Source organism: Acidovorax sp. GW823-FHT05D11, assembly GCF_058795695.1.
The window spans coordinates 3,421,855-3,534,658 of sequence record NZ_CM179502.1 but is presented as its reverse complement, the minus strand read 5'-3'; the positions used below and the strand labels follow the sequence as shown (position 1 = coordinate 3,534,658).

At 67.1% G+C, this 112,804-nt stretch carries 100 protein-coding genes, 2 tRNA genes, 1 other RNA gene and 1 pseudogene (2 of these 104 running past the window's edge); 52 read left to right on the top strand and 52 right to left on the bottom strand.

From position 1 onward, the window contains the following. The 3 genes from AC3RCE_RS16400 to AC3RCE_RS16390 form a co-directional block, all read left to right on the top strand. Window positions 1-221, top strand: partial view of a glycosyltransferase family 4 protein gene (locus tag AC3RCE_RS16400; protein ID WP_492253490.1) — the end only. It extends 868 nt beyond the left edge of the window; only the last 221 of its 1,089 coding nucleotides appear in the window; its start codon lies beyond the left edge, outside the window; the stop codon is at window positions 219-221. Window positions 222-386: 165 nt separating this feature from the next. Beyond that, the gene (gene ppk1 / locus AC3RCE_RS16395; RefSeq protein WP_492255395.1) at window positions 387-2,447 is read left to right on the top strand and encodes a polyphosphate kinase 1; all 2,061 of its coding nucleotides are present in this window, start codon (window positions 387-389) and stop codon (window positions 2,445-2,447) included. Further along, on the top strand, window positions 2,444-2,908 hold the full coding sequence (locus AC3RCE_RS16390) for a SixA phosphatase family protein (RefSeq protein WP_218297665.1): 465 nt from the start codon (window positions 2,444-2,446) through the stop codon (window positions 2,906-2,908). The genes ppk1 and AC3RCE_RS16390 overlap by 4 nt, the downstream gene beginning before the upstream one ends. 39 nt (window positions 2,909-2,947) lie before the next feature. Here AC3RCE_RS16390 and AC3RCE_RS16385 read toward each other — a convergent pair whose 3' ends face one another. Together AC3RCE_RS16385 and AC3RCE_RS16380 are read right to left on the bottom strand one after the other, a co-directional pair. Next, the gene (locus AC3RCE_RS16385) at window positions 2,948-3,505 is read right to left on the bottom strand and encodes a hypothetical protein (protein WP_218297664.1); all 558 of its coding nucleotides are present in this window, start codon (window positions 3,503-3,505) and stop codon (window positions 2,948-2,950) included. Between the two features lie 62 nt (window positions 3,506-3,567). Then, complete coding sequence (locus AC3RCE_RS16380; protein ID WP_492253489.1) at window positions 3,568-5,046, bottom strand: Ppx/GppA phosphatase family protein; 1,479 nt, start codon at window positions 5,044-5,046, stop codon at window positions 3,568-3,570. A gap of 266 nt (window positions 5,047-5,312) precedes the next feature. Between AC3RCE_RS16380 and pstS the strand changes: the two genes are divergently transcribed. The 7 genes from pstS (at window position 5,313) to phoR (ending at window position 12,032) form a co-directional block, all read left to right on the top strand. Then, the gene (gene pstS, locus AC3RCE_RS16375; protein WP_218297662.1) at window positions 5,313-6,335 is read left to right on the top strand and encodes a phosphate ABC transporter substrate-binding protein PstS; all 1,023 of its coding nucleotides are present in this window, start codon (window positions 5,313-5,315) and stop codon (window positions 6,333-6,335) included. 79 nt (window positions 6,336-6,414) lie between these two features. Further along, window positions 6,415-7,434: a phosphate ABC transporter permease subunit PstC gene (gene pstC, locus AC3RCE_RS16370; protein WP_218297661.1), complete on the top strand. Its 1,020-nt coding sequence runs from the start codon at window positions 6,415-6,417 to the stop codon at window positions 7,432-7,434. A 43-nt stretch (window positions 7,435-7,477) separates the two neighbouring features. Continuing rightward, a complete protein-coding gene (gene pstA, locus AC3RCE_RS16365; RefSeq protein WP_492253488.1) occupies window positions 7,478-8,332 on the top strand; it encodes a phosphate ABC transporter permease PstA in 855 nt (284 codons plus the stop codon). 58 nt (window positions 8,333-8,390) lie between these two features. Then, the gene (pstB, locus tag AC3RCE_RS16360; protein WP_218297659.1) at window positions 8,391-9,173 is read left to right on the top strand and encodes a phosphate ABC transporter ATP-binding protein PstB; all 783 of its coding nucleotides are present in this window, start codon (window positions 8,391-8,393) and stop codon (window positions 9,171-9,173) included. An 11-nt stretch (window positions 9,174-9,184) separates the two neighbouring features. Continuing rightward, window positions 9,185-9,886 (top strand): phosphate signaling complex protein PhoU, encoded by a 702-nt coding sequence (phoU, locus tag AC3RCE_RS16355; protein ID WP_010457902.1) that lies wholly within the window; start codon window positions 9,185-9,187, stop codon window positions 9,884-9,886. 20 nt (window positions 9,887-9,906) lie between these two features. Then, window positions 9,907-10,614, top strand: coding sequence for a phosphate regulon transcriptional regulator PhoB (phoB, locus tag AC3RCE_RS16350; protein ID WP_142146933.1), 708 nt, complete (start codon window positions 9,907-9,909; stop codon window positions 10,612-10,614). A 74-nt stretch (window positions 10,615-10,688) separates the two neighbouring features. After that, the gene (phoR, locus tag AC3RCE_RS16345; RefSeq protein WP_492253487.1) at window positions 10,689-12,032 is read left to right on the top strand and encodes a phosphate regulon sensor histidine kinase PhoR; all 1,344 of its coding nucleotides are present in this window, start codon (window positions 10,689-10,691) and stop codon (window positions 12,030-12,032) included. Here the strand turns inward: phoR and AC3RCE_RS16340 are convergent. From AC3RCE_RS16340 to trxA, 5 genes are all read right to left on the bottom strand, one after another. Further along, window positions 11,986-13,353, bottom strand: a complete 1,368-nt coding sequence (locus tag AC3RCE_RS16340; RefSeq protein ID WP_369642785.1) for an MATE family efflux transporter — start codon at window positions 13,351-13,353, stop codon at window positions 11,986-11,988. The two genes, phoR and AC3RCE_RS16340, sit on opposite strands and share 47 nt — an antisense overlap. Beyond that, a complete protein-coding gene (locus AC3RCE_RS16335; RefSeq protein WP_218297656.1) occupies window positions 13,353-15,053 on the bottom strand; it encodes a hypothetical protein in 1,701 nt (566 codons plus the stop codon). The genes AC3RCE_RS16340 and AC3RCE_RS16335 overlap by 1 nt, the downstream gene beginning before the upstream one ends. Before the next feature lie 106 nt (window positions 15,054-15,159). Then, window positions 15,160-15,414, bottom strand: coding sequence for a type B 50S ribosomal protein L31 (locus AC3RCE_RS16330; protein ID WP_008906759.1), 255 nt, complete (start codon window positions 15,412-15,414; stop codon window positions 15,160-15,162). Between the two features lie 259 nt (window positions 15,415-15,673). Then, on the bottom strand, window positions 15,674-16,936 hold the full coding sequence (gene rho / locus AC3RCE_RS16325) for a transcription termination factor Rho (protein ID WP_056067265.1): 1,263 nt from the start codon (window positions 16,934-16,936) through the stop codon (window positions 15,674-15,676). 274 nt (window positions 16,937-17,210) lie between these two features. After that, window positions 17,211-17,543 (bottom strand): thioredoxin TrxA, encoded by a 333-nt coding sequence (gene trxA, locus AC3RCE_RS16320; RefSeq protein ID WP_218297655.1) that lies wholly within the window; start codon window positions 17,541-17,543, stop codon window positions 17,211-17,213. Window positions 17,544-17,652: 109 nt separating this feature from the next. Here trxA and AC3RCE_RS16315 point away from each other — a divergent pair, with 109 nt between their 5' ends. Genes AC3RCE_RS16315 through AC3RCE_RS16305 form a run of 3 tightly spaced genes read left to right on the top strand, consistent with a single transcriptional unit; the run spans window position 17,653 to window position 25,094 of the window. Next, window positions 17,653-20,208: a PD-(D/E)XK nuclease family protein gene (locus AC3RCE_RS16315; protein ID WP_492253486.1), complete on the top strand. Its 2,556-nt coding sequence runs from the start codon at window positions 17,653-17,655 to the stop codon at window positions 20,206-20,208. Continuing rightward, window positions 20,205-23,693 carry a UvrD-helicase domain-containing protein gene (locus AC3RCE_RS16310; protein ID WP_492253485.1) on the top strand — a complete coding sequence of 1,163 codons (3,489 nt, stop codon included), beginning with the start codon at window positions 20,205-20,207 and terminating at the stop codon, window positions 23,691-23,693. The genes AC3RCE_RS16315 and AC3RCE_RS16310 overlap by 4 nt, the downstream gene beginning before the upstream one ends. A gap of 45 nt (window positions 23,694-23,738) precedes the next feature. Beyond that, window positions 23,739-25,094, top strand: a complete 1,356-nt coding sequence (locus AC3RCE_RS16305) for a TIGR03862 family flavoprotein (protein ID WP_218297652.1) — start codon at window positions 23,739-23,741, stop codon at window positions 25,092-25,094. A 152-nt stretch (window positions 25,095-25,246) separates the two neighbouring features. Here AC3RCE_RS16305 and AC3RCE_RS16300 read toward each other — a convergent pair whose 3' ends face one another. Further along, window positions 25,247-26,002, bottom strand: a complete 756-nt coding sequence (locus AC3RCE_RS16300) for a hypothetical protein (protein ID WP_492245451.1) — start codon at window positions 26,000-26,002, stop codon at window positions 25,247-25,249. A 249-nt stretch (window positions 26,003-26,251) separates the two neighbouring features. After that, window positions 26,252-26,348: signal recognition particle sRNA small type (gene ffs / locus AC3RCE_RS16295), an RNA gene on the bottom strand. A 228-nt stretch (window positions 26,349-26,576) separates the two neighbouring features. Here ffs and dnaX point away from each other — a divergent pair. The 6 genes from dnaX to AC3RCE_RS16265 all read left to right on the top strand — a co-directional run bounded on the left by dnaX (window position 26,577) and on the right by AC3RCE_RS16265 (window position 31,951). Next, a complete protein-coding gene (gene dnaX / locus AC3RCE_RS16290) occupies window positions 26,577-28,544 on the top strand; it encodes a DNA polymerase III subunit gamma/tau (RefSeq protein ID WP_218341608.1) in 1,968 nt (655 codons plus the stop codon). Between the two features lie 228 nt (window positions 28,545-28,772). Then, window positions 28,773-29,105, top strand: coding sequence for a YbaB/EbfC family nucleoid-associated protein (locus AC3RCE_RS16285; RefSeq protein WP_492245453.1), 333 nt, complete (start codon window positions 28,773-28,775; stop codon window positions 29,103-29,105). Window positions 29,106-29,258: 153 nt separating this feature from the next. After that, on the top strand, window positions 29,259-29,849 hold the full coding sequence (gene recR, locus AC3RCE_RS16280; protein ID WP_218297650.1) for a recombination mediator RecR: 591 nt from the start codon (window positions 29,259-29,261) through the stop codon (window positions 29,847-29,849). A 100-nt stretch (window positions 29,850-29,949) separates the two neighbouring features. Further along, window positions 29,950-30,375 (top strand): MAPEG family protein, encoded by a 426-nt coding sequence (locus AC3RCE_RS16275; RefSeq protein ID WP_218341609.1) that lies wholly within the window; start codon window positions 29,950-29,952, stop codon window positions 30,373-30,375. A 171-nt stretch (window positions 30,376-30,546) separates the two neighbouring features. Beyond that, window positions 30,547-31,599: an ABC transporter substrate-binding protein gene (locus AC3RCE_RS16270; protein ID WP_218297648.1), complete on the top strand. Its 1,053-nt coding sequence runs from the start codon at window positions 30,547-30,549 to the stop codon at window positions 31,597-31,599. Between the two features lie 199 nt (window positions 31,600-31,798). Continuing rightward, window positions 31,799-31,951 carry a DUF3096 domain-containing protein gene (locus AC3RCE_RS16265; RefSeq protein ID WP_218297647.1) on the top strand — a complete coding sequence of 51 codons (153 nt, stop codon included), beginning with the start codon at window positions 31,799-31,801 and terminating at the stop codon, window positions 31,949-31,951. 43 nt (window positions 31,952-31,994) lie between these two features. Here the strand turns inward: AC3RCE_RS16265 and AC3RCE_RS16260 are convergent, their stop codons facing one another. Next, window positions 31,995-33,521, bottom strand: a complete 1,527-nt coding sequence (locus AC3RCE_RS16260) for a transglycosylase SLT domain-containing protein (RefSeq protein WP_218297646.1) — start codon at window positions 33,519-33,521, stop codon at window positions 31,995-31,997. Next, window positions 33,518-34,294 (bottom strand): hydroxyacylglutathione hydrolase, encoded by a 777-nt coding sequence (gene gloB, locus AC3RCE_RS16255; protein ID WP_492253484.1) that lies wholly within the window; start codon window positions 34,292-34,294, stop codon window positions 33,518-33,520. The genes AC3RCE_RS16260 and gloB overlap by 4 nt, the downstream gene beginning before the upstream one ends. Here gloB and AC3RCE_RS16250 point away from each other — a divergent pair. The 4 genes from AC3RCE_RS16250 (at window position 34,293) to AC3RCE_RS16235 (ending at window position 40,352) form a co-directional block, all read left to right on the top strand. Then, window positions 34,293-35,162: a class I SAM-dependent methyltransferase gene (locus AC3RCE_RS16250; protein WP_218297644.1), complete on the top strand. Its 870-nt coding sequence runs from the start codon at window positions 34,293-34,295 to the stop codon at window positions 35,160-35,162. The genes gloB and AC3RCE_RS16250 overlap by 2 nt on opposite strands. Next, entirely contained in the window at window positions 35,159-35,608 is a 450-nt protein-coding gene (gene rnhA, locus AC3RCE_RS16245; protein ID WP_218297643.1) for a ribonuclease HI, read from the top strand. The genes AC3RCE_RS16250 and rnhA overlap by 4 nt, the downstream gene beginning before the upstream one ends. A 178-nt stretch (window positions 35,609-35,786) precedes the next feature. Beyond that, entirely contained in the window at window positions 35,787-37,181 is a 1,395-nt protein-coding gene (locus tag AC3RCE_RS16240) for an efflux RND transporter periplasmic adaptor subunit (protein ID WP_492253483.1), read from the top strand. Window positions 37,182-37,196: 15 nt separating this feature from the next. Next, window positions 37,197-40,352 (top strand): efflux RND transporter permease subunit, encoded by a 3,156-nt coding sequence (locus AC3RCE_RS16235; protein ID WP_218297641.1) that lies wholly within the window; start codon window positions 37,197-37,199, stop codon window positions 40,350-40,352. 97 nt (window positions 40,353-40,449) lie between these two features. Here the strand turns inward: AC3RCE_RS16235 and AC3RCE_RS16230 are convergent, their stop codons facing one another. From AC3RCE_RS16230 to moaA, 6 genes are all read right to left on the bottom strand, one after another. Then, entirely contained in the window at window positions 40,450-40,782 is a 333-nt protein-coding gene (locus AC3RCE_RS16230; protein ID WP_218297640.1) for a thioredoxin family protein, read from the bottom strand. Between the two features lie 101 nt (window positions 40,783-40,883). Beyond that, the gene (gene moeA / locus AC3RCE_RS16225; RefSeq protein ID WP_218297639.1) at window positions 40,884-42,242 is read right to left on the bottom strand and encodes a molybdopterin molybdotransferase MoeA; all 1,359 of its coding nucleotides are present in this window, start codon (window positions 42,240-42,242) and stop codon (window positions 40,884-40,886) included. 19 nt (window positions 42,243-42,261) lie between these two features. Continuing rightward, the gene (locus tag AC3RCE_RS16220; RefSeq protein ID WP_218297638.1) at window positions 42,262-42,807 is read right to left on the bottom strand and encodes a GNAT family N-acetyltransferase; all 546 of its coding nucleotides are present in this window, start codon (window positions 42,805-42,807) and stop codon (window positions 42,262-42,264) included. A 17-nt stretch (window positions 42,808-42,824) separates the two neighbouring features. Continuing rightward, window positions 42,825-43,481, bottom strand: coding sequence for a molybdenum cofactor guanylyltransferase MobA (gene mobA / locus AC3RCE_RS16215; protein WP_492253482.1), 657 nt, complete (start codon window positions 43,479-43,481; stop codon window positions 42,825-42,827). Between the two features lie 31 nt (window positions 43,482-43,512). Then, the gene (locus AC3RCE_RS16210) at window positions 43,513-43,896 is read right to left on the bottom strand and encodes a DUF6713 family protein (protein WP_492253481.1); all 384 of its coding nucleotides are present in this window, start codon (window positions 43,894-43,896) and stop codon (window positions 43,513-43,515) included. A gap of 124 nt (window positions 43,897-44,020) precedes the next feature. Then, a complete protein-coding gene (moaA, locus tag AC3RCE_RS16205) occupies window positions 44,021-45,160 on the bottom strand; it encodes a GTP 3',8-cyclase MoaA (RefSeq protein ID WP_218297635.1) in 1,140 nt (379 codons plus the stop codon). A gap of 166 nt (window positions 45,161-45,326) precedes the next feature. Between moaA and AC3RCE_RS16200 the strand changes: the two genes are divergently transcribed. Next, entirely contained in the window at window positions 45,327-46,169 is an 843-nt protein-coding gene (locus AC3RCE_RS16200; RefSeq protein ID WP_218341618.1) for a type IV pili methyl-accepting chemotaxis transducer N-terminal domain-containing protein, read from the top strand. A gap of 25 nt (window positions 46,170-46,194) precedes the next feature. Here AC3RCE_RS16200 and AC3RCE_RS16195 read toward each other — a convergent pair whose 3' ends face one another. From AC3RCE_RS16195 to AC3RCE_RS16175, 5 genes are all read right to left on the bottom strand, one after another. Continuing rightward, window positions 46,195-46,848, bottom strand: coding sequence for a hypothetical protein (locus AC3RCE_RS16195; protein ID WP_492253480.1), 654 nt, complete (start codon window positions 46,846-46,848; stop codon window positions 46,195-46,197). A 17-nt stretch (window positions 46,849-46,865) separates the two neighbouring features. Beyond that, window positions 46,866-47,840 carry a bactofilin family protein gene (locus AC3RCE_RS16190; protein WP_369642771.1) on the bottom strand — a complete coding sequence of 325 codons (975 nt, stop codon included), beginning with the start codon at window positions 47,838-47,840 and terminating at the stop codon, window positions 46,866-46,868. Between the two features lie 389 nt (window positions 47,841-48,229). Next, window positions 48,230-48,991, bottom strand: coding sequence for an SDR family oxidoreductase (locus AC3RCE_RS16185; protein ID WP_369642770.1), 762 nt, complete (start codon window positions 48,989-48,991; stop codon window positions 48,230-48,232). Window positions 48,992-49,049: 58 nt separating this feature from the next. Beyond that, window positions 49,050-49,667 (bottom strand): DUF2889 domain-containing protein, encoded by a 618-nt coding sequence (locus AC3RCE_RS16180; RefSeq protein WP_218341621.1) that lies wholly within the window; start codon window positions 49,665-49,667, stop codon window positions 49,050-49,052. 356 nt (window positions 49,668-50,023) lie between these two features. Next, complete coding sequence (locus tag AC3RCE_RS16175) at window positions 50,024-51,457, bottom strand: aldehyde dehydrogenase family protein (RefSeq protein ID WP_218341622.1); 1,434 nt, start codon at window positions 51,455-51,457, stop codon at window positions 50,024-50,026. A 911-nt stretch (window positions 51,458-52,368) separates the two neighbouring features. Between AC3RCE_RS16175 and AC3RCE_RS16170 the strand changes: the two genes are divergently transcribed. Together AC3RCE_RS16170 and AC3RCE_RS16165 are read left to right on the top strand one after the other, a co-directional pair. After that, window positions 52,369-56,652 carry an RHS repeat-associated core domain-containing protein gene (locus tag AC3RCE_RS16170; protein ID WP_492253479.1) on the top strand — a complete coding sequence of 1,428 codons (4,284 nt, stop codon included), beginning with the start codon at window positions 52,369-52,371 and terminating at the stop codon, window positions 56,650-56,652. Next, entirely contained in the window at window positions 56,649-57,032 is a 384-nt protein-coding gene (locus AC3RCE_RS16165; RefSeq protein ID WP_492253478.1) for a DUF2750 domain-containing protein, read from the top strand. The genes AC3RCE_RS16170 and AC3RCE_RS16165 overlap by 4 nt, the downstream gene beginning before the upstream one ends. Before the next feature lie 234 nt (window positions 57,033-57,266). Here the strand turns inward: AC3RCE_RS16165 and AC3RCE_RS16160 are convergent, their stop codons facing one another. After that, window positions 57,267-58,211: an IS481 family transposase gene (locus tag AC3RCE_RS16160; protein WP_492253477.1), complete on the bottom strand. Its 945-nt coding sequence runs from the start codon at window positions 58,209-58,211 to the stop codon at window positions 57,267-57,269. Window positions 58,212-58,347: 136 nt separating this feature from the next. Between AC3RCE_RS16160 and AC3RCE_RS16155 the strand changes: the two genes are divergently transcribed. The 3 genes from AC3RCE_RS16155 (at window position 58,348) to AC3RCE_RS16145 (ending at window position 60,600) form a co-directional block, all read left to right on the top strand. After that, window positions 58,348-59,751, top strand: a complete 1,404-nt coding sequence (locus AC3RCE_RS16155; RefSeq protein WP_492253476.1) for an RHS repeat domain-containing protein — start codon at window positions 58,348-58,350, stop codon at window positions 59,749-59,751. After that, the gene (locus AC3RCE_RS16150; protein WP_492253475.1) at window positions 59,720-60,088 is read left to right on the top strand and encodes a DUF6984 family protein; all 369 of its coding nucleotides are present in this window, start codon (window positions 59,720-59,722) and stop codon (window positions 60,086-60,088) included. The genes AC3RCE_RS16155 and AC3RCE_RS16150 overlap by 32 nt, the downstream gene beginning before the upstream one ends. A 251-nt stretch (window positions 60,089-60,339) precedes the next feature. Continuing rightward, the gene (locus AC3RCE_RS16145) at window positions 60,340-60,600 is read left to right on the top strand and encodes a hypothetical protein (protein WP_492253474.1); all 261 of its coding nucleotides are present in this window, start codon (window positions 60,340-60,342) and stop codon (window positions 60,598-60,600) included. A gap of 260 nt (window positions 60,601-60,860) precedes the next feature. Here AC3RCE_RS16145 and AC3RCE_RS16140 read toward each other — a convergent pair whose 3' ends face one another. Further along, window positions 60,861-61,040 carry a hypothetical protein gene (locus AC3RCE_RS16140; protein ID WP_492253473.1) on the bottom strand — a complete coding sequence of 60 codons (180 nt, stop codon included), beginning with the start codon at window positions 61,038-61,040 and terminating at the stop codon, window positions 60,861-60,863. 46 nt (window positions 61,041-61,086) lie between these two features. On the opposite strand from AC3RCE_RS16140, the gene AC3RCE_RS16135 reads away from it, so the two are divergent. The 3 genes from AC3RCE_RS16135 to AC3RCE_RS16125 all read left to right on the top strand — a co-directional run bounded on the left by AC3RCE_RS16135 (window position 61,087) and on the right by AC3RCE_RS16125 (window position 63,551). Beyond that, complete coding sequence (locus AC3RCE_RS16135; protein WP_492255394.1) at window positions 61,087-61,668, top strand: RHS repeat-associated core domain-containing protein; 582 nt, start codon at window positions 61,087-61,089, stop codon at window positions 61,666-61,668. Between the two features lie 8 nt (window positions 61,669-61,676). Next, the gene (locus AC3RCE_RS16130; RefSeq protein WP_492253472.1) at window positions 61,677-62,081 is read left to right on the top strand and encodes a type II secretion system protein GspG; all 405 of its coding nucleotides are present in this window, start codon (window positions 61,677-61,679) and stop codon (window positions 62,079-62,081) included. 141 nt (window positions 62,082-62,222) lie between these two features. Further along, window positions 62,223-63,551, top strand: coding sequence for a hypothetical protein (locus AC3RCE_RS16125; RefSeq protein ID WP_492253471.1), 1,329 nt, complete (start codon window positions 62,223-62,225; stop codon window positions 63,549-63,551). On the opposite strand, the gene AC3RCE_RS16120 is transcribed toward AC3RCE_RS16125, so the two are convergent. Beyond that, window positions 63,460-64,164: a Crp/Fnr family transcriptional regulator gene (locus tag AC3RCE_RS16120; RefSeq protein ID WP_492253470.1), complete on the bottom strand. Its 705-nt coding sequence runs from the start codon at window positions 64,162-64,164 to the stop codon at window positions 63,460-63,462. The genes AC3RCE_RS16125 and AC3RCE_RS16120 overlap by 92 nt on opposite strands. 150 nt (window positions 64,165-64,314) lie before the next feature. Between AC3RCE_RS16120 and AC3RCE_RS16115 the strand changes: the two genes are divergently transcribed. The 3 genes from AC3RCE_RS16115 (at window position 64,315) to AC3RCE_RS16105 (ending at window position 66,915) form a co-directional block, all read left to right on the top strand. After that, complete coding sequence (locus tag AC3RCE_RS16115) at window positions 64,315-64,839, top strand: Mpo1 family 2-hydroxy fatty acid dioxygenase (RefSeq protein WP_218297627.1); 525 nt, start codon at window positions 64,315-64,317, stop codon at window positions 64,837-64,839. A 169-nt stretch (window positions 64,840-65,008) separates the two neighbouring features. Next, complete coding sequence (locus AC3RCE_RS16110; protein ID WP_492253469.1) at window positions 65,009-65,890, top strand: bile acid:sodium symporter family protein; 882 nt, start codon at window positions 65,009-65,011, stop codon at window positions 65,888-65,890. 5 nt (window positions 65,891-65,895) lie between these two features. Further along, window positions 65,896-66,915, top strand: a complete 1,020-nt coding sequence (locus tag AC3RCE_RS16105; RefSeq protein ID WP_492255393.1) for an MBL fold metallo-hydrolase — start codon at window positions 65,896-65,898, stop codon at window positions 66,913-66,915. A 42-nt stretch (window positions 66,916-66,957) separates the two neighbouring features. On the opposite strand, the gene AC3RCE_RS16100 is transcribed toward AC3RCE_RS16105, so the two are convergent. The 5 genes from AC3RCE_RS16100 to AC3RCE_RS16080 form a co-directional block, all read right to left on the bottom strand. Then, window positions 66,958-68,112 carry an ABC transporter permease gene (locus AC3RCE_RS16100; RefSeq protein ID WP_492253468.1) on the bottom strand — a complete coding sequence of 385 codons (1,155 nt, stop codon included), beginning with the start codon at window positions 68,110-68,112 and terminating at the stop codon, window positions 66,958-66,960. Between the two features lies 1 nt (window position 68,113). Next, window positions 68,114-69,286, bottom strand: coding sequence for an ABC transporter permease (locus tag AC3RCE_RS16095; protein ID WP_492253467.1), 1,173 nt, complete (start codon window positions 69,284-69,286; stop codon window positions 68,114-68,116). Between the two features lie 218 nt (window positions 69,287-69,504). Then, a complete protein-coding gene (locus AC3RCE_RS16090; protein WP_492253466.1) occupies window positions 69,505-70,497 on the bottom strand; it encodes an HlyD family secretion protein in 993 nt (330 codons plus the stop codon). Window positions 70,498-70,527: 30 nt separating this feature from the next. Further along, entirely contained in the window at window positions 70,528-71,961 is a 1,434-nt protein-coding gene (locus tag AC3RCE_RS16085) for a TolC family protein (RefSeq protein ID WP_218297621.1), read from the bottom strand. 133 nt (window positions 71,962-72,094) lie between these two features. Further along, window positions 72,095-72,916, bottom strand: a complete 822-nt coding sequence (locus tag AC3RCE_RS16080) for a metal-dependent hydrolase (RefSeq protein WP_492253465.1) — start codon at window positions 72,914-72,916, stop codon at window positions 72,095-72,097. Window positions 72,917-73,037: 121 nt separating this feature from the next. Between AC3RCE_RS16080 and AC3RCE_RS16075 the strand changes: the two genes are divergently transcribed. Further along, the gene (locus AC3RCE_RS16075) at window positions 73,038-73,646 is read left to right on the top strand and encodes a TetR/AcrR family transcriptional regulator (RefSeq protein ID WP_218297619.1); all 609 of its coding nucleotides are present in this window, start codon (window positions 73,038-73,040) and stop codon (window positions 73,644-73,646) included. A gap of 43 nt (window positions 73,647-73,689) precedes the next feature. Here AC3RCE_RS16075 and AC3RCE_RS16070 read toward each other — a convergent pair whose 3' ends face one another. The 6 genes from AC3RCE_RS16070 to AC3RCE_RS16045 form a co-directional block, all read right to left on the bottom strand. Continuing rightward, entirely contained in the window at window positions 73,690-74,076 is a 387-nt protein-coding gene (locus AC3RCE_RS16070; RefSeq protein WP_218297618.1) for a VOC family protein, read from the bottom strand. 16 nt (window positions 74,077-74,092) lie between these two features. After that, a complete protein-coding gene (locus AC3RCE_RS16065; protein WP_492253464.1) occupies window positions 74,093-76,636 on the bottom strand; it encodes a cation-translocating P-type ATPase in 2,544 nt (847 codons plus the stop codon). 108 nt (window positions 76,637-76,744) lie between these two features. Next, a complete protein-coding gene (locus AC3RCE_RS16060) occupies window positions 76,745-76,912 on the bottom strand; it encodes a rubredoxin (protein WP_492253463.1) in 168 nt (55 codons plus the stop codon). Between the two features lie 33 nt (window positions 76,913-76,945). After that, complete coding sequence (locus tag AC3RCE_RS16055) at window positions 76,946-77,701, bottom strand: cytochrome b/b6 domain-containing protein (protein WP_492253462.1); 756 nt, start codon at window positions 77,699-77,701, stop codon at window positions 76,946-76,948. A 44-nt stretch (window positions 77,702-77,745) separates the two neighbouring features. Beyond that, window positions 77,746-78,270, bottom strand: a complete 525-nt coding sequence (locus AC3RCE_RS16050) for a diheme cytochrome c (RefSeq protein WP_492253461.1) — start codon at window positions 78,268-78,270, stop codon at window positions 77,746-77,748. Window positions 78,271-78,282: 12 nt separating this feature from the next. Further along, the gene (locus AC3RCE_RS16045) at window positions 78,283-78,687 is read right to left on the bottom strand and encodes a DUF1924 domain-containing protein (protein ID WP_492253460.1); all 405 of its coding nucleotides are present in this window, start codon (window positions 78,685-78,687) and stop codon (window positions 78,283-78,285) included. A gap of 113 nt (window positions 78,688-78,800) precedes the next feature. Here AC3RCE_RS16045 and AC3RCE_RS16040 point away from each other — a divergent pair, with 113 nt between their 5' ends. From AC3RCE_RS16040 to AC3RCE_RS16030, 3 genes are read left to right on the top strand one after another with little or no spacing between them, the layout of a single operon-like run. Further along, complete coding sequence (locus tag AC3RCE_RS16040; protein ID WP_492253459.1) at window positions 78,801-79,196, top strand: PepSY domain-containing protein; 396 nt, start codon at window positions 78,801-78,803, stop codon at window positions 79,194-79,196. 6 nt (window positions 79,197-79,202) lie between these two features. After that, window positions 79,203-79,877 carry a response regulator gene (locus tag AC3RCE_RS16035; protein ID WP_218297611.1) on the top strand — a complete coding sequence of 225 codons (675 nt, stop codon included), beginning with the start codon at window positions 79,203-79,205 and terminating at the stop codon, window positions 79,875-79,877. Then, window positions 79,874-81,289 carry a sensor histidine kinase gene (locus AC3RCE_RS16030; RefSeq protein WP_492253458.1) on the top strand — a complete coding sequence of 472 codons (1,416 nt, stop codon included), beginning with the start codon at window positions 79,874-79,876 and terminating at the stop codon, window positions 81,287-81,289. The genes AC3RCE_RS16035 and AC3RCE_RS16030 overlap by 4 nt, the downstream gene beginning before the upstream one ends. Window positions 81,290-81,564: 275 nt before the next feature. On the opposite strand, the gene AC3RCE_RS16025 is transcribed toward AC3RCE_RS16030, so the two are convergent. Both AC3RCE_RS16025 and AC3RCE_RS16020 read right to left on the bottom strand, forming a co-directional pair. Further along, window positions 81,565-83,913 (bottom strand): DUF1631 family protein, encoded by a 2,349-nt coding sequence (locus tag AC3RCE_RS16025; RefSeq protein ID WP_492253457.1) that lies wholly within the window; start codon window positions 83,911-83,913, stop codon window positions 81,565-81,567. 114 nt (window positions 83,914-84,027) lie between these two features. Next, window positions 84,028-86,109, bottom strand: coding sequence for a sodium-translocating pyrophosphatase (locus AC3RCE_RS16020; RefSeq protein WP_218341639.1), 2,082 nt, complete (start codon window positions 86,107-86,109; stop codon window positions 84,028-84,030). A gap of 268 nt (window positions 86,110-86,377) precedes the next feature. On the opposite strand from AC3RCE_RS16020, the gene ppa reads away from it, so the two are divergent. From ppa to AC3RCE_RS16005, 3 genes are all read left to right on the top strand, one after another. Next, a complete protein-coding gene (gene ppa / locus AC3RCE_RS16015) occupies window positions 86,378-86,917 on the top strand; it encodes an inorganic diphosphatase (protein WP_218297607.1) in 540 nt (179 codons plus the stop codon). Between the two features lie 301 nt (window positions 86,918-87,218). After that, complete coding sequence (locus AC3RCE_RS16010) at window positions 87,219-88,376, top strand: esterase-like activity of phytase family protein (protein WP_492253456.1); 1,158 nt, start codon at window positions 87,219-87,221, stop codon at window positions 88,374-88,376. 244 nt (window positions 88,377-88,620) lie between these two features. Continuing rightward, window positions 88,621-90,498 (top strand): methyl-accepting chemotaxis protein, encoded by a 1,878-nt coding sequence (locus AC3RCE_RS16005; protein WP_492253455.1) that lies wholly within the window; start codon window positions 88,621-88,623, stop codon window positions 90,496-90,498. An 83-nt stretch (window positions 90,499-90,581) separates the two neighbouring features. Here the strand turns inward: AC3RCE_RS16005 and AC3RCE_RS16000 are convergent, their stop codons facing one another. Next, the gene (locus tag AC3RCE_RS16000) at window positions 90,582-91,388 is read right to left on the bottom strand and encodes an alpha/beta hydrolase (protein ID WP_492253454.1); all 807 of its coding nucleotides are present in this window, start codon (window positions 91,386-91,388) and stop codon (window positions 90,582-90,584) included. Window positions 91,389-91,745: 357 nt separating this feature from the next. Between AC3RCE_RS16000 and AC3RCE_RS15995 the strand changes: the two genes are divergently transcribed. Both AC3RCE_RS15995 and AC3RCE_RS15990 read left to right on the top strand, forming a co-directional pair. Further along, window positions 91,746-92,261 carry a chemotaxis protein CheW gene (locus AC3RCE_RS15995; RefSeq protein WP_218298109.1) on the top strand — a complete coding sequence of 172 codons (516 nt, stop codon included), beginning with the start codon at window positions 91,746-91,748 and terminating at the stop codon, window positions 92,259-92,261. Window positions 92,262-92,550: 289 nt separating this feature from the next. Continuing rightward, window positions 92,551-94,005, top strand: a pseudogene (locus AC3RCE_RS15990) (methyl-accepting chemotaxis protein); the annotation flags it as partial. A 426-nt stretch (window positions 94,006-94,431) separates the two neighbouring features. Here the strand turns inward: AC3RCE_RS15990 and AC3RCE_RS15985 are convergent. Further along, window positions 94,432-95,691 (bottom strand): GNAT family N-acetyltransferase, encoded by a 1,260-nt coding sequence (locus AC3RCE_RS15985; RefSeq protein WP_492253453.1) that lies wholly within the window; start codon window positions 95,689-95,691, stop codon window positions 94,432-94,434. An 80-nt stretch (window positions 95,692-95,771) separates the two neighbouring features. Here AC3RCE_RS15985 and AC3RCE_RS15980 point away from each other — a divergent pair, with 80 nt between their 5' ends. Continuing rightward, window positions 95,772-97,430 carry an NAD+ synthase gene (locus tag AC3RCE_RS15980; RefSeq protein WP_492253452.1) on the top strand — a complete coding sequence of 553 codons (1,659 nt, stop codon included), beginning with the start codon at window positions 95,772-95,774 and terminating at the stop codon, window positions 97,428-97,430. 55 nt (window positions 97,431-97,485) lie between these two features. After that, window positions 97,486-97,824 (top strand): P-II family nitrogen regulator, encoded by a 339-nt coding sequence (locus tag AC3RCE_RS15975; RefSeq protein ID WP_218294490.1) that lies wholly within the window; start codon window positions 97,486-97,488, stop codon window positions 97,822-97,824. 178 nt (window positions 97,825-98,002) lie between these two features. Here the strand turns inward: AC3RCE_RS15975 and AC3RCE_RS15970 are convergent, their stop codons facing one another. Genes AC3RCE_RS15970 through AC3RCE_RS15945 form a run of 6 tightly spaced genes read right to left on the bottom strand, consistent with a single transcriptional unit; the run spans window position 98,003 to window position 101,601 of the window. Next, window positions 98,003-98,596: an LOG family protein gene (locus tag AC3RCE_RS15970; RefSeq protein ID WP_218294491.1), complete on the bottom strand. Its 594-nt coding sequence runs from the start codon at window positions 98,594-98,596 to the stop codon at window positions 98,003-98,005. After that, complete coding sequence (locus AC3RCE_RS15965; RefSeq protein ID WP_218294492.1) at window positions 98,589-98,999, bottom strand: diacylglycerol kinase; 411 nt, start codon at window positions 98,997-98,999, stop codon at window positions 98,589-98,591. Before AC3RCE_RS15965 ends, AC3RCE_RS15970 begins: the two co-directional genes overlap by 8 nt. A gap of 59 nt (window positions 99,000-99,058) precedes the next feature. Then, entirely contained in the window at window positions 99,059-99,613 is a 555-nt protein-coding gene (locus AC3RCE_RS15960) for an RDD family protein (protein ID WP_492253451.1), read from the bottom strand. 52 nt (window positions 99,614-99,665) lie between these two features. Next, window positions 99,666-100,556, bottom strand: a complete 891-nt coding sequence (locus AC3RCE_RS15955; protein ID WP_218340963.1) for a DUF3106 domain-containing protein — start codon at window positions 100,554-100,556, stop codon at window positions 99,666-99,668. A 20-nt stretch (window positions 100,557-100,576) separates the two neighbouring features. Then, window positions 100,577-101,035: a DUF3619 family protein gene (locus tag AC3RCE_RS15950; RefSeq protein ID WP_218294495.1), complete on the bottom strand. Its 459-nt coding sequence runs from the start codon at window positions 101,033-101,035 to the stop codon at window positions 100,577-100,579. Then, on the bottom strand, window positions 101,032-101,601 hold the full coding sequence (locus AC3RCE_RS15945) for an RNA polymerase sigma factor (protein WP_218340964.1): 570 nt from the start codon (window positions 101,599-101,601) through the stop codon (window positions 101,032-101,034). Before AC3RCE_RS15945 ends, AC3RCE_RS15950 begins: the two co-directional genes overlap by 4 nt. A 294-nt stretch (window positions 101,602-101,895) precedes the next feature. Here AC3RCE_RS15945 and AC3RCE_RS15940 point away from each other — a divergent pair, with 294 nt between their 5' ends. From AC3RCE_RS15940 to pbpG, 6 genes are all read left to right on the top strand, one after another. Next, window positions 101,896-103,689 carry an acetolactate synthase 3 catalytic subunit gene (locus tag AC3RCE_RS15940; RefSeq protein ID WP_369642750.1) on the top strand — a complete coding sequence of 598 codons (1,794 nt, stop codon included), beginning with the start codon at window positions 101,896-101,898 and terminating at the stop codon, window positions 103,687-103,689. A gap of 143 nt (window positions 103,690-103,832) precedes the next feature. After that, on the top strand, window positions 103,833-104,324 hold the full coding sequence (gene ilvN, locus AC3RCE_RS15935; protein ID WP_218294498.1) for an acetolactate synthase small subunit: 492 nt from the start codon (window positions 103,833-103,835) through the stop codon (window positions 104,322-104,324). A gap of 79 nt (window positions 104,325-104,403) precedes the next feature. Further along, window positions 104,404-105,420: a ketol-acid reductoisomerase gene (gene ilvC / locus AC3RCE_RS15930; RefSeq protein ID WP_218294499.1), complete on the top strand. Its 1,017-nt coding sequence runs from the start codon at window positions 104,404-104,406 to the stop codon at window positions 105,418-105,420. Window positions 105,421-105,693: 273 nt separating this feature from the next. Beyond that, window positions 105,694-106,527, top strand: a complete 834-nt coding sequence (gene pssA / locus AC3RCE_RS15925; RefSeq protein WP_218294500.1) for a CDP-diacylglycerol--serine O-phosphatidyltransferase — start codon at window positions 105,694-105,696, stop codon at window positions 106,525-106,527. 209 nt (window positions 106,528-106,736) lie between these two features. Next, entirely contained in the window at window positions 106,737-108,275 is a 1,539-nt protein-coding gene (locus AC3RCE_RS15920; protein WP_218340965.1) for a 2-isopropylmalate synthase, read from the top strand. A gap of 116 nt (window positions 108,276-108,391) precedes the next feature. Continuing rightward, entirely contained in the window at window positions 108,392-109,471 is a 1,080-nt protein-coding gene (gene pbpG, locus AC3RCE_RS15915; protein ID WP_218294502.1) for a D-alanyl-D-alanine endopeptidase, read from the top strand. A 154-nt stretch (window positions 109,472-109,625) separates the two neighbouring features. On the opposite strand, the gene AC3RCE_RS15910 is transcribed toward pbpG, so the two are convergent. The 6 genes from AC3RCE_RS15910 to AC3RCE_RS15885 all read right to left on the bottom strand — a co-directional run. After that, a complete protein-coding gene (locus tag AC3RCE_RS15910) occupies window positions 109,626-110,456 on the bottom strand; it encodes an IclR family transcriptional regulator (protein WP_218294503.1) in 831 nt (276 codons plus the stop codon). A 56-nt stretch (window positions 110,457-110,512) separates the two neighbouring features. Beyond that, the gene (locus AC3RCE_RS15905; protein WP_492253450.1) at window positions 110,513-111,271 is read right to left on the bottom strand and encodes an arginyltransferase; all 759 of its coding nucleotides are present in this window, start codon (window positions 111,269-111,271) and stop codon (window positions 110,513-110,515) included. Beyond that, a complete protein-coding gene (aat, locus tag AC3RCE_RS15900; RefSeq protein ID WP_492253449.1) occupies window positions 111,268-112,023 on the bottom strand; it encodes a leucyl/phenylalanyl-tRNA--protein transferase in 756 nt (251 codons plus the stop codon). Before aat ends, AC3RCE_RS15905 begins: the two co-directional genes overlap by 4 nt. 138 nt (window positions 112,024-112,161) lie before the next feature. Continuing rightward, a tRNA-Asn gene (locus AC3RCE_RS15895) sits at window positions 112,162-112,237 on the bottom strand. A 51-nt stretch (window positions 112,238-112,288) separates the two neighbouring features. Then, a tRNA-Asn gene (locus AC3RCE_RS15890) sits at window positions 112,289-112,364 on the bottom strand. A 125-nt stretch (window positions 112,365-112,489) separates the two neighbouring features. Continuing rightward, window positions 112,490-112,804, bottom strand: partial view of a YbaN family protein gene (locus AC3RCE_RS15885; protein ID WP_492253448.1) — the 3' portion only. It continues 108 nt past the right edge of the window; only the last 315 of its 423 coding nucleotides appear in the window; its start codon lies off the right edge, out of view; its stop codon occupies window positions 112,490-112,492.

The window sequence follows — 112,804 nt, the reverse complement described above, 5'->3', positions numbered from 1 at the left end:
CTGGCCAGCCGGCACGGGGGGGCGTGCTGCATGACGATTTGCTGACTGCAAGCCAGGAAGCGCTGGCGATTGCCCGCTCCGACGCCCGGGCGCGTGCGCTCGATTTCACATGGGCCCACGCCGCGCGGCTGTTCGAGCAGTACCTGGTTCCTGCCCGGACCCAGGGCATGGCGCGTGTGACTGTCACGGAGCCTGTCACATCTTTGTCATCTGGGCGTTAAATACTGCAGCCATCCTGCACTCGCCGCGCTTGCGTATCCATGTTGCCCTTGCCCCCTGATGACGCTGTTGCCCTGTCGTGTGACAGTCCCGATGCCACGCCGGCGCCACGCGACGGCGGCGTGGGCCACGCACCGGCAGCCGCGCCCACTGCGGCGCCACCGCACATGTTCCTGGACAGGGACCACAGCATCCTCGCGTTCAACGAACGGGTGTTCGACTGGGCCGTGAGAGCGGATGTGCCGCTGCTGGAGCGGCTGCGCTACCTGTGCATCGTGTCGTCCAACCTGGACGAGTTTTTTGAAGTGCGTGCCGCGCCGCACATCACCGCGGCCCAGAAAGGCGAGACCCAGGGCCTTTATTCGACGGCATCCTTCGAAGCCGTGGCCGCCAAGGTGCACGGGCTGGTGGACCGGCAGTACACGCTGTACAACGAGTCCCTGGTGCCTGCGTTTGCCGCCCATGGCATCCGGATCGTCGGGCATGGGGAGCGTTCGCCCGCCCAGAAGCGCTGGGTCCACGAGTATTTCGTGGGCGAGGTGCGGCCGCTGCTGATCCCGGTGGGGCTGGACCCCGCGCACCCCTTTCCCCAGGTGGCCAACAAGTCCCTGAACTTCATCGTGCGCCTGAAGGGGCACGATGCATTCGGGCGAGAGAACGAGATCGCCATCGTCAAGGTTCCCAGGGCCCTGCCCAGGCTGATCCGCATGCCTGCCCGCGTGGCACCCTCGGAAGCGCTTTTCGTGAGCCTTTCCAGCATCGTGCGGGCACACTTGGACGAGCTCTTTCCGGGGCGCGAGGTGACGGAGTTCTCGCAATTCCGGGTGACGCGCCATTCCGACCTCGCGCTGGACGAGGAGGATGTGCGCAATCTGCGGACAGCCCTGCGCCAGGGCTTGCAGCACAGGCACTATGGGCAGGCCGTCCGGCTGGAAGTGTCCGCGGGATGTTCGCAATTCCTGTCCGACTTTTTGCTGGCGCAGTTTGCCTTGCCCCCCGCCGCCTTGTACCGGGTACCCGGGCCCGTGAATCTGGTGCGCCTGACCCAGCTGGTGGACCTGGTGGATGCGCCCGCCCTGCTGTTTCCGACCTGGAATTCCGCCTGGCCACGGCAATTGCAGGCCGGAGTGTCCATCATGGAGCAGCTGCGCCAGCGCGACGTGCTGATCCACCAGCCGTTCGAGAGCTTCGACGGACTGCTCGCCTTCCTGCGCGAGGCCGTCAACGATCCCGACGTCCTCGTCATCAAGCAGACGATCTACCGCACCGGTGGCGATTCCGAACTCATGGACCTGCTGACCGAGGCCGTGCGCCGGGGCAAGGAGGTCATGGCGGTCGTGGAACTCAAGGCCCGCTTTGATGAGGAAGCCAACATCAACTGGGCCGAGGCGCTGGAGTCGATTGGCGCGCAGGTGGTGTATGGCGTGGTGGGGCTCAAGACACATGCCAAGATGCTGCTGGTCACGCGCAGGGAAGGGCGCCAGCTGCGGCGGTACGGGCACCTGTCCACCGGCAACTACAACGTGCGCACGGCACGGCTCTATACCGACCTGAGCTATCTCACTGCCGACGAGGAAACCACGGCGGACATGGACGGGGTGTTCAACCACCTCGCGAGCCAGAACCGCCCGCCCAAGCTGCGCAAGCTGATGCTGGCGCCGTTCCATCTGCACCGGCGCATGCTGGAGAAGATCGAGCAGGTGGGGCAGGCCGCGAGCCGGGGAGAGGATGCGCGCATCGTGGCCAAGATGAATGCCCTGACCGATGAAGCCTTGATGCGCGCGCTGATTCTGGCCGCCCAGCGCGGAGCGCGCATCGACCTCATCGTGCGCGGGGCCTGCATGCTCGCGGCCCAGGTGCCCGGGGTGACCGACAACATCCGGGTGCGCTCGGTGATCGGCCGCTTCCTCGAGCACACGCGGGTCTTCTACTTCCGCTGCGGCAGCGACGAGGACCTGTACCTTTCCAGTGCCGACTGGATGAACCGCAACATGATGCGGCGCGTGGAACTGGCCTGGCCCGTGACGGACCCGCGCCTGCGGCAGCAGATCGTTGACGAGTGCCTGGTGGCCTACCTGCACGATGACCGGGACGCATGGACGCTGAATGCGCAGGGAGGCTATGACCGGGCACCCCGCCCCGAGGACGGAGTGGGCGCCCAGGACGCCCTGATGGTCCGCTACGGACCGGCCCCTTCCCCGGCGCAACTCGATCAAGGGACAGCATGATGGATCTCATCCTGTGGCGACATGCGGAGGCGGAAGAAGCCGCTGAGGGGGGTGATGACCTGGCGCGGGCCTTGACGCCGCGGGGCGAAAAGCAGGCAGCGCGCATGGCTGCATGGCTGGACCGGCAGCTGCCCGAGGGCCTGCGCGTGCTGGCCAGCCCCTCGCGGCGCACCGAGCAGACGGCCAGCGCCCTGGGGCGCAAGTTCAAGATGCGGGCCGAGCTGCTGCCGGGCGGGACGCCGCAGGAACTGCTGGACCTCGCACAGTGGCCGCGCGCCAAGGGCACGGTGCTGATCGTGGGCCACCAGCCCATGCTGGGGCAGACCATCGCCCAACTGATGGGACTGCAGGCTTCGGAATGCGCCGTGCGCAAGGGCTCGGTCTGGTGGCTGAGGCAGCGGCAACGGCTGGACCAAAGCCAGACATTGCTGATCGCCGTTCAGTCGCCCGAGTTTGTTTGATGCCGGTTGCGCCAGGGGCCGTCCCCGGCGCAGACCGGCTCACTTGCGCGTGGCCTTGGCGGCGGTCCTGGCGGCCGGTGCGGCCGCGGCGACGGGGGCTGCGGCCGCTTGGGCCCTGGGGCGTCCCGTCTTGATGGACGGCACGGCCTGCACTGCGGTGCGCAGTGCGCTGTCGGACATCGCCGCCAGCACCTTCAGGCCGGCGCGCAACAGCTCGCTCTTCTTCACGGGCTGCGCGAGCGCCGCAGAGCGCTGCTTCAGTGTCTCGATGACGGCGTATTCATCCTTCGGGATGGTAAAGCTGTCACGCACCAGCTTGGGCTTCTTGGCCTTGGTGTCCGGGGCAGCCTGCGGCGTGGGTGCTTTTGCTTTGGCGGGCTGGGGCGCGGCCGCAGCCTTCTTAGAGCTGGCCCCTTTCGCCTTGGGGGCGGCAGCAGCGGGCTTCGCGCCCGCTTTCCTGGCCTGCTTGGCGGGAGCCGCTGCCTTGGCGGGTGATTTGGCGGCTACCGCGGCAGAGGGCTTGGCAGGTTTTGCGGGCGCTGTGGCTGTGACTGCGGGGGCGGACGGGGCGGGTGGTGTGGCGCTGGTGGTGGTCATGATGAAGGCAGTGGGTCAATAAATAAACGGTATAAACAGTTTATATAGTTTATTGCCAATGCTCAGGGAAGGTCAACCACCAGTTCCCAGGGCGTCTTCTGCCAGGCCTGGACTTCCTCGCGAAGAAGGTGCGCAGACTGCGGAAAGGCCGCAGCCCAGCCGGGGCGGGCGCGCAGGAGAAAACGCGGCCCTTCGGCTTGCAATGAGAGGCCTGCCGTGTCCGGATCGCGGCGCGCATGGCACAGCGCCACGGACAGGCGCAGGCTCAGCAACTGCAGCACGAAGACAGGATCTTGCAGGTCCGCGCCGAGCTTGCGCACCTTGCCGCGCTGTCCCTGCACCAGCACGCCCAGGCGATGCAGTTCGGGAACGGCAAACCCGGCGGCATCGGTGTTGTCCAGGATGTAGGCGCCGTGGCGGTGGTAGTCGCTGTGGGATATGCGGCAGCCGATCTCGTGCAGCCGCGCCGCCCAGTCAAGCTTGCGCGACGCTCGCTCGCTGTCGCCGGGCGTGGCCTGCTCGAACAGGGCACACGCGGTGCGCGCCACCCGTTCCGCGTGCTCCATGTCCACGCCAAACCGCTGCATGAGTCCATTGACGGTGGTGGTACGCAGGTCGGTGCCGGGTTGCTCTCTGTCCAGCAGGTCGTAGAGGGCGCCCTGGCGCAAGGCGCCCTGTGCCACCTGCATGTGCTCGATGCCCAGCAGGTCGAAGACGGCGCGCAGCACGCTGATTCCCCCGCCGATGACGGCGCGCCGCTCTTCCTTCAGCCCTTCCAGGCGCACGCGGTCGGCAGACTGGGCGCGCAGCAGGCGCTCGTGCAGCCAGCCCAGCCCGTCCCGCGTGATGAGGCCCTGCGGGCCGCCGGCGGCGGCCAGGATGTCACCCACGGCGCCCGCGGTGCCGGAGGAGCCGTAAGACACGTCCCAGGTCTCGGGGCGGAAGGTTTCCAGCGCTTCGTCCAGCACGGCCTTGGCCGCGATCTCGGCGGCCAGGAACGCCTGGGCCGTGAATTCGCCGTTGGCGAAGTAGCGCTGCGACCAGGCCACGCTGCCCACGCGGTACGAGGCCACGGAGTAGGGTGTGAACTGCTGGCCCAGGATGAGCTCCGTGGAACGCCCTCCGATGTCCACGACCAGGCGGCGCTCGTCGGATTGCGGCAGCAGGCGGGCCACCCCCTGGTAGATCAGCCGTGCTTCTTCCGGGCCCGACACCACATCGATCGGATAGCCCAGCACCTCGCTGCCGCGTGACAGGAACTCGTCCCGATTGCGTGCCTCGCGCAGCGTCTGGGTCGCCACGGCTCGGACCTGGGCACGGGGAAACCCCGCCAGCCGCTCCCCGAATCGTGCCAGGCAGGCCCAGCCACGCTCCATGGCGTCGCGCGTCAGATTGCGGTCTTCATCGAGGCCGTTGCCCTGGCGCACGGTTTCCTTGAGGTATTCCACCCGCTGGATATGTCCGAACTCATAGCGCCCGATTTCAAGGCGAAAACTATTGGAGCCGAGGTCGACCGCGGCGAGGCGTGTGCCGTTCTGCATGTATTTCTGGTGGGAGCTTCGTTCGGCATCGTACCGCGAGCGTCAGGTGCATCGGTGCGGCACCCGTCGTCTCCCTCATGGAGGCGGGTGCTGATCGCGAGCCGCCCAGTGTCCGTGGACCGTGTGACAGATTCATGACGGTGCGCGCGGCGCTGGATGACCGTGTGGCGGCTCTGTGCGACGGGTGCCTTGTGTCACCGAATTGTCATCTTGGGGGCCTAGAGTTCGTGCTGTTCCTGTTAACCCTAGCCAAAAGGTACTGAATAATGAAACGCACATTTCTCAAAACCGTCGCTGTCGCACTGGCCACCATGGCTGTGGGCAGTGCCTTTGCGGCGGACATCACTGGTGCAGGCGCGACCTTTCCGTTCCCCATGTACGCCAAGTGGGCCGAGGCCTACAAGAAGGAAACGGGCACGGGCCTGAACTACCAGTCCATCGGATCTTCCGGCGGCATCCGCCAGATCCGCGCCAAGACCGTGGCTTTCGGCGCCACCGATGCGCCCGTGTCCGGCGCCGACCTGGACAAGGACGGCATGGTGCAGTTTCCCGCCATCATCGGCGGCACGGTGCCCGTGATCAACCTGGACGGCTTCAAGCCCGGCGAACTGCGCGTGACGGGCCCCGTGCTGGCGGACATCTTCCTGGGCAAGATCGCCAAGTGGAACGATGCCAAGCTCGCCGCGCTGAATCCTGGCAAGACCCTGCCCGACCAGAACATCACCGTGGTACACCGCGCGGATGGTTCGGGCACCACCTTCAACTGGACCGACTACCTGTCGGCGGTCAGCAAGGAGTGGGCTGATTCCGTGGGCAAGGGGGCGGCCGTGAAGTGGCCTGCCGCTTCGTCCGTGGGCGGCAAGGGCAACGAAGGCGTGGCCGCCAACGTGACCCGGGTGAAGGGCGCTGTCGGCTACGTGGAATACGCCTACGTCAAGAAGAACAACATGAACTTCCTGCAACTGCAGAATGCAGACGGCAAGTACGTGAGCCCTGACGACAAGACTTTTGCGGCCGCCGCCGCCAGCGCCGACTGGTTCAGCGTGCCGGGCATGGGCATCTCGATGGTCAACGCCAAGGGCGCGGACAGCTGGCCCGTCAGCACCGCTTCTTTCATCCTGATGTACAAGGATCCCGCCGACAAGGCGCAGTCGGCCGAAGTGCTGAAGTTCTTCGAGTGGGCGTTCAAGAACGGCAAGGGCATGGCCACGGAACTGGACTATGTTCCGCTGCCCGACAGCCTGACCGCCGAGATCCGCTCCAAGGTCTGGTCGCAGATCAAGAAGTAAGCCAGTTGCCCCAGAATACCCCCCATCGGCCGGCTGGTCTGGCTGATGGGTGCTGGTTTGTGGGGCCTCCAGAAGCCAGATGGGAGTCAACATGAGCGTGGGAACCACCATGAGTTCGCAACCTGTGTCCGTCAAGACGACGGACGCCCCCACAGAGTCCATGGTATCGATTGCCAGGCGGCAGCGCCTGCAGGACATCTTTTTCCATCGCCTGACCCAAAGTCTGTCGCTGCTGGTGCTCGCGGCGCTGCTGGGCATCATCGTTTCCCTTTTTGTCTACGCGTGGCCGACATTCCACAAGTTCGGAGTCCAGTTCATCTGGCGCGTGGAATGGGACATCATCAATGAAGAATTCGGTGCCGCGATTGCCATCGTCGGCACCCTGGCGAGCGCCGGCATCGCGCTGCTGATCGCGGTGCCCCTGGCTTTCGGCATCGCCCTTTTCCTCACGGAAACCTGCCCGGTCTGGCTGCGGCGCCCGCTGGGCACGGCGGTGGAGTTGCTGGCGGCCGTGCCTTCGATCATCTACGGCATGTTCGGCCTGTTCGTGTTCGCCCCGCTGTTTGCCGACTACTTCCAGATGCCGGTGCAGAAGCTGCTGGGCTCGATGCCGCTGGTGGGCTTCCTGTTTGGCGGCAGCACCAACGGTTTCGGCATCCTGGCCGCCGGCATCGTGCTGGCGTTCATGGTGCTGCCCTTCGTGGCGGCCGTGATGCGCGATGTGTTCGAGATCGTCCCGCCCATCCTGCGCGAGTCGGCCTACGGCCTGGGCTGCACGACCTGGGAGGTGGTGCGCCGCGTCGTGCTGCCCTATACGCAAAAGGGCGTGATCGGCGGCGTCATGCTGGGCCTGGGCCGCGCCCTGGGCGAGACCATGGCGGTGACCTTCGTGATCGGCAATGCCAACCGCATGCCCACTTCGCTGTTTTCGCCTGGGACGTCCATTGCCTCCACGCTGGCCAATGAATTTGGCGAGGCGGCGGATTTCCACCTCTCCACGCTGTTTGCCCTCGGTTTCCTGCTGTTCGTGATCACGTTCGTGGTCCTGTCGGCCGCCAAGATCATGATGCTGCGCGCCGAAAAGGCCAAGGGCCTCTGAGCCCGCGCCGCACTGCCCATGAACCTCCTTTGAGACAAGCTCCATGGAATTCAACCAACAACTCTACAAAAAGCGCCAGCGCTCCAACGCCGTCGGCCTGACCCTGTCCCTGGGCGCGATGGTGCTGGGCCTGTTCGTGCTGCTGTGGATACTGAGCGTGCTGCTGGCCAACGGCCTGGCCGCGCTGGACCTGAACATGTTCACCCAGTCCACGCCGGCACCGGGCTCCGAGGGCGGCGGCCTGGCCAACGCCATCGTCGGCAGCCTCATGATGGTGGGCTTCACCGTGCTGGTATCGACGCCGATCGGTGTTCTGGCGGGCGTGTACCTGGCGGAATACGGCGACCAGAGCAAGACGGCCGAACTCACCCGTTTCGTGACCGACATCATGCTGTCGGCCCCGTCCATCGTGCTCGGGCTCTTCGTCTACGCGATTGCCGTGGCCACGGTGGGCAACTTCTCGGGCTGGGCTGGCAGCCTGGCGCTGTCGCTGATCGCCGTGCCCGTGGTGGTGCGCACCACCGAGAACATGCTGCGCCTGGTGCCCGGCAGCCTGCGCGAAGCGGCCTTCGCGCTCGGCGCGCCGCGCTGGAAGGTGTCCACCATGGTCACCCTGCGCGCCGCGCGCAGCGGCGTGATGACCGGCCTGCTGCTGGCGGTGGCCCGCATCAGCGGCGAGACGGCGCCCCTGCTGTTCACCGCGCTCAACAACCAGTTCTTCAGCACCAACATGAACGCCCCCATGGCCAACCTGCCGGTGGTGATCTTCCAGTTTGCCCTGAGCCCCTATGAGAACTGGGTGCGCCTGGCCTGGGGCGGTGCCTTGCTCATCACGCTGTCGGTGCTGATCCTCAACGTCGTGGCACGGGTCTTCCTGCGCGAAAAGAACCGCGTCTGACCCCACGCCAGCCCTCCCCATTGCAGATACAGACCGCCTCCATTTTCAGGAATTGACAATGAACGCCACCGCTACCGCCACCGCCAGCAAGAATGCGCTGGAACTGCGCAACCTGAGCTTCTTCTACGGCAAGTTCCAAGGGCTGCGCAATGTCAGCCTCAACATCGCGGAACACAAGGTCACCGCCTTCATCGGCCCTTCGGGCTGCGGCAAGTCCACCCTGCTGCGCACGCTCAACCGCATGTACAGCCTGTACCCGGGCCAGCGTGCGGAAGGCTCGATCAACTTCTACGGCCAGGACATCCTGGACCCCAAGCAGGACATCAACCTGCTGCGCGCGCGCATCGGCATGGTGTTCCAGAAGCCCACGCCGTTTCCCATGTCCATCTACGACAACATCGCCTTCGGCGTGAAGCTCTACGAGACGCTGAGCAAGAGCGAGATGGACGACCGCGTGGAATGGGCGCTGTCCAAGGCCGCGCTGTGGACCGAGGTGAAGGACAAGCTGCACCAGAGCGGCCTGTCCCTGTCCGGCGGCCAGCAGCAGCGCCTGTGCATCGCGCGCAGCGTGGCCGTCAAGCCCTCGGTGCTCCTGCTCGACGAGCCCACCTCGGCGCTGGACCCGCTGTCCACCGCCAAGATCGAAGAGCTGATCGACGAGCTCAAGCACGACTACACCATCGCCATCGTGACGCACAACATGCAGCAGGCCGCCCGCTGCAGCGACTACACCGCCTACATGTACCTCGGCGAGATGATCGAGTTCGGTGCCACCGAACAGATCTTCTTCAAGCCCGAGCGCAAGGAAACCGAAGACTACATTACCGGCCGTTTCGGCTAAGGAGACAGCAGATGCCCGATAAACATCTTTCGTCCCAGTTCGACAGCGAACTCAACAGCGTGTCCGCCCGTGTCATGGAGATGGGGGGGCTGGTGGAATCGCAGATCCGGCAGGCGGTCTACGCGCTGTCCCAGTTCAGCCTGGAGGCCGTGGAGACCGTGGCCTCGATGGAGACCCGCATCAATGCGATGGAGGTCGAGATCGACCAGGAGCTCTCCTCCATCATCGCCCGCCGCCAGCCCACCGCGCGCGATTTGCGCCTGCTGCTGGCCTTCTCCAAGGCCACGGCCAACCTCGAGCGCATGGGCGACGAGGCCAACAAGATGGCGCGCATGGTGCGCTCCATCATCGAAGGCGGCGCCCCGCGTTCGCTGCCGTCGAGCGACCTGCGCGTGGCAGCCGAGCTGGCCTCGGGCCAGCTGCGCAAGACGCTGGACGCGTTCGCGCGGCTGGACGTCAAGGCGGCCGTGGCCATCCTCAAGGAGGATGACCTCATCGACAAGGAATTCGACGGCTTCGTGCGCAAGCTCATCACCTACATGATGGAAGACCCGCGCACCATCTCGCCCAGCCTGGACCTGTTGTTCCTGGCCAAGGCCATCGAGCGCATCGGTGACCATTCCAAGAACGTGGCCGAGCTGATCATCTATCTGGTCAAGGGCAAGGATGTGCGCCACACTGCCCTCGACGAGATCGAGTCGGCCGTGCTGTAAGAAAGGGCTTTGGCACACCTATGAGAAAGCTCCCACGCGTCCTCATCGTGGAGGACGAACCCGCGATTGCCGAGCTGATTGCCGTCAATCTGCGCCACAACGGATTCCAGCCCTTCTGGGCGGAAGACGGCGACTCCGCCCAGCGCGAGCTCGACGCCGTGCTGCCGGATGTCATCCTGCTGGACTGGATGCTGCCGGGCCAAAGCGGCCTGTCGCTGGCCCGCAAATGGCGTGCCGACAGCCGTACCAAGCCCATCCCCATCCTCATGCTCACCGCCCGTGGCGACGAGCCCGACAAGGTGGCGGGGCTGGATGCCGGTGCCGACGACTACATCACCAAGCCATTTTCCACGCAGGAGCTGCTGGCCCGCATCCGCGCGGTGCTGCGCCGCCGTGCGCCCGAGCAGGTCAGCGACAGCGTGACCATCGGCGAGCTGGTGCTGGATGCCGGCACCTACCGCGTGACCTTCCAGGGCCAGCCGCTCAAGGTGGGCCCCACCGAGTTCAAGCTGCTGCACTTCCTGATGAAACACGCCGAGCGCGTGCACAGCCGCTCGCAGCTGCTCGACAAGGTGTGGGGCGACCATGTGTTCATCGAGGAGCGCACGGTGGATGTGCATGTCAAGCGGCTGCGTGAAGCGCTGGGTGCCGCATCCGTCATGGTGGAAACCGTGCGCGGGGCAGGCTACCGGCTCACGGCCCAGCCGCAGGTGCAGTTGCAGGCGTGATGGCGCAGGCCTGATGTTTGGATGGGGTGCACGGGTTGCGCCCCTGGCGTTGATAAGAAGGCTGAGCTGACCGCATGCTGTGGCGTATTTCGTATTTCCTGCTCTGGCAGATGGCGGGTGGTAGCCTGGGATGGTGGCAGGGCGGCCCCTGGGGCGCGGCCCTGGGCGCAGCCTTGGCGGGCTGGGCCTGGTTTGTATGGGACCTGCTGCGCGGTGCCCGCGTGCTGCGCTGGCTGCGCACGGGCGACCTGGCGGAAGTGCCTGCCATGCGCGGCATCTGGGGCGAGGCGGCGGACCGCGCTCGGCGCCTTCTGCGCAGGCAGCAGGCGCAGATCCGCGACAGCCAGGACCGGCTGCAGGAAATCCTGGCGGCGCTGCAGGCCACGCCCAACGGCGTGGTCTTGCTGGATGCGCAGGGCCGGATCGAGTGGTGCAACCAGATGGCGGCCAACCAGTTTGGTTTTGATGCCCAGCGCGATGTGATGCAATCGATCGGCAACCTGGTGCGCGACCCCGAGTTCACGGCCTACTTCGCCGTCCAGGACTTCACCCACGATGTGGTGCTGGAAGGGCGCTTCAGCACGCCCTCGCGGCCCGTGCGCATCTCGGTGCACCTGCACCCCTACGGGGACGGGCGCACCTTGCTGCTGTCGCGCGATGTCACGGCGCTGGAGCAGGCCGAGGCCATGCGGCGTGACTTCGTGGCCAATGTGTCCCATGAGATCCGCACGCCCCTGACGGTGCTGGCCGGTTTCGTCGAGACCCTGCAGACCCTGCCGCTGAATGCCGATGAGCGAGCGCGCTACCTGGGCATGATGGCGCAGCAGGCGCTGCGCATGCAAAGCGTGGTGCAGGACCTGCTGACTCTGTCGCGCCTGGAGGGCAGCCCGCCGCCCGGCATGGCGGAGTGGACGCCCGTGCAGGCGCTGATGCAGCGGTGCGAGGAAGAGGGCCGCGCATTGTCCGCCCTGCTCACGCAGAACCAGCCGCGCCAGCATGTGATGATTTTTCCGGCCGTGGACAGCCTGCATGCCGAAGGCGATATCGCGGGCGTGCCCGCCGAGCTGCAGAGCGCGCTGTCCAACCTCATCAGCAACGCCGTGCGCTACACGCCCGCGGGTGGATCGATCACGGTGGCCTGGCAGCGCAAGGAGGACGGCCGTGCCGTCTTCTCGGTGCAGGACACGGGGCCGGGCATCGCGCCGGAACACCTGCCGCGCCTGACGGAGCGCTTTTACCGCGTGGACCGCAGCCGTTCCCGCGAGACCGGCGGCACGGGCCTGGGACTGGCCATCGTCAAGCATGTGCTGCAGCGGCACGGCGCCACGCTGGACATCTCCAGCACCCTGGGCAAGGGCTCGGTGTTCGCGGTCACCTTCCCGGCGAACCGGTTGCGTGTTTTCTCGCTGCCGGATTGACCGCACGCCAGAGCATCGCCAGGAACAGCGCGGCCGTCGCGACCAGCGCCGCTGCGCTCGCGGCCCAGAAAGGCGTAGGCGATGGCTCGGCGGCCCACGGCCCCAGGCCACGATAGGCCAGCAGGTAGCCGCCCCCCAGGCCGGCGCCCCACAGCAGCACGCAATACACCACCAGCGGCGCCACCGTAATGCGGTAGCAGCGCAGCACGAAGACGCACAGCGTCTGCAGCGCATCGGCCGCGTGGTAGGCGGCCACCCACACCATGACCCCTCCCGTCAGGGCCACCACGCCGGTGTTGCCGGAGTACACGCCCCCAATCTGGTCTTTTGCTATTAATAATATAGCTGCCAGCGCAATACCGATCAGCGCTGAGAGCTTGAAACCTATGAAAACCACCTGGCGTGCCCGCGCAGGTTCGCCCGCCCCCAGCCAGTAGCTGACGCGGGCGCTGGTGGCGATCGCCAGCGACAGCGGCACCATGTAGAGCACGGCCGCCACATTGGCCGCAATCTGGTGGGCCGCCGACGCCGTGGTGCCCTGGCGCGCGATGAACAAGGCCATCAGCGTGAACGAGGTCACCTCGACCATGACCGCGAGCCCGGCCGGGATGCCCAGCCGGGCAAAGCCCGCGATGGTGGGCCAGTGAGGGGGTTCCATGCGGCGCCAGATGCGCAGGGGCCCATAGAGATCCTGGGTGCGCAGCAGCCAGACCGCCACCGCGAGCATGCTGCAGTTGACCACCAGCGTGGCCCAGGCGCATCCGACCACGCCCAGCGCGGGCAGCCCGCCGCCGCCGAAGGTGAACCAGACCGACAGGGGCAGCTTCACGAGCAGCGATCCCACCTGCAGCCAGGTCACCAGCTGGGGGCGGCCCAGGGCCTGGTTCAGGGTGCTGTAGATCCGAAAGAGCAGGGCGGGTGGCAGCGCCAGGGCCAGCACGGCCAGGTAGCTCTCCACCTCGGTGCGCAGGGCGGGGGGCACCTCGGTCCAGCGCAGCAGGGGCCCCGGCGACAGCAGGATGGCCATTCCCAGCAGCGATGCCGCGCCGCACAGGTACAGCGCCTGCCGCAGGGAGCGGCCCAGGGCGTCGGTCTGCCGGGCGCCGCGCTGCTCGGCCCATACCGGCAACAGGGCCTGCAGAATCCCGATCAGCGCCACATACACGCTGATGAAGATGGCCGAACCCACCGACAGCGCGGCCAGCGAGGATTCCGCATGGCGCCCGGCAACGATGGTGTCCGTGACGCCAAAGGCCATCACGGCCAGCTGCCCCGCCAGCACCGTCACCGCGTGGCGCGAGATGCCCGACAGTTCGGACATCAGCGCGCAGGCCCTGCGCGGCGAAACACCAGGAGGTGGTCGTTCTTGTCGGTGGGGCGGGGAATGGTGGCCCGGGCTTCCCAGCGCGCCGTGTTGACCATGCGCTCGGAAGGCGGCCAGGACGCGATGTCTGCCACCAGCCAGTCGCACTCGTCCTGCAGTCCCGCCCGCTGCAGCGAAAGGCCGCCGTGGTACTGCAGCGCCGCCACCTGGGCGCGGTTCAATCCCACGGTCTGCACGCAGCCCGGTGCCGGCCCGAGTGCCGCCATCACGCTGCGAACCTGGGGCCGGTAGCTGCGGGCGTAGTCCAGAAGCGGCAGCCACAGCGTCATGAGCAGCAGCCAGCCCAGCGCCGCGCCGCCGGCGGGCAGCACCAGGCTTTTCCAGATCGGGGCCCGGTCGCGCGAAGCGCGCCACCAGACCAGGCTGCACCAGCCCACGGTGGCCGCCAGGGCCACGACCAGGGCCAGCGCGGAGAACTCCGGCACGAAGCCGGGGGCCAGCTTGGCCACATTGGCGGCGGGCTTGGCGGGAAACCCGGTCTGCATGGCGATCCAGATGACCCAGATCGCCAACGCCGACACCGTGAAGAACAGCAGCGTGAACCAGTCGATCAGGGCGCCCACGCTGCGCCGCAGCGTGGGCAGCGCGAAGGCCGCCAGCGCGGCCATGGCGGGCAGGCCCAGCAGCAAGGCCCGGTCGGCGGGCTGGGTGGTGGCGGTGGCGGCGACGGATACCGCCACAAACCACAGCGGAAGCAGCAGGTGCCGGTGCCCCTGGCGGCTGACGATCTGCTTGCGCCAGCGCCACAGGGTCCACAGGGCCAGGGGCCAGGCGGGCCATCCAAACCACAGCAGCAGCCGTGCCAGGCTCTGCCACTCCTTGCCCCCGGAGCCGGAGCCCACGATCCGCCAGCGCCAGAGGTCCAGGCCCCAGGCCAGCAGCGCCGCCGCCAGCGTGACCGCCGCGAAGGCCAGCGCCCACCGCAGGCGGCGGTCGGAACCGCTGCCGGGCGCATACACCACCACCGCCATGCTGCCCAGCCCGAGCAGGGCCGCGAGCGCGGGAGCCCCGGCCAGCGTCAGGCCGGCCATGCCGGCGACAAGCGCCACGGCGGGCGCGACCGTGCGGTGCGGCATGGCAGCCACGGCGAAGAAGAGCAGCGCCGTGCAACTGAGCTGCGCCAGGTAGCTCGTCACCTCATGCGACAGCTGCGCCAGGCCCAGGCAGGCAATCAGGGCCAGCAGGCCGCCATCGGCGATGGCGCGGGCATAGTCGGGCGGGTTGGCTTCGCCGCCGAAGGCGAAGGCCACGGGCTGGGCCCCCGGGCTGCGCGCGAGGTAGTACACGGCATACCAGGTGGCGGTCAAGGTGATCGCCAGCAGGGCCGCGAACGGAAGGCGCACGGCCATCTCGGCGGACACCCACTGCGGCGCCAGCTGGATGGCCCACGCACCCAGCCAATACGGAAGCAGCCCCTCGGTTTCCGGAGGCATGCCCCCGAGCAAGGGGCTGAGCCACGGAGTGCGCCCCTGTGCCAGCTCCAGCATGTACCCAAATGCCGTGACATCCGCGCTCTTCCAAGGATCGCGCCCGATGAAGCCCGGCACGACGTAGGCGATGCACAGCAGCATCAGCGCCCAGCGTGGAAGGGGGCTGACGGCGTTCTGGGTGACGATGGCGGGGGTCGGTGGATTCACGCGTCAGGGGGCGGCAAAAGCGGAGCCACCGAGAATAAAGGCAAAAGCATAGAAAAAGGCAGCGCGGTTGCCCGGGCTGCCTTTGTGGCGGAGCGCAGAAGGCGAATTACTTCGCTGCGGTCTTGCCGAAACGGTTGCGGAAGCGCTCGACGCGGCCACCCATGTTGTCCACGGACTTTTGCGTGCCGGTGTAGAAGGGGTGCGATTCAGAGGAGGTGTCCAGCTTGAACAGCGGGTATTCCTTGCCTTCGAAGGTTTCCATTTCCTTCGTGTTCACGCACGAACGGGTCACGAACTTGAAACCGTTGGACAGGTCCGAGAACAGGACTTCGCGGTAGTTGGGGTGAATGCCTTCTTTCATGATCAATCCTTGTCAAGTGCGGGAGCCGTGCTGAACCCGGTGCAACCTTTGCGCCGTGGAACATCCAGCGTACTTTCCGCAGAAAAAGCCCTCTATTATGGCACAGGGCGAATACGTGTCTTCTTCAACGTCGCTGCGCATCCGTCACAGCGATGGAAACCGGCGCGGCCCAAGCCCAGTGCCACCGTGGAACTGGCTCTGCCAGGCCACGGGTGGCGTCCCCCTCCGGGGGAAGGCGCCGAAGGCGACTCAGGGGGGCTTACCCGCCTCGTCGCATCATGTCGAAGAAGTCCACATTGGTCTTGGTGGCCTTCATGTTCTTGATCATGAGCTCCATGGACTCGATCTCGTCCATGTTGTACATGAACTGGCGCAGGATGCGGGTCTTTTGCAGGATCTCGGGCGCCAGCAGCAGCTCTTCGCGGCGGGTGCCGCTCTTGTTGAGCTCGATGGCCGGGAACACGCGCTTTTCGTACAGGCGGCGGTTCAGGTGGATCTCGCAGTTGCCGGTGCCCTTGAATTCTTCAAAGATCACTTCGTCCATGCGGCTGCCGGTGTCGACCAGCGCGGTGGCGATGATGGTGAGCGAGCCACCTTCCTCGACCTTGCGCGCGGCGCCGAAGAAGCGCTTGGGGCGCTGCAGCGCGGCGGCGTCCACACCACCGGACAGCACCTTGCCGCTCGACGGCACCACGTTGTTGTAGGCGCGGGCCAGGCGGGTGATGGAGTCGAGCAGGATCACCACGTCCTTCTTGAGCTCGACCAGGCGCTTGGCGCGCTCGATCACCATCTCGGCCACGTGCACGTGGCGCGCGGCGGGCTCGTCGAAGGTGGAGGCGATGATCTCGCCCTTCACCGTGCGCTGCATTTCGGTCACTTCCTCAGGGCGCTCGTCCACCAGCAGCACCATCAGGTGCACGTCGGGGTTGTTGGCCGTGATGGCGTGGGCGATGTGCTGCATCATCACCGTCTTGCCGCTCTTGGGCGGGGCGACGATCAGCGCGCGCTGGCCGCGGCCGATGGGCGCGATGATGTCGATGATGCGGCCGGTGATGTTCTCTTCGCTCTTGACGTCGCGCTCCAGGCGCATCTGCTCCTTGGGGAACAGGGGCGTCAGGTTTTCGAACATCACCTTGTGCTTGTTCTGCTCGGGCGGGCCATCGTTGACCTTGTCCAGCTTGGTCAGGGCAAAGTAGCGCTCGCCGTCCTTCGGGGTGCGCACTTCGCCTTCGATCATGTCGCCGGTGTGCAGGTTGAAGCGGCGCACCTGGCTGGGGGAGATGTAGATGTCGTCCGTGCTCGCCGTGAAGCTCGTGTCCGGGCTGCGCAGGAAGCCGAAGCCGTCCGGCAGGATTTCCAGCACCCCGTCCGCGAACACCTGCTCTCCCGCCTTGGCGCGCTTCTTGATGATGGCAAACATCAGCTCCTGCTTGCGCATCCGGCCCGTGTTTTCGATTTCGAGTTCTTCGGCCTGCTTCAGGACTTCAGACACGTGCAGTGCCTTGAGTTCGTTTAAGTGCATGGAATGACTCCTTGGCGGAGCTGGTATGAATCTTGGGGGAGGAGGGCTGGTGCCGGATGGGCTGCTGTTTGCAGGTCCGGCTTGCCGGGGATCTCGGTCCGGCTGCCAATGCGTGCAGGCCGGTGATCTGGGGGAATTATGACAGGAAAAAAAGCAGGGGATTCACGCGGGCCGGATTCGGTGGGCGCCGGGCTGACGGCCCGGGCCATGCGCCTTCATCAAGAAAGCCCCGCATGCCGGGTGATCGCGTGCGGGGCCGGGGCTGGGCCGTCGGTCAGGCCAGTTGCTGGTCGATGAAGGCGGTCAGCTGTGCCTTGCTCATGGCGCCCACTTTCGTGGCGGCCAGCTGGCCATCCTTGAACAGCATCAGCGTGGGGATGCCGCGGATGCCGAACTTGGCGGGAATCTCGCGGTTCTCGTCCACGTTCATCTTGGCGATCTGCAGCTTGCCCTGGTAGGTGCCCGCGACTTCGTCCAGGATGGGGGCAATCATTTTGCAGGGGCCGCACCATTCGGCCCAGTAGTCCACCAGCACGGCGGTGCCGGGTTTCAGCACGTCGGCTTCAAAGCTGGCGTCAGAGACATGTTTGATGAGTTCGCTGGCCATGGCGGATTCCTTGTTTTTGAGCGGGTTGTGACCGGTGTACGTTTAAAGTCTGGGCATTGTGACAGAAACCAATCCCACGTTCACCGGTGTGGCCGGGCCCTGCGACGCTATGACTGTCATAGCGAAAAGCGATCAGTGCGCAGCCCTGGTGCCCCTGTGGCGGCGCGTGCTGGGACAGGTGGCCGGGCACCTGCGCCAGCAGGGCGCGCATCCGGCGCGCACGGTGGTGCTGGTCCCCTATGCCCAGCTCATGCCGTGGGCGCAGCGCTATTGGGCCCTGTTCCATGCGGACGGTTTTGCTCCCCGGTTTGAAACAACGCGCAACTGGGCACGGCAGCTGGCGGCGTTCGTGCCCATGGGCGACGACCTGGCCGGGGATGTGGCGCGCGACACCTTGACGGCGCGGGCGCTGCTGGACCGCGCGGGCCTTTCGGCCCAGCGCGACGTGCTGGCCGCGCCGCTGCAGGAGGCCGCGGCGCAGCTGGCGACCGTGGTGGCCGCGGTGCCGCCCGCGCAGCGGCCAGCATGGGCCGCGCATGCGCGCGGCCTGCTGCCCGAGGCCGACGGCGCCTCGGCGCTGCGCTTCGAGGCCGTCGTGGCGCGCATTGCGCTCGAATGGGTGCTTGCCTCGCGCCATGCCACCGATGTGCTATTCGAGGCCGGCGTGCGGGAGTCCGTGGACGCGCTGGTGGTGCTGCACGGGTTCCAGGCAGAACCCCTGGCGCAGGCCTTGCAGAACCACTGGGGCGACAAGGCCACGGCCCTGGCGCTGCCTCCCGGGCCTGGCGATCCAGGTCCCATGGGGCGGGTCGCGCTGCATGCCGCGCAGGATGCCGAGGACGAAGCCCAGCGGGCCGCCGCCTGCGTGCTGGCGCATGTGGCGGCGGGCCGCACACCGGTGGCGCTGGCGGCCAACGACCGGGCTCTCACGCGCCGCATTGGCGCGCACCTGGCAAGCTCGGGCGTGGCGGTGCGCGACGAAAACGGCTGGACACTGTCCACCACCCGCGCCGCCGCGCAGCTGATGGCCGCACTCAAGGCCTGCGCATGGGATGCCCGTGCGGATGAAGTGCTCGACTGGCTCAAGCACGCCCCCGCCGTGGCGGCGCCAGCGCTCGATGCGCTCGAGCGCGCGCTGCGCAAGGCCCCGGTGGCGAACTGGGCCGGTGCGGCGCAGCGCGACTGGTCCGGCAAGCCGGCCCTGGCGCAGTGCGTGGCGCTCGCGCAGGGCTGGCGTGAGGGCCTGCGCGCGCCCCGCCCGCTGGCGCAGTGGCTGCAGGCCCTGCGCCTGCTGCTGCAAGCCAGCGGCCAGTGGGCGCAACTGGAGGCGGATGACGCGGGCGCCCGCGTGCTGGCCGCGCTGCGCCTGCAGGCGGGGCAAGAGGCCGAGCTCGACGGCTGGGACAGCGCGGGGCGGCCCATGGCGCTCGCCGAATTCACGCGCTGGGCCAGCGAGGTGTGCGAGGCCGCGCGCTACGTGCCGGCTCTCGCGGGCGATGCGCCCGTGGTCGTCCTGCCCCTGCCGCAGCTGCTGGCACGGCCGTTTGCGGCGCTCGTGCTGCCCGGGTGCGACGAAAAACGCCTCCAGTCGTCACCGGAGCCCACGGGTGACTGGACCACGGCCCAGCGCGAGGCCTGGGGCCTGCCCACGCGCGGATCGCTCGAGGCCGCCCAGCGCGCGGCCTGGCACTACGCCCTGCAGACACCCGAGGTGGATGTGCTGTGGCGCACGGGCGACGAAGGTGGCGAACCCCTGCTGGCCAGCGCGCTGGTGCTGGCGCTGCACCTGGATGGCGCCGCCCGCCCAGGCACCGATGGGCGCCGCGCGCGCACCGTGCCGGCCGCGCCCACCCCGCGCCCCGGGCCCGACGGGAGTGCCCTGCCTGTCCAGCGCCTGTCGTCCACGGCCTATTCCGACCTGCGGCATTGCCCCTACCGCTTCTTTGCGCTGCGCCAGCTGGGCCTGCAGGAGGCCGACGAGCTGGCCGCCGAGGTGGACAAGCGCGACTTCGGCAACTGGCTGCACGCGGTGCTGCAGCACTTCCATGAGGCGCTGCTGGCCGAGCCGACAGACGACGCGGGCGCGCGCGCGGCGCGCATGGACAGTGCCGCGCAGGCCGTCACGCTGCAGCAAGGCCTGGGGGAGGGCGACTTTCTACCGTTTGCCGCAGGCTGGCCGCAGGTGCGCGATGGCTATCTGCGCTGGCTTGCGCAGCATGAGCAGGCTGGCGGGTACTTCCGGCAGGCCGAGGTGCAGACCACCCAACCGCTGGGCGCCCTGCTGCTGGTGGGCACCATCGACCGCATCGATGCCATCTCGTCCACCGGCGAGCCCACGCCGCTGGTCATCGACTACAAGACCGAAAACGACACCGTCACGCGCAAGCGCATTGGCGCGGGTGCCGAAGACACCCAGCTTGCTTTCTACGCAGCCTTGCTGAGCCACGACACGCTGCGCGCCGCGTACGTGAACGTGGGCGAGCGGGGCGAGACGCAGATGCACGAACAGGAAGAGGTGGTGCACCTGCGCGACCTGCTCGTGGAGGGCATTCAGCACGACTTCGAACGCATCGCTGCGGGCGACCCCATGCCCGCGCTGGGTGAGGGCATGGTCTGCGACTACTGCGTTGCGCGCGGCCTGTGTCGCAAGGATTTCTGGGAATGAACGCTGCCTACGAACACAACGGCCACCCCGTCTCGCGCGAGGCGTTCTACGCCATCGCCTGCGACCCCGCGCGCAGCGTGGCGGTGGAGGCCTGCGCGGGCGCGGGCAAGACCTGGATGCTGGTGTCGCGCATGCTGCGGGCCTTGCTCGACGGCGCCGCGCCGCACGAGATACTGGCCATCACCTTCACCAAGAAGGCGGCCGGTGAAATGCGCCAGCGCCTGCAGGAATGGCTCGAAGCCTTTGCCCAGGCCCCCCTGGAAGACATCACCCGCGAGCTGGTTGCCAGAGGAATCAGCCCCGAGCGCGCTCAGGACAAGCGCGAGGCGCTACAAAATTTATACCGTCAGATGCTGGCCAGCGGCCGCCCGGTGCAGATCCGCACCTTCCACAGCTGGTTTGCCGCGCTGCTGGGCACGGCCCCGCTGGCGCTGCTGCAGGCGCAGGGCCTGCCGGCCAACTTCGAACTGCTCGAAGACGATGCCGAAGCCGTGCGCGAGGTGTGGGCCCCGTTCCTGCACACCGTGGCCACCAGCGCCGGCCTGCGGGCCGACTACGAGGCCGTGGTAGCCCGCCACGGTCGCTCGCAGACCCACAAGGCGCTGGCGGCGGCGCTGGCCAAGCGCGTGGAATTCGACCTGGCCGACGCGGCGGGCGTGCTCGATGCCTCGGTGCCTTCCTTTCAGGCGCACTGCCCGGAACTGGCGGGACTGGATGAGCCCGCCGACGCGCTGCAGGACGACGCTTGCCACCAGCGCTGGCTGGCCCGCGCCAAGGCCCTGGGGGCCGAGGCCAACAAGACGCCACAAAAGGCGGCCGACGCCATCATCGATGCGCTGGCCTGCGGCGACCTGAACCTGCGCCTGGACGTGTTGCGCAAGGCCATGTTTGTGGCCAAGGAAGACCGGCTGTCGAAGAATCTCGAAAAGTTCGCCGCCGCGCAGGAGGCCGAGCCCGAGTTGCAGCGCCTGCTCACCGCCCGCCGCCAGCATGACGCCTGGCAACACCAGCAGCGCATGGCCCGGCTGGTCCGCTGCCTGATCGCGGAATTTGCCGCCGTCAAGCAGCAGCATGGCTGGGTGGACATGAACGATGTGGAGCGCACGGCCCTGGTCATGCTGGCCGACCCGATCCTGTCGGGCTGGGTGCAGGAGCGGCTGGATGCACGCATCCGCCACCTGCTGGTCGACGAGTTCCAGGACACCAACCCGCTGCAGTGGCAGGCGCTGCACGCCTGGCTGTCGGGCTATGCGGGTTCGGGCGGCGGCGCCAGCGGCCAGACGCCGCCCAGCGTGTTCATCGTGGGCGACCCCAAGCAGAGCATCTACCGTTTTCGCCGCGCCGAGCCACAGGTGTTCATCGCCGCGCAGGCCTTCGTGCGCCACGGGCTCGCGGGCGACCTGCTCAGCTGCGACCACACGCGCCGCAACGCCACGGGCGTGATCGCCGCCGTGAACCACGTCATGGGCACCGCCCAGGCGCAGCACGAGACCAGCGGCTTTCGCGACCACACCACCGAGTCCAGGGACCCCGGCGTGCTGCTGCGCCTGCCCGCCATCCTGCCGCCGGATGCCGGCAGCGGCGGCGCGGGCGCGGACCCTTTCGCCTGGCGCGACAGCCTGACCGAGCCCCGCCACGAGGCCGAGGAAACCCAGCGCATGCGCGAATGCACACAGGCCGCCGCGTGGGTGGCGGCGCAGATCGCGCAGGGCACGCCGCCCCACGAAGTGCTGGTGCTGGCCCGCAAGCGCGACCGGCTCGCCGCCCTGCAAGAGGCCCTGCGCGCCCTGCACCTGCCCTGCGTGCAGCCCGAGAAGGCCGACCTGTTCGACGCGCCCGAGGTGCAGGACATCGTGGCGCTGCTCGATGCGCTGGTGTCCACCGGGCACGACCTTTCCCTGGCACGGGCACTCCGCTCGCCCCTGTTTGGCTGCGGCGACGAGGCCCTGGTGACCCTGGCGCTGCTGCGCCGCCAGCCGGAACACGCTGCCTGCAGTTGGTTTGATTTGCTACAAAAAAGTGAGCTGCTACCGCTTGAAATGAAAGCGCTGGGGCCCGTTTTGGCTCAATACAGGGCCTGGGTGGATGGCCTGCCCCCGCACGACGCGCTGCACGCCATCTACCAGCACGCCGATGTGCTGGCGCGCTTCGCGGCGGCCGCCCCCGCCGCGCAGCGCACCGCGGTGCAGGCCAATCTGCGCGCCTTGCTGTCGGCCGCGCTGCAGCACGACGGCGGCCGCTACCTCACGCCCTACGCCTTTGTGCGTGCCATGAAAAAGGGCGGCGTGCGCGCGCCGGGCCGGGTGGATGCGCAGGCGGTGCGCCTGCTCACCGTGCACGGCGCCAAGGGGCTGGAGGCGCGCTGCGTGCTGCTGCTGGACACCGACACCCGCCCCCAGAAGGCCGAGACCATGGGCGTGCTGGTGGACTGGCCCGGCGAGCAGGCCGTGCCCAGGGCCTTCGTCTTCTTCGCCAGCGAATCGAACCCGCCGCCCAGCGCCGTGGAAGTGCTGGCCGCCGAGCAGCAGGCCCGCCAGCGCGAAGAGCTGAACATGCTCTACGTGGCGATGACGCGGGCCAAGCACTGCCTGGCGCTGTCCAGCGTGCAGCCGGCCGCATCCGCGCCGGGCAGCTGGTGGAACCGCCTGGCGCCGCTGGCGGCCGAGATCGCCGTGCAGGAGGGCCCTGGCGCGCCCGGGGGCGAAGCCCTGGCCGGGCCGGGCCGCCATGATCACTTCATGCTGGCGGAGCTGCCGCCGCTGCCGGAGCACCTGCGCGCGGCGCCCGCCGTGGGGCCGGTGGATGCCGACCGGGCCGCCGACCCCGGCGATGCCACGGCTGCCTCCACGCCGCAGTCCCGGCTGGGCGAGGCCATGCACCAGCTGCTGGAGCAGGCGGGCGTGGCTGGGGCCCCGCTGGTGGAGCTGCGCGCCCAGGGCTGGCCGCCCGCGCGGGTGGCGCGGCTGGCGCGGGATTTCGACATCACCATCGCGGCCGCGCGGCACGCCGCGCTGACCGCGCAGCGCATCCTGGCGGGCGAAGGCGCCTGGGCCTGGGAGGCGTCGGCTGTGGACACCACCATCAACGAGGCGCCCTTGCGCTACCAGGGCCTGAGCCTGCGGCTGGACCGCCTGGTGCATTGCCACCAGCCGCCCGAACGCGCCGGGTGGTGGGTGCTGGACTACAAGAGCGCGGCCGAGCCCGAGCGCCAGCCCGCGCTGCTGGCCCAGCTGCAGCGCTACCGCAGCGCCGTGCAGGGGCAGACGCCCGGCGAACGCGTGCGCGCGGCCTTTCTCACGGGCGACGGGCGCCTCGTGCCCGTGCCCGACGCCGTGCCTGCCGGGCCCGATGCAGTGCAGGGCGCAGAGGCCGCGCTGCGGCATACTCTCGCCCCCGCCGCGCAGGAACCCGGGGCCGTGCCGCCGCCGCTGCCCCTGCCGCGGGGACCCGGCCCCGACGATTCGCCCCAGGGTTCCCTGTTCTGACGCTTTTTTTCCCGATTGCCGGCCTCCCATCCAAAGGTTTTCCCCATGAATGTTTCCCTTCCTCCCGCCCCCGACGACGTGGCCGGCCTGCACTGCGACGTCGCCATCGTGGGCGGAGGCCCCGCCGGGCTCATGGCCGCCGAAGTGCTGGCGCAGGCGGGCGTGGCGGTACATCTGTTCGACGCCATGCCCTCGGTGGGGCGCAAGTTCCTGCTGGCGGGCAAGGGGGGGCTGAACCTCACGCATTCCGAACCCCATGCGCCGTTCGCCGCCCGGTTTGCGGAGCGCCAGCCGCAGGTCGAGCCCTGGCTCACCGCGTGGGGCGGGCCCGAGATCCGCGCCTGGGCGCAGGGGCTGGGGGTGGAGACCTTCGTGGGCACCTCGGGCAGGGTCTTTCCGGCCGACATGAAGGCCGCCCCGCTGCTGCGCGCCTGGCTGCAGCGCCTGCGGGGGCAGGGCGTGGTGTTCCACATGCGCCGCCGCTGGCTGGGCTGGGCGGACGATGGCGCGCTGCGCTTCGCCGCGCCGTCGGGCGAGGAGCGGGTGCAGGCGCGCGCCGTGGTGCTGGCGCTCGGGGGCGGCAGCTGGGCGCGCCTCGGCTCGGACGGCGCCTGGGTGCCCCTGCTGGCCGGGCGTGGGCTTGCCGTGGCGCCGCTGCGCCCCGCCAACTGCGGTTTCGACGTGCTTCGTGGCGATGTGCCTGCGGGCGAGACGCGCCGCGCGTTCCTGCAGGAGCTCATCGGCCGCACACCTGCTCCCGCCACGGGCTGGACGCCCCACTTCGCCGGACGGTTCGCGGGCCAGCCGTTCAAGACGGTGGCATTGGCGTTCACCGACAGCCAGGGCCGCGCCTTCAGCCGCCGGGGCGAGTTCGTGGCCACGGCCACGGGCGTGGAGGGCAGCCTGGTCTATGCCGCATCGCACCTGCTGCGCGACGAGATCGAGGCCCACGGCCATGCCACTTTTCACCTGGATCTGCTGCCCGACCACACGCCCGAACGCGTGCTGGTGGAGGTGCGCCATCCACGCGGGTCGCGCTCGCTGTCCAGCCATCTCAAGAGCCGCCTGGGGCTGGACGGCATCAAGGCCGGCATCCTGTACGAGCACCTGGGCAAGGACGGGATGAACGACCCCGTGGCGCTGGCCCACGCGATCAAGGCGCTGCCCGTCACGGTGGTCGCCGCGCGGCCGCTGGACGAGGCCATCAGCACCGCGGGCGGCGTGGCTTTTGACGCGCTCGATGCCCGCCTCATGGCCACCGCCGCGCCCGGCGTGTTCTGCGCGGGGGAGATGCTCGACTGGGAAGCCCCCACCGGCGGCTACCTGCTCACGGCTTGTCTGGCGAGTGGTCGCGTGGCCGGGCACGGCGCGCTGGACTGGATTCGCCAACGCGGGGTGTAGCTTTCGGCGGCTCCTTCATCCAGATGGAAGTTCCCTTCGGCGTTCAAAACTGACACGCCGCCACCGCCACCGTGGATCCGGCTGCGCCGGTCCACCGGAGGCCTCCCCCCGGGGGGCAGACGCCGCAGGCGGCTCAGGGGGCTCAGGGGGGCTCAAAACTTGGCGCGGTAATACAGCATCGGGCCGCCCTTGCGCGCCCGCAGCACCAGGCGCGATCCGCCCTGCAGCTGCACGCCGATGGCGCCAAACTCGGGCACCAGCCCCCGGGTGCGGGAGGAGGCCCATTGCACCTCCACCCGGGTTCCATACATCGGCGGCTGCGACTGCCAGATCATGCCCATCGCGTCCTGGGGCTGGCCTGCCGGGAGAGGACGTGTCCAGGCGGAAATGTCCAGATGGCGCCCACTGTCCAGGCGGGACCGCCAGCGAACCCCGAGGTCCAGGCTGGCGGGGGGCAGGGCGCCGCCCGCCAGGGGGGCGCCAGCGGCCGAGGGTGCCGGCGCGCTCATGCCCAGCGACAGCCCGAATCGGCCCCCGCTATCGGACGTTTCGGGCGTGAGCCAGCGCGTCACGCCGATGTGCTGCGTGCTGTTGAAGCTGCTGCCCGGCTGGGCCGCTCCCGAGGTGGCCCATGGCGGGGCCGTCTCGCCCATGCTGGGCAGCTCGACGCTGTGGACCTCGTACGCGGCGGAAAGGCGGGCCGTTTCCTGCTCCAGGCTGGCCCGCGCCTCGTCGGCGAACTGGGAGTCGGCTCCCCAGGCCGCGCCCGCGACGGCCAGGCACAGCCAGCCCACCACCGGGCGCCCGGGCAGCATGCGGGCCAGGGCTTGCGGCCGGCGCGCACGCGCCGGCAAGGCGCGCCGGTAACGGAAGGAAAAAATCACTTGCGCAGTCAGGGGGGTTGACATGGCGGCACCCGATGAAAAGAAAGGATGAAGCGATGCAACAAAGTGTGCGCCTGCCGCCCGGGGTGGCGCAATCCCGAAAGCCGCAAAACAGCGTGGGAAAGGACTGACATGCGCTCGCGCCGCGTGCCTGTGCGCGCAGGAGGCGGCCAGCGCATGCCACGAAGGGGAACGGGGTGGGGGAGGGGATGCGCGACAACACCGCGCCAGGAATGCCGCTCGCGGGCACGCCGCGCAGGCAAGAAAAGAGAAGTTGACGAGCCTTACCCCCGGCACTGGCTCCACAGTTAGGGCTGCTTGGTTCCCCACCTGACCCGGTTGGCCGCTTCACCATGCGGGGAGGCCCGTCAGGATGGGATTCTACCTCCTGAACAGGACGCCATTTTTTACTCCTCTCGAATGGCCTGCAATTGCAAAGGGCGACGACGCCAGCGCGGCGTTGCCCACGCCAGGGGCGGCCCCTGGGCGGCGTGTCTGGCGTGGGCGCGCGAGCCGGTGCCGGGCGGCGCAGGGCTTTCGCGGATGGCGGGCCGCGGCACCCAGACCCGGTACGCCATGGGCCCTAGAATCACCCCCCATGTCCTATCTCGTGCTCGCCCGCAAGTACCGCCCCCGCAATTTCACCGAAATGGTGGGGCAGGAGCACGTGGTGCAGGCCCTGACCAACGCGCTCACCCAGCAGCGGCTGCACCATGCCTACCTGTTCACCGGGACGCGGGGCGTGGGCAAGACGACGGTGTCGCGCATCCTGGCCAAGTCGCTCAACTGCCAGGGGCCCGATGGGCAGGGCGGCATCACCGCCACGCCGTGTGGCGTGTGCGCGGCCTGCAGCGACATCGACAGTGGCCGGTTTCCGGACTACACCGAGCTCGACGCGGCCTCCAACCGGGGCGTGGACGAGGTGCAGAGCCTGCTGGAACAGGCTGTCTACAAGCCGGTGCAGGGCCGCTTCAAGGTCTTCATGATCGACGAAGTGCACATGCTCACGAACACGGCGTTCAACGCCATGCTCAAGACGCTGGAAGAGCCGCCCGAGTACCTCAAGTTCGTGCTCGCCACGACCGACCCGCAGAAGGTGCCGGTCACCGTGCTTTCGCGCTGCCTGCAGTTCAACCTGCGTCCCATGGCGCCGGAGACCGTGCTGTCGCACCTCACGCAGGTGCTGGCGTCGGAGAACGTGCCGGCCGAGCCCCCGGCGCTGCGCCTGCTCTCGCGCGCGGCGCGTGGCTCCATGCGCGATGCGCTGTCGCTCACCGACCAGGCCATCGCCTTTGGCAGCGGCCAGCTGCAGGAGGCCGCCGTGCGCCAGATGCTGGGCGCGGTGGACCGCTCCTACGTGTTCCGCCTCATCGACGCGCTGGCCCGTGGCGATGGCAAGACGGTGGTGGAAACCTCGGACACGCTGCGCCTCAATGGCCTGTCTGCCGCTTCCACGCTGGAAGAGATGAGCGCCGTGCTGCAGCGCATGGCCGTGTTCCAGGCCGTGCCGCAGATGGCGGCTGCCGTGGATGCCGACGACCCCGAGGCGGCGGAAACGGCGCGGCTTGCCGGCCTGATGCCCGCCGACGAAACCCAGCTGCTCTACAGCCTGTGCCTGCACGGGCGCGGCGAACTGGGCCTGGCGCCCGATGAGTATGCGGCGCTGACCATGGTGCTGCTGCGCTTGCTGGCGTTCAAGCCTTCGGGCGAAACGGCTGAAAAAAAAACTCTGACGCGGCCTGAAGCGGCGTCTTCTGGCCCGCCACCGGCGGTTTCCGCGGTGCCCGCGGCGGCGGATGCCGCCATGCCGGCACCCGTGGTTGCCCCGGCCCTGGCCGCCGCGCCACCTCCCCAGGTGCCGGCGGCTTCGCCGGAGCCCGCCGTGGCCCCGGCGTTGGCGCAAGACGCCCCTTCACCAGAATCCGCCGATGCCTCCGAGCCACCTCCCTGGCCGGGCTCGGACGAGCCGGGCGCCGCGGCGCCTGCCCCCTCGGCCGCCACCGCGCTGCCGGTGCGCACGTCCGATCGGTTTGAGCGAAATCGGCCCCCAGCGCAGTCCCCGCATGCGCAAGGTGCTCCTGAATTCGTAGCGATTCCGGTGCGCGAGACGCCCGAACCCGGGGAGCGGCTGCAACCGCTGCCGCTTTCGGCCCCCGCGCCTGTTTCCGCGCGCTACACGCCCACCGAGGAGGGCGATGTCTGGCATGCCACCGTGCAGCAGATGGTGGCGGCGGAATCGATCACCGCCCTGGTGCGTGAGCTGGCCCTGCAGTCGCAGCTGGTGGCGCGCGACGGTGGCCACTGGCTGCTGCGCGTGGAGCGCGAGTCGCTCAATCAGCCCACCGCCCGCGAGCGCCTGCGCGCCGCGCTGGAGGCCGCGGGGCACGCCACCCAGATCAGTGTGGAGGTGGGCAATGTCATCGACAGCCCGGCCCGCCGCAATGCGGCCGCCGCTGCCGAGCGCCAGCGCCGCGCCGAAGAGATCGTGAACAACGACCCCTATGTGCAATCGCTGATGCGCGACTACGGCGCGAGAATCGTGCCGGGCAGCATCAAGCCTGCGTGAGATGAAGCTCCCCCTGAGTCGCCTTCGGCGCCTTCCCCCTCTCTCGCTTCGCGGGAGGCGGACGCACTCGGTGGCCTGGCACGGCCAGCTCCACGAGTGCACTGGATTGGGGTGTGCCAGTTTCGACGGCCGCTGACATTGCACAGCACAATACCGTGCATCTCGGATACCGAATCTCTGTCCCTTCGTGGGAATCGATCAACCAGAAAGAAGCAAAGGAAACACACCATGTTCAACAAAGGACAACTCGCCGGTCTCATGAAGCAAGCCCAGGCGATGCAGGACAACCTCAAGAAGGCGCAGGACGAGCTGGCCTTCATCGAGGTGGAAGGTGAATCGGGTGCCGGCCTGGTGAAGGTGCTGATGACCTGCAAGCACGACGTCAAGCGCATCACCATCGACTCGAGCCTGCTGGCCGAAGACAAGGACATGCTCGAAGACCTGGTGGCTGCGGCGTTCAATGCGGCGGTGCGCAAGGCGGAGGAGACTTCGGCGGAGAAGATGGGCAAGCTGACGCAAGGCATGCCAGGCCTCCCCGGCGGCATGAAATTCCCCTTCTGAGGCTGGCTGCCGAGCGGGCGATCTGCGTCGTTGGGCGGTGCTCGCAAGCCTCACGTACAGGAAGTACGCTGCGGTTCCTGCGCTCCGGCCGCCTGGCAGCTGATCCCGCTCGCTACGCCCTTGAGGGCGGAGTTTTTGAAAACCAATACCTGCATGTCTGCTTCCGATTCCCTTGATGTCTTGATCCAGGCGCTGCGCCGGTTGCCGGGGGTGGGGGTGAAGTCTGCGCAGCGCATGGCGTTCCATCTGCTGCAGCATGACCGGGAGGGGGCGCTGGCGCTGGCGCGGGCGCTGGGCGAGGCGGTGGGCACCGTGCACCATTGCGCGCGCTGCCATACGTTCACCGAGGCCGAGGTGTGCGGCACCTGCCTGGACCCTGCGCGCGACGCCACGCGGCTGTGCGTGGTGGAGACGCCGGCCGACCAGGCGGCGCTGGAGCGCACGGGGGCATTCAAGGGGCTGTACTTCGTGCTCATGGGGCGCCTGAGCCCGCTCGACGGCATCGGCCCCAAGGAGATCGGCCTGCAGAAACTCATGGGCCGCGCCACCGATGGCACGGTGCAGGAGGTCATCCTGGCGACCAATTTCAATGCCGAAGGCGAGGCCACGGCCCATGTGATCAGCGAGGCGCTCAAGAGCCGGGGGCTGCACGTGACGCGGCTGGCGCGCGGCGTGCCCGTGGGCAGCGAACTGGAATATGTGGACCTGGGCACGATTGCGCATGCGCTGGTGGACCGCCGCTAGGCCCTGCGTGGAAAAAGGGCGCCACGGCGGCTAGAATACTCACAATTTAATAGCTGCCAGCGCTTATCTATAAAGCGCTGGGGCCCGAAAAGGCTTGAAAATGAATACCACCATGCATGTCGCACGGTTCACAGTGGCCTACTGGTGCGTGCTGATCGCGGCACTGCTTCCCATCGCCTGTGCCTGGCTGGCCAAGAGCGGCAGCTTCGGCAAGCCGCGCAAGAACGGGGGCTTCGACAACCGGGACCCCCGCGCCTGGATGGCCCGTCAGACCGACTGGCGGGCCCGCGCCAATGCGGCGCAGGCCAACAGCTTCGAGGCACTGCCGTTCTTCATCGGCGCCGTGATCATTGCGCACCTGCTGGGGGCGGGGCAGACATTGCTGGACATCCTGGCATTTTTGTATGTCATGTTGCGCATCTTCTACATCATGATGTACGTTTCCGACATGCCCACCGTGCGCAGCGCGATCTGGGCCGGGGCGTTTCTGGTCAACATCGCCATCCTGTTCGTCGGCTACCGCTGACCCGCGCCGCGCCTGGCTTGCAAAGGGCCAGGACGGCCGGTTCGCCCAGGGCCGTAGCCCCTGTTTTTCGACCCTGGTACGTAGAAACCCGCTGGGAATCCCCCTGATGCGGGCTGGCCCGCTCTGCGGCACGATTGTTGCAATGCAGCATCGATATTTTTCCGGATTGCCATGACCCGCCCCTTGCTCACCCGCCGCGCCTTTGGTGCCGTGTCCGCCCTGTCGGCGGCCGCGGTGTTCGCGCCGGCCGCCGTGCGGGCACAGGCTGAAGGCGCGGCACTGGGCAATGTCACGATCGCCGTGGGCGGGCAGGGTGTGCTCTACCACCTGCCGCTGGCGCTCGCTGTCCAACTGGGCTATTTCCGCGCCGAGGGGCTGGACGTGACGGTGCGCGATTTCTCGGCCGGCGCGCTGGCGCTGCAGGCGGTGCAGGAGGGCGCGGCCGATGTCTGTGCCGGCGCCTTCGAGCACACCATCCGCCAGCAGGTGCGGGGCCAGGCGTTCCGGTCGCTGGTGGTGCAGGGGCGCGCGCCCCAGCTGGCACTGGGGGTCTCGCTGCGGTCGCTGCCGGCCTACAAGGATCTCGGCGACCTGCAGGGGCGGCGCATCGGGGTGTCGTCCGCGGGGTCGTCCACGCACCTGGCGGCCAGCCTGGTGCTGGCGCGCGCGGGCCTGGGCCCGCGCGATGTGGCCTTTGTCGGCGTGGGCTCCGGCACGGCCGCGATGAATGCGCTGCGCTCCGGCCAGGTGCATGCGCTGTGCCATGCCGACCCGATCATGACGCTGCTGGAGCAGAAGGCGGACACCCGCATCACGGCCGACATGCGCTCGCTCAAGGCCGCGCAGGAGATGTTCGGCGGCGCGATGCCCGCCAGCTGCCTCTACGCGCCGCAGGCCTTCCTGCAAAAGAACGCCGCCCAGGCCCAGGCGCTGGCCAACGGCATCGTGCACGCCCTCAAGTGGCTGCAGACCGCGGCCCCTGCCGACCTTGTCAAGGCCGTGCCCGCGGGCTACCTGATGGGCGACCGGGGGCTGTACCTGGCCGCCTTCAGCCGCGTGCGGGAAACCTACTCGCCCAACGGGGTGATGCCCGACGACGGCGCGGCCACGGCGCTGCGCGTGCTGGCGCGCGTGCACCCCGAGCTGGGGGATTTCAAGGTGGAGCTGGCGCGCACCTACACCAACGACTTCGTGCGCAAGGCGCGCCAGAAATTCAGCGTCTGAACGTGCGGCGGCGCCTCTCGGAGGCGCTTTGCGGCGGCCGTTGCCGTGGGGCGGGGGCCGGGCGCTGGAGACATGAAGTGAGGCCGCCCATTCCGTGTGGCGCCTGCGGCATCCGGGTCGGGAAGATGGCTTACATTCGTCGGCGTTCGGTTGGCCGTAGCCTCGGCATACCACTCACCCCTCCACCAAGGATCGCTCCATGACGTTCACCCTCAGCATCGGCCCGCTTGTCTCCCTGATCGCGGGCATCCTCATCCTGGTCATGCCCCGCCTGCTCAGCACCATCGTGGCGCTGTACCTCATCATCATGGGCATCCTGGGGCTGCTGGGCATGCACACGCTGAAGTTCTGAGGCGGGCGGGCGCCTCTGTCCGCGCTGCCCTTTCAGGGGCTTTTCAGCGGCGCTTGACCTTGGAGGGCGTGCCGCCCCGGCGCGACGGCGCGGCCGCCGGCCGCTTGGCGGCGGTGCCCGCCCGCGCCACCGTGCCCCGTGCCTGGCTGGCCTGCCGCACCGGCAGATACACCACGACCTGCTGGCCTGCCTTGAAGGCGGCCGTCGCGCGCACATCGTTCCAGTCCGCGACACTGGCCGCCGCGAGCTTGTAGCGGCGGGCGATGCTCGCCACGGTTTCGCCCTTGCCCGCCCGCACGGTGGTGCGGCGGGTGACGATCTCCGGCGAGAAAGCGACCTGCCCGTTGTCCGCCAGGTGGGACGACACGTCCTGGCGGATGGCCGAGGAGCGCGGAACCATGAGGGCCGAGCCCGCCTTGATCAGCATGCGGGGCGGTATGTTGTTGACGCTGCGCAGGTCGTTCTCGCTCATGCCCGCGCGCTGCGCCGCTTCGGCCACCGTCATGGTGGAGGGCACGGACCACACGGTCCAGCTGGCGTACTGCCCTTCGCGGCGGGCTTCGAGGTTGCGCTGGAACACCTTGGCGTTGTCCCAGGGCAGCAGGATCTGCGGCGTGCCGGCCGCCAGGATCACCGGCTTGTTGAAGGAGGGGTTCAGCGCCCGGAAGTCCTCCTCGCGCACGCCCGCCAGCGTGGCCACCAGGGCCACGTCGATGTCGTGGGTGATGTCCACCGTCTGGAAGTAGGGGTGGTTCTCGATGAGCGGCAACTCGGTGCGGAAGGCCTCGGGGTGGGCAACGATGTTCTTGACGGCCTGCAGCTTGGGCACGTACATGCGGGTTTCGGCCGGCATGTTGAGGTCGGTGTACGTGGTGCCCAGCCCCTGCTTCTGGTTGCGGGCGATGGCCCGGCCCACGCTGCCCTCGCCCCAGTTGTAGGCGGCCAGGGCCAGGTGCCAGTCGCCGAACATGCCATGGAGCTTTTGCAGGTAGTCGAGCGCGGCGCGCGTGGAGGCGAGCACGTCGCGGCGGTCGTCGCGGAATGCGTTCTGCTTGAGGTCGAAATAGTTGCCCGTGGCGGGCATGAACTGCCACATGCCGGCCGCCTTGGCGCTGGAGACGGCCTGGGGGTTGAACGCGCTCTCGATGTAGGGCAGCAGGGCCAGTTCGGTGGGCATGCCGCGCCGCTCCAGCTCCTCGACGATGTGGAACAGGTACTTGCTCGAACGCTCGGTCATGCGCTGCATGTAGTCGGGCCGCGTGGCGTACCACTGCTCGCGGTCCTGCACCAGTTCGTGCTGCAGGTCGGGCATCGCGAAGCCCCGGCGGATGCGGTCCCATAGGTCGGCGGGGGTGGAGAGCGATGCGACCTCGCCGCTGGCCGCCTGCGCCGCCGTGATGGGGCGCAGCGGTCCGTTGGGAATGACGGGGGTGTGGGAGGCGGTGCGGGGCGCAGCGCCGGTGGAGGATGAAGGGGCGGTGCCGGCTGCGCTGTCCTGCGATGGCGCGGTGGTGGCGCAGCCCGTGAGCCAGAGCGCGCAGGCCAGGCAGGCGATGTGCAAAATTTTCATCGAAACTCGTTTTTCCATTGGCGCAGCGCGGCCAGTACCGCCACTGCATCGTCTTGATTCACCTGCGCGTCGTAGCCTCGGGCGGCCTGGGCCACCGCGGGCTGGCGCACACGCAGGAAGGGGTTGATGTCTCGCTCCAGGGCCATGCGCGAAGGCAGCGTGGGCTGGTGGCGTGCCCGCAGCGCCTCGCACTGGCTGCTGTAGTGGAGCAGCGCATCGTTGCCGGGTTCCACGGCCCGTGCGAATTTCAGGTTGGACAGGGTGTACTCGTGCGTGCAGCACACGCGGGTGTTGCCGGGCAAGGCCGCCAGCTGGTCCAGGGAGCCCAGCATCTGGGCCGGCGTGCCCTCGAACAGCCGGCCGCAGCCGCCGGAAAAAAGCGTGTCGCCGCAGAACAGCAGGGGCTCACCGTCGATGTCGGGGCAGTAGTAGGCGATGTGGCCGGCGGTGTGGCCCGGAACGTCGATGACCTCGAAGCGCAGCCCCAGCGCGTCCACCGTATCGCCCTGCGCGAGGCGGTGCAGGGGCCCGGGGATCTGCTCCCGCGCGGGGCCATACACCGTGGCGCCGGTGGCGTCGCGCACGGCATCGACGCCACCGACATGATCGGCGTGGTGGTGCGTGACTAGAATGGCCTGCAACTGCAGGTCCAGTTGCTGCAGTGCCTGCAGCACGGGCGCGGAATCCCCCGGGTCGACGACGAGCGCCTGGCGGCCGTTGTGCAGCATCCAGATGTAGTTGTCGGTAAAGGCGGGCAGCGGCAGCAAGTTCATGAGCGATCAAATTATAGGTTTGCACCACTGGTTCGATTCCCCGCCGGGCCGGTACCTGCTGGCGTGGGAGCAGGCGCGCTTCGACGAGGCGGTGGCGGATATTTTTGGATACCACAGCCTGCAGCTTGGCATGCCCCTGCTTGACGGCCTGCGCGCCAACCGCATGCCGCACCAGTGGCTGGCCCTGGGCCAGGAGGGCGTCCAGGGCTCCCTGGGCTTTCTGGAGGCGGGCAGTGGCGTGGACGCACCCCTGCAGTGCCGCATGGTCAACCTGCTCGCCGAACCCGTGGCCCTGCCGTTCGCGCAGGCCAGCCTGGACCTGCTGGTCCTGCCCCATACGCTGGAGCTGAGCGTCGACCCCCACGCCGCCCTGCGCGAGGTGGAGCGGGTGCTGGTGCCCGAGGGCCGCGTGGTCATCAGCGGGCTGAACCCCACGAGCCTGTGGGGGCTGCGCCAGTGGCGCGCACGCATGTACCAGCGCATGGGTAATGGCACGCTGTACCTGCCCGACGTGGGCGAGTTCATTGGCTACCGGCGGTTGCGCGACTGGCTCAGGCTTTTGAGTTTCGAGGTCGAATCCGCCCGTTTTGGCTGTTATCGTCCAGCGGTGCGCACCACCCGGTGGCTAGAGCGCTTTGGCTTCATGGATGGGCTGGGTGAGAAATGGTGGCCCATTTTTGGCGCCGCCTATTTCATCGTGGCGGTCAAGCGGGTGCATGGCATGCGCTTGCTGGAGCCCGCCTGGCGCACCAGCCGCCAGCGGTCCGCCGCCACGGTGCCCATCGCCAACCGCGCACACGCGGCGGGTACGCCCGCGCGCACCTCCCGGGCCATCACGGCCGCCGAAAGAGACAGGAACACAGTTTGAACCAGGTAGAGATATACACAGATGGCGCCTGCAAGGGCAACCCGGGTCCGGGGGGATGGGGCGCCGTGCTCCGTTCCGGCCCGACGGAGAAGGAGATTTTTGGCGGCGAACTGGGCACCACCAACAACCGCATGGAGCTGTTGGCCGTGATCGAGGCGCTCTCCGCCTTGAAGCGGCCCTGCGCCGTGACGCTGTACCTGGACAGCGAATATGTGCGCAAGGGCATCACCGAATGGATTCATGGCTGGAAGGCCCGGGGCTGGCGCACCGCCTCCAAGCAGCCCGTCAAGAACGTCGAGCTGTGGCAGCGCCTGGATGCGCTGGTGAGCACTGGCGGGCATCGCATCGAGTGGCGATGGGTGAAGGGGCATTCTGGCGATCCGGGCAACGAGCGCGCGGACGCGCTGGCCAACCGCGGCGTGGACAAGGCCCTGGGCCGCGCGTGACGGCGCTCTTCGCCAGCCAAGGCTCCTTCGGGAGCCTTTTTTGTGCGCGCCTTGTGTAAAGCCTGCGTAAAACTGCCGCAATTGACCTTGGGGTCAAGCCGCGAGTTGCTGCAGGTCAAGACACGCACTGATACATTCTTTGGTTGCGCTTTTCCACTTCACCCGGTTTCATTGATCCATGGCGTCCAAGCACAGATACATCGTTTTCGCCGTCATCGGCATCGCTGCAGCCTCCGGTGCCGCATGGTGGCTGCAGAAGAAATCCGTGCAGGCCCCGCGCACCGAGGCGGCCCTGGCCGGCGGTGGCAATGGCGCATCCGCCCGGGGCGGCGCCCCGGGTGGGGCCGGCCGGCCGGTGGCGGTCGAGGCGGTGGCCGTCCGGCAGATGGCCATGCGCGATGACGCCGAGGCCGTGGGCAGCCTGCGTTCGCGCCAGAGCGTGGTGCTGCGCCCCGAGGTGAGCGGGCGCATCACCCAGCTCAATTTCCGGGACGGCGAGCGCGTGCGCCGCGGGCAGGTGCTGGTGCAGTTCGACGACCAGTTGCCGCGTGCCCAGGTCCAGCAGGGCCAGGCCGAACTGTCGATTGCCCGGGCCAACCACAAGCGCAACCAGGAGCTCGTGGCCCAGGGCTTCATCAGCCAGCGGTCCGTGGACGAAAGCGCCGCGAACCTGGAGGTGGCCCAGGCCAAGCTCTCCCTGGCGCAGGCCACGGCCTCGCGCCTGAAGATCGTGGCGCCGTTCGACGGCATTGCGGGCATCCGGGGCGTGAACGTAGGCGACTACCTCAAGGATGGCGCCGACATCGTCAACGTGGAAGACCTGGATGCCGTGTACGTGGACTTCCGCCTGCCCGAGCGCCTGCAAGGCAAGATCCGCACGGGCCAGACCGCCCAGGTGGCGTTCGACGCGCTGCCGGGCGTGCGCTATGCCGCCGTGGTGCAGGCCATCAACCCCCAGATCGATGCCGACGGCCGGGCCGTGGCGGTGCGCGGATGCATCGACAACCGCCGCCTGCAGCTGCGCCCTGGCATGTTTGCCCGGGTGACGGCGGTGTTTTCGGAGCGCGCCGACGCCCGGGTCATCCCGGAAGAGGCTGTCGTGCCGGACGGCACCAGCCCCTACGTGCTCAGGATCGTCGAGGGCAAGGAGCCCGGCAGCCGGGTCACGCGGCGCACGCCGGTCAAGCTGGGCGTGCGCACGCCGGGGTTTGTGGAAGTGGTGGACGGCCTTGCCACGGGTGACCTGGTGGTGACCGCAGGGCAGCAGCGCATCCAGAAGGACGGCACCGTGGTGCGCGTGGTGGAACTGGGCAAGCCGGCCACCGGCGCGGCGCAGCCCGCTTCGGCGGCGCCCGCGGCGCTGGCCGATGCCCCGGCACCGGGCGCGGCCGGCTCCGCGGCGGGCGTGCCCGCCGCGCCGCAGCCGCCGGCCGCCGTTCCCGCCCCCGTGCCTGTGGCCGCGGCGCCTTCGCCGGCCCTGGTGGCCCCACTGCCCGGGGCCAGCCCCTGCCAGCTTGCGGGCGCATCCGGCAAGGCGGTGCCATCCGGCCCGCGCCCCGCGCGCGATCGATGAAGCACCAGGACTGCCATGCAACTCGCTGAAATATCGATACGCCGGCCGGTCTTTGCGACCGTGCTGTCCCTGCTGGTGCTGCTGATCGGCGCCGTGAGCTTCACGCGCCTGTCGGTGCGCGAGTACCCCAAGATCGACGAGCCCGTGGTGACGGTGAGCGTGCGCTATGCGGGCGCCTCGGCGGAGGTGATCGAGTCGCAGGTCACCAAGCCGCTGGAGGATTCCATCGCCGGCATCGACGCGGTGGATGTGATCACCTCCATCAGCCGCCCCGAGCAGAGCCAGATCAGCGTGCGCTTCCGCCTGGAGAAGGACGCGGACAACGCGGCCGCCGAAGTGCGCGACCGCACGGCCCGCGTGCGCAACCGCCTGCCCGACGCGGTGGACGAGCCCGTGATCGCCAAGGTGGAGGCCGACGCCTCGCCCGTGATGTGGCTGGCCTTCAGCAGCGACACCCGCACGCCGCTGGAGATCAACGACCTCGTCAACCGCATCGTCAAGCCGCGCCTGCAGACGGTGACCGGCGTGGCCGACGTGCCCATCTATGGCGAGCGCAAGTACGCCATGCGCGTGTGGCTCGACCCCGAACGCATGGCCGGCTACCGCCTGACCACGCAGGACGTGGAAGACGCCATCCGGCGCAACAACCTGGAGCTGCCCGCGGGGCGCATCGAGTCGCAGCAGCGCGAGTTCAGCGTGACATCGCAGACCGACCTGGCCACGCCCGGGCAGTTCGCCGAGGTGGTGATCCGCACCGTCAACGGCTTTCCGGTGCGCATCCGCGACGTGGCGCGCGTGGAGGAGGGCGCGGCCAGCGACCGCAGCCGCGTGCGCCTGAACGGGCGCGAGGCCATCTCGGTCGGCGTGATCCGGCAGGCCACGGCCAACCCGCTGGAGCTGTCGCAGGGCGTGCGCGCGATGATGCCCGTGCTCAAGGACGACCTGCCCTCGGACATCGTGATCGACGTGGCCAACGACAACTCGCTGTTCATCGACCGGTCCATCAAGAGCGTGTACTCCACCATCGCCGAAGCCGTGGTGCTTGTGGCGCTGGTGATCTTCGTGTTCCTGCGCACGCTGCGCGCGTCCATCATCCCCATCATCACCATCCCGGTGAGCCTGGTGGGCAGCTTCGCGCTCATGTCGCTGGCGGGCTTTTCCATCAACACGCTCACGCTGCTGGCGCTGGTGCTGGCCATCGGCCTGGTGGTGGACGACGCCATCGTGATGCTGGAGAACATCTACCGGCACATCGAGGAAGGCCTGGACCCGTTCTCCGCCGCCATCAAGGGCGCGCGCGAGATCGGCTTTGCCATCGTGGCCATGACGCTCACGCTGGTGGCCGTGTATGCGCCGCTGGCCTTCACGCCCGGCCGCACCGGGCGCCTGTTCGTGGAGTTTGCGCTGGCGCTGGCCGGCGCGGTGGTGGTGTCGGGCTTCGTGGCGCTCACGCTGTCGCCCATGATGTGTTCGCTCCTGCTCAAGCACAACCCCAAGCCCAACTGGTTCGACCGCTCCATGGAGCGCTGGCTCACGGCACTGTCGGACGCCTACGGCCGCCTGCTGCGCTGGATCGTGACGGCGCGCTGGGGCGGTCAGGGCGCGGGGCGCGGCGGCATTCGTGGCGCGGTCTTCCAGGCGCGCTGGATCGTGATCGCGGTCATGGCGGTCAGCGGCGCCGCGCTGGTGGTGGTGTACCCGAGCATGCGGCAGGAGCTCTCGCCGCTGGAAGACCGGGGCACGGTGCTCGTCAACGTCACAGCCCCCGACGGCGCCACGCTGGACTACACCAACCGCTACGCGCTGGAGCTGGAGAAGGTCGGCCGCGAGTACCCCGAGTTCGACCGCATCTTCGCCAACATCGGCAACCCCACCGTGGCGCAGGGCAGCGTGATCTACCGCACGGTGGACTGGGAAAACCGCAAGCGCACCACGCTGGAGCTTGCGCGCGAGCTCCAGCCCAAGGTGGGCAACCTGCCGGGCGTCAGCTCGTTCCTCATCACCCCGCCGTCGCTGGGCCAGGGGTTCCGGGCGCGCCCGCTCACCTATGTGATCCAGACCTCGGACAGCTACGAGAACCTCAACCAGGTGACCACCGCGTTCATGGCCGAGATCGCCCGGAACCCCGGCATCATCGGGCCCGACATCGACCTGCGCCTGAACAAGCCCGAGCTGCGCATCGAGGTGAACCGCGAGCGCGCGGCCGACCTGGGCGTGAGCGTGGACGTGGTGGCCAAGGCCATCGAGACCATGCTGGGCGGGCGCACGGTGACGCGCTACAAGCGCGATGCCGAGCAGTACGACGTGATCGTGCAGACGGCGGCCCGGGGCCGCACCACGCCCGAGAACATCGACACCATCTACGTGCGGGGACGCAACGATTCGATGATCCCGCTGTCCAGCCTGGTCAAGGTGCGCGAGAGCGTGAGCCCGCGCGAGCTCAACCACTTCGGGCAGCGCCGCTCGGCCACCATCACGGCCAACCTGTCGCCCGACTACTCGCTGGGCGAGGCGCTCAAGTTCATGGATGACACCGCCGCCAAGGTCATCCGGCCGGGCTACACCACGGATCTGAACGGCACGTCGCGCGAGTTCAAGAGCTCACAGGGCGCTTTGGGCATCGTGTTCGTGCTGGCGCTGGTGTTCATCTTCCTGGTGCTGGCGGCGCAGTTCGAGAGCTTCATCGACCCGCTGGTGATCATGGTCTCGGTGCCGCTGTCGATGATCGGGGCACTGCTGGCCCTCAAGTGGAGCGGGGGGTCGCTCAACGTGTATTCGCAGATCGGGCTGATCACGCTCGTGGGGCTGATCACCAAGCACGGGATCCTGATCGTCGAGTTCACCAACCAGCTGCGCGAGCAGGGCATGGAGATGGTGGACGCGCTGGTCAAGGCCTCGGCGCAGCGCCTGCGCCCCATCCTGATGACCACGGGCGCGATGGTGCTCGGCGCCATCCCGCTGGCGCTGGCCTCGGGCGCGGGGGCCGAGACGCGCACGCAGATCGGCTGGGTGATCGTGGGCGGCATGTCGCTGGGCACATTGCTCACCATCTTCGTGGTGCCCACCATGTACACGCTGTTCGCGCGCCGGGCCGTGCCGGGCGCGAACACGGCGGTGGCGGCCGAGGAGCCCGCGCATCCGCTGCACCCGCATGACTACGTGGCCAAGTAGCGCCCCTCCCAGTCCGGGGCGCCGGGCGCGTGCATGAGGAACGGATGAAAGGAAAGCCCCCTCGGGGCTTCTTTTCGTTCAGGGCGCCGGGGCGTGGTCAGGCCGGCGCCGCGTTCGCCTGCAACGCATCCAGCACCTCCTGCAGGGCCTGTGGCCGCACGAGGCGCGCCACTTCCTGCCCGTTCTTCAGGAACACCAGCGTCGGCCACAGCTTGACCCCAAAAGTGCGGCCCAGGCGCTGGCCGGGGCCGTCTTCCACCTTGATGTGCGCCACGTCCGCGCGGCCCTTCAGCGCCTGCTCGATGAGGGGCTGGGCCCGCTGGCAGTGGCCGCACCAGGGCGTGCCGAACTCGACGACGGCCGCGCCCGGCAGGCGGTCCACGTCGTCGCGGGAGGGGGGCGTGGCAAGGTGCTGGGCGGCGTAGGTCATGGGCAGAGTCCACGGAGGGAAATAAAAATAAATGGAAGGCAGTGGGTTCCAGATTAGCGGGACAGGGGTGGACGGGTACCGGCCCGGTACCCGTGGCCGTGTCAGATCACGCCGTCAAAGAGCATCACATCCACCGTGTCGCCCACCGCCACATTGCCCTGGCCGTGGTGCAGCACGATGAGCCCGTTGGCCTGCACCATGGAGCTGAGCACGCCCGAGCCCTGGTTGCCCGTGGTGCGCACCTGCAGCGTGCCGTCGGCGGCGGTGGTGACGGTGCCGCGCTGGTACTCGGTGCGGCCGGGTTTCTTGCGCAGGGCTTCGGTGCTGGTGGCGCGCACCAGGGGCGGGGCGGTGTGTGTGCTGCCCATCATGCGCAGCAGGGCGGGGCGCACGAAGGCCAGAAACGTCACCATCACGGCCACCGGGTTGCCGGGCAAGCCGAACAGCACCGCGCCGTTGTGGGATTGTTTGCTATTATTTTGGTAGCTATTGGCGCTTGCTGGATCAGCGCCAGAGGCTGTTTTTTCCTCAAATTCCGTGGCGGCGATGCTCCCTGCGGCCATGGGGCGGCCGGGCCGCATGGCGATGCGCCAGAAGGCCACGTCGCCCAGCTTTTTCATCATGGTGCGCGTGTGGTCGGCCTCGCCCACGCTCACGCCGCCGCTGGTGATGATGGCGTCGGCGCGCTGTGCCGCGTTGCGAAAGGCCGCCTCCAGCAGCGCGGGCTCGTCGCGCACCACGCCCAGGTCGATCACCTCCACGCCCAGGCGGGTGAGCAGGCCGAAGACGGTGTAGCGGTTGCTGTCGTACACCGCGCCTTCGCGTGGGGCTTCGCCCAGGCTCAGGATCTCGTCGCCGGTCGAGAAATACGCCACGCGCAGGCGGCGGAACACCGTCACCGTGGGCAGGCCCAGGCTGGCCACCAGGCCCAGCGCGGCGGGTGCCAGCAGCGTGCCCTGGGCCAGCGCAACGCCGCCTTCCAGGAGGTCTTCGCCCTTGAAGCGGCGGTTGTCGCCGGTCTTGAGCACGTCGGCCGCGATGGTGATGTGGCCATCATCGGCTGCGGCCGTGGTGAACTCCTGCGGCACCACGGTGTCCAGGCCCGGGGGCATGATGGCGCCGGTCATGATCTTCACGCAATCGCCCGCCGCCACGGTGCCCACCCAGGCCTTGCCCGCCAGCGCCGTGCCCACCACCCGCAGCGTGAGGGGCTGCCCTGGGGTGAGTTGTGCGCCGGCGAACGCATAACCGTCCATCGCCGAGTTGTCGTGCGGGGGCACGCTGAGGGGCGAGACGACGTCCCGCGCCAGCACGCGGCCCAGGGCGTCGAAGAGGGGGAGCTCTTCGGTGGCGGTCACGGGCTCGACCAGCCGCTGCAGAAACGCGTTCACATCGGCGGCGCTCAGGGCCTGCGGGTCGTAGCCTTGCAGTTCGGCGGCAATCTGGGCAATGGTTTTCATGGGTCTCAATAGCTTTCAATCAGTCGTGCAGCACGCGCACCATGTGCAGCTTGTCGAAGCCCACGCCGTCCACCACGATGGCGTGGGGCAGCAGGCCCCAGGCGCGGAACCCGGCCTGCTCGTACAGGCGCACGACGTGGGTGTTGGAGGCGGTGACGGTCAGCACCAGCTGGGTCAGCCCGGGCACGCGGCTGGCGGCCTCCACACAGGCGGCCACCAGCTGCTGGCCGATGCCCTGGCGCTGCGCACGGGGTGCCACCATCATGCCCACCACCACGGCGCAGTGGCGCTGCTTGGCGCGCTGCTCGCGTTCACAGCCCAGGCAGCCGAGCAGCTGGCCCGTGGCATCGAAGGCCCCCAGGAAGAACTGGCCGGATTCCAGGGGGCCAAAGCGCGCCACGTACTCGCTGGCATCGCGGCCCACCGAGGATTCGTAGTCGGAGGTGAACGCATCCGGCGCCGTGCGCAGCGCCTCGTCGCGCAGGGCCTTGTAGGCCACGGCATCCGCGGCGGCCAAGGGGCGGATCTGTACGGAGCTGGTGGCCGGAAACGGGCGCGTGTTCATGGCGGTTGGGGGGCGCGTCAAGCCTGTGAGGCCTGTGGGGCCTGCGGTGTGCTGGTGCTCTCCAGCGCGTGCAGCTCGGCCAGCGTATTGGCGTTGAAGAAGGCCTTGGGGTCATCGCCCGGCTGGTCGAAGGGCACGATGGCGCAGTGGTGCTGGCCCGTCCAGGCGTCGATCTTGCGGCCGCCGGCCTGGGTGAAGGCGACCAGGCTTTCGAGCAGGTCCACGCGCAGCAGGCAGAACACCGGCTGGGTGCGCACGCTGGTGCGGCCCGTGCCATCGTCCTCGGGCGCCGCGGCCATGGCGATGTCGGCACCCTGGGCGTCCGCCGCGGCCGCCAGGCGCTGGGCCAGGTCCAGCGGGAACAGCGGGGTGTCGCAGGGCACCGTCAGCAGCCAGGGTGTTTCGCAACGCTCCAGCCCCGTCAGAAAGCCCGCCAGCGGGCCGGCATAGTCGGCCAGCACATCGGGCCACACGGGGGCGCCAAACGCCTCGTAGGCCGCGAGGTTGCGGTTGGCATTGACCATGGTGGCGCCGGTCTGCATCTGCAGCCGCATCAGCGTGTGCAGCGCCAGCGGCAGGCCGCGAAAACTCTGCAGGCCTTTGTCGACGCCGCCCATGCGGCTGCCGCGTCCGCCTGCAAGCACGAGGCCGGTGATGTCTTGGGTTTCGATCATGGGGGTGGGCGATGGGGTGAAAAGCAGGGTGCTACAGCGGCTGCCGGGCACGCAGCGCGGTCAGTTGCAGGCACGAGAGGACGGCCGTGCAGGCCAGCAGGCCCAGGGACACGGGTTGCGCGAACGCCTCGTGCCCCAGGGCAAAAAACAGGCCGTGGATCGCCACGGTCAAGGCCCCCAGGCAGGGCATGAGCTTGTAGAACGCCAGGGCCGCCGGGCCTTCGCCGCGGGCGACCTGTGCCTGGGCATACAGCACCAGCGCAATGATGGGCAGGTTGAGCAGCAGATTGACCTGGTTGCCGCCGGGAATGTGGAACAGCTCCCACTCATGCCAGTACGCGGCGTCGATCTGGTGCGTGACCAGGACGGTGGCATTGGCCAGGAACAGTGCGCGGTGTTTAGATTGAAGGGGCATGGGGTGGGTGTGGGCAAGAGGTGAAGGCCGCGGCCACCCATGGTGCCTGAAAACCGTCGGCGCCCGGACCATGGCGCGGGGCGGGGGCTCCGCAGGGCCGAGATGCACGGGGCCGGCCCCACCGCTAGCCGCCGATATAGCTCATCTCCACCCGCCGCGCGCCACCCTGTGTGGTGTCCGCCGGCAGGCTGCTGCGCAGCTCCGAATAGCGGTCGCCGCGCTGTTGCCAGATGGGGGCGATGGCCGAGGCGATCGCTTCGTCGCTGGCGCCGCCGCGCAGCAGGGTGCGCAGGTCGTAACCCTCCGAGGCAAACAGGCACAGGTAGAGCTTGCCTTCGGTGGACAGGCGCGCGCGGTTGCAGTCGTGGCAGAAGGCCTGGGTCACGCTGCTGATCACGCCCACCTCGCCCAGGGCGGGGTCGTACTGGCCTTGTGCGTTGGTGTAGCCCCAGCGCTCGGCGGTCTCGCCGGGGCTGCTGGGGTCGAGCTGCACCAGCGGCAGCTCGGCGCGCAGGCGTTCGATCAGCTCGGCCGAGGGCAGCACCTCGTCCATGCGCCAGCCGTTGGTGGCGCCCACGTCCATGTACTCGATGAAACGCAGCGTGGTGCCCGTGCCGCGAAAGTGGCGCGCCATGGGCAAGATTTCATGGTCGTTGGTGCCGCGCTTGACCACCATGTTGACCTTGATGTGAGACAGGCCCGCCGCGTGCGCGGCTTCGATGCCCGCCAGCACGTCGGCCACCGGAAAGTCCACATCGTTCATGCGGCGAAAGATCGTGTCGTCCAGTCCGTCCAGACTCACGGTCACGCGGTTCAGGCCCGCATCCTTCAAGGCCTGGGCCTTGCGCGCCAGCAGCGACCCGTTGGTGGTGAGGGTGAGGTCGGGCGCCAGGCCGTCCACCGTGCGCAGCTGGGCCAGCTGGGCCACCAGCGCTTCCAGGTTCTTGCGCAGCAGGGGCTCGCCGCCGGTCAGGCGGATCTTGCGCACGCCGTGCGCCAGGAACAGCCGCGCCAGCCGGGTGATCTCCTCGAAGCTCAGCAAGGCACCGTGCGGCAGGTAGGGGTAGTCCTTGTCGAACACTTCCTTGGGCATGCAGTAGTTGCAGCGGAAGTTGCAGCGGTCCGTCACGCTGATGCGCAGGTCGCGCAGCGGGCGGCCCCGGGTGTCGGTGAGTTGGCCCGTGGGGGCCACCGGGTGCGTGGGCACCCGCGCCGCCAGTGCGGCGATGCGTTGGTCCACCAGGGGAATCACACGTTCGGCCATGGGGTGATTTTGCCGCAAGGGGCCCCGCAGAGGGGCAAGCCCCTGCGCGCGGAGTTGATCGCGGTCAAGTTCTGCCCCGGCGGCGGCGTGGCCCGCCTTTGACATGGCGCAGGGCGCTCTGGATGTTGCATTGCAACAATACGGCATCCGATTTCAGGGGATTCCCATGCCAGTTCGTGAGTTCTTCGCCGACGCCCTGCCATGTCAGCGCCGCGTGGCGGTTCAATGGGTGGCGGCGGGCATCCTGCTGCCCACCTGGGGCCACAGTGCCCAGGCGCAGATAGGGCTGTCGGGGGCCATCAACTATGCGGGCTGGTTCCGCGCCCTGTCGCAGCGGATGGCCAAGGCCTATTGCCAGCAGTACCTGCAGGTGCTGCCGGGGGCGGCGGTGGATGTGATGGGGCTGGCGCGCAAGATGGTGCAGTCGGGCAGCAGCGAACTGGCGCGGGGCCTGCAGTCGGGGCGCTGGCCGGCCGACGTGGGGCGCCAGCTGGAAGAAGTGCAAAAGCAGTTTGCCCTGCTCAACCAGTTGACCGCCGTGCCAGCCACCCAGACGGCGCTGGTGGTGGCGGCGTCCGACCAGGCCGACCGCACGCTGCTGGTTTCCCAGGCCGTGACCGAGTCGATCGAGAGGCTGGCGCAGGCCCCCAGCGCGCGGCTGGTGAACCTGGCGGGCCGCCAGCGCATGCTGTCGCAGCGCCTGGCCAAGAACTACTTTCTGCACGCGGCCAAGGTGGAGTCCAAGGTGGTGCAGGCGCAACTGGCCTCCGACGCCGCCGACTTCCGCCAGGCACTGCAGACGTTGAAGGCGGCGCCGGTGTCCACCCCCGCCATCCGCAACGAGCTGGAGCTGGCCGACTCGCAGTGGCTGTTCTTTGAATCGGCCCTGCGCCGCCCGGCAGATGACGTGGGGCTCAACGCCGTGGCCACCACCAGCGAGCGCCTGCTGGGCGTGATGGACAAGCTCACCAACCTGTACGAGGCAGCCCTGCGCGAGGTGCTGGGCTGAGCGTCCGGGGGCATCCGGCCCCCCGTCAGCCCCTGCAGGCCGCGTGCTGCGTGAAGTCCGCCAGGCGGCAATCGCGCCCCACCAGCACCAGCCGGGTGTCCAGCGCGTCGAAGAATCCCGGGGGTGGTGGCAGGGGCAGGCGCTGCACGCGTTTGTGCGCGTCGATGCGCACCGCCGCCAGCTCATAGTCGCGCGCCAGGGCCATCCACAGGCCGTGGGCCCCGGCGGACTGGCGTGCCCCGGTCATGAGGCTGCGGCCCGAGTCCAGCCACCAGCGGTAGATGGCGGAGGCAATGCCCATGCGGCGGTAGCCGTCCACCACCTTGGTGTGGGGCGCGCGCAGGTGGCGGTCGGTGCGGCGGTCCACCTCGACCAGACGGTTGAACACGGTGTAGGCCACGATGCGGTTGCGCTGCGGGTCGATGGCGTAGACAAAATACTCGCCGTCGGCCTCGCGCAGGCGCAACTCCAGCCCGTGCAGGCGCAGGGGCAGCGCGCGCATCGCGTCGCGGGTGCGGTGGTTGGTGCGGATGCGTTCGTGCAGTGCGTCGAACTCGCGCTGGATGTCGCGGCCCGACAGGTCCACGTCGATGCGAAGTTCGGTCAGCAGGTGGCCCAGCGCACCCAGCCAGCCCCGGCTGGCCGGGGCACCGGGGGCGATGCGGGGCGCGAGGTGCAAGGCGCAGGCTCCGGGCATCATGGCGTGTGCCCCGGGCCATCGGTCCAGCAGCCGCTCAGCAGGCGCGCGGGCTGCTCACGGGCGCACACCCGGGCGCTGTGGGGCCAGTCGGGCAGCGGCACCACCAGGCCGGCGTACACGCCATAGGCTTCACCCGCCGCGATGGTTTCCCCCGCCGACAGGCTTTCGCCCGCGCGGATGGCCCCTCCTGCGTGGATGCGCCCGCCCGCGCGCACGCCCGAGCCCACCTGCAGGTGGCCGCGGCAGTCCACGTCGCCCGCCACCTGCAGGCCGTGCGTGGCCTGCACGGCCGCGTCGCCGTGCAGGTGGCCGCCCACCTTGATGCCTCCGCCGCCGTCCAGGGCGCCTGCCACGCGCAGGTCCTGGCCCACGGTGCAGTGGCCGCCGATGTGGGCCGAGGCGCCAGCGTCCAGCTCGCCGCCCACGCGCAGGCCGCCCGTGCACTGCAGCCGCTGCGCCACCACCAGGGAGCCGCCCACGCGCGCGTCGCCGTGCAGCCGCACGCTGCCCTCACAGCGCAGCGCGCCCGCGACGCGCAGGTCTTCTCCCACCCGCAGCGCACCGCCCACCCGCAGGCCACCCAGCACGCTGAGGCTGCGGCCGGTGCGCAGCACACCGTCCACGTCGGCGCTGCCCTGGCACCGCACGCTGCCGGCGAACACCAGCGCGTCGGCCTCCAGATGGTCCACCTCCAGCACGTCGTTGGTGGGGCCGAACTGGTCGAGCATCCAGCAGGCGTCCTCCACCCGGCCTTCGCGCACCAGGTCGTCCAGCAGGGCCTGGTAGTTGCTGGCGCCCTCCTGGCGGCGCAGGTACCAGCGGTAGCCGTCGGCGCAGGGCCGTTTGGCGCGGATGAAGTGGCGGGTGATGTCGGTGGCGGCCGTCAGGCCGGCAGCGGCTCCGTCGGCGGGGTCGTGGCGCGCGGGGGGGCACGGGGCGAGCGATATCTCGCCGGAAGGGAACGGGGGCATCAACACTCCTCAAGGCTGCCCCGGGCCGTGGCCTGGGCGCAAGCAAGCGCCTGGGGGATGGGCCCGGCGACAGGAGGTGCGCGAAAGAACGTGGGGGAGAGGGTGTCGCCGGGCTCAGGAGTCTGCAGCAAGCGTGCAGACCCGGCGGTCGCCGGCCTGGAGGGTGGCTTGCGAGCGCGCGGCACGGCGCAGCGGCGCGGTGCCGCTGGGGGTCGTGACGGGAGAGGCGCTTGCAAACATGGATGGGCGGCACTATAGGCAGCTGCCCTGCAACCGTCAATCAATCCGCACCTCCCTGGTGCGGCTTGTGCCTGCGCGGGGCGGCCTCCGGCGGCCTTGCAGGTGGCGGGCGCCCGGGCGCGATCCCTTGCGAGACCGCCAGCAGGTGCCTACACGCAGCGCCCGCCGTCCACCTCGATGCACACGCCGCTGACGAAGGACGCCTCGTCGCTCGCCAGGTACAGCGCGGCGTTGGCCACGTCCAGCGCGGTGGAGAAGCGGCCCAGCGGAATGGTGGCCAGGAACTTGGCGCGGCGCGCCTCGTCCACCGGGCCGCCCGCGAACTCGGCGGCCAGGCCGGTGTCGGGGTTGAACACGGGGTTGATGCAGTTCACGCGGATGTTGTCGGGGCCCAGCTCGGCGGCCATGGACTTGCTGGTGATGATGACGGCGCCCTTGGAGCCGTTGTACCAGGTCAGGCCCGGGCGGGGGCGCAGGCCGGCGGTGGAGGCGATGTTGATGATGCTGCCGCCACCGGCCTTGCGCAATGCGGGCACGGCGTGGATGGCCGACAGGTAGATGCTCTTCATGTTGATGGCATAGACCTTGTCGAACTCGTCCTCGCTCACTTCGAGCATGGGGCGGTTGCGGTGCGTCCAGCCCGCGTTGTTCACCACCACGTCCAGGCGGCCGTACAGGCGCACGGCCTCGTCCACCATGGCCTTCACTTCGGCGGACTTCGTCACGTCGGCCTTGAAGAAAGCGGCCGTGCCGCCTGCCGCCGTGATCTCGGCCACCACGCGCTGGCCTCCTGCCTCGTTGATGTCATTGACGATGACCTTGCCGCCCTCCGCGGCCAGGCGCTTGGCGATGCCTTCGCCAATGCCGTTGCCGGCGCCGGTGACGATGATGGATTTGTTCTGCACACGCATGGGTGTCTCCGATGGGTTGTGGTGAGATATATCAAAATTGATAGCTGCCAGCGCTTATTCAACCAGCGCTAGAGCCCGATGGGGCTGAAACTTCAGTGGCAGGGGCCGTCGGGGCGGCCGGGGCGGGTGCCTTGGATTCCCGGCCATGGAACTGGGGGAAAAATTCCTTCACGCCGCTGCCGTTGAAGTCCCACCCCGTGCACTGGCCCAGGTGGCGCGGCGGCTCGTCGGGGTGGCTGGCGGCAAACACCGCAGGCACCGACTGGAAGGCCGCCGTGGCCAGGTTGAACAGCAGTTCGCGCAGGTGTGTGCAGCTTTCCACGCCGCCCAGGTGCTTCTGAATGGCCTGGCGCCAGCCGCGCGCCATGCTGCAGCCCACCATGCGCTGCAGCGCCGCCTGGGCCTCGGTGCAGCCTTTGAGCGGGTGCGAGTCCATGGACACGTCCACCGCCTGCACCACCAGCTGGCGGTTCACGGTCACGCGCAGCCACATGTGGTGGATGGCCTCACCCGCCAGGCGCGTGCGCGTCGGGTCGCGGTGCGAGGGGGCGTCGTAGGCCTTGCTGTCGTGCAGCTCGCCCTCGATGTCCCACAGGCCATCGTCGCGTTCAAAGCCCTGGTAGTTCACCCGGCGGACATGCTTCAGGGTGCGGGGGGCGGGGGGACTCAGGGGCATGGAGGAAGAAAAATCGTCGTACAGAAGCAGCCGAGGTTAGCGGGGCCTGCCCGTGCCGTCGTGCGCGGGCGGGACACTGAGAACGTGTTCACGATCTCGCAGGGGATCGCGTTGGAGCGCAATCGGGATGAGTGGATGCTTCGGATGCGCCGCATGGGCTCATGCCCATGCAAGCAGCCGAGGCGCCCAATCGCCCGATTTCGCTCCAACCCTTCGGGCAGTGGTCTTTGCGGGCGGTCTGCGGCGTTGCGGCGCTTGCCAATAGCCGAGCTATTGGCTGCCCACCGCGCCTTGCATCCCATCCCGCAAAAACCACTGCGCGACCCCTGGGAGATCGTGAACACGTTCTAAGGCCTTCAACCGTACTTGATGGCGACGGTCTTCAAGGTGGTGAAGCCGTACAGTGCCTCAAAGCCCTTTTCGCGCCCGTAGCCGCTGGATTTGACGCCGCCAAACGGCAGCTCCACACCGCCCGCAGCGCCGTAGTTGTTGATGAACACTTGGCCGCTGTGCACACGCTTGGCCATGCGGAACTGGCGCGCACCGTCGCGCGTCCAGATCCCGGCCACCAGGCCGAACTGCGTGGCGTTGGCGAGTTCCACCGCATGGTCCTCGTCCTGGAAGGCCATGGCCGACAGCACGGGGCCGAAGACTTCTTCCTGCGCCAGGCGGTGGCCCACGGGCACATCGCGCAGCAGGGTGGGGGCCTGGTAGTAGCCGGTCTCGGGGGCTTCGTCCACCACCACGCCCTGGGCCACCATGGGGATGCCGGCCACCTGGGCGTCGGACAGGAAGTCCCACACGCGCTGCTGCTGCGTCTGGCGGATCAGCGGGCCCACGTCCAGGTCCATGGCGGCGGGGCCCACGCGCAGCTTTTCAAACGCCTTGCCCAGGCGTTCGAGCAGGGGTTCATAGATCAGCGAGTCGATCAGCACGCGCGAGCCCGCCGAGCAGGTCTGCCCGGCGTTCTGCACGATGGCGTTGATGACCACGGGAATGGCGGCGTCCAGGTCGGCATCGGCAAAGATGATCTGCGGGCTCTTGCCGCCCAGCTCCAGCGTGACGGGGCAGTGGCGCTCGGCGGCCACCTGCTGGATCAGCGTGCCGATCTTGGGGCTGCCGGTGAAGCTGATGTGGTCGATGCCGGGGTGGCGCGCCAGCGCGTCGCCCACCTCGTGGCCGTAGCCGGTGACGATGTTCAGCGCGCCGGAGGGGAAGCCCACCTCGGCCGCCAGCTGCGCCACGCGGATCAGCGACAGGCAGGCGTCCTCGGCGGGCTTGACCACGCAGACGTTGCCCGCCGCCAGGGCGCCGCCCACGCTGCGGCCGAAGATCTGCATGGGGTAGTTCCAGGGGATGACGTGGCCCGTGACGCCGTGGGGCTCGCGCCAGGTGAGCACGCTGTAACCGTCGGGGTAGGGAATCGTCTCGCCGTGGAACTTGTCGCACGCACCGGCGTAGAACTCGAAGTAGCGCGCCAGCGCAATCGCATCGGCGCGTGCCTGCTTGGTGGGCTTGCCGCAGTCGCGCTGCTCCAGGGCCGTGAGTTCGTCGGCATGCTCCAGGATCTTGGCCGAGAGCTTTTGCAGCAGGCGGCCGCGCTCCACGGGCGCCATCTTCTGCCACACCGCGTGGTAGCACTGGCGCGCCGCATGCACCGCCGCATCGATGTCGTCGGCGTTGCTGCGCTGGATTTCGTCGAAGGTCTGGCCGTCGGACGGGTCGATCACGGGGATCGTGCGGCCCGAGGCGGACGGAACCGAGGCGTTGGCGATGTAGTTCAGTTGCATGGCCGTCATTTTGCCCGGAAATGGAATGTGTGCTTATTAATTTTTTCAACCTTTGCGTCTCTCTTCGCGGCATGTGACACACGGTTTGGCGGGAAAGGGCGAGGCGGTTGGTAGCGAAGGCTTTCCATGCCGTGGGGCGAGTGATGGCTGTCACTCATGATTAGCCAGCTGCCCCCTGTGCAACGCATGGCGGAAGATCAGAGTTTGTGATAATGAACAAGAAAGTGACGCACTGGTCTGCTCAAATATGAAGTTAATATTATGGCCGCAAGTGCGTATACACGAAGCCATCGGTGCAAGTTATCTGCTATTCAGGTGTTGAACCTCAGGTTTGAAGCAACCCGTGCTGGGCGCTTTAGGTCAGCTTATTAATAATAATTTCTGAGATCTTATGTTGCAGTGTTTTTTGAAAATTATTTCAGTATCGTTGGCACTCCTTGGGCCGCTATTTGCATATCAAAATCCAGCGTGGATGTTTAGTGCCGAGGAGTGCGGCAAGGTTGGAGCGCTTTGTGTCCCTCCCATCCCGACCGAGTGGCGTTATTTTGATCAACCTATTTGTTCAGGGGGGGGCTGGGTTGGGTGTGCCAGAGTCGGAAGGTGGCGAGGCGATAGTTCTAAATTGCTCGATTGGTTTAATGGAATCGTACGGTATGCCCCCGCAGAGGCTGGGGAGTCGCTGTTCAAGATATACAGTTACTGCTCACGGCTGGAAAGCCACACAATATTTTTCGGCTCTTTCAAATGTTTCCTATGCTGAATCACCAGATTCACCATTCATAAAATACAAGTCCTGGGATATTGCCAGCCCTGCGGATAATTTGACATGTATCGGTAACGGGGAGGTAATCTCTACAATGTACAGAACAAGGCACCTTAGTTGCCCGCCTGGATTTATTGGAAATGATGGTTTGGTCGAGAGTCCGAACATCAGATACTGTTATAGATATTCTGAACAGCAACCTATTGAAAAATCCTGCAACCGGGCAGCTTTTGGGGAGGGAGCTGGTACTTTTTATTCTGGAAATCCCGCAACAGAGAGGGATCAGTACGGATTGTTCTTTGGCAATCCAGTAGAAACGGCCACCGGGGAGAAGTTTCAGGTCGAGTACGATTGGATTGACCCATCGGGAAGAGGCTTCAGTGTTTTGCGTCTTTATCGCACAGATTGGGCTGAACTTAAAAATGGCTTGATCGGCAATGCCTGGCAGTTTTCTATTTCTGCTCGCCTGCATTCAGTAACGGATAAACAAAAAGCAATCAGGCTACCTGATGGTTCCTTGAGGCGGTTTGTGGCTAATCTTGCTACAAGTCCAGTGCAATGGCAACCCAGCGGGCATGGCAGTACCTTGGTTGCATTGGGGGATAAGTTCTCGTATAAACATGCTGAAGATGGAAGTTTGTGGCTATTCCAAGGCGAACTATTGCAGGAGGTTGTAAGCCGGAACGGCTGGCGAAGAAAATACTTCTATAATCTTGGAAAAATTGAGAAAATTCAGGATGAATTTGGCAGGGAGATGATCTTCTCTTATGAGGGGAATGGGCCTATTTCCATATCCCTTCCTGGGGGTGGCTTGATCCGATATGCGTACAACGAGCTTGGCCAGTTATCGAGAGTGATCTATCCAGATGGTAGCTTCAGAAGCTATACATATGTGGGTTCTGGTTTATCTCCGCTTCTTGAGAAGATATATGATGAAAATGGGAATTTATTTTCAGAATTTGGCTATGACAGCAAGCGAAGGGCGGTAAGAACTTCTCAGTCCAATGGAGTGAATTCCTATGGATTTATATATTTTGATGGGGCAGGGCCAATTACCCATGTCAAAGACCCCTTGGGTCATCTGCGCGAATATGCCTTTTCTGTAAAATCTGGTGTAATCAATGTTACAAGTTCATCGCGTATCAGTCTGGACGGCACAGATGCTCGTTGGCGCACTGTTAATGAAAAAGGGCTTGTAGCCAGTTCCACCAACTCGCTCGGCGTGGTTACAAAACACTCTTGGGACACTGCGCGCTATCTACCGACATCGGTGGTTGAAGCCGCAGATACTGCAGATCAGCGTGCAACCAGCGTCACCTGGCACTCTCAATGGCGTCTGCCGTTGACTATCACCGAGCCAGGCCGGGTTACCACCTACACCTACGACAGCCAGGGGAACCCTCTGACCCAAACCGTCACCGACATCAGTGGTGGCTCCGGCGGCAGCTCCCGCATTACCAGTTGGACCTATTACCCCGGCGGTCTGGTCGCCTCTGAGACCGCCCCCAACGGCGCCACCAGCAGTTACCAGTACGACAGCACAGGCAATCTCACCGCTGCCACCGACACGCTGGGCCATGTGGACACCTACACCCACGACGCGGCAGGCCGCGTGCTCACCCACACCGTCCCCACGGGCCTGGTGATCACCTACACCTACGACCCTCGGGGTCGCATGCTCACCGTCAATCGGGGTGGCTTGTTGACGACAGTCACCTACAGACCCAGTGGCCAGGTCGCTACAGCCAGCCTGCCGCACGGCCACGTTGTCAGCTACACCTACGACCTTGCCCAGCGCCTCACTGGCTGGAGGGACAACCGGGGCAACGCGGGCGCCTACACCCTGGACAACATGGGCAACCGCACGCAGGAAGAGATCCTCAACGCCCAAGGGCAGTTGGTGTGGCGGCTGGCACGCACCATTAACAGCCTCAACCGCGTGGAGAGCGTGATCCTGGGGGGCAGCCAAACCACCACTTTTGCCTACGACAATAACGGAGACCGGGTGGCTATCTACAATGGCCTGAACCAGAGCACCCGCCAATCCCTGGACGCCCTGCGCCGCACCAAGGCCATCACCAACGCCGAAAACGCCACGGCCAACCTGGCCTACAACGCTCTCGATGCCATTACCCGGGCCAGCGACTTCAAAGGCGTAGCCACCACCTACACCCGCGACGCTTTAGGCAACGCCACCACAGAAACCAGCGCAGACACCGGCGCGCAGACCGCCCAGTACGACGCACTGGGCCTGCCCAGCACCATCACCGACGCCCTGGGCCAGGCCACCACCATCGAACGCGACCTGCTGGGCCGCCCCACGCTCATCACCTATGCCGACGGGCGCACCACCACCCTGCGCTACGACCTCACCACCGCCAGCCGGGGATACCTTGGCGAGATCGTGGACGCCAGCGGCACCACCACCTACCAGCGCGACCTGCTGGGCCGCATCACCACCAAGACCCAGACCCTGATCAACGGCGACACCCGCAGCGTGAGCTACGGCTACAACCCCCAGGGCCTGCTGGCCAGCACCACCTACCCCGGCGGGCAAGTGCTGCAAAACGTCTACGACACCACCGGCCAGCTCACGGGCCTGACCTGGGCGGGCCAGCCCCTGGTCAGCGGCATCACCTGGAACCCCCTGGGCCAGCCCACCGGCTGGAGCTGGAACCTGCCCGGCGGTGCGGCCGCCATCCCCGCCACCCGCAGCTACAACACGGCGGGCCAACTGGCCACCACCGAATTCAGCAGCTACCAGTACGACGCAGCGGGCCGCATCACGACCATCAGCCAAGACCTGTGGCAGCCTGCCAGCACCAACCCCCAAGACAGCACCCTCAGCCAGGCCACCAAGCTCTGGACGGTGAAGTACGACCTGGCGGGCCGCATCGTCGAGCTAGGAGACACAGGGCGCACCACCACCTACACCTACGACGCCAACGGCAACCGCACAACCAGCGTGCAGACCACCACCCTGGGCACCCCTGGCACCCTCAGCCGCACCTACGGCAGTGCCAGCACCCACAACCGCCTGCTGGGCTTTACGCAAACCGCCACCGCGGGCGGCAGCGCGGCCAACACCAGCGTCACCTACCAATACAACAGCGCAGGCGACCTGCTGGGCGACGGCCTGACCAGCTACCGCTACGACAGCGAAGGCCGCATGGAAAGCGCCAGCACCGGCCAGGGCGAAGACGCCCCCACCACCAAATACGCCCACAACGGCCTGGGCCAGCGCGTGTTCAAGACCGAGCCTTTGTACAGCGGCACACAAAGCAGTGGCAGCACCGGCAACAAAACCGGCAAGAACCTGAACAACCTGCTGGCCGACGACGAAGGCGACGACAACAAGGAAACCCAGGCAGAACCACCCGGCCTCATCCAGCAAATCCTCAGCTTCTTCAGCAAACTCTGGAGCCCCGGCACCAGCGACGCCGAGAAGCTGGGCTACAGCTACGTGTATGCAGAAGACGGCAGCCTGCTGGGCGAATACGGCTCGGGCGGCAGCAACAGCAGCGGCACCGCCCAATACATCTATTTACCCACCGCCAGCGGCCCCATGCCCATAGCGGCAGTGGTCAAAGGCCAAACCTATGCGGTCCACAGCGACCACCTGAACACCCCCAGAAAGCTCACCCAGTCCGATGGGCAAACCGCGTGGCAGTGGGCGTACAGTGCGTTTGGGGATGAGCAACCGACCACGGGGGCCAAGCGGTTTACGAGCGAGAGCACGAACCCGACGACGGGGGCCACCAGCATCCCGGAAGTCACGTTCAACCTGCGGTATCCGGGGCAGTACTTTGACCCAGAGACAAAGCTGTACTACAACTACTTTCGCACGTATGCGCCGAGCACAGGGCGGTATACGCAGGGCGATCCGATTGGGTTGGATGGGGGGTGGAATCGGTTTGCATATGTGAGTGGAAATCCGCTGAGCTACACCGATCCATTAGGTTTGTGGGAAATTTCAGATATTTTTCCTGAGGGTGCGCCAATCCTGCCTATTGGCAGGGCATTAGGCGGGGTTGTTGCTTATGGGCAGGGAGTGATCACCGGAAACAGCGCGTTAGCCAATGCGGCCATGGAAGGCTTGCAATGCAGCAGAGCTGAAAATATGGAAGCGCTAGGTATCGTTCTCTCTGTGGGGCGTGGCGGTAGGCAGATGCGCTTGCGGGAGTTATCTACAGATAATAAGCTGGGCACTGCGGATAGAGGATGGTTGATGCAGGAAATAAATGCCATTAATCGTGGGCAAAGGGTGAGTATCCGAAATCCTCCGGGAAAGGATCTTGCTCATGAGAGAGGTCGGGAAGCTGCAAAAGGATATGATTATGGTAGTGCCAATCTGCAAGATCGCAACCTACACAAGCTGCAGCACAAATATGATAATTTTGGACGCGCTAACAAAGAAAGGCCTTTGCCATGATTTCTAATGAAAAGGAGATTAATGCGATTATTTCTCTTGCTGGTCCGGAGAGGTTTTTCAGATTTGTAAAGGTGGTGGCAGATCGGCAGGAGGTATGGGGTTTGTATAGAGAGGGATGGGCTCTGGCTCAATCCGATGAAGGGGAAAAGGTTTTTCCACTTTGGCCAGCTAGGGAGTATGCTGAATTGTGTGCGGTGAGTGAATGGGATGGATACAAGGCTGAACCCATTGAACTGGAGAATTTTTTAAATAATTTGTTGCCACAACTTGCTATAGATGGTGTTTTGCCGGGGGTTTTTTATACACCTACTGATAAGGGCGTAACACCTTCTGTAAATATATTGAAGGCTGCGATAGAAAAAGAGTTGGAAAATTACTAAATTTCTACGATATGAGAGATCGTTGAAATTGATCTCAAGGAAATTGGTAAGAGGAGGGTTTCCGCGTCTCGGAGATCCGTTATTGCTGGTACGATATCTGCGCCTTTCATTGCTGCTATGGTTACGAGCGCGACCGATATTGCTGCAGTGTGCTACAGCAGTAGTCGCACTCATGCCGGCCTCAGCCATTGAAAACTCCTCAATTGATAGCTGGTAGCGCTCGTCTATCAGGCGCTAGCTGTTGATTCTCAGGAGGTTGTTCATGGCCGGAATGCGGCTGATGGGCGGCTGATGGTTGAGAGCGGAGTGTGGTCGACACCAGTTGTAGCCGTCAATGAATGGCTGCAATGCAGCTTGGCGCTGGGCTGAACTCTCGTAGGGTCTGGCATAGGCCCATTCGCGCAAACTGGTCTGCACGAAGCGCTCGGCCTTGCCGTTGGTCTTGGGCGTGTAGGGCCGTGTTCGGATGTGCCGGATGCCCAGTTCCTGGCAGGCTGCCCCGAAGGTGTTCTTGTAGCCCGCGCCGTTGTCGGTCATGACGCGCTCGATGCGCACGCCCAGGCTGGCGTAGTAGTCCACGGCCTGGCGCAGGAACTGCACGCAGCTCAGGGCCGTCTCATCGCCCAACACCCGGGCGAAGGAGACCCGGGAGTGATCGTCGATGGCCAGATGCACGGCGTCCCAGCCGATGCCTCGGTTGCGGTGCTGGCGCCGGCCCGTGATTCGGTGGCCCACGCCCTGGATGCATCCCAGGCGCTTGGTGTCGATGTGCAGCAACTCGCCAGGGCTGGCCCGCTCATAGCGGCACACGGGCACGGGCGGTTGCAAGGCGCTCAAGCGGCTCAAGCCCAGGCGGGCCATGTGCCGGGCCACGGTGGACAGGCTGCGGCCGCACTGGCGGGCGATGCGCCACAACGGCAGGCGTTGTCGGCGGTGCAGTTCGAACTGGCTCACCTGTTCGGGGCGGCAAGCTGTGGGGCTGTGATGCGGTCGCGAGCTTCGATCACACAGCCCTGCGGTGCCTTCGGCCCTGAAGCGGGCCAGCCACTTGAACCCGGTGCGGCAGCTCACGCCCATGGCCTGGGCGGCCGCTGTCACGCACCAGCCTTCGTCCAATACCCTGCTGACCAGCAGGGCTCGACCCGCAGCCGTCAAGCGGGCATGCTTATGACTGTTCATCCGTCTCTCCTGACTTGAGTTGCTTGGCCTGGTAACCACAGCTTCCCAAATCCGAGACGGATGAACAACCTATTGAGACATCACAGCTAGCGGCCAATTTGGTCCCAAATCCGGCAAGGCCAGTGGGCTCCACCCCTTGCTGGCCCTGGCCCTTGTCTTTGCCGGGGCCGCATCCCACGCCACCAGTCTCCCTCGCATTCCCCCGGCCATCCACAACGACCCGCACCTGCTGGGCGACGGCCTGACCACCTACCGCTACGACAGCGAAGGCCGCCTGGAAAGCGCCAGCACCGGCCAGGGCGAAGACGCCCCTACCACCAAATACGCCCACAACGGCCTGGGCCAGCGCGTGTTCAACACCGAGCCTTTGTATAGCGGCACACAAAGCAGTGTCAGCACCAGCAGCAAAACCGGCAAGAACCTGAACAACCTGCTGGCCGACGACGACGAGCCTGGGGCAGCAGAACAACCCGGCCTCATCCAGCAAATCCTCAGCTTCTTCAGCAAACTCTGGAGCCCCGGCACCAGCGACGCCGAGAAGCTGGGCTACAGCTACGTGTATGCAGAAGACGGCAGCCTGCTGGGCGAATACGGCTCGGGCGGCAGCAACAGCACAGGCACCGCGCAATACCTGTACCTGCCCACCGCCAGCGGCCCCATGCCGATCGCGGCAGTGATCAAGGGAACGGCCTACGCCGTGCACAGCGACCACCTGAACACCCCCAGAAAGCTCACCCAAGCTGATGGGCAAACCGCGTGGCAGTGGGCATACAGTGCGTTCGGCGACGAACAGCCCACCATTGGGGCCAAGCGATTCACCAGCGAGAGCACCACCCCCACCACGGGCGCCACCAGCATCCCGGAAGTCACGTTCAACCTGCGGTATCCGGGGCAGTACTTTGACCCAGAGACCAAGCTGCACTACAACTACTTCCGCACGTATGCGCCGAGCACGGGGCGGTATACGCAGGGGGATCCGATTGGGCTAAACGGCGGTTGGAGCCGGTTTGGATATGCCGAACAAAATCCGTTGTTCTTCACCGATCCGAACGGACTTTGCCCCATTTGCGTCGGTGTTTTTGCGATGGCAGAAGTCACCATGCTGCTCCACTCTGCAGCGATGGACCCGGTGCCGCTGCCGGGCTCCAGCATTGCAGCACGATCCTCTGTTGGCGCTGCGATGGTGGGGCAGGCGATTCCTGCAGCGGTTTCTAAAATGACGCCTGTCTCCCAGGCCATCATTCATGGAGTTGATACTGGCGCGTACTGTGCAGCTAAAAGCATTGACGAATTAGCAATACAGTTCGGTAAGGTAGAAAATCAAATATCTCACACTTTCAGGCATGTAGAAAAAGCAGGATTTGATCGGAAGGCGGTGCAAGAGACTATTAGGCAAGACCTTTTGAGATCTGCTGAATCCTTGGTAGGCGGGCAGTACAGTGGTAGTGTTGTGTTAAATGGCACAAAACTTGAATATAGTGCGTTTAAATTATCGGATGGGACTATAAATGTCGGACGAATTACTCCGCCAAGAAAATAAAAAAACGCGTTTTTTGCGCGAAGATGAAAAAATGCTTTTGACTGCATTGCTATCTAAGCATGCAGACTTTCTTCGCTTTAAAGAAGAGATCGCGCGGGGGAAGGTGTGTGATATGTCGGATGGGGGTATGGGGAGCGTAAAATTCGTTATGACTGAAGAGCGGTCACTAGGTGGAATTCTGGTTGAGGCGGATTATTTTGATGACGATGGCGTCCCTGTGGTTATTTCGATTAATGTGGATGAAAAGGGAAATCTTTATGAGATGGATTTTTGGAAAACTGATTTCTCACCCTTGATTAAATATCCGCAGCCGGAGTCGGTGCTAATAAAAATTTGATTGATCTGCGGATGATTTTTACAGATACATGGGTCAGGTTGCCTTCTACTAAAATCGTGCAAACCTATTTCCTTTGACCAATAGAGGGTGAGGGTGAACTCAAAAACGAAGTGCAATACTCCCTACCGGGGTTTAGTTAGCAGCTATTGAAAAATCCTGAATTGATAGCTGCTAGCGCTTACCCATCAAGGGCTAGCAGCCAATTTGGTTCCAAACCCGGCAAGGCAAGCAGGCTTCGCGCCCTGCTTGCCTTGGCCCTCGTCTTTGCAGGGGCCACATCCCACGCTATCAGTCTCCCCAGCATTCCCCCGGCCAGCCACAACCATACGCACCTGCTGGGCGACGGCCTGACCACCTACCGCTACGACGGCGAAGGCCGCCTGGAGAGCGCCACCACCGGCTCGGGCGCAGACGCCCCCACCACCAAATACGCCCACAACGCCCTGGGCCAGCGCGTATTCAAGACCGAGCCGCTGTACAGCAGCGCCACCCAAAGCACCAGCAAGAACTAGGACAACCTGCTGGCCGACGACCAGGAGCCTCAAGAGCAACCCAGCTTCATCCAGCAACTCCTCACCTTCTGGAGCAAGCTGTGGAGCCCGGGCACCAGCGATGCCGAGAAACTCGGCTGGAGCTACGTCTATGCAGAGGACGGCAGCCTGCTGGGCGAATATGGATCGGGCGGCAGCCACAGCAGCGGCACCAACCAATACCTCTACCTGCCCACGGCAGCAGGGCCGATGCCGATAGCGGCCATCATCAAAGGCCAACCCTACGCCATCCACAGCGACCACCTGAACACCCCGAGGAAGCTCACCCAGGCCGATGGGCAAGCCGCGTGGCAGTGGGCGTACAGCGCGTTCGGGGACGAGCAGCCGACGACGGGGGCAAAGCGGTTCACGAACGAGACGACCAACCCCACGACGGGGGCCACCAGCATTGCGTAGGTCACGTTCAACCTTCGGTATCCGGGGCAATACTTTGACCCAGAGACAAAGCTGCACTACAACTACTTTCGCACGTATGCGCCGAGCACAGGGCGGTATACGCAGGGCGATCCGATTGGGTTGGATGGGGGATTCAACAGATTTGGGTACGTAAATCAAAACGCATTGTCATTTATTGATCCTGCGGGATTGAGTGCGACTGATATTGAGATTATGCTTAGGGAACTAGCATATGAATTTGGCGAATTTCGGCCAAGAGGAACTTGGATGTTTGGTGTTCCTAGTAACCCTGATGACATTGCTGCGACAGAATTAATATCTGGAAATATGATTTTTCGTCCTGAATGGTCCACCCCTGGGTGCTTGTCACCTGAAGAGTTTAATACTCGAATTAGCAAGGTTTTTCATGAGAGTATGCACAGTACGGATAGTGCATTTCGGAGAATTTTTGGAGGCGAGGCAAATCACGAATTAATATGGAATCGTGAGAGATGGGAATTTGGGGTTATGCATCCAAGTAAGAGAAAAAAGCAGGGAACGATGTGGGGAAATCCGAGATCAACCCCCGTGGATGAGGATGCCATCTACAGCAGGTATTTAAAGAGCAATCCAGACTGCACTTGTAGGCGATAGGAAAAAGCATGAACCGTCCAAAAGTTGTTGTTTTGCTTTTATTTCTATCGATTGGTTTTATATTATTTGGATTTTTGTTCTTTGGGAAGGTGCATGAAAATCAGCGCGTGAAGACCACAAATATGAATATTTCTGATGTGGGTGCCGCTATTGGTTTGTTTGAAAAAGAATTCCATCATTATCCTAAAGTATTGGAGGATTTGGCTCCGCCGCAAGGGAATTTTATATATCCAACCGCGCGTGTTCTTGATGGATGGGAACAACCGATCAGGTATTATTTGACGGAGGGGGCTATAAAGCCTTTCAATCTGTACTCGATTGGTAAAAATGGCAGGGACGAGCATGGTTCTGGGGATGATTTGAGTTTTTGGTCTTTAGAAAATGCAGGCCTGGAAGGGCGGATTCAAAAGTGAAGTGCAACACGCTCCACTCATGCTGGCTCTCAGCTATTGAAAACTCCTAATTTCATAGCTGCCAGCGCTTACTCATCAAGCGCCAGAGGCCAATTCGGCCTCAAACCCGCCAAGGCCAGCAGGCTCCACACCCTGTTGGCCTTGGCCTTCGTCTTTGCCGGGGCCGCATCACACGCCAGCATTCCCAGCGCTCCCCCTGCCAGCATCGGTTGTTTCTCTGAAATCCTGGACGCCAGCGGCACCACCACCTACCAGCGCGACCTGCTGGGCCGCATCACCACCAAGACCCAGACCCTGATCAACGGCGACACCCGCAGCGTGAGCTACGGCTACAACCCCCAGGGCCTGCTGGCCAGCACCACCTACCCCGGCGGGCAAGTGCTGCAAAACGTCTACGACACCACCGGCCAGCTCACGGGCCTGACCTGGGCGGGCCAGCCCCTGGTCAGCGGCATCACCTGGAACCCCCTGGGCCAGCCCACCGGCTGGAGCTGGAACCTGCCCGGCGGTGCGGCCGCCATCCCCGCCACCCGCAGCTACAACACGGCGGGCCAACTGGCCACCACCGAATTCAGCAGCTACCAGTACGACGCAGCGGGCCGCATCACGACCATCAGCCAAGACCTGTGGCAGCCTGCCAGCACCAACCCCCAAGACAGCACCCTCAGCCAGGCCACCAAGCTCTGGACGGTGAAGTACGACCTGGCGGGCCGCATCGTCGAGCTAGGAGACACAGGGCGCACCACCACCTACACCTACGACGCCAACGGCAACCGCACAACCAGCGTGCAGACCACCACCCTGGGCACCCCTGGCACCCTCAGCCGCACCTACGGCAGTGCCAGCACCCACAACCGCCTGCTGGGCTTTACGCAAACCGCCACCGCGGGCGGCAGCGCGGCCAACACCAGCGTCACCTACCAATACAACAGCGCAGGCGACCTGCTGGGCGACGGCCTGACCAGCTACCGCTACGACAGCGAAGGCCGCATGGAAAGCGCCAGCACCGGCCAGGGCGAAGACGCCCCCACCACCAAATACGCCCACAACGGCCTGGGCCAGCGCGTGTTCAAGACCGAGCCTTTGTACAGCGGCACACAAAGCAGTGGCAGCACCGGCAACAAAACCGGCAAGAACCTGAACAACCTGCTGGCCGACGACGACGAGGCAGAACCCGCCAAGGCCGAACAACCCGGCCTGGTCCAATGGCTCCTGGGCTTCTGGAGCAAACTCTGGAGCCCCGGCACCAGCGACGCCGAGAAACTGGGCTTTAGCTACGTGTACGCAGAAGGCCGCAGCCTGCAGGGCGCGTACGAAGAATGCAGCACCGACACCTCAGGTAGCGCGCAATACGCAATACCTCTGGCTGCCCATGGACTCAGTAGCAGCCAGCCCGCAGCGCCGCCAGGTCCAAGATCTCCACCTCGCCACGCTGCACGCGCACCAGGTGGCGCGACTCCAGGTCCTTGAGGATCTGGTTGGTGGTCTGGCGCGAGATGGCCAGCATCAGCGACAGCTGCTCCTGCGAGATGCCGATCACGCGGCGCGACTGGCCCTCGGCCGTCCACTGGCCGTAGCCCTCGGCCATCATCACCAGGCGGCGTGCCAGGCGCTGCGGGGCGGGCAGCAGCGCCAGTTCCTCCATGGCCACGAAGGCGGTGCGCAGCTTGTCGGTGAGCAGCAGGGCCAGCGCATGCCAGTGTTGCGGGTGGGCCTGCAGCCAAGCCTGCAGCCGTTCGTGCGGCACCTGCAGCAGCGTGCTGGCCTCGGCGGCATGGGCGTCGTGGGTGCGCGCCGAGCCGTCGAACACCGAGATCTCGCCAAACCAGTGCGGCGGCTCCAGCCGCGTGAGCAGCGCAGCGCGCGCCTCGTGCGCCCGCCCGCCCGTGCCCGAGATGCTGATGGCCCCGCGCACCACCGCGTACAGCCCGCAGGGGGCGTCGCCGCGCAGGAACAGCACCTCGCCCGGCTGCAACTGGCGCAGGTGGGCCATGGCGATCAGCGGCTGGGCAAAGTCCGGCGGCAGGTGGGCAAACCAGCGGCCGGACTGGAGAACGGGCAGGTAGGCGGCGGGGTGGGTCATGCGGGGAGGGCGGGGCGCGCGCGGGGCGGAAGGAAGGGGCTGAAGGGGAAGTGCTGAAGGGAAGGGGGCTTTTTGTCGTGTGTACGACAGACGTTGCGGCCCCTGCGGGGCGACCATTGATCCTGCTCAAAACAATACCAGGAGACACCCATGAAAACCCTGATCGACCACCTGGCCCAGTACGCCGACTACCACCGCGACCCGCGCAACATCCACACCCACTTCGTGGGCGTGCCGATGATCATGTTCGCGGTGGTGGTGCTGCTCTCGCGCCCCGCGTGGGCGGTGGGCGGCCTGCCCCTGACCCCGGCGCTGTTCTGCGCGCTGGCCAGCAGCGTCTTCTACCTGCGGCTCGACCTGCGTTTTGGCCTGGCCATGGCGGCGCTGCTGGCCGCGATGCTGGTGGTGGCGCAGTGGGTGGCGCTGCAGTCCATGGCCGTGTGGCTGGCCACGGGCATCGGCCTGTTCGCCGTGGGCTGGGTGATCCAGTTCGTGGGCCACCATTACGAAGGCCGCAAGCCCGCGTTCGTGGACGACCTCGTGGGCCTGATCGTGGGCCCGCTGTTCGTGGTGGCCGAGTGGGCCTTCGCGCTGGGCCTGCGCAAGGAAGTGCAGGCCGCCATCGAACTGCGCAGCGGACCGGTGCGCCTGCGCACGGGCCAGGCGGCGGCCTAGGGGCACGCCGCTTTTTCCGCCCGCCTCGCTGTCCCTTTTTCCTTTTCTTTCTCTCTCTCCTTGTCGTCCGGTCGCGGCACTCCGCCCACGGCGCCCTTGTGGCGCCGTGGGCATCGCCGTTTCCACCCGCTTTGAACGGAGCACGGCCCTCTGCGGGCCGTGTGTGCACATGAGCTTTGTTTCCATCCTTCCCCCCCTGCTGTTCATTGCGCTCGGGCTGGTCATGTTCGGCCTGGGCCTGTCGCTCACGGTGGGCGACTTCAGGCGCCTGCTGCAGCATCCGCGCGCGGTGCTGCTGGCCCTGGTGCTGCAGGTGCTGGTGCTGCCGGCGGCGTGCTACGCCCTCATCGTGCTGCTGGGCGTGGCCCCCGTCTACGCGGTGGGGCTGATGCTGCTGGCGGCATCGCCCGGCGGCGTGTCGGCCAACCTGTTCAGCCATCTGTTCGGCGGCAACGTGGCGATGAACATCTCGCTCACCGCCATCAACACCGTGCTGTCCATCGCGAGCCTGCCGCTCATCACCAACTGGGCCATCGACACCTTTGCCCGCACGGGCCAGGTGGTGCCGCTGCAGTTCGGCAAGGTGGTGGAGGTGATCGTCATCGTGCTGGTGCCCGTGGTGCTGGGCATGGCGGTGCACCGGCGCGCGCCGGCGTTCAGCGCACGCATGGAAAAGCCCATGAAGATCTTCAGCGCCGTGGTGCTGGCGGCGTTCGCGCTCATCGCCATCGCCAAGGAGTGGACGGCGCTCGTGGAGTCCTTCGCGGGCATCGGCCCGGCCGTGCTGCTGTTCAACGCCATCAGCCTCGCATCGGGCTACTACCTCGCACGCGCGGCGGGGCTGGACAAGTCCATGGCCACGGCGATCAGCTTCGAGATCGGCATCCATAATTCCACGCTCGCGATCTTCATCGCGCTGTCGGTGCTCGGCAACTTCCAGCTCGCGCTGCCCGCCGCCATCTACTCGGTCAGCATGTACCTCCTGGCCACGCTGTTCGGCATGCTGGTGCTGCGCCGCCCTGGCACGGCGGCCGCGGCCAAGGTGGCGTGAGCGCGATGCGGCCGCTGATGAAGAAGGCGCTGCTGGCCCTGGGGCTGCTGGCGGTGTTCGCGCTGGGCGCGCTGGCCTGGGCGCTGCAGCAGCACCCCTCGCTGCAGCCGTACGCGGATCTGCGCTGGAAGGTGCCCGCCGGCGGCGAGGCGCCGCCACCCGTCAAGGTGACCTTCCTGGGCGTTTCCACCGTGCTGCTGGACGACGGCGAGACGGCGCTGATGACGGACGGATTTTTCTCTCGCCCCGGCAAGCTGCAGACCTTCCTGGGCAAGGTGGAGCCCGACATGCAGGCCATCACGCAGGGCCTGCGGCGTGCCGGCCTGCCGGGCGAAACGGGCAGGCTGGCGGCGGTGATCCCCGTGCATTCGCACTACGACCACGCCATGGATGCGCCCGAGGTCGCGCGGCGCATGGGTGCGCTGCTGCTGGGCTCCGAGTCCACGGCCAACGTGGGGCGCGGCTGGGGCCTGGCCGAGGCGCAGATCCGCGTGGCGAAGCTGGGCGAGCCGCAGCGCTTTGGCCGCTTCACGGCGACGCTGTTCGCCAGCTGCCATGCGCCCACCGGCTTCACGGGGGGCGAGGTCACCGCCCCGCTGCACCCGCCGGTGCGTGCCAGCGACTACAAGGAGGGGCAAAGTTATGCCCTGCATGTGGAGCATGGCGGCAGGACGCTGCTCATCGTGGGCAGCGCGGGCTTCGAGCCTGGCGCGCTGCGCGGCGTGCAGGCCGACGTGGTGCTGCAGGGCATCGGCGCGCTGGGGCCCCGGCCCGAGAGCTACCGCGATGCGCTGTGGACCGAGGTGATCGCCGCCGTGGGCGCCCGGCGCGTCATTCCCATCCACTGGGACGACTTCTGGCAGCCTCCGGGCCGGCCCATGCAGCCCATGCCCCCGCCGCTCGATGCCTTCGATGTGTCCATGGCCTACCTGCGCGAGCGGGGCGCGCGCGACGGCGTGGATGTCCGCCTGCCGCTGGAGTGGCAGGCGATGGACGTGTGGGCCGGGCTGTCCGCGCGCCGTTGAGCGGTGAGGGAGCAGGGCGGCGGGCCCGGCGCGGCGTGGTGCTCAGACGGCTGGCAGGGGCCGGGGGCGGGTCTTGTACAGCAGCGCCGCCGTGGCCACCGCGCACAGCGCCACCAGCGCGCACAGGTGGGGCAGGGCGGCCGACAGCGGCGCGCCCAGCTGGTTGAGTCGCAGCGAGGCCTGCACGCCCGAGGTGCTGGGCAGCAGCCAGCGCAGCCACTGCAGCGGCTCGGGCAGGGCCTCCACGGGCCACGAGAAACCGGCCACGAACGCGATGGGCAGCGTGGTGAACAGCAGTACCTGCAGCGCGCGCTCGCGGTTGCCGAACCACAGCCCCAGCAGCGACCCCAGCGCGGCGACGGCGGGCACGTAGCAGGCCAGGAGCGCCAGTGCGCCCAGCGGGTTGCCGCCGCGCGGGTAGCCGTGCAGCACGAAGATCCAGCCAAAGTAGAACAGCCCGCTGGCCCAGCCCAGCGTGCTCAGCGCCAGCAGGCGGCCCAGCCAGGTGGTGGCGCTGGCTCGGTGCTCGCCGGCCTCCACCCAGGTGCCGGTGAGCAGGGCGGCGCCCATGAGCAGGGTCTGCTGCAGGATCAGCAGCGCCACGGCGGGCACCACGAAGCTGCCATAGCCCTCGATGGGATTGAAGAGCGCCACCATCTGCAGCTGCACCGGCGCGCGGCTGGCCGCGGCCTGCTGCGCGCTCTGGCCGCCGGCCTGCAGCTTGCGGATCTCGACCCCGGCGGACACCGTGCCCACCGCCTCGGCGAAGCCGTACTGCACGGCCTTGTTGAGCAGCGCATAGGCACCGTTGGCCTCGATGCTGACCACCGCGTTCTCGCCGCGCACCACGCTGCGCTTGAGGTTGGCGGGGATCAGCGCATAGCCTTCGATCTCGCCGCGCCACAGGGCCTCCTGCGCCTCGCGCTCGCTGCCCGTGACCAGGCGCACCTCGATGCGCGGGTCGGCGTCGGCAAAGCGCGTGATCTGGCGCGACAGGCTGCTGTGGTCCATGTCCACCACCGCCACGGGCACGCGGGTGAGCACCTCGTCGGCATAGAACCAGGGGTAGAAGAAACCGTAGAGCACGGGCGCGCCGATCAGCAGCAGCAGCACGCCCTTGTCGCGCGCCATGGTGGCCAGCGCCAGCAGCCAGGCGTGCAGCAGGCCCCGGGGGGCGGGGTTCGTGTGGACGTGCATGTCAGCGGCCTCCCCAACTGGCGGGCTGGCCCGCGGCAAAGCTCAGCCCCATGGCGGCCACGAGCCAGAGCACGCCGGTGGCGATGAGCAGCGCCGCCATGGTGGACACGCTGGTGGCCAGCGGCGCGCCCATCTGCAACTGCTCGATCTGCAGCCGGATGTAGTGCGTGAACGGCATGGCCTCGGCCCAGGCGCGCGCGCTGGCGGGCATGCCCGCCAGGGGAAACGCCACGCCGCTGAACGCGAACGCCGGCGCCGCGAAGAACCCCGCGCCCGACAGCGCGGTGCGCAGCGAGCGCGTGAGGGCCGCCAGGGCCGCGCCCGCCGCCACCGACACGGCCATCAGCAGCGCCAGCGCGGCGGCCACCCAGGGCAGGCTGCCCGGCGGGTGCCAGCCCCGGCCCCAGGTGATGCCCGCCAGCGCCAGCAGGCCCACCAGCGTGAGCGTGGCCCAGGGCAGCACGAGCTTGCCCAGCAAGGCGCCTGCGACAGGGACGAAACGGCCCGTGCCCAGCCACTCGCCCAGGCTGCGGTCGCGCAGCTCGCGGCCCACCGTCCAGGCTCCGGCCGTCATGGCCAGGATGTGCAGCAGCGCGGGGATCAGCGCCGCGCCCAGGAACTGCTCGTAGTTGCTCGACACGTTGAACAGCGCCACCAGCTGCGTGTGGATGGGCTCCCTGCTCACGCGCACGGCCTGCGCGCTTTCGCCGCGCTTGTTGCGCGCGGCCATCTCGATGCCCGCCGACAGTGTGCCCACGGCGGCGCGCACGTCGCGCTGCAGCAGGCCCGAATGCGTGCCCATCTGCGCGTTGTGCAGCAGCGTGACCTGGGCTGCGCGGCCTTCCTTCACGGTGCGCGCGAAGTCGCGCGGGATGGTGACGACGGCATAGACCTCGAGGGCGCGCAGCGCGCGCTCCGCCTCGGCCGCGTTGGCGTGGTTCTGCGCGATGCGCACGCCCGGCGTGGCGTCGAGCATGCGCACCAGCTGGCGCGACAGGCTGGAGTGGTCCTCATCGACCATCCCCACGGGCAGGTGCCGCGGCAGGCCGGCCGAGAAGATCCACCACAGCAGCGCCACGGCCAGCAGCGGCACCCAGGTGACCATGGCCAGGTCCCAGGGGTCGGCCGCCAGGCGGCGGGCCTCGCGGCGAAAGCTGTTTACTATTGAATTCATAGCTGCTAGCGCTTATCTATCAAGCGCTGAAGGCAATTTTTACATCGATGATCCATTGCGCTTCACGGCCATCGCAGGGCATGGAAGACGCGCGGCCCAGCCAGGGCAGCCGGACAAGGGCCGCCCCGCGGCGAGGGCTGCGTTCCCCTGCCCGCAACGCACAGCGTTGCGAGAGCCGGGGGGAAGCGCCGCAGGCGCTCAGGGGATGTCGGTACATTTCACTGCACCAGCACCGTCATGCCGGGGCGCGCGTCCTCGATGGGCGCGGCGGGGCGGGCGCGCACCTCGAAGGTGCGGGCGTCGAAGCCCTGGCCCGCGCGCGTGGCGCGCCAGGTGGCGAAGTCGGGCAGGGCGCCGGTGTGGTAGACCTTGAACTTCACCGCCTTGTTGCCCAGGGCCGGCAGCGTGGCGTCGAACTCGCTGCCGATGGCAAAGCGCTGCAGGCGGTCCTCGCGCACGTTCAGCACCACCCACTGGTCCTTGAGGTCCACCACGGTGACCACGGCCACGCCCTGGGGAGAGAGTTCGCCGGTGCGGGCCAGCACCTTGGCCACTTCGCCCGCCACGGGGCTCTTGAGCTCGGTCTCGGCCTGGGCGGCCTCGACCTCGGCCACCACGCCCGCGACCTGGCGCGCCTGGGCGCTGGCGGCCGAGCGGTCTTCGGTGCGGGCGCCGGCGCGGGCCAGGTCGTACTGGGCCCTGGCGGCCAGCGCCTGGTCGCGCGATGCCTTGAAGTTGGCCTCGGCCTCGTCACGCTTTTGCGCGGCCACTAGGCCCTCGCGGGCCAGGCCGTCCACGCGCTTGAAGGAGGACTCGGCCAAGTCGGCGGCGGCCACGGCGCGCTGCCAGTTCAGCCGGGCCATTTCGATTTCCTGCGGGCGGGCGCCGTGCTGGGCCTTGTCGGCCACGGCCTGGGCGGCCTCCTGCGCGGCGGTGGCCTGGGCCAGCTTGGCCTTGACTTCGGGGCTGTCCATGCGGATCAGCGGCGCGCCCACGGCGATCTGGTCGCCTTCCTTCACCAGGATCTGCGCGATGCGCGCGGTCACCTTGGGAGCGATGTCGGCCTCCTGGGCCTCCATCTGGCCCTGGAAAAGCTCGGGTGCGGGCTGCGAGGCCTTCCACAGGCCAAAGCCCACGAAACCGGCCACGGCCACGACGGCCACGGTGCCGATCACGGCGGCCTTCTTGCTGTTGTTCTTGCTGTTGCTCATGTCATTCGCCTTCGTTCGTTTCGCCTTCGTTCATTCCAGCCGCACCGCATCGGCGCGCGCCATGTAGTTGCCAAAGTCTTCCGACAGGCCGCAGCTCTCCAGCAGGTCGGCCAGAGCCTTCACGTAGTCGTGCGCCGCCTGGGCGCGTTCAGTCTGGGCCTTGGCCTGGTTCACCTGCGCGTCGATCAGGTCCAGCGTGGTGCTGGTGCCGGCCTTCAGGCCCGCAGCGCGCAGGCGCAGCACCTCGTCGGCCAGTTCCAGGCTGGGGGCCATGGCCAGGAACTGGCGGCGGGCCTGCTCCACGCCCAGCCAGCGCTTTTCCACCAGCAGGGCGATGTCGTTCTGCGCCTGCGCGCCGGTGCGCTCAGCCTGCTCGATCTGGCGGTTGGACGACTCGGCCAGCGCATTGCGGTCGATCGAATCCCACAGCGTCCAGCGCACGCCCACGCCCGCCACCCAGTCGGCCTCCTTGCCGGTCTTGAGCTGGCGCTGGCCGAAGGCGAACACCTGGGGCTTGCGCAGTGCCTCCTGCGCGGCGTGCAGCTGCGTGGCCTGCTCCTTCTTGGCGGCCACCTTGGACAGGCCCGGGTGGCGCGCGAGCGCGGTGTCGATGAACTGCGGCAGGGGCTCGAGCGGCCCGTTCAGCACGAACAGCGGGCTGGTGGGCGTCACGCGCTCGCTGGCCTTGAGCGTGCGGGTGAGGGCGGTGGCGGCCAGCTCGGCATCGTCGCGCGCCTTGCGGGCGTTGCGGCGGGCCTCTTCCAGGGCGGAGCGGGCCTGCAGGCGCTCCACGCGGGCGATCACGCCAGCGTCCAGCATCTTCTGCGCGGCCGCGTCGTGCTGCTCGATGGTGGCCAGGGCCGCCTCGCGCAGCGCGGCCGCCCGCTCGGCCAGCTGGGTGCCGAAGTAGCGCTGCACCAGCAGCGTGGTCGCTTCATGGCCCGTCCTGGCGGCGTCGGCCTCGGCCTCGTGGGTCTGCGCATCGAGCAGGCCGCGCGCCGCCTGGCTGGCGCCCCCCATGTAGATCGGCCAGACGGCCGAGACGGAGCTGGTGGTGTCGCTCTTGTGGCGGTTGAGCGTGTAGCTCGACGGCAGGTGTGGCAGCTGCGCCAGCGGGGCCGCCAGCTGTGGCGGCAGCTGCGACAGCACGCCGGGCAGCACGCGGTTGAGCGGGTTCAGGTCCACATCCAGGTTGGCGTTGTAGGCATAGGCCGCGCCGGTGAGGTTGACCACCGGGCCGCCCAGGCGCTGCATCGCATCGCGGCGCAGCCGTGCGCTCTCGATGGCGCTTTTCGAGGCGGCAAGCTGGTCGGAGCGCTGGCCGAGCTGCTGCAGCGCGGCGTCGAACGCCATGGGTTGCGCATGTGCGGCCCCGGCGGCAAGCGCGAGGGGGACGGTGGCGATCAGGCACAGCAAAGCTTCGCCTGCCCGGCTCTTGCGCCGGTGCGTTCTGTTGGATGTCATGTTTCAGCTCGTCGTGGTCAGCGCCTGCCCCGGTGGCCGGGGGCAGGCCGCGCGGTGCAGGGCAGGTGGTTGGTTTGTAGCAGCACGGGGCTTGCGGGTCAAAGGGGCGGTGCGCGGTGGTCCGTTGCCGGCATCAGCGCGCGCCCACGGGGGTGAAGGCGTCGCTGTGTTCGGCCAGCCAGCGCGCGGACAGGTCGCTGCCGTGCTGGCCGGGATGGAAGTCGCGCCGCAGGTATTCGCGCCAGGGCCGCCACGTCTCGCGCACGAGGCCGCCCTTGCCAAGCAGCGTGCGGGCGGCACTGGCCCAGGTGCTCCACTTCCACAGCGTGCCGTGGCGGCGCAGGTTGCCCAGGGTCTGGCGCAGCACATCGCCCAGGAACACCAGGGTGATGCGGCGAAACCAGGTGATGCGCCATTCGTGGTTGCCGCCCAGGGCCTGGTACAGGTCGAAGGCCGTGTTCCGGTGCTCCGATTCTTCGGCGCAGTGCCATTGCCACATCGTGGCCAGGCGCGGCTCGGCGCCGGCGAGCGTTTCGGGGTGCGCCAGCAGCCATTCGGCCAGCAGGGCGGTGAAGTGCTCGTTGGCGGCGGTCACGGCCAGCGGGTGGCGCGGATCGGCATGGGCGAAAAGCTTCATGCGCTCCTGCGCGCGGGGAGCCCATTCGTTGACCAGGCCCTGCTTTTCCAGGTGGCCGTTGAACAGCGCGTGGATGCGGCGGTGCGTGGCCTCCTGGCCGATGAAGCCGCGCACTTCGTCCGCGAACCGCGCATGCTGTTCGGGCGGCAGGGCCTTGTGGCCGTCCTTCACGGCGTCGATGAAGAACTGCTCACCCACCGGAAAGCTCATCGACAGCGCATTGAAGAACGCCGAGCGAAACGCATCCCCCCCGCACCAGTGGCGCTCGAACGGGGTTTCAAGGTCGATCAGCAGGCGGCGGACAACAAGTTCGGTCATGGAAAACACTCCTTGGGAAGGCCGGGGAACAGGGCTGGTACTGGTAAGTACCAATAATCTGGATCATGCCTGCCGGGTGTGGTACTGTCAAGTACCCGCTGTGATTCCTGCCCCCATCCGCATGCCGACCCCTGACGCCGCCCCCTCCGCCCCGGCCCCCGAGCCCCGCGCCCGCCTGCTCGAGGGCATGGCCCGCGCGGTGGCCTCCAAAGGCTATGCCGACACCACCATCGCCGACATCGTGCGCGAGGCCAGCGTGTCGCGCCGCACGTTCTACGAGAATTTCGCCGACAAGGCCGAGTGCCTGATCGCTCTGTACGAGGTGGCCAGCGGCAATGCGATCGCGGTGCTGCGCGCGGCGATCGACCCGCACAGCGACTGGCAGGCGCAGGTGGAGCAGGCGATGGGTGCGTACTTCGGCGTGCTCACGCGCAACCCGGTGCTGCTGCGCACGCTGTTCATCGAGATCCTGGGCCTGGGCGCCCCGGGCCTGGGAGCGCGGCGGCGCGCCAACCAGCAACTGGCCGACCTGATGCTGGACGTGGTGAACAACCGCCCGGGCGAGCGCCTGCGCAAGACGCCGCTGCAGCCCACCATGGCCATGGCGGTCGTGGGCGGCATCAACGAGATGGTCCTGCAGGCGATCGAGCAGGAGCGGGCGGGCCAGTTGCAGGAGCTGGTGGAGCCCGCCGCAGCATTGCTGCGGGCCGCGATTTCGGCGGAATTCTGAGCGTGTTGCCGGCACGGGTGCCGCAGCCCGCGCCGCGAGCCGGTCACACCTCGTTGGCAATCTCGATCAGGTTTTCGTCCGGGTCGTAGATATAGACCGAGCGCAGCCTGTGGCGTGCGCCCGTTGCACCCACCGGGCCTTGCACGATGGCGACGCCTTCGGCCTGCAGGTGCGCGATGACATCGTCAAGCGGCATCCTGGTGAGAAAACACAGGTCGCCCGAGCCCGCAGTGGCATGGCGCACATTGGGGTCCACCACCGTGCCCACTTCGTGCAGGTTGATCTTTTGCGCGCCGAAGTGCAGCGCGTACCGACGGGGCTTGAACTCCCGCGCGATCATGCCCAGCACGCGCTCATAAAACGCAATGGTCTTGTCGATGCTGGCAACGGTGAGGACGACGTGGTCGATTGATTCCAGAGCGATGGGCATGGCGTGCGGCGGTGTGTCAAGCAGGCGGGTGATTGTGCTCCAGTGTCGCGGGCTGCAGCCACCGCTTGTTGGCCGCAAACACTGCCGTCAGCGCCAGCCCGGCCAGCAGCGCCATGAACCAGTGCAGGGGCGATAGCGGCGCAAACTTGAAAGCGCTGGCCAGCCCCGGCACGGTGGTGATCGCGGTCAGCGCCGCCAGCGTGCCCCCCGACACCCACAGGCTGACGGGGGTGAGGCCCGCCCACAGGCTGCGCCAGCCCAAGATGCCGGGGGTGTCGCTGCCGCGGCTGGGCAGGATGAGCGCTGCGTTCGCAGCCACCAGCACCACGAATGCGGCCGTGCTGGCAGTGGCGGCATGTGCCGGCTGGCCCAGGAGCCAGGCATACAGGCCCACCACGGCGGCGGTCACCACGCTGCCTTGCAACATGCTCAGCAGGAAGTGGCGTGCCGAGAGCAGGGGCTCGCCAGCCCCGCGCGGCGGCTGCTGCATGAGATCGGCAGCGCCTTCCTCGGCCTCGAACACGATCGAGCAGGCCGGGTCGATGACCAGTTCCAGAAACGCGATGTGCAGCGGCGCCAGCACCAGCGGCAGCCCGAGCAGCACCGGCAGCAGCGCCAGGCCAATGATGGGCACGTGCACCGCCAGCGTGTAGACCATGGCCTGGCGCAGGTTGGCAAAGGTCTGCCGCCCCCGATGAATCGCCAACACGATGGCTGCGAAATCGTCGTACAGCAGCACCAGGGCTGCGGCCTCGCGCGCCACGTCGGTGCCGCGCTGTCCCATGGCGATGCCGATGTGGGCGGCCTTGAGGGCCGGGGCGTCGTTCACACCGTCGCCCGTCATGGCCACCACCTCGCCCTGGGCCTTGAGGGCTTCGACCAGCGCCAGTTTCTGGTGCGGCTTGATGCGGGCAAACACACTGACCTGCCGTACCTTGTCGGCCAGTACCTGTGGCGGCATCTGGGCCAGCTCATCGCCGGTGACCACGCTCTCATGGGCGATGCCCGCCTGGGCCGCAATGGCGCGGGCGGTGCGAGGGTGGTCGCCGGTGATCATCACCACGCGGATACCCGCCTGGCGGCATTGCGCGACGGCCTGGGGCACCTCGGGGCGCAGCGGGTCGGCCAGAGCCACCAGGCCCAGCCACTCAAAGTCAAAGTCGTGCTGAATGTCAGGCCAGGTGTCTTGTGCGCGGTGCCGGGCCTTGGCCACGCCCAGTACCCGCAGGCCCCGGTCGGCCAGGCGGGCGGCCTGGGCGCTGACGGCGGCGCGTTCGGCGTCGGGCAGGTGGCAGAGGTCCGCCACGGCTTCGGGCGCGCCCTTGGTGGCCACGGTGTCGTGCGCCGAGGTGCCGTCGCGCCACAGGTGGCTCATGGCCAGCAGCCGGGGCGACAGCTCGTATTCGCGCGCCAGCGACCATGTGGGGTGCAAATGATCAGTGCCCAGCAGATGGTCGCCCGCCATGCGGTGAAAGGCCTGCTCCATCGGATCGTGCGGTTCGATCTCGCTGGCCAGCACGGCGTATTCCAGAAGTTCGTGGAAAGCCTCCGGCAGCGCCGTGCCGCCTGCTGCTGCGCGCAGGTTCTGTACATCCAGCTCTTGGCCTGCGATGCACAGCGCCGCCACGGCCATGCGGTTTTGCGTGAGGGTGCCGGTCTTGTCCACGCACAGCACGGTGGTCTGCCCCAGCGTCTCGATAGCGTTGAGCCGCCGCGTCAGCACCTGCTGTGCCGCCAGCCGCCGCGCGGCCAGGGCGAGGAAGACGATCATGATCACGGGCAGCTCTTGCGGCAGGATGCCCATGGCCAGCGTGATACCCGCCAGCACGGCCTGCAGCGCGTCGCCGCGCAGCGCCCAGAACAGGGCCACCAGCAGCGCGCACAGCGACAGCCCGATGAGCACCAGCTTGTGCGTGAGTCGCGCCATTTCCTCGCGCAGCGGCGAGGCCTGCAGCGCAATGGTGTCGAGCGACTGGCCAATGCGCCCCAGCTCGGTGTGGCGCCCCACGGCCGTGACCCGAACCAGGCCCTGGCCGCCGACCACCAGCGTGCCCGCAAACACCTTGTCGGCAGTTTGCTTGGCCACGGGCTCGGATTCACCGGTCAGCATCGATTCGTTGATGGCCAGCTCGTGGGCCTGCAGCAGCAGGCCGTCGGCGGGGATGCGGTCGCCCTCGGCAATCATCAACAGGTCTTCGCGCACCACGTCGCGGCCTGCAATGCGCACCAGGGTGCCGCCGCGCAGCGCCAGCGCGCGGGGGCTGGAGAGGTCGCGCAGGGCGCTCAGCGCGTTGTCGGTGCGGCGCTCCTGCAGCACCGTGATCGCCATGATGATGACCACAAAGCCCAGCAGGATCATCGCCTCGTGCGCGTCGCCCATGGCGAGGTAGATGGCGCCTGCGCCCAGCAGCAGCAGGAACATGGGCTCGGTGACCACGTCCCGGGCCATGTCGCGCAGCGTGCGGCGCTGGCTGATGCCCAGTTCGTTGGGGCCTTCTTCACGCAGGCGTTGGGCGGCCAGGGCCGGGTCGAGTCCGGTGGGGGAGTCTGGGGTGGGCATGGGGGCGTGGGGCAGCGTTGTACAGAGGGCTGCAACGGTGCAACTGTTATACCGCGCGCAGGTGTCTGCGTCCCTGACGCAGCGCAGTGCGCCGCACCCGATCTGCCTTCATCGCACCTCGCACATCACAAAGTCCGCTTTGCCGACATTGCACTCGGGGCAGCGCCAGTCCTCGGGCACGTCGGCCCAGCAGGTGCCGGGCGCCAACCCGTCTTCGGGCCTGCCAGCGGCTTCGTCATGGATCCACCCGCAGACGACGCACATGTAGATTTTCATGGGATGGTTTCCTTCGGTGGTGGTTGCCGTGGCTCAGTCGTCCTCGTGCTGCTGCTGGCGCTGGGCCGATGTGCTGCCGGCGGTCCAGCCGCTGGGTGACTGCTGCCATTGCCGGGCGCCGAAGGCCAGGGCTGCGATCAGCAGCAGGGCGGCCAGCCAGGCGCGGTTCTTGGGGACCAGGTCCGGCCCCTTGCCCTCCACCCGGCCGGTCAGCATGGGCATTGCCTGGTTCTTGCGCCGCAGGACGCTCAAGCCTGCAATCAGTGCGATGTGAGCCAGCACCACCAAGAGCAAGGCGTTTCCAACAAACTCATGCACTTCTTCCATCCAGTCGCCACCCAGCGCTTCGCCCCAGTCGTTGTACGTGGCATAGCCGCTGAGCGTGAGGGGCACGACCAGCGCCAGCAGCAAGACGATGGCCAGCGCCATCAGCAGGTTCTGGCCCTGGCGCCAGTTGATCCCTGCGATCGACGTGGCCTGGGGCAGGGTGCGCAGCCATGCCGGGGCCCCCGCCAGCTTGCGCCACAGCAGGCCCAGGCCCGATGTGCGTGGCCCGAAGATGCCGTACAGCAAGCGAAAGCCCAGCAGGCCCGCCATGGTGTAGCCCAGCGTGACGTGCAGCAGACGCCAGTGTTCACCGTCGGCCGTGGCGTAGGCCCCCGCAAAGCACAGTGCGAACAGCCAGTGGAACATGCGCGTGGGCGCATCGGTCACCCGGCGGCCGGAGGCCTTGGCAGGGGCTGGCTGCGCCGTGGTGCTGGCAGGGTGAAGGGACGGGGTGTTGTTCATCGTGTTCTCCTGGTGGGGACGCCGAAGGTTTCTGTCCGTGGCGGTCAGTCGTTCCATGCGCGGCGCGATCGGGGATCGAGCCCCGCCGGCATGCGCAGGTTGTGTTCATCAAACCGCCCCTGGTCCGCGCCCGTGTGGCAGGCCGCGCAGTTGGCGGCGCTTTTCACGCTGGCGAGCTTCCAGGTGGCGGAGGCAATCCTTCGGTGCTTGCGTTCAAACCACGTCGAGCGGGTGATGCGGTCCTCCGTGGGCTCCTCGTTCACGCGCTTGTAGGTACCTGCGTGGGCCTGCAGCCACTGGTTGAGCTGGCGCACGGCGGCCGCGTCCAGCGATGCGTCGGTGCCGTAGTGTTTGTCGAGGCCCGTCATCACGCGGTTCCACGATGCGGCGGGCAGCAGACCGGGTGGGTAGGCGGTGTGGCAGGCCGCGCATTCCTGCGTGTAGGCGGCGGGCATGTTGCGGGGCATGGCCCTCCCGCCTTCCGCACGGGCGCTGGAGAGCGACAGCAGGGTCAGCGCGCACACGGCGGCGGCCATGGCCGCCGGGCGGAGGGGAACAGATTTCTTCATGATGCGATGGCTTCAGGGCTTGAGAGCGTTGAGGTAGGCCAGCACATCGGCCTTCTCGATCGCTGTGCATTCGCGGCTCAGCACGTCGTTGCAGTTGCGGCGAAACCACTTGTCGATCTTGGCGGTGTCGGTGAAGGCCCTGGGGTTGAAGGCGGGGGCCAGGGGTGCGATCGACTTGCCGGTGCTGGCATGTTTGCCCTGCGTGGTGGGTGGCGTGCCGTGGCACGAGGCGCAAGACCACTCGCCGCCATGTCGGGTGGTGAAGAACACCTTGCCCCTGTCGGCGTGGCCCGGGCTGCCGGCCTGTGCGCTCCAGTGCGCGAGCTGCCGGGCGGCGGTGGTGTCTGCGGCGTGGCTGATGTTGGTGGCCGCCATTGCGCAGAGCGCAGTCAGTGCCAGCGTGCGGAGGGCGGGCATTGTGTTGTCCTTGTGGGTTGTTTCGTGTGCAGCCATTGTTGAAATGGCTGCCTGAACGGGGCGTGAAAGGGCTGTTCATCGGCCGTTCAGACACCGCACAGGACAATGCACCCATGGTTTCCATCCCCTACTGTGCCTCCACAAGCTGCCGGGTTGCGCGCCTGGACGTGGCGGCGTGTGTGCTGTGGGCCGCTGCGCTGGCTACGCCACACGCTCTGGCCAGCGGCAAGGAAGACCACGACCGCGCCCGGCAGGCCGTGCAGGCGGGCCAGGTGCTGCCGTTGCCCGTGGTGCTGGAGCGTCTGCAGCGCGAAGTGCCCGGCCAGGTGCTGGAAGTGGAGCTGGAGCAGGAGCGGGATCGCTGGATTTACGAGATCAAGCTGCTCACACCTGCGGGGCAGTTGACCAAGGTCAAGCTGGATGCGCGAACGTCCGAGGTATTGCGCATCAAATCGCGCGACGATCAACGCACCGGCCGAGAGCACCGGCAAGAGCGGCCTCGCAATTAGCCATCCATGCGCATCCTCCTGGTAGAAGACGACACGCTGCTGCGCGCCCAGCTGCGCACGGCGCTGCACGGCGCTGGCTACACCGTGGACGAAGCCGACAACGGGCGCGACGCGCAGTTTCTGGGCGACACCGAGGCGGTGGATGCCGTGGTGCTGGACCTGGGCCTGCCGGTGGTGGACGGGCTCACGGTGCTCAAGCGCTGGCGGGCCGAGGGGCGCAACATGCCGGTGCTGATCCTCACCGCGCGGGACAACTGGCACGAAAAGGTGGCGGGTATCGACGCCGGTGCCGATGACTACCTGACCAAACCATTTCACCAGGAAGAACTGCTGGCGCGCCTGCGTGCACTCATCCGCCGCGCCAGCGGGCTGGCGTCGGCGGTGCTGCAGTGTGGCGACTGGTCGCTGGACACCCGCAGTGGCCGTGTGACCTGCGCGGGCCAGCCCGTGGCGCTGACGGCGCATGAGTACAAGGTGCTTGCGTACCTCATGCACCGGCCCGGCGTGCTGGTATCGCGCGCCGAGCTGACCGAACACATCTACGCACAGGACTTTGACCGGGACTCCAACACCATCGAAGTCTTTGTGGGGCGCTTGCGAAAAAAGCTGCATTCGCTGTCGGTCCACGCTGCGCGTATCGAGACGGTGCGCGGCATGGGCTACCGCCTGGTGCCGCCATGAGCTGGAGCGGTCTGCACTGGTCGCGCTCCCTGCGGTTTCGGCTGCTGGCCGTGACGGTCGCGGGGGTGGCGGTGGCCGTGGTGCTGGCTGGCGTGGTGCTCAGCGGGCTGTTCCGCGAGCATGTGCGGCGCCAGTTCGAGGCGGCCCTCCTGCAGCAGCTGGACCAGGTCACGGCGCGCCTGGAGTTTGATGCCCAGGGCCGGCCGGCGATCGCTGCGCAGGCGCTGTCGGACCCGCGCTGGCTCAAACCCTATTCCGGCCTGTACTGGCAGGTGGACGCCATGGCCCCCGATGGACACGGCCGTGCCGGGGTGCTGCGTTCGCGCTCGTTGTGGGACACCAGCCTGGCCTTGCAGGTGGATGCGCTGACCGATGGCGCCGTGCATGTGCATGAAGTGGCTGGCCCGCAGGGCGCGCCGTTGCTGGTGCTGGAGCGCTCGGTGCGTGCCGAGGGCGCGGAAACGGCGCGCTGGCGCCTGATCGTGGCGGCCGATCTGCAGGCCACGCAGGCGGCCACCGCGCGCTTCACGCGCGTGCTGGCGCTGTCGCTGGCTGCGCTGCTGGTGCTGCTGGCAGCGGCCGCCTGGGCCCAGGTGGCGGTGGGGCTCAAGCCCTTGCGGGCGCTGCAGCGGGGTTTGCTGGATGTGCAGCAGGCGCGGGCCACCCAGCTGCAGGGCGCATTCCCTGTCGAGGTGCAGCCGCTGGTGGATGACTTCAACGCCGTTCTGGGCCGCAATGCCGAGGTGGTGGAACGCGCGCGCACCCAGGCGGGCAATCTGGCGCACGCCTTGAAAACACCGCTGACCGTGCTGGAGAACGCGGCGCGCGCTCCACCATCCGATGATGGGGGCGCGCTGGCGGCGCTGGTGCACGACCAGGTGCGGGTCGCGCGGCGCCACATCGACTGGCACCTGGCACGGTCACGCTTGGCCGCATCGGCGCGCCTGCCCGGCCAGCGCACGGCGCTGGAGCCGGTGTTGGGCGGACTGGTGCGTGTCATGAACAAGGTGCATGCCGGGAGGGGCCTGGACATCAGGGTAGCGCTGCCCGATGCTCCGCTGTTCTTTGCAGGCGAGGCGCAGGATCTGCAGGAAATGCTGGGCAACCTGTTGGACAACGCCTGCAAATGGGCGCAGTCCACCGTGCGGCTGCAGGCGCAGGCCCTCGGCGGGCGGCAGCCACAGGTTGTTGTCAGTGTCGAGGATGACGGCCCCGGCATCGGTGCCGCGCAGCGTGCGCAGGCTGTGGAACGTGGCGTGCGGCTGGACGAGACGGTGCCAGGCACGGGGCTGGGCCTTGCCATCGTGCAGGACCTGGCGGCCATCTACGGCGGGCGGCTGGATCTGGAGCCGGCCGACCTGGGCGGCCTGCGGGTGGTGCTTGCGTTGCCCGCCGCGCGGGAGGCTGTGTAAAAAGGCCTGCTGGAGCGGCACCGGCGTAAAAAAGCCCGCCGAAGCGGGCTAAGGCCCTGACAAATCCCCTCGATCTCTCGAATGTCGCAAAGCCTTGGACTGGACGTGGAGAGCCTATCACCCGCCGTGGCGTTTGACCATCAGGGGAACGATAGGCCGTGCCACGATATTTGGGACCTTGGGCGGCCGGACGGCGCGGCTCGCCGCGCGGTGGCAGGCAAGAAAGCCCTCAGCGCTTGTGAAATATGCGTTGGCTGCTCTTGACTCAGGAGCGGTCAGAGCCTGCTCTCCACGCTGTTGCGCATGGCGATCTGTGCCACGGCATCCAGCGCGCCGTCCACCACGGTCTGCTGGGAGAGCACGTGCAGGGCGCCTTGCTGGATGAGCCGGTCCACCAGCCGCAGGGTCATCGACTGGGTGTGGCCGGAGGCGCTGGTGAAAAGGAAGAAGGTTCCGTTCGAGCCGATCCACGACAGCTGGGTCCGCTCCCACTTGCCTGCGACCAGCAGGTTCACCCAGCTGCCGATGGCCAGCGGGGGGATGCCCGGCGCCTCGCCCGCCTCGGGCGCCGGCACGGGCTCCGGCCTCTCGGACTCGGGAGACTGCGAGGATTCCATGAAGCCCGACTCCCTGGCTTCGGAGGGCGCGACCCAGGGCTCTTCGTCCTCGAGGGGGGCGGGCTGCGCTGGCGCCGCCGCCTTCGCCTCGGCGGGCGGTGCGCAGGGCGCGGGCGGCGCAGCGGCCGGCCTCGGCGTGGGCTTGAAGGCCTGCTGGTGCAGCTGCATCAGCAGCGCGAAGACGGCCTCGGTCCGGTCCGGGGGGTAGTCGATGGACGCCAGCCCCTCGCGCAGCTTGGCCAGCAGCTTGGGAAGCAGGCGCGCGAGCTGGCCCGTGTTCATGCGCGTCAGCTCGGGCTGCGCGCTCCAGATGAGCGCCTCCACCACTTCCTGGTAGCGGCCCGGGTCGGTGCTGCCGGTCTTGTCGGCCAGGCGCGCCTCGGCCATGACCTTGGCCCAGGGGCCGAGCAGGAAGCGGGAGATGGCGTCGGGAACCTTTCCGATGTCGGGCAGCAGCCAGATGTCGCGCGATATCTTGGCCGCCAGGAGGTGGCGCTGCTCCGCGTGCTGCAGCGCCTCGATGGCGCGCAAGCGCTCCTGCTTGCCCGCCTGCTCCTTCTGCTCCCATTTGGCGTGCAGCTGCTGCAGCACCTGCTCGAAATCGTGGGGGCTCTCGATGGTGGCCGTGGCCAGCGGGCCCGCAATGTTCATGAGCGACCGCATGAAGCTCTGGAAACCGGGCGCCTCGGTGCTGTTGAAGGCGAGGCTGCGGTCGGTGATGTCCTGCAGCAGGCGGCGCGCGGAATGCTCCTTGTGGCTGAAGAAACGGGGGTCGGCCAGCGCCAGCTGCATCAGCGCGGGCTCCAGCGCCCGCACGAACTGCTGCACGGGCCACAGCAGCCGGCTGTCGCGCGCGATGTTGTCCACCATCAGCGCGACCACCTCCATGCTCAGGGCCTGACCGAGCCCGCTGGCGTGCCGGCGCGGCGTGGCCGCGGAGCTCGCTCCCTCGCCGCCGCCCGCCGGAGGGCGCTGGTTTCCCAGGCGCTCCATCATGTGGCCGACCTGGTTCATCTCCTGCAGTGCCTCGAAGGCGGCGGGCACGGTGATGGCGAAATCCGTGGGGGGTGGATCGAGCGCCGGAAGCTGGTCGGGGTTCTCGAACTCGCGCGCGAACCGCTCGGCGAAGTTCTCCTGGGGCGCAGGCCCGTGCTCCGGTACCGGGGCGGGCTTGTCGCTGAGTTCGCCCAGCAGGAGCCGGCGCAGGCGGTCGAGCGTGAGCAGCGGGTCGGCAGCCCCCCCCGAGGCGGACAGGTCGGTGTCGGCGGCGAAGCCGGGGGACGCGCCGCCCTCGGCCGGCGCGACATAGACGACCTGGCCGTCGGCCTGGCGCATGGCGTAGCCCACGGGCTGCACGCCGCTTTGCCGCAGCTGCGCGGTCTGGGCGAGGTACAGCCCGCGCAGCTCTGTACCCAGCGCCTGCGCCAGGTGCCCCATCCAGTCGTGCCGCACCTGGTCCGTGACCTGCATCTGCGACACCACGGCCTGCAGCGCCTGCAGGAAGACCTCGGGGCGCAGGGGGTTCTGGTCGGGCAGCACTTTCGGCAGCCCCTGCGCCGCGCACACCAGGGCGTCCAGGTCGGCCAGCGGCCCCTCGACGGCGGAGATCAGGATCTGGCGGGCACGGGCACGCTCGACGCTTTCGCTGATCTGCGACTCGTCCATCAGTTCGAGTTCATCGAAATGGACGGTGAACAGGGAGCGCGAGGATTTTTCATCCTTGCGCGTGGTTTCCTGGTCGAGCGCCTTGCGCAGCGCGTCGGGATAGCGCTCGCTCATCACGAAGGCCAGCCGCGAGAGCTGCTGCCGTGCTTCCAGCATGGCATGGTGCTCGCCGGGGGTGCGGGCGGTGTCCAGGCGCGCCTGCAGGGACATGCGCGCGGCCTCGGCGACGCGCTCCATCAGGTGCCTGGACTCCGCCACCACGCCGTGCACGATGCGCTGGTACGGCGTGGCGTGGCTGTCGGAGGGGGCAGGGGCGGACGATGCGGTGTGTTTCAAGGCCATCTTCTCTGAAGAGATACCGGTAGCCATCATGGTACGCGGCAAAAAGGGGCCGAAGCCCCTGGTTGCCCTCTATTCCAGGCGGGTCAGGCCTGGTGACTGCCTGGCGCGGGCGACCTACCCGCCGTGGAACTTGACCACCAGCGGCACGATCAGCAGCGCCACGATGTTGATGATCTTGATCAGCGGGTTGATGGCCGGGCCGGCGGTGTCCTTGTAGGGGTCGCCCACGGTATCGCCGGTCACGGCGGCCTTGTGGGCCTCGCTGCCCTTGCCGCCGTGGTGGCCGTCCTCGATGTATTTCTTGGCATTGTCCCAGGCGCCGCCGCCGGTGCACATGCTGATGGCCACGAACAGGCCGGTGACGATGGTGCCCATGAGCAAGCCGCCCAGCGCCTTGGGCCCCAGCAGCAGGCCCACCACGATGGGCACGACCACGGGCAGCAGGCTGGGGATCACCATCTCCTTGATGGCGGCGGTGGTCAGCATGTCCACGGCCTTGCCGTACTCGGGCTTGCCTGTGCCGTCCATGATGCCGGGGATGGTGTTGAACTGGCGGCGCACCTCCACCACCACGGCGCCGGCCGCGCGGCCCACGGCCTCCATGGCCATGGCGCCGAACAGGTAGGGGATCAGGCCGCCGATGAACAGGCCGATGATGACCAGCGGGTCGGACAGGTCGAACGTGATGGCGCGGCCGTAGCTCTCGAGCTTGTGCGTGTAGTCGGCGAACAGCACCAGCGCGGCCAGGCCGGCCGAGCCGATCGCATAGCCCTTGGTCACGGCCTTGGTGGTGTTGCCCACGGCGTCCAGCGGGTCGGTGATGTCGCGCACGCTGCTGGGCAGCTCTGCCATCTCGGCGATGCCGCCGGCGTTGTCGGTGATGGGGCCGTAGGCGTCCAGCGCCACCACGATGCCCGCCATGGACAGCATGGACATGGCCGCCACCGCAATGCCGTACAGGCCCGCGAGCTGGTAGGCCGAGAGGATGGCCAGGCACACGAAGATCACCGGCCAGGCGGTGGATCGCATCGATACGCCCAGGCCCGCGATGATGTTGGTGCCGTGCCCGGTGGTCGAGGCCTGCGCGATGTGCTGCACGGGCGAATACTGCGTGCCGGTGTAGAACTCGGTGATCCAGACCAGCGCAGCCGTCAGCGCCAGCCCGGTGAAGCAGGCGCCAAACAGGCGCATCTGGCTGCCGCTGGCCATGATGGCGTTGTCCGGCATGATCCACACCGTGACGAAGTAGAAGGCGATGAGCGACAGCACGCCCGCGATCGCCAGGCCCTTGTACAGCGCGGGCATCACGTTCTTCATGCCGGGCGAGGCCTTGACGAAGAAGCAGCCGATGATGGACGCCACGATGGACACGGCGCCCAGCGCCAGCGGGTACACCACGGCATTGACCGGAGCCGCCGCCACCAGCAGCGCGCCCAGAACCATGGTGGCGATCAGCGTCACCGCATAGGTCTCGAACAGGTCGGCCGCCATGCCGGCGCAGTCGCCCACGTTGTCGCCCACGTTGTCGGCGATCACGGCGGGGTTGCGCGGGTCGTCTTCAGGGATGCCGGCCTCCACCTTGCCCACCAGGTCGGCGCCCACGTCGGCGCCCTTGGTGAAGATGCCGCCACCGAGCCGCGCGAAGATCGAGATCAGCGACGAGCCGAACGCAAAGCCGATCAGCGGGTTGAGCAGATTGGCCAGGTTGGCCGTGGGCGTGAGGTTGCCGTTGCCCGCCAGGAACCAGTAAAAGCCCGTGACGCCCAGCAGCCCCAGCCCCACCACCAGCATGCCGGTGATGGCGCCGCCACGGAACGCCACGTCCAGCGCCGGGCCGATGCCGTGCGTGGCGGCCTGCGCCGTGCGCACGTTGGCGCGCACCGACACGTTCATGCCGATGAAGCCGCAGGCGCCCGAGAGCACCGCGCCCACCACGAAGCCCACGGCCGTGGTGCCGTCCAGAAAGATGCCGATGAGAACCGCCAGCACCACGCCGACGATGGCGATGGTCTTGTACTGGCGGGCGAGGTAGGCGGCGGCGCCGGCCTGGATGGCGGCGGCGATCTCCTGCATGCGGGCGTTGCCGGGGTCCTTGGCCAGGATCCATCCCCGGGCCCAGATGCCATAGGCCACCGCAATCAATCCGCAAACCAGAGCCAGTATCAGAGGGGCAGTCAGCGCTGTATTTCCAGCCATTCGTCACTCCTTGAAATATTCAGTTGCACGGAAGGAAACATCACAACGCGGGACGGTGGTGCTTCCGTTGCGTTGCTTCCTCGTGCTCCCTGGGCATTTCGCGGCAGGAGTCGATTGGCCAACGGGCCCAATTTACAGGCAAACGCCGGTTTGCAAGCGGGCAGAAAGGGGCGTGCGCCTAAAATCAGGGTTAATCCCGACGCTTCATTGCGCTGCGTCAGCGCCGGATGCCTCGCGGGTTATCGTTTTCAAACCACTATCCAAAGACATGTCCCTCAACAACGTCCCCCCAGGCAAGAACGTCCCCGACGCCTTCAATGTCGTCATCGAAATCCCGATGAACGCCGACCCGATCAAGTACGAAGTGGACAAGGAATCGGGCGCCATTTTCGTGGACCGTTTCATGACCACGGCCATGCACTACCCCACGAACTACGGCTACGTGCCGCAGACGCTGTCGGGCGACGGCGACCCGGTGGATGTGCTGGTGATCACGCCTTACCCCCTGTTCCCCGGTGTTGTCGTGCCCTGCCGCCCGCTGGGCATCCTGATGATGGAAGACGAGGCCGGCGTGGACGGCAAGGTCATCGCCGTGCCCACCTCCAAGGTGCTGCCCATGTATGACCACTGGAAGACCATCGACGACGTGAACGCCATGCGCCGCAACGCCATCGCCCATTTCTTCGAGCACTACAAGGACCTGGAAAAGGGCAAGTGGGTCAAGGTGCTGGGCTGGGAAGGCCTGGACGCCGCCAAGAAGGAAATCACGGACGGCATCGAGGCCTACAAGAAGTCCGGCAACGCCTGATTCCCGCACCCGGCCTCCGCACCGGCCGTTCGTGCCGGATTGGAGGCCGTGGAGGCCGCCAGCGATTGATGGTAAATCGCTGGCAGCTATCAAAATAGAAGCAATTGGTGAAAGCGCACAGGTTCCTGGCCTGTGCGCTTTTTTCATGGCCGGGGGGCGGCACGCCTGCGCGGTGCCGGTCTGCCGCGCCCGGTCCCGTCTGTCATGGTCCCGCAACACGGCCGCCCTAGGCTCTGGCGCTTTCCTGGTTCATTCATTCATTCCATTCAATCAACGGCCCGGCAGGGCGGGAGCGGCGGCGATGGCACTGGTGCATTCATGGCGGCGCATGGCCGTGGGCGTGGCAACCGCCGTGGCGATGGCGGCTGCATTGGCGGGCTGCGGCGGCAATGGTGACGATGGCCGCGCACAGCCCATTGCCTCGCTGCGGCTGCTGGGCAGTGCGTCACTGCCCACGGGCACGGTGTTCGAAGGGGTCGAGTTCGGCGGCATCTCGGGTCTGGACCGGGCGGCGGACGGCAGCTACTGGGCGATCTCGGACGACCGGGGCGGCGAGCGGGGCACGCCGCGCTTTTACAACCTGGGCATCGACTACGGTGCCAGCGGCAACGTCACGGTCAAGATCAACCGCCAGGCGAACATGCTGCGCGAGGACGGCACGCCGTTCCCCGCCACGGCCCGCACGGTGGACCCCGAAGCCATCCGCACCGCACCGGACGGCAGCCTGTACTGGGCCTCGGAAGGCAACTGGAGCCCCACGGCCGCCAGCCGCTTCCAGCCGTTCGTGCGGCAGATGACGGCCCAGGGAGCCTTCGTGCGCGAACTGGCGATGCCCGCCATGTACCGCTACGTGGACAACGCCACGGAAGGCGCGCGCAGCAACAAGGTCTTCGAGGCGCTGGCGGTGGCGCCCGACGGCACGGTGTACGCGGCCAACGAGGACGCGCTGGTCCAGGACGGGCCCCTCACCACGCTGCAGGCCGGCAGCGTGGTGCGCGTGACGGCCTTCGACCCAGGCACCGGCCGGCCCCGGGGCCAGTACGCGTACGCCTTGCCCCCGATTCCGGTGGACGCGGCGCCGGGCGCGCCGTTCGGGCCCGACAACGGCCTGTCGGACCTGCTGGCCGTGGGCAACGGCCAGTTCATCGCGGTGGAGCGTGCCTTTGCCTCGGGCGTGGGCAACACCATCCGCCTGGTGTGGACCGAGATCACCGGCGCCACCACCGATGTGATCGGCACCCCGCGCCTGGCGGGCGCCACCTATGCGCCCATGACGCGGCGGGTGCTGCTGGAGATGCCGCTGGCCTACCAGGGCGTGAAGCTGGACAACATCGAGGCCATCACCTGGGGCCACACGCTGCCCAACGGCCACCGCACGCTCGTGCTGGCGGCCGACAACAACTTCACGGCCGACACCCAGGCCAGCCAGTTCATCGTGTTCGAGGTGCTGCCGCAGTAGCGCCTGGGAGCGGCGCGCGGCGCCCGGTTGAGGCGCCCGGCGGCCGCCCGGTGCCCGCCGGCACAGCGTGGGCAGCTATCGAATCGGAAGCGTCTGGAGGCCGCTGCGGCCGCAGGCCGCGCCTGGCGTGGACGCCGAAACCGTGAAACACCTGAGAGAAGATGCCGCGCCGGACTGATAGACTGGCTCAGCATTTTGTTACAAATGGGGGCGGCCGTGGCGGCGCCCTCCGGAAGGGTGATTCATGAAAATTTCCGATCTGCGCATCGGCGTCAAACTGGGCGTGGGATTCCTGTCGCTGGTGCTGTTCACGGCCTTGCTGGGCGCCATCGCGCTGGTGCAGATGTCGCGCATCCATGCCAATGCCGACGAGATCGCCACCAACCTGCTGCCCAGCGTGTCCCAGACCGGCGAACTTCGGGTGCTGCTCAACCGCATGCGCCGCTCGGAGGCGGGGGTGGTCACCGCGCGCAACGCGGCCGAGGTCAAGGCGTTCTCCGAACAGGTGGCCGCGCGCCACAAGGACCTGGACCGCGTCGAAACCACGTACGAAGCCCTGATCGACATCCCCAGGGAGCGCGAGGTCTACGGCGCCTACAAGAAGCGCAAGGCCGCCTATGTGGAGCTGCAGGCCAAGCTGATGGACATCGCCCGGAACGTGGACTTCAGCACCACCGAAACCCTGGAGCTCACGAGCGACGCGCTGGGCATGCTCTATGCGGGCGAGTCCGAGGCCGCGTTCGTGGCCACCGCCGAGACACTGGGCGAGCTGCAGAAGATCAACACCGAGGCCGCGCAGCAGGCCAAGGAGGATGCCTACCAGGTCTTCTCGCTGGCGCGTATCTGGGTGCTGGGCACGCTGGCGGTGTGCGTGGCGCTGGCGGCGGTGCTGGGCATCGGCATCACCCGCGCCGTGACGGGCCCTGCGCGCCATGCCGTGCAGGCCGCCCGCGCGATCGCCGGGGGCGACCTCACCTCCGAGGTGCCGCCCGGCGGCAAGGATGAAATGGGCCAGCTGCTCACCGCCCTGGGCGAGATGCGCCACAGCCTGGCGCGCGTGGTCTCGGGCGTGCGCGGCAACGCCGAAGGCGTGGCCTCGGCCAGCTCGCAGATCGCCTCGGGCAACAACGACCTGTCGGCCCGCACCGAGCAGCAGGCCTCGGCGCTGCAGCAGACGGCCGCCTCGATGGAACAGCTGGGCTCCACGGTGCGCCAGAACGCGGACAACGCGCGCCAGGCCAACCAGCTGGCGATGAGCGCCTCCACCGTCGCCCAGCAGGGCGGCGACGTGGTGGCCGAGGTGGTGGACACCATGAAGGGCATCAACGACAGCAGCCGCAAGATCGCCGACATCATCAGCGTGATCGACGGCATCGCGTTCCAGACCAACATCCTGGCGCTCAACGCGGCGGTGGAGGCGGCACGCGCGGGCGAGCAGGGCCGGGGCTTCGCCGTGGTGGCCGGCGAGGTGCGCAGCCTGGCCGGGCGCTCGGCGCAGGCCGCCAAGGAAATCAAGGCCCTGATCGGCACCAGCGTGGAGCGCGTGGAACAGGGCACCGCGCTGGTGGACAAGGCGGGCGCCACGATGACCGAGGTGGTCGGGGCCATTCGCCGCGTGACGGACATCATGGGCGAGATCAGCGCGGCCAGCAGCGAGCAGAGCCAGGGCGTGTCGCAGGTGGGCGAGGCGGTCACGCAGATGGACCAGGCCACGCAGCAGAACGCGGCCCTGGTGGAAGAGATGGCGGCAGCCGCCAGCGCGCTCAATGCGCAGGCCGGAGACCTGGTGAACGCGGTGGCGGTGTTCAAGCTGGAGGCCGGGGCGCAGCCCGGAACGGCGGCGCCGGTGCGGCCCCCCGCCGCGGCCATGCCCGCGCCCGCGGCCCGGCGGGTGGCGGCGGCACCCCCGCCGCCCGCGCTGGCTCCGCGCGGCGGCACGGCGGCGGCACGGGATGGCCATCGCAACGGCACGGCCCCTGCCGCCCACCTGCCAGCCCCCGGCCCGCGGCCCCGCCCGCCCCCAAGCCCGCCGCCGCCGCGCCGGCGGGCAGCGATGACGATTGGGAAAGCTTTTGAGCGGGAGCCTGCGAAGAATGCAAGCCAAATAGGCCGCCAGCGCTGAATGCCCGAGCGCTGGCAGCTATCAAAAACAAAGCACGCGGGAGGAGGAGTCCTCGGGCGTGCTTTTTTTCTTGCGCGGACGGCTCAGCGCTCCGGGTCGGGGTAGATCAGCTGAAGCCCCGGCAGGCCCGGCCGCTCGAAGGGCTGCCACATGGCGTCCGGCCCGTGGGGCTGTGCCAGCCGGTCGGCCACGGCCCACCAGGCGCTGGGGTTCAGGCCGATGCCGAAGTGGCTGGCGACCACCTCGATGTTCTCGGTGTGGGGGTTGTGCGCGGCTGGCGACTGGATGCTGCCGCGCCAGGCCACCACGCCGTCGGTGCGCGAGTAGATGCTGGTGGTGGGTACGGGCGGGGCCTCGGGCAGGTTGTAGCTCTCGGTTTCGCGCTCGATGCTGCGGCCGCTGGCGAACTGGTAGATGCGCCACGCGTTCGTGGAGGTGTGCGGGCCGGCGAAAGGCGTGCCCAGGGTCACCACGCAGCGCACCAGGCCGGGCATTTCCTTGGCCAGCTCTCGCGCATAGATGCCGCCCAGGCTCCAGCCCACCAGGCTCACCTTGCCGCCGCTGGCCTCGCTGGCCTCCTGCAGCTGGCGCTTGGCGGTTTCCAGCACGCCGTCCCTGGGGCCCAGGTTCAACCCCTGGCCCCAGCCCTGGGTTTCGTAGTTGCGCGACTCCAGGTAGCGGCGCAGCGGAACCGTGGTGGCATCCCCCGCCGTGAGGCCGGGGAACACGATCACCGTGTGGCCGTCGCCCAGCGGGGCACGCTGCAGCACGAGCCAGGCGGGCAGCACCGCGCCAAACTCCCAAGGGGCCCGCAGTTCCAGGGCCAGCAGCGGCAGGCCTGGCGGCGGGATGTCGGCGGGATCGGTTTCTTTCTTGCTGAAGAAGGGCATCGGTTCATCATTTCAAACAAAGCAGGGCGCCATGTCGTGTGGCTTGCGGGTGTGCCGTGCAGGGCCTTCCAGGAAAAGAAGGGAAGGGCCGCACGGCGCACCGTGGGCGACGGTAGCATTTTTTCGCGGGCGGGCAGGGCGCCCGAATGGAGCTAGCTCTCCAATTCCAGGCCGCGAGGCCTGCGCTGGCGCCCCGGGGACGGCGGGCCCCGCGCCGCGAGGCAGGTCCTGGCCATCGCCGGCTGCTATGCTGCTGTGCCCGCGCCCGCACGCATCCGCGCGGCCCGCCCCGCCTGCGGGAGACCGTCCAGACGTTCCTCGGCCCCCTCCATCCCTTGCTTTCCGAAAGCCCGCGCCATGATCGCAGCCCCTGCCTCCTCGTCCCGTCACGCAGCAGCGTCGACAGCCGCCGCGCCTGCGGGCGAGTACCTGACCTTCCGGCTGGGGGCGGAGGAGTACGGCATCGACATCCTGCGGGTGCAGGAAATCCGCTCCTACGAGCAGCCGACGCGCCTGGCGCATTCCCCGGTTTTCATCAAGGGAGTGATCGACCTGCGCGGGCGCATCGTCCCCATCCTGGACCTGCGCCTGAAGCTGCAGTGCCCCGAGGCAAGCTACACCGAGTTCACGGTGGTCATCATCCTGGACATCGGCACGGCCGTGGTGGGCGTGGTCGTGGACGCCGTGGCCGACGTGGCCTCGCTGACCGCCGACCTCATCAAGCCCGCCCCCCAGTTCGAGCGCCAGGGCCATGTGGACCCGGCCTTCATCACCGGGATTGCCAGCCTAGGCGAGCGCACGCTGATCGTGATGGACATCGAGGCGCTGCTCAGCAGCGAGGAGACCGGGCTGATCGCCCAGGTCGCCAGGTAGGCCCGCAAGGCCTCCCGGCGGGGGCCTGTGGTTTATCGCCCTCACGGCGTTCGCAAACGTAACAGAACGCGCTATGCTGGGTGCCAGGGGCCCCGGCCCGGACCGTGCGCGTGCACCGGTTCCAGGGCGGCGGGCCCGCCCTTGGGACGTGTTGGTCTTCCGCCGGGAGTTCTCTCATGGTTCGCGGCTCCGACTCTGCTGATTCCCGCACTGCCCGCCCGTGGCGCGGTGCCTGCCTGCACGGGCCCCGCATCGCCCGCAATCCCGCTCTCCTTCGCCCGCGCGCGCCATGGCGTCATCGCCTCGACGGGCGCCCCGGGCTGCCGTCCAGTTCCCGGTCCCCTTTCTCTTTCCCCACTTCAGGAGCGCTGCCATGAGCCAGTTCAAGATATCCACGCGCCTCGCCGGCTTGCTGGCGGCGCTGTGCCTGCTCGTTTTGCTGGTGGGCGCGGCGGGCCTGTTCGGCATGGGGCAGTCCAACGCGGGGCTCAAGTCGGTGTATGACGACCGGGTGGTGCCGCTCAAGCAGATCAAGGTGGTCGCGGACATGTATGCGGTCAACGTGGTCGATACCGCGCACAAGGTGCGCGACGGGGCCATGACGCCTGCCCAGGGCCAGCAGTCGGTGGCCGATGCGCGCAAGGCGATCGACACCAACTGGAAGGCCTACCTGGCCACGCACCTCGTGCCCGAGGAAGCCCAGCTGGTCGAGCGCTTCAAGCCCCTGCAGGCCAAGGCCGACGCGGCCGCCGACACGCTGACCGGCCATTTCCGCTCGGGCGACACGGCGGCGCTGACGGCGTTCGCCGCCAAGGAGATGTACCCCGCCATCGACCCGCTGCAGGACGTGCTGGGCCTGCTCATGCAGGTGCAGCTGGACCGGGCCAAGGCCGAGTACGACCGGGCCGAATCGAGCTTTCAGGCGATTCGCGCCGTCGCGCTCACGGCCGTCGTGCTGGGCATCGTGCTGGCGGTGCTGATGGGCGGCGCCATGATCCGGCAGATATCGCGCGCCCTGGGCAATGCGGTGCAGATCACCGATTCGGTGGCGCGGGGCGACCTGACGGTGCCGATCGATGCGCGGGGCAGGGACGAGATCTCCCTGCTGCTGGGCGGCCTGACCACCATGCGCGACAACCTGGCCCATGTGGTATCGGGGGTCCGCGGGAATGCGCAGGGTGTGGCGTCTGCCAGTGCCGAGATTGCGTCGGGCAACAACGACCTGTCCAGCCGCACCGAACAGCAGGCCAGCGCGCTGCAGGAGACGGCGGCGTCGATGGAGGAGCTCAGCTCCACCGTCAAGCAGAACGCGGACAACGCGCGCCAGGCCAACCAGCTTGCGATGAGCGCATCCACCGTGGCGGGGCAGGGCGGCGATGTGGTGTCGGAGGTGGTCGAGACCATGAAGGGCATCAACGACAGCAGCAAGAAGATCGCCGACATCATCAGCGTGATCGACGGCATTGCCTTCCAGACCAACATCCTGGCGCTCAACGCGGCGGTGGAGGCGGCGCGCGCGGGCGAGCAGGGGCGTGGCTTCGCCGTGGTGGCGGGCGAGGTGCGCAGCCTGGCCGGGCGCAGCGCCGAGGCGGCCAAGGAGATCAAGGCCCTGATCACCGCCAGCGTGGAGCGCGTGGAGCAGGGCTCGGTGCTCGTGGACAAGGCCGGCGTCACCATGACCGAGGTGGTGTCCTCCATCCGCCGCGTGACGGACATCATGGGCGAGATCAGCGCGGCCAGCAGCGAGCAGAGCCAGGGCGTGTCGCAGGTGGGCGAGGCGATCACGCAGATGGACCAGGTGACGCAGCAGAACGCGGCCCTGGTGGAGGAAATGGCCGCGGCCGCCAGCAGCCTGAGCCAGCAGGCCCAGGCGCTGGTGGGCGCGGTGGCGGTGTTCAAGCTCTCGTCCGACCAGTCCCGGCCCGTGGCCGCCGCTGCTGCCGCCGCCGTCGCGGCGCCGCCCCGGCCCGCCCTGCGGGCGGCGGGTGCCGCGATGCGCCCCGCCGGCGGCAAGGCGGCCCCGCCGCGCGGCCACCTTCCATCGCGGCGGCCAGGCCGAAGGCCCCTGCACCGCAGCCCGTGGCGGCGGGCGCGGAGGATGACTGGGAGAGCTTCTGACAGGCGCCCGGGCTGGAAGGGGCCGAAAGGAGACGGGGCTGGGGCCCCTCCCTCAGCCCGTGCCGGCGCCGTGCGGAGCCAAGGCGGCCCTGGCCTCAGCCCCCGGCGGCGCCTGCCTGAACGGGCTGCGCTCCTGCAGTTCGTCCAGGTAGTGCTGGACGCCTTCGCTTTCGCGCGCCAGGAACCGCTCCACCGCTTCGGCGAAGGCCGGGTGCGCCAGCCAGTGGGCACTGGTGGCCTGCACCGGCAGCAGCGCGCGGGCCATCTTGTGTTCACCCTGGGCACCGCCTTCAAAGCGCCGCGCGCCGTGTTCGATGCACCACTGCAGGGGCTGGTAGTAGCAGGCCTCGAAATGCAGGCAGTCCACGCGCTCCAGCGCCCCCCAGTAGCGGCCATACGCCACGGGTTCATGGGTGTTTGGGCCGCTGGCGCTTGATGAATCCGTGCCGACAGCTATCAGACTGCTGGCAATGGGCCGCCCGTTGCGTTCGGCGATGAACAGCAGCCAGGCGCCGGGCAGCTGCGCGGCCATGCGCGCGAAGAAGTCGCGCGTGAGGTAGGGCGGGTTGCCGTGCTCGAGGTAGGTGCGCTCGTAGCAGCGGTAGAAGAAATCCCAGTCCGCCTGCGGGATGTCCGTGCCGCGCGCCCACCGGAACGTAACGCCCGCATCGGCCACGCGGCGGCGTTCCTGGCGGATCTTCTTGCGTTTTTCCTGGGACAGGCTGGCGAGGAATTCGTCGAAGCTGCGGTAGCCGTCCCCGCCGCCGGGCGCGGGAGCCTGGTTCTTCCAGTGGAATTGCACGGTGTGCCGCAGCATCAGGTCGCGCCCCGCGCAGGTCCGCGCGTCGTCGTCGCTGGCAAACAGCACATGCACGGAAGAGACGTTTTCCTCCCCGCACCACTGGCACACGGCCTGCACCAGCAGCGCGCGCGTGGCCTCGTCGCGCGCCATCAGGCGCGTACCGGGCACGGGCGTGAAAGGCACGGCCACGACGGCCTTGGGGTAGTACGGCACGCCGTGCTGCTCATACGCGCTGGCCCACGCCCAGTCGAACACATACTCTCCGTACGAATGGCTCTTGAGGTACAGGGGGCAGGCCGCGATCAGCGTGCCGTCCTCCCACAGGGTCATGAACCGGGGGGCCCAGCCGGTGCGTGGCGTGGCGCTGCCGCTTTCGTGCAGGGCGGCCAGGTATTCGTGCCGCATGAAGGGCGTGGGGTGGCTCTGCCGGGCGAGCAGGGCGTTCCAGGCGTCGGCCCCGACGTCGAGCGGGGATGCGAGTACGCGGGCGATAATGGCGGCTTCAGCCATGCGATCCCCCGCTCCACCCCCGGTGCCGCGGGTCCGCAGTGGCGGTATTCAACCTGGCCGCAGGGGCCGATTCCAGTTCCATGACGCTCTCCATTTGCACTGCGCAGCTCAACTTTGTCGTGGGCGACATGCCCCAGAACGCGCAGAAGATCATTGCCGCGGCCCGCGAAGCCCATGCCCGGGGGGCCCGGCTGCTGCTCACGCCCGAACTCGCCATCTGTGGCTATGCCGCCGAAGACCTGTTCCTGCGCCCGGCCTTCATCGCGGCCTGCGATGATGCCGTGAAAACCGTGGCCCGCGAGACGGCAGGGTTGAAAGGCCTGGCCATCGTGCTGGGCCATCCGCAGGCGGTGTCGCCCGATGCGCCTGCGTTCAGCGCCTGCCTCAATGCCGCCAGCGTGCTGCGCGAGGGCCGCATCGAGCAGACCTACGCCAAGCGCGAGCTGCCCAACTACCAGGTGTTCGACGAGCGCCGCTACTTCGTGGCGGGCAGCGCGCCCTGCGTGTTCGAGGTGGAGGGCGTGCGGGTGGGCCTGCTGGTCTGCGAGGACGCCTGGTTCGCCGCGCCGGCGCACGATGCGGCGGCCGCGGGCGCGCAGCTGCTGGCGGTCATCAATGCATCGCCCTTCCACCTGGGCAAGAGCGCCGAACGCGAGCAGACCATGCGCGAACGCGTGGCCGAGACCGGCCTGCCGCTGGTGTACGCCCACCTGGTGGGCGGGCAGGACGAGGTGGTGTTCGAGGGCCGATCTTTCGCGCTCAACGCCGACGGCTCGGTGGCTGGGCGTGGTCCTGGGTTTGAAGAAAAACTGGTCTTTGCGCAAGTCCAGCAAGCGCAGGATGCTATCAAAATTGAAGCAGACATCGCGCCGGAGAAAAGCCTGGAGGCGGACCTGTGGGACGCCCTGGTGCTGGGGGTGCGGGACTATGTGGGCAAGAACGGATTTCCGGGCGCGCTGCTGGGGCTCTCGGGCGGCATCGACTCCGCCCTGGTGCTGGCCATTGCCGTGGACGCGCTGGGCGCCGACAAGGTGCGCACGGTGATGATGCCGTCGCCCTACACGGCCGACATCAGCTGGATCGATGCGCGCGACATGGCTGCGCGCCTGAGCGTGCGCTACGACGAGATCTCCATCAAGCCGCAGTTCGAGGCCTTCAAGGCCGCGCTGGCGAGCGACTTCGCGGGACTGGCCGAGGACACCACCGAGGAAAACCTGCAGGCGCGCATCCGGGGCACGCTGCTCATGGCGCTGTCCAACAAGTTCGGCGCCATCGTGCTCACCACGGGCAACAAGAGCGAGATGTCCACGGGCTACTGCACGCTGTATGGCGACATGGCGGGTGGCTTCGCGGTGATCAAGGACGTGGCCAAGACACGGGTGTTCGACCTGGCGCGCTGGCGCAACGCCAACGATCCGTACGGCACGGGCGCCAGTCCCATTCCCGAGCGCATCATCACCCGCCCGCCCAGCGCCGAGCTGCGCCCCGACCAGAAAGACCAGGACAGCCTGCCGCCCTACGAAGTGCTGGACGCCATCGTGGCGCGCTACATGGAGAACGATGAGCCCATCGAGTCCATCATCGCCAGCGGTTTTGCGCGCGCCGATGTGGAGCGTGTGACGCGCCTCATCAAGCTCAACGAGTACAAGCGCCGCCAGGCTCCCGTAGGGATTCGCGTCACGCGCCGCAGCTTCGGCAAGGACTGGCGTTACCCTATCACCAGCAAATTCAGGGCGTGACGCTTCGGCGCTGCGCTTTCAGCCCCCATTTTTTACATCCTCCAGGAGACCCGCCATGAAAATGATCACCGCCGTCATCAAGCCCTTCAAGCTCGAAGAAGTCCGCGAAGCCCTGGCTGAATGTGGCGTGACCGGCCTCACCGTGACCGAGGTGAAGGGCTTTGGCCGCCAGAAGGGCCACACCGAGCTGTACCGGGGCGCTGAATACGTGGTGGACTTCCTGCCCAAGGTGAAGGTCGAGGTCGTCGTGAAGAGCGAAGACGTGGACCGCTGCGTGGATGCCATCGTGAGCGTCGCGCGCACGGGCAAGATCGGCGACGGCAAGATCTTCGTCACCTCGGTGGAGCGCGTGGTGCGCATCCGCACCGGCGACCTGGACGACGCCGCGGTCTGAGGGGTCGCGCCCGCCTGGCCGGGGCCGCACGGGCTCCCGCAAGGAAAAGGCACGCAAGACACACAAGGACAAGGCACAAAGCGAAAGGGGCGGAAAACCGCCCCTTTCGCTTTTGTTTTGTTGGGTGGCTGCCGGCAGCGCGATGCGGGGGTGACCCCGTACCCGCGCGGCCCGGCCGTCAGATCACGGCACGCAGCGGCACCGGCGCCTGACCGGGGCCGGCGGACTGCACCAGCGTGCGCAGCAGCGCATCGGCGTCGGCGGACGCATGCAGCAGTCCCATCTGCCATTCGCCCATGAAGCCGCTGGCCACGCTGTGGTCCAGGAAGCCCATCAGCGCGTCGTAGTAGCCCGCGACATTGAGCAGGCCCAGCGGCTTGTCGTGGTAGCCCAGCTGGCGCCAGGTCCACACCTCGAACAGCTCTTCGAAGGTGCCGATGCCGCCGGGCAGGGCCAGGAAGGCGTCGCTGCGCTCGGCCATCATCGCCTTGCGCTCGTGCATGGTCTGCACGATGTGAAGCTCGTCGCACAGGCGGTTGGCCAGCTCCTTGTCCACCAGCGCCTGCGGAATCACGCCCACCACGCGCCCGCCCGCCACGCGGGTGGCCTCGGCCACCGTGCCCATCAGCCCGCTGCGCCCACCGCCATACACCAGCTGCCCGCCACGTTGGCCGATCCACTGGCCCACGGCCTTGGCGGCCTGGGCGAAGGCCGGGTTCTCGCCAGGGCGCGAGCCGCAGTACACACACACTGAAAATGCCGGTTCAACCATGGAAGATCCTCTGAAAAACAGCCGCGCCCCAGATGCCCATGCACAGCAGCAGCGCCAGCAGCACGGCGGCGCTGCCCATGTCCTTGGCGCGTTTTGAAAGGTCGTGCCATTCGGGGCCGATGCGGTCGATGGCGGTCTCGATGCCGGTGTTGAGCAGCTCCACGATCATCACGATCACCACAGAGCCTGCCAGCAGCGCCACCTCCACCCAGCTGCGCCCCAGCCACAGCGACAGGGGCAGCAGCACCATGGCGGCAATGGCCTCCTGGCGGAACGCCTTTTCGTTCCAGCCCGCGCGCAGGCCTTCCAGCGAATAGCCAGCGGCGTGCCAGATGCGGTTCAGGCCCGAGCGGGCTTTCTGGGGGTTGGCGGGCGCGACGGGCTGCGGCGGAGATAGGGACATGGTCCGGGCATTGTCTCGCACCCGCGTGACAGCTGGCACGGCGAAGGGGTGGCGGGGGGCTACTTTTTTGGCAGCTCGAAGTGCACCAGGCGGGTGCCGGCCAGCGCGTCATGCCAGAACTGCCGCTGGGGATGAAACCGGCTCAGGATGGCCCAGATGGCGACCCAGCCGAACAGCAGCACCAGCACCTCGAGGGCGGGCACGCCGAACAGGTAGGCGGCCAGCGGCGGCAGGAACCAGACCCAGCTGAGCAGGTAGCGCAGCAGGGCGCGCGCCTGGGTGATGGGGCGCCCTGCGGTGTCCACCACGCGGATGAGCCAGGTCTTCTGGGCCAGGGTCTGGCCCTTGGCCCAGAACCAGGTGAAATAGATGCCAAACACCACGAACAGGAAGGCCTGCAGGGCATGCCGGTTGTCCAGCGCGTGGCGGGTCTGGCTCAGGGTGCCGAACAGGTAGCCTGCGATGAAGACCACCCCGAACATCAGCATGCCCTCGTACAGCCAGCACGCCATGCGGCGCCACAGGTTGGGCGTCGTCGCGCCGATGCCGGCGGCTGAAGGCGCAGGGGAGGAAGGGGCGGCCTGCGGCGTGCGGGCGGGAGGGGAGGCGGTCATTCCAGGGGGCGAAAGCGAGGCAGGAGCAAGGCGGGAAAGGCCGGCCGGCGGTCTACTGAGGATACAGGCCGGAATTGTCGGGTGTGACGATGGGAGCCGGGGCGGCGGGCGCTTCCGCGGAGCCTGCGCCCAGCGGTGCCAGCGCCGCCGGAACCGCCACGGGCACCGAGATGGGCGCGGTCTCCACCACCGTGGAGGCCGGATTCTGCGTGGGCACGCCCGATGCGGGTGGCGCCGCTGGCGTCACCGGCGCTGCCACGCGCGGGAGGCTGTGGTCCAGCACGGGGGGGATCTTGGGCGCATTCGGACGGCTGGGGTTGGCCTGCGTGGCCGCTGGCACCTGGGCCAGTTTCTTGGGCGACACGGGCCGCAGCGCCGTGGCGGCGCCCTTGGGCTTGGGCGCCGCACGGGCCGCCAGGGCGCGTTTTTCTTCCTCGGACAGGGCCAGGTAGGCTTCCCACTGGGCGCGCTTGTCGTCGGGGGCGAGGCGATTGGTGACCGCGTAGTTCAGCCGGGCCTGGTTGCGCTGCTGGGCACTCAGGCTGGCCCAGTCCGCCATGCGGTCGTGGAACTTGGCCTGTTCTTCCTCGGGGAGCGCGGAGAAATTGGCCGCCAGCGCGAGCCAGCGGCGTTTTTGCGCCTCGCTGATCAGCGCCCAACGCTCCGCGAGCGGGTACAGCGCCAGCTTCTGGGGCGTGGTCAAGGTCTCCCAGCCCGGACCGGTCTCGACCTGCGGCACCATCGAGGTGCCATGGCGCGTGGGCGAGCGCGCGTTGTTGGGGCTGGCCACGGCCGCTTCCGCGCCGGCGGGCAGCAGGGTGCCGGGTGCCATGCGCATCTGCACCAGCACCTGGCCACCCACCGCCGCGAGCACGCCCAAGAGCGCCAAAGCCAGCACGAAGGCTGGCAGGGCGGGGGAAGCGTCAGAAGGGCTTGGGTGCATGCAGTACGGTGTCGGGCAGCTCAGTTCGGCTGCGCGGAGGTCTTGAGAAATTGTACGAAGCCCGGGTCTGCGTAGGCTGCGGGTGGCAGATCATCGGTCAGCAGCGCGGCATCCACCTCGGCCACGTCATTGGCACTGCTTTCGTCCTGGGCAATGTTGATCACGACCAGGCCCACCACCAGGGCCATCAGGGGAACGGCGGAAACCAGCGCACTCCACCAGCCACCACCTTCACTGCCGCCGCGGCCCAGCGTGGCGCTGCCGCCCGCGCCGTGGATGACGGCCGCAGGGGCCGCCAGGCGCACCGGCACGATGTCTTTCTTGCGCTTGGCCAGCGCCTGCACGCGCGAGGCGCGCAGCCGCTCGGAAATGTCATAAGGCAATTCGGCGGTGCCGCTGGACAACCGCGACGCGACGCGCAGCGCAAAGCGCTCTGCCGCAGCTTCTGCCTGTGTCGATGGGGTCTGTACAGTGTTCATGGCTCGATTCCTTTGGCCTTCAGTGCCTTGCTGAGGGTTTGTATGGCACGAAAACAGTGCGTCTTGACACTGCCTTCGGAGCAGCCCATGGCGGCCGCCGTTTCTGCAACATCCATTTCTTCCCAGTAACGCATGAGGAACGCTTCCCGTTGACGTGGCGGAAGCTCGGCGATTTCAGCCTCGATACCGCGGAAGATCTGCGCCCGGCGGGTCAGATCCTCGGCGCTCTCCGCCCGTTCTCCACCATCCGGTCCTGAATACGCCTCCAGCAGATCAAAATCCATGCCATCTTCGCCGGGGCCCTCGAAGTCGCTCATGCTCGAAAACAGTGCATTGCGGGTCTTCTGGCGCCGGAACCAGTCCAGGGTGCAGTTGGACAGGATCCGCTGGTACAGCATGGGCAGCTCCGCCGCCGGCTTGTCGCCGTAGTGCTCCGCCAGCTTGAGCATGCTGTCCTGCACGATGTCGAGCGCCGCTTCCTCATTGCGAACGTGGTAGACCGAACGCTTGAAAGCGCGCTTTTCTACACTTTTGAGGAAGTCGGAGAGTTCTTGTTCGGTTGCCAAGACGGGTCAGCCCGGGAGGGGATCGGTGCCGGTGAGAGCGCAAAAATGTGGCTATCCGGCACGTGGAGCCTTTGATTATCGCATCCGCCGGGGTTTTTTTAGGCTGCCTGCGGTTTTACATGTGTTGCAGTGCGATAATCGCTGCTGCAATTCAAAAGGCAAACGGGTCACGGTCCGGCGCGGCAATCATCCCGCCCATGTCCTTGGCCTCAAGTTCCAAGCTGGCTTCACAAGAGCGCGTGCGAGGGGCACCCAAGGTTTTTCGTCAGAGAAATTCACAAAGGTTGATCGATCATGGAAATCTCCAAGGCTGAACTCACTTCAGCTGCCGCTGCCACGCAGGGCAATGCTTCTCCCGCTTCCGGCTCGCAGGACCTCATGGGTTCCGAGATCCTCATCAAGTCGCTCCAGGCCGAGAACGTCCAGTACATCTGGGGCTATCCTGGCGGCGCCGTCCTCTATATCTACGACGCGCTCTACAAGCAAGACACCATCCAGCACGTGCTGGTGCGCCACGAACAGGCCGCCGTGCACGCCGCCGACGGCTATGCGCGCGCCACCGGCGAAGTCGGCGTGGCCCTGGTCACTTCGGGCCCCGGCCTGACCAATGCGGTCACCGGCATCGCCACGGCGTACATGGATTCGATCCCCATGGTGATCATCTCCGGCCAGGTGCCCACGCCCGCCATCGGGCTGGACGCCTTCCAGGAGTGCGACACGGTCGGTATCACCCGCCCCATCGTCAAGCACAACTTCCTCGTCAAGGACCCGCGCGATCTGGCCATGACGATGAAGAAGGCCTTCCACATCGCCCGCACCGGCCGCCCCGGCCCCGTGGTGGTGGACGTGCCCAAGGACGTTTCGTTCAAGAAGGTGCCCTACAGCGGCTACCCGCAGTCGGTGGAAATGCGCTCGTACAACCCCGTGCGCAAGGGCCACGGCGGCCAGATCCGCAAGGCGCTGCAGTTGCTGCTGGCTGCCAAGCGCCCCTACATCTACACCGGCGGCGGCGTGCTGCTGGGCAATGCCACCAATGAGCTGCGCACGCTGGTGGACATGCTGGGCTATCCGGTCACCAACACGCTGATGGGCCTGGGCGCCTATCCCGCGTCGGACCGCAAGTTCCTGGGCATGCTGGGCATGCACGGCACCATCGAGGCCAACAACGCCATGCAGAACTGCGACGTGCTGCTGGCCGTGGGCGCGCGCTTCGACGACCGCGTGATCGGCAACCCCAAGCATTTCGCGCAGAACGACCGCAAGATCATCCACGTGGACATCGACCCGTCGAGCATCTCCAAGCGCGTGAAGGTGGACATCCCGATCGTCGGCGACGTGAAGGACGTGCTCACCGAGCTGATCTCCATGATCCGCGAGAGCAGCACGCGCCCTGACGCGGGTGCTCTGGCCGCCTGGTGGGACACCATCGAAGGCTGGCGCAAGCGCGATTGCCTCAAGTACAGCATGGGCAGCAGCGACGTCATCAAGCCACAGTATGTGGTCGAGACGCTGTGGAACATGACCAAGGATGCGGACACCTACATCACGTCCGACGTGGGCCAGCACCAGATGTGGGCCGCGCAGTACTACCGTTTCGACGAGCCGCGCCGCTGGATCAATTCGGGCGGCCTGGGCACCATGGGCGTGGGCATTCCCTACGCCATGGGCATCAAGCTGGCCAAGCCGGACTCCGAGGTCTTCTGCATCACGGGCGAAGGCTCGGTGCAGATGAACATCCAGGAGCTGTCCACCTGCCTGCAGTACAACACGCCGATCAAGATCTGCTCGCTGAACAACCGCTACCTGGGCATGGTGCGCCAGTGGCAGGAGATCGAGTACTCCGGCCGCTACAGCCACAGCTACATGGACGCGCTGCCCAACTTCGTGAAGCTGGCCGAGGCCTACGGCCATGTGGGCATGCTCATCGAGCATCCCAAGGACGTGGAGCCCGCGCTGCGCGAAGCGCGCAAGCTTAAGGACCGCACGGTGTTCATGGACTTCCGCACCGACCCCACCGAGAACGTGTTCCCGATGGTGCAGGCCGGCAAGGGCATCACCGAAATGCTGCTGGGGTCGGAAGACCTTTAAGCAAAATCGGGCTCCAGCGCTTGATTGGCAAGCGCAAGCAGCTATCAATTTGATAGCTATCACTTTTTGACGAATCTATTGCCTGCCAAGCCCGTGCATTACCGTGTACGGGGGAGGGCAGCGAAAAGAGGAATCTCTTCATCATGAAACACATCATTGCCGTTCTGCTGGAAAACGAACCCGGCGCGCTCTCGCGCGTGGTGGGCCTGTTCTCCGCCCGTGGCTACAACATCGAATCGCTCACCGTGGCGCCCACCGAGGATCCATCGCTCTCGCGCATGACGATCCAGACCACGGGCTCCGACGACGTGATCGAGCAGATCACCAAGCACCTGAACCGCCTCATCGAGGTGGTCAAGGTGGTCGACCTCACCGAAGGCGCCTACACCGAGCGCGAGCTCATGATGGTGAAGGTGCGCGCCGTGGGCAAGGAGCGCGAGGAGATGAAGCGCATGGCCGACATCTTCCGTGGCCGCATCATCGACGTGACCGAGAAGAGCTACACCATCGAGCTCACCGGCGACCAGGGAAAGAACGATGCCTTCCTGCAGGCCATCGACCGCACGGCCATCCTGGAAACCGTGCGCACCGGTGCCAGCGGCATCGGCCGAGGCGAACGCATCCTGCGTGTCTGAAAAGGCGCCTGAGCGCTTTCCAGGACAATACCCCGTTTTATTTTTCAACCCGAACAACGCATTTCAACCGGAGCAACCCATGAAAGTTTTCTACGACAAAGACTGTGACCTGAGCCTGATCAAGGGCAAGACCGTTGCCATCATCGGCTACGGCTCGCAGGGCCACGCCCATGCACAGAACCTGAACGACAGCGGCGTGAAGGTCGTGGTCGGCCTGCGCAAGGGCGGTGCCTCGTGGGACAAGGTTGGCAAGGCCGGCCTGAACGTGATGGAAGTGAACGACGCCGTCAAGGCCGCCGACGTGGTCATGATCCTGCTGCCCGACGAGCAGATCGCCGAGGTCTACACCAACAACGTGGCCCCGAACATCAAGCAGGGTGCCTCGCTGGCCTTTGCCCACGGCTTCAACGTGCACTACAACCAGGTCGTGCCCCGTGCCGACCTGGACGTGTGGATGGTCGCTCCCAAGGCCCCTGGCCATACCGTGCGCAACACCTACACCCAGGGCGGCGGCGTGCCCCACCTGGTGGCCGTGCACCAGGACAAGTCCGGCAAGGCCCGCGACCTGGCCCTGTCGTACGCCATGGCCAATGGTGGCGGCAAGGCCGGCATCATCGAGACCAACTTCAAGGAAGAAACCGAGACCGACCTGTTCGGCGAGCAGGCCGTGCTGTGCGGCGGCGCCGTTGAGCTGATCAAGATGGGCTATGAAACCCTGGTCGAAGCCGGCTATGCCCCCGAGATGGCCTACTTCGAATGCCTGCACGAACTCAAGCTCATCGTGGACCTGATCTACGAAGGCGGGATCGCCAACATGAACTACTCGATCTCGAACAACGCCGAGTACGGCGAGTACGTGACCGGCCCCGAAGTGATCAACGAGCAGTCGCGCGCCGCCATGCGCAATGCCTTGAAGCGCATCCAGAACGGCGACTACGCCAAGATGTTCATCCAGGAAGGCCGCCTGAACTACCCGAGCATGACGGCCCGCCGCCGCAACACCGCCGACCACAGCATCGAAGTGGTGGGCGGCAAGCTGCGCGCCATGATGCCCTGGATCGCCAAGAACAAGCTGGTCGACCAGACCCGCAACTGATCTCCTGTGCGAAGCACGAAAAGGCCACTTCACAGTGGCCTTTTTTGTTGCCGGGCCAACCCCTGGCGCAAAGCCCACCCGCTACTTGGGCGCGCGCTCACCTGCGCGGGGGGCTGGGGCGCTTCCTTTGGCGGGACGCCATGTTGGCAGGCGCTACACTGCGGCCTTCGCCTTTTGCGCGTGCGGCGCGCCGCCTGTTCCGTGGGTCAGGGTTGAAAACTATAAATTTAATAGCAGCTTGCGCAATATAGGCAAGCGCTGGAGGTCTATCTGATGCATGACGGCAATGAATCCACCGACAACCCCGGTGTGATGGTGCGCAAGCGGCGCAAAGGCATCTACATCCTGCCCAACCTGTTCACGCTGGCGGCCCTGTTCGGTGGTTTCTATTCGATCGTGATGGCCATGAACGGCCGGTTCGACATGGCGGCGGTGGGCGTCTTCTGCGCCATGGTGCTGGACAGCCTGGACGGGCGCGTGGCGCGCATGACCAATACGCAGAGCGCGTTTGGCGAGCAGATGGATTCGCTGTCCGACATGGTCTCGTTTGGAGCGGCGCCCGCGCTGATCGCCTATGAGTGGTCGCTCCAGGGCCTGGGCCGCTGGGGCTGGATCGCCGCGTTCGTGTACTGCGCCTGCGCGGCCTTGCGCCTTGCGCGCTTCAATGTGAATACCAGCGTGGTGGACAAGCGTTACTTCCAGGGGCTGCCTTCGCCAGCCGCCGCTGCCCTGGTGGCCGGCTTCATCTGGCTCATGACGGAGCTGGGGGTGCATCCGGGAGAAGACCTGTGGCTGACCTGGACGCAGACCACCTGGGTCATGTTCGCCTTCACGCTGTATGCGGGACTCACCATGGTGACCAACGTGCCGTTCTACAGCTTCAAGGACGTGCAGATGAAGAAGAGCGTGCCTTTTGCCGCCATCGTGCTGATAGCGCTGGGCATCGCGGTCATCAACATCCATCCCCCCATCGTGCTTTTTGGCGTGTTCGTCTGCTATGGGCTGAGCGGCTACGGCGTCTATGCCTGGCGCAAGGCCAAGGGCCAGCACAGCAGCGTGATCAGCACGTCGACCGATGAACCCGATGAGCGCGGACTCCACAAGTGACCACGGCGGCGGGTTGTGACTTGTGCTACATTGCATCGCATGAACACGTTTGCACTGGCCCTACTGCTACCTCCCCACGGGCGGAGACAGTAAGCGCACGCGCACACTTTTTCCACACAGGCCCGTATGCACCCGCAACGGGCCTTTTGTTTTGGGCGCCAGATTTTTGACGTTGCGGGAACCCCACCCACCGATACCAGGAGAACAACATGGCTGACAAACTGATCATTTTCGACACCACCTTGCGCGATGGCGAGCAATCCCCCGGCGCCTCGATGACCAAGGACGAGAAGCTGCGCATCGCGCGCCAGCTCGAGCGCCTGAAGGTGGACGTGATCGAAGCCGGTTTCGCGGCCAGCTCCAACGGCGACTTCGAAGCCGTGCAGGCCATCGCCAATGCGATCAGGGAATCGACCATCTGCTCGCTGTCGCGCGCCAACGACCGCGACATCGCGCGCGCGGCGGAGGCCCTGGCGGGCGCCAACAGCGCGCGCATCCATACCTTCATCGCCACGAGCCCGCTGCACATGGAGAAGAAGCTGCGCATGACGCCCGAGCAGGTGCTGGAGCAGGCCAAGCAGTCGGTGCGTTTCGCCCGCAACCTGGTGGCCGACATCGAGTTCAGCCCCGAGGATGGCTACCGCAGCGATCCCGATTTCCTGTGCCGGGTGCTGGAAGCCGTGATCGCGGAGGGCGCCACCACCATCAACGTGCCCGACACCGTGGGCTACGCCATCCCCGAGCTCTATGGCAACTTCATCAAGACGCTGCGCGAGCGCATCCCCAACAGCGACAAGGCCGTCTGGTCCGTGCACTGCCACAACGACCTGGGCATGGCGGTGGCCAACTCGCTCGCTGGCGTGAAGATCGGCGGTGCGCGCCAGGTGGAGTGCACGATCAACGGCCTGGGCGAGCGCGCGGGCAACTGCTCGCTCGAAGAGGTGGTGATGGCGGTCAAGACCCGCCGGGACTATTTCAACCTCGACCTCAACATCGACACGCAGCACATCGTGGCCGCCAGCCGCATGGTCAGCCAGACCACCGGTTTCGTGGTGCAGCCCAACAAGGCCGTGGTGGGCGCCAACGCGTTCGCACATGCCTCGGGCATCCACCAGGATGGCGTGCTCAAGGCGCGCGACACCTACGAGATCATGCGCGCCGAGGACGTGGGCTGGAGCGCCAACAAGATCGTGCTGGGCAAGCTGAGCGGCCGCAATGCCTTCAAGCAGCGCCTGCAGGAACTGGGCGTGAGCCTGGAGAGCGAAACCGAGGTCAATACGGCGTTCACCCGCTTCAAGGAGCTGGCGGACCGCAAGAGCGAAATCTTCGATGAGGACATCCTGGCGCTGGTCAGCGACGAGAGCGTGACCAGCGAGAAGGAGCAGTACGGCTTTGTCTCCCTTTTTCAGCAGAGCGAAACGGGTGAGCACCCGCGCGCGCGCATCGTCTTCACGGTCGACGGCCATGAAGTGCGCGGCGAATCCGAAGGCAACGGCCCCGTGGACGCCTCGCTCAAGGCCATTGAATCGCACGTCAAGAGCGGGGCGGAGATGGTGCTGTACTCGGTCAATGCCATCAGCGGCTCGACCGAGAGCCAGGGCGAGGTCACGGTGCGCCTGCAAAACAGCGGCCGCGTGGTCAATGGCGTGGGCGCGGATCCGGACATCGTGGTGGCTTCGGCCAAGGCATACCTCAGCGCGCTGAACAAGTTACAAAGTAAAGCTGACCGGGTGGCTGCACAAGGTTGAATGAACAATTTATAATTTCATTCACTTTCTCGGAAAGTCGCGCAAGGCATTGATCTTGCGCGACTTTTTTTGATTCTGTACACTGCTCAACACCTATTACCGTTTGGAGCACTTTGATGCACCATCGCCACCGCGCCGCAGTGAGCCGTTTCTTTCAAATTTTGAGCGTTGTCGCCGTGAGCGCCGTCCTGGCTGCCCCGGCCGCGCACGCAGGCGAGCGCAAGAAAGCCTCGGACAAAAAACAGCAGATCAGCACGGCCACTGCCAAACGGGGCGTTGCGCCCCGCAAGGTGGCTGCTGCCTCCACCAGGGCCGTGCGCGTGACGGCCAAGACCTCCAAGGCAGCCACCCGCGTGGCGTTCGTGCCGGCCAAGCAGTCCTTCGGGCAGATGGCGGGCCTGCACGAGGTCAACGATCCATTGGATCTGAAGTCGAGTGTGGCCCTGGTCATCGACCAGGACACGCACGAGGTCCTGCTGAGCAAGAATGACCATGCGGTGCTGCCCATCGCGTCCCTGACCAAGCTCATGACCGGGATGCTCATTTCCCAGGCCAAGCTGCCGATGGATGAACCGATCACCATCACGCAGGACGACGTCGATACGGAAAAGGGCAGCCGCTCGCGCCTGACGGTGGGTTCCACGCTGACCCGGGGCGAGATGCTGCATCTGGCCCTCATGTCCAGCGAGAACCGGGCTGCGCATGCGCTGGGCCGTACCTACCCTGGTGGCCTGGAGGCTTTCGTGGCGCAGATGAACGCCAAGGCCCGTTTGCTGGGCATGACCGACACCCGCTATGTGGAGCCCACGGGGCTGTCCAGCCGCAACCAGTCCAGCGCCCGGGACCTGGCCACCTTGGTGAATGTGGCACACAGCGATCCCTTGCTGCGCGAGCTGTCCACGTCTCCGGGCTATGAGGTGGCCGTGGGCCCGAGAACGCTGCAGTACAACAATACCAACGGGCTGGTAAAGAACCCCACCTGGGATATCGGACTGCAAAAGACGGGCTATATCTCCGAGGCGGGCCGCTGCCTTGTGATGCAGACGCAGATCGCCGGGCGCAAGCTCATCATGGTGTTTCTGGATTCCGCGGGCAAGTTCAGCCGGCTGGGGGATGCGGAGCGCGTGCGCCACTGGGTGGAGTCGATGCCATCCCTGGCGACCCCGTTGCAGGCCCGGGCCGGAAGCAATGGCTAGCCGATAGCGGCAGCTAGCTTCCCGCGCCAGCGGCCCCGCCGGGGCCGTGGTGCCATCGAAGCGCATTGATCATCCATGGGCCGACCAGGCATTGCCCGCCTGTGTCGGCTTTTTCATTTCATGCGTGGTGGCTTCTGGGGTCGTGGTGCGCCGCTCAGCGAAGGCCTGCGCGCAAGCCGGCTTCGCTGGATGCCGATGCCTCGGTGCTGGTGGGTACGTGGCCCAGCGCGAGCGAGATCTCGTTGGCCGTGGCTTGCAATTTGGGCAGCCACCCTTCGTCCAGCCGGTCCGCCGGGGCCGATATCGACAGACCCGCCACCAGCTTGCCCTGGTCGTCATAGACGCCGGCGGCCATGCAGCGCACGCCCAGCTCCAGTTCCTCGTTGTCGCGGGCAATCCCGTACTGCCGTGCCTTGGCGAGTTCGCGCTCAAGGTTGGGCAGCTGGGTGATGCTGTTGCGCGTGTGTCCCGCCAGCCCGGTGCGCGTGGCGTAGGCCCGCACGCGCTGGGGATCGTCCAGGGCCAGGAAGAGCTTGCCCGTCGATGTCAGGTGCAGGGGGGCGCGCCCGCCGATGGCGCGTACCACCTGCATGCCCGAGCGCTCGCTGTAGGCGCGCTCCACGTAGACAATCTCATCCCCCTGCCGCATGCTCAGATTGACCGGTTGCTGGATCAGCTTGTGCAGGTTGCGCATGGGGGTCAGGGCGGCATCGCGCACGCTCAGGCGCGCCTTGACGAGGTTGCCCAGTTCCAGCAGGCGCATGCCCAGCCGGTAGCTGCCGGATTCCGGCCGGTCCACGAAGCGGCCGATCGTGAGGTCGTTCAGGATGCGGTGCGTGGTGGAGGGGTGCAGCCCCGTCTTCTCGCTGATTTCCTTGAGGGAGATCGCCTCCTCGCGCGACGCCAGCACATCGATCAGCGTAAACATGCGTTCAAGCACCTGAACGCTGGGTTTGGCAGGAATGCTGGGATCGATTTTTTTCATGGGCGGCGATGCAATGAGGGCCGCAGCATTTTATCTTGTGAAATTCAATCCTGCATTCAGGCGCCTTGTTCCGCATGGCGGCCGGCGCGGTGCCACGCGCCATCGGTGCGGACTTCGTGGGGGTGAAAGCGGGCCTTGTAGTTCATCTTGGGGCTGGCTTCGATCCAGTAGCCCAGATAGACATGGGGGAGCCCCAGGGAGCGCGCCTGCGCGATCTGCCACATCACGTTGTAGGTACCGTAGCTGCAGTGGGGCTCGGGCTCGTAGAAGGTGTAGACCGCGGAAAGCCCGTCGTCGAGCACATCCAGGATGGACACCATCTTGAGCGCGCCGGGCTCGCCGCTGGCATCCGTTTCGCGGAACTCCACGAGGCGCGAATTCACCCGGCTTTGCAGCAGGAACTGGGTGTACTGGTCGATGCTGTCATGGTCCATGCCGCCGCCCGCGTGGCGGCCATTCTGGTAGCGCAGGTAGAGCTGGTAGTGCTCGGGCACGAAGCACAGGCGCAGCACGCGCGCCTGCAGGCCGCCATGTCGAACGGTCGCTCGCCGCTGGCTTCGATCGGGTTGGAACTCATTCACGAGCACGCGCAGCGGAGTGCAGGCCTGGCAGCCATCGCAGTAGGGACGGTAGGTGAACATGCCGCTGCGCCGGAACCCCTTGGCGACGAGGTCGGAATACACGTCGCTCTGAATCAGGTGGCTGGGCGTGGCCACCTGCGACCGAGCCTGTCTTTCCGGCAGGTAGCTGCAGGGGTAGGGGGCTGTCGCATAGAACTGCAGGGTTTGCAGTGGAAGGTCGTTGAGTTGCGTCATGCCGTGGACACGGTGGAGGGCAGCAGCCCGTTCCAGTATACGGGGTCGAAGGCCCAGGGCGGTGGCGGAAGGTGCTGGGTCTTCTGGATCTCGGCCAGGAACTGCGCGCGGGGAATCTCCCGGGCTCCCAGGGAGGCGAGGTGGCGCGTGTTCTGCTGGCAGTCGATCATCGCAACGCCGTGGTGGCGGCACAGGCCCACCAGGGCCGCGAGCGCGATCTTCGATGCGTCCGTGGCGTGGGCGAACATCGATTCGCCGAAGACTGCCTGGCCGAGGGCCACGCAGTACAGGCCGCCCACCAGCCGTCCTTCAACCCAGGTCTCGACGCTGTGGGCATACCCTGCCGCATGGAGGCGGATGTAGGCTTCGATCATCTCGGGCACGATCCAGGTGCCCGCTTGGCCATCGCGTTCCTTGGTGGCGCAGGCCGTGATGACTTCCCGGAAAGCATGATCCACGCGGATCTGGCAGGCTGCATCGGTTCGGAATGCCTGCAGCGTCCTGCGCAGGGAGCGGTGCAGCCTGAACTCCGCGGTGGGCAGCACCATGCGGGGATCGGGGGCCCACCACAGGATGGGCTGCCCCGGGCCGTACCAGGGAAAGGTGCCCTGGGCGTATGCTGCCCGCAACTGCGCCACCGCCAGCGTGCCACCTGCCGCCAGGAGCCCGGGTGCGGGGTCCTGCGGTCCCCATGCGGTCGTGGGATGCGGCAGACGGTCTTCGGGTTCCAGCCAGGGCAATTGCGGGGGCATGGGATGGTGCGCGGGTAAACAACAACAACAACAACGACAAAGAGACTGGCTTATTGTCCGGCAACCCGGGCGTGCGCGGCGCGGATGAAGCCGGCGACAAAAAAGCCCACCATGCGTGGGCATGGTGGGCTTTCTGAGTGGCTCCTCGACCTGGGCTCGAACCAGGGACCTACGGATTAACAGTCCGGCGCTCTACCGACTGAGCTATCGAGGAATGATCGGTATGTAAAAGGCCCCGCGTACACATGCAGGGCCTGCAAATTCTTGGCTCCTCGACCTGGGCTCGAACCAGGGACCTACGGATTAACAGTCCGGCGCTCTACCGACTGAGCTATCGAGGAACAAGACTTAGATTATATACATAAAAAATGGGCTCCAGCCGCTTCGCGGATGTGCCCGACGATTTGCACGGTGCCCCGGCCGGGAGTGCGGGGCGCATGCCTGGCTTTCGATGCTGCCCATTCGCTCACTGCGGCTCGGGCCTGCGCCACAGCCAGGCCAGCACGCACGCCATGCAGGTGATGGCGAGCACGGCGATCCAGGTGCGCGTGCCCGTCGCAAACAGCACGATCCCACTCAGCGCCATGAGGCACGTGGCGCTCCATTTGGCGCGCCGGCTCACGCAGCCTCCCTGGGCCCAGTTGCGCAAGAGCGGGCCGAACAGGTGGTGGTTCCAGAGCCAGCGGTACAGCCGGGGCGAACTGCGGGCCGCAGCCCATGCCGCCATGAGAATGAACACCGTGGTGGGCAGCCCGGGAACGATGACGCCGATGATGCCCAT

Coding starts and splice junctions, on each gene's coding strand:
- ppk1 (WP_492255395.1), top strand. CDS start 387: ATGTTCCTGGACAGGGACCACAGCATCCTCGCGTTCAACGAACGGGTG.
- AC3RCE_RS16390 (WP_218297665.1), top strand. CDS start 2,444: ATGATGGATCTCATCCTGTGGCGACATGCGGAGGCGGAAGAAGCCGCT.
- AC3RCE_RS16385 (WP_218297664.1), bottom strand. CDS start 3,505: ATGACCACCACCAGCGCCACACCACCCGCCCCGTCCGCCCCCGCAGTC.
- AC3RCE_RS16380 (WP_492253489.1), bottom strand. CDS start 5,046: ATGCAGAACGGCACACGCCTCGCCGCGGTCGACCTCGGCTCCAATAGT.
- pstS (WP_218297662.1), top strand. CDS start 5,313: ATGAAACGCACATTTCTCAAAACCGTCGCTGTCGCACTGGCCACCATG.
- pstC (WP_218297661.1), top strand. CDS start 6,415: ATGGGAGTCAACATGAGCGTGGGAACCACCATGAGTTCGCAACCTGTG.
- pstA (WP_492253488.1), top strand. CDS start 7,478: ATGGAATTCAACCAACAACTCTACAAAAAGCGCCAGCGCTCCAACGCC.
- pstB (WP_218297659.1), top strand. CDS start 8,391: ATGAACGCCACCGCTACCGCCACCGCCAGCAAGAATGCGCTGGAACTG.
- phoU (WP_010457902.1), top strand. CDS start 9,185: ATGCCCGATAAACATCTTTCGTCCCAGTTCGACAGCGAACTCAACAGC.
- phoB (WP_142146933.1), top strand. CDS start 9,907: ATGAGAAAGCTCCCACGCGTCCTCATCGTGGAGGACGAACCCGCGATT.
- phoR (WP_492253487.1), top strand. CDS start 10,689: ATGCTGTGGCGTATTTCGTATTTCCTGCTCTGGCAGATGGCGGGTGGT.
- AC3RCE_RS16340 (WP_369642785.1), bottom strand. CDS start 13,353: ATGTCCGAACTGTCGGGCATCTCGCGCCACGCGGTGACGGTGCTGGCG.
- AC3RCE_RS16330 (WP_008906759.1), bottom strand. CDS start 15,414: ATGAAAGAAGGCATTCACCCCAACTACCGCGAAGTCCTGTTCTCGGAC.
- rho (WP_056067265.1), bottom strand. CDS start 16,936: ATGCACTTAAACGAACTCAAGGCACTGCACGTGTCTGAAGTCCTGAAG.
- trxA (WP_218297655.1), bottom strand. CDS start 17,543: ATGGCCAGCGAACTCATCAAACATGTCTCTGACGCCAGCTTTGAAGCC.
- AC3RCE_RS16315 (WP_492253486.1), top strand. CDS start 17,653: ATGACTGTCATAGCGAAAAGCGATCAGTGCGCAGCCCTGGTGCCCCTG.
- AC3RCE_RS16310 (WP_492253485.1), top strand. CDS start 20,205: ATGAACGCTGCCTACGAACACAACGGCCACCCCGTCTCGCGCGAGGCG.
- AC3RCE_RS16305 (WP_218297652.1), top strand. CDS start 23,739: ATGAATGTTTCCCTTCCTCCCGCCCCCGACGACGTGGCCGGCCTGCAC.
- AC3RCE_RS16300 (WP_492245451.1), bottom strand. CDS start 26,002: ATGTCAACCCCCCTGACTGCGCAAGTGATTTTTTCCTTCCGTTACCGG.
- dnaX (WP_218341608.1), top strand. CDS start 26,577: ATGTCCTATCTCGTGCTCGCCCGCAAGTACCGCCCCCGCAATTTCACC.
- AC3RCE_RS16285 (WP_492245453.1), top strand. CDS start 28,773: ATGTTCAACAAAGGACAACTCGCCGGTCTCATGAAGCAAGCCCAGGCG.
- recR (WP_218297650.1), top strand. CDS start 29,259: ATGTCTGCTTCCGATTCCCTTGATGTCTTGATCCAGGCGCTGCGCCGG.
- AC3RCE_RS16275 (WP_218341609.1), top strand. CDS start 29,950: ATGAATACCACCATGCATGTCGCACGGTTCACAGTGGCCTACTGGTGC.
- AC3RCE_RS16270 (WP_218297648.1), top strand. CDS start 30,547: ATGACCCGCCCCTTGCTCACCCGCCGCGCCTTTGGTGCCGTGTCCGCC.
- AC3RCE_RS16265 (WP_218297647.1), top strand. CDS start 31,799: ATGACGTTCACCCTCAGCATCGGCCCGCTTGTCTCCCTGATCGCGGGC.
- AC3RCE_RS16260 (WP_218297646.1), bottom strand. CDS start 33,521: ATGAAAATTTTGCACATCGCCTGCCTGGCCTGCGCGCTCTGGCTCACG.
- AC3RCE_RS16250 (WP_218297644.1), top strand. CDS start 34,293: ATGAGCGATCAAATTATAGGTTTGCACCACTGGTTCGATTCCCCGCCG.
- gloB (WP_492253484.1), bottom strand. CDS start 34,294: ATGAACTTGCTGCCGCTGCCCGCCTTTACCGACAACTACATCTGGATG.
- AC3RCE_RS16240 (WP_492253483.1), top strand. CDS start 35,787: ATGGCGTCCAAGCACAGATACATCGTTTTCGCCGTCATCGGCATCGCT.
- AC3RCE_RS16235 (WP_218297641.1), top strand. CDS start 37,197: ATGCAACTCGCTGAAATATCGATACGCCGGCCGGTCTTTGCGACCGTG.
- AC3RCE_RS16230 (WP_218297640.1), bottom strand. CDS start 40,782: ATGACCTACGCCGCCCAGCACCTTGCCACGCCCCCCTCCCGCGACGAC.
- moeA (WP_218297639.1), bottom strand. CDS start 42,242: ATGAAAACCATTGCCCAGATTGCCGCCGAACTGCAAGGCTACGACCCG.
- AC3RCE_RS16220 (WP_218297638.1), bottom strand. CDS start 42,807: ATGAACACGCGCCCGTTTCCGGCCACCAGCTCCGTACAGATCCGCCCC.
- mobA (WP_492253482.1), bottom strand. CDS start 43,481: ATGATCGAAACCCAAGACATCACCGGCCTCGTGCTTGCAGGCGGACGC.
- AC3RCE_RS16210 (WP_492253481.1), bottom strand. CDS start 43,896: ATGCCCCTTCAATCTAAACACCGCGCACTGTTCCTGGCCAATGCCACC.
- moaA (WP_218297635.1), bottom strand. CDS start 45,160: ATGGCCGAACGTGTGATTCCCCTGGTGGACCAACGCATCGCCGCACTG.
- AC3RCE_RS16200 (WP_218341618.1), top strand. CDS start 45,327: ATGCCAGTTCGTGAGTTCTTCGCCGACGCCCTGCCATGTCAGCGCCGC.
- AC3RCE_RS16190 (WP_369642771.1), bottom strand. CDS start 47,840: ATGCCCCCGTTCCCTTCCGGCGAGATATCGCTCGCCCCGTGCCCCCCC.
- AC3RCE_RS16185 (WP_369642770.1), bottom strand. CDS start 48,991: ATGCGTGTGCAGAACAAATCCATCATCGTCACCGGCGCCGGCAACGGC.
- AC3RCE_RS16180 (WP_218341621.1), bottom strand. CDS start 49,667: ATGCCCCTGAGTCCCCCCGCCCCCCGCACCCTGAAGCATGTCCGCCGG.
- AC3RCE_RS16175 (WP_218341622.1), bottom strand. CDS start 51,457: ATGCAACTGAACTACATCGCCAACGCCTCGGTTCCGTCCGCCTCGGGC.
- AC3RCE_RS16165 (WP_492253478.1), top strand. CDS start 56,649: ATGATTTCTAATGAAAAGGAGATTAATGCGATTATTTCTCTTGCTGGT.
- AC3RCE_RS16160 (WP_492253477.1), bottom strand. CDS start 58,211: ATGAACAGTCATAAGCATGCCCGCTTGACGGCTGCGGGTCGAGCCCTG.
- AC3RCE_RS16150 (WP_492253475.1), top strand. CDS start 59,720: ATGTCGGACGAATTACTCCGCCAAGAAAATAAAAAAACGCGTTTTTTG.
- AC3RCE_RS16130 (WP_492253472.1), top strand. CDS start 61,677: ATGAACCGTCCAAAAGTTGTTGTTTTGCTTTTATTTCTATCGATTGGT.
- AC3RCE_RS16120 (WP_492253470.1), bottom strand. CDS start 64,164: ATGACCCACCCCGCCGCCTACCTGCCCGTTCTCCAGTCCGGCCGCTGG.
- AC3RCE_RS16115 (WP_218297627.1), top strand. CDS start 64,315: ATGAAAACCCTGATCGACCACCTGGCCCAGTACGCCGACTACCACCGC.
- AC3RCE_RS16110 (WP_492253469.1), top strand. CDS start 65,009: ATGAGCTTTGTTTCCATCCTTCCCCCCCTGCTGTTCATTGCGCTCGGG.
- AC3RCE_RS16105 (WP_492255393.1), top strand. CDS start 65,896: ATGCGGCCGCTGATGAAGAAGGCGCTGCTGGCCCTGGGGCTGCTGGCG.
- AC3RCE_RS16100 (WP_492253468.1), bottom strand. CDS start 68,112: ATGCACGTCCACACGAACCCCGCCCCCCGGGGCCTGCTGCACGCCTGG.
- AC3RCE_RS16095 (WP_492253467.1), bottom strand. CDS start 69,286: ATGAATTCAATAGTAAACAGCTTTCGCCGCGAGGCCCGCCGCCTGGCG.
- AC3RCE_RS16090 (WP_492253466.1), bottom strand. CDS start 70,497: ATGAGCAACAGCAAGAACAACAGCAAGAAGGCCGCCGTGATCGGCACC.
- AC3RCE_RS16085 (WP_218297621.1), bottom strand. CDS start 71,961: ATGACATCCAACAGAACGCACCGGCGCAAGAGCCGGGCAGGCGAAGCT.
- AC3RCE_RS16080 (WP_492253465.1), bottom strand. CDS start 72,916: ATGACCGAACTTGTTGTCCGCCGCCTGCTGATCGACCTTGAAACCCCG.
- AC3RCE_RS16075 (WP_218297619.1), top strand. CDS start 73,038: ATGCCGACCCCTGACGCCGCCCCCTCCGCCCCGGCCCCCGAGCCCCGC.
- AC3RCE_RS16070 (WP_218297618.1), bottom strand. CDS start 74,076: ATGCCCATCGCTCTGGAATCAATCGACCACGTCGTCCTCACCGTTGCC.
- AC3RCE_RS16065 (WP_492253464.1), bottom strand. CDS start 76,636: ATGCCCACCCCAGACTCCCCCACCGGACTCGACCCGGCCCTGGCCGCC.
- AC3RCE_RS16060 (WP_492253463.1), bottom strand. CDS start 76,912: ATGAAAATCTACATGTGCGTCGTCTGCGGGTGGATCCATGACGAAGCC.
- AC3RCE_RS16055 (WP_492253462.1), bottom strand. CDS start 77,701: ATGAACAACACCCCGTCCCTTCACCCTGCCAGCACCACGGCGCAGCCA.
- AC3RCE_RS16050 (WP_492253461.1), bottom strand. CDS start 78,270: ATGAAGAAATCTGTTCCCCTCCGCCCGGCGGCCATGGCCGCCGCCGTG.
- AC3RCE_RS16045 (WP_492253460.1), bottom strand. CDS start 78,687: ATGCCCGCCCTCCGCACGCTGGCACTGACTGCGCTCTGCGCAATGGCG.
- AC3RCE_RS16040 (WP_492253459.1), top strand. CDS start 78,801: ATGGTTTCCATCCCCTACTGTGCCTCCACAAGCTGCCGGGTTGCGCGC.
- AC3RCE_RS16035 (WP_218297611.1), top strand. CDS start 79,203: ATGCGCATCCTCCTGGTAGAAGACGACACGCTGCTGCGCGCCCAGCTG.
- AC3RCE_RS16030 (WP_492253458.1), top strand. CDS start 79,874: ATGAGCTGGAGCGGTCTGCACTGGTCGCGCTCCCTGCGGTTTCGGCTG.
- AC3RCE_RS16025 (WP_492253457.1), bottom strand. CDS start 83,913: ATGGCCTTGAAACACACCGCATCGTCCGCCCCTGCCCCCTCCGACAGC.
- AC3RCE_RS16020 (WP_218341639.1), bottom strand. CDS start 86,109: ATGGCTGGAAATACAGCGCTGACTGCCCCTCTGATACTGGCTCTGGTT.
- ppa (WP_218297607.1), top strand. CDS start 86,378: ATGTCCCTCAACAACGTCCCCCCAGGCAAGAACGTCCCCGACGCCTTC.
- AC3RCE_RS16010 (WP_492253456.1), top strand. CDS start 87,219: ATGGCACTGGTGCATTCATGGCGGCGCATGGCCGTGGGCGTGGCAACC.
- AC3RCE_RS16005 (WP_492253455.1), top strand. CDS start 88,621: ATGAAAATTTCCGATCTGCGCATCGGCGTCAAACTGGGCGTGGGATTC.
- AC3RCE_RS16000 (WP_492253454.1), bottom strand. CDS start 91,388: ATGCCCTTCTTCAGCAAGAAAGAAACCGATCCCGCCGACATCCCGCCG.
- AC3RCE_RS15995 (WP_218298109.1), top strand. CDS start 91,746: ATGATCGCAGCCCCTGCCTCCTCGTCCCGTCACGCAGCAGCGTCGACA.
- AC3RCE_RS15985 (WP_492253453.1), bottom strand. CDS start 95,691: ATGGCTGAAGCCGCCATTATCGCCCGCGTACTCGCATCCCCGCTCGAC.
- AC3RCE_RS15980 (WP_492253452.1), top strand. CDS start 95,772: ATGACGCTCTCCATTTGCACTGCGCAGCTCAACTTTGTCGTGGGCGAC.
- AC3RCE_RS15975 (WP_218294490.1), top strand. CDS start 97,486: ATGAAAATGATCACCGCCGTCATCAAGCCCTTCAAGCTCGAAGAAGTC.
- AC3RCE_RS15970 (WP_218294491.1), bottom strand. CDS start 98,596: ATGGTTGAACCGGCATTTTCAGTGTGTGTGTACTGCGGCTCGCGCCCT.
- AC3RCE_RS15965 (WP_218294492.1), bottom strand. CDS start 98,999: ATGTCCCTATCTCCGCCGCAGCCCGTCGCGCCCGCCAACCCCCAGAAA.
- AC3RCE_RS15960 (WP_492253451.1), bottom strand. CDS start 99,613: ATGACCGCCTCCCCTCCCGCCCGCACGCCGCAGGCCGCCCCTTCCTCC.
- AC3RCE_RS15955 (WP_218340963.1), bottom strand. CDS start 100,556: ATGCACCCAAGCCCTTCTGACGCTTCCCCCGCCCTGCCAGCCTTCGTG.
- AC3RCE_RS15950 (WP_218294495.1), bottom strand. CDS start 101,035: ATGAACACTGTACAGACCCCATCGACACAGGCAGAAGCTGCGGCAGAG.
- AC3RCE_RS15940 (WP_369642750.1), top strand. CDS start 101,896: ATGGAAATCTCCAAGGCTGAACTCACTTCAGCTGCCGCTGCCACGCAG.
- ilvN (WP_218294498.1), top strand. CDS start 103,833: ATGAAACACATCATTGCCGTTCTGCTGGAAAACGAACCCGGCGCGCTC.
- ilvC (WP_218294499.1), top strand. CDS start 104,404: ATGAAAGTTTTCTACGACAAAGACTGTGACCTGAGCCTGATCAAGGGC.
- pssA (WP_218294500.1), top strand. CDS start 105,694: ATGCATGACGGCAATGAATCCACCGACAACCCCGGTGTGATGGTGCGC.
- AC3RCE_RS15920 (WP_218340965.1), top strand. CDS start 106,737: ATGGCTGACAAACTGATCATTTTCGACACCACCTTGCGCGATGGCGAG.
- pbpG (WP_218294502.1), top strand. CDS start 108,392: ATGCACCATCGCCACCGCGCCGCAGTGAGCCGTTTCTTTCAAATTTTG.
- AC3RCE_RS15910 (WP_218294503.1), bottom strand. CDS start 110,456: ATGAAAAAAATCGATCCCAGCATTCCTGCCAAACCCAGCGTTCAGGTG.
- AC3RCE_RS15905 (WP_492253450.1), bottom strand. CDS start 111,271: ATGACGCAACTCAACGACCTTCCACTGCAAACCCTGCAGTTCTATGCG.
- aat (WP_492253449.1), bottom strand. CDS start 112,023: ATGCCCCCGCAATTGCCCTGGCTGGAACCCGAAGACCGTCTGCCGCAT.